Consider the following 91,114-nt stretch of genomic DNA (forward strand, 5'->3'; position numbering starts at 1 on the left):
CCGGAGCAGTAAACAAGAAACAGGTTATTTTTGACCGGGAGAGAAACCCAGAGCATCATAACTGCGCCGGTTCCATACAGGGGCAGCATGGGAAGCCGCAAAAATCCACGGTTGACAAAGTGGTGCTTCTTTAAGGACACATAGGTGGACTCAAAGATCCATCCGAAAAAGCAATAGATATAGAAGAAAGTAAGCCAGTGATACCAGGCGTAAGTGTACATTGCAGGTTCTCCTTAATTTGTGTAGTAAGATAATTTCCGGGTTTTTTAATTTCCATTTAGTTTAGCATATCCGAACCTAACCTTCAATACACATCTGATGCTGCATTGTACAGAGATTGTGCTTCTCTTATCGCCCGTGGACAGGAATTTTTTGAATCGTAACCATAATAAATCATGGACAAACCGTATTTGCCTGTGCTACAATCAACAAAAATAATTGTTACAAAAACCTGTGCATATTTATGTTTGCGCAACGCGAGAACAGCAACCTTATTTGCAGAGGGAGAAAGGAAAGAGCTATGAATTTAACATATCAGAGCACCAGAGGCGGCGAGAGCGGGCTGACAGCATCCCAGGCTATTTTAAAGGGTCTGGCAGACGATGGCGGACTGTTTATGCCGGTTTCTATTCCGAAGCTGGATGTATCCATGGAAGAGCTGGCAGGCATGACCTACCAGGAGACTGCATACCAGGTTATGAAACAGTTTTTAACTGATTTTACAGAGGAGGAGCTGCGTTACTGTATCGATCACGCATATGACAGCAAGTTCGATACAGAGGAGATCGCTCCGCTTGTAAAGGCAGACGGCGCGTACTATCTGGAATTGTTCCACGGAAGCACGATCGCATTTAAAGACATGGCGCTGTCCATTCTTCCGTATCTTATGACAACCTCTGCAAAGAAGAACCATGTGGAAAATGAGATCGTGATCCTGACAGCAACCTCCGGCGATACCGGAAAGGCTGCTATGGCTGGCTTTGCGGATGTACCGGGAACCCGCATCATTGTATTTTATCCGAAGGGCGGTGTCAGCAAGGTACAGGAGCTGCAGATGGTAACCCAGAAGGGCGAAAACACAGCAGTTGTTTCTATCCACGGCAATTTCGATGATGCCCAGACCGGCGTTAAGAAAATTTTCGGCGATAAAGAGTTTGCGGCAAAACTGGCAGCGAAGGGCTTCCAGCTTTCCTCAGCTAACTCCATCAATATCGGCCGTCTGGTCCCGCAGGTGGTTTACTATGTTTATGCATATGCGAAGCTGGTACAGAATGGTGAGATCAAGAACGGTGATCTCATCAACGTGACGGTCCCGACCGGAAACTTCGGAAACATCCTGGCTGCATATCTGGCAAAGCAGATGGGTGTTCCGGTCAAGACCCTGATCTGCGCATCCAACGACAACAAGGTTCTCTACGACTTCTTTAAGACTGGTACCTATGACCGCAAGAGAGAGTTTATCCTGACCAACTCCCCGTCCATGGATATTCTGATCTCCAGCAACTTAGAGCGCCTGATCTACTTAAGCACCGGCTGTGATGCAGCTGCAAACAAGAAGCTTATGGAAGATTTAAGCACTAAGGGTGCTTATACGGTAACTGATTCCATGAAAGCCTTCATGAAGGACTTTGTAGGCGGTTATGCAACCGAGGCAGAGAATGCTGCAGGCATTAAGCATCTGGCAGATGAGACCGGATACATCATTGATACGCATACCGGAGTTGCTTCCTGCGTATATAAAAAGTATGTGGAGGAGACCGGAGACAGGACCCCGGCGGTCATTGCATCTACCGCAAGCCCGTACAAGTTCTCCCACAGCGTTATGGCAGCAGTAACTGGCAAGGAAGCAGACACCGATGAGTTTGCATCCATCGATGCACTGTGCAAAGCATCCGGCGTGGCAATCCCGCGTGCGGTGGAAGAGATCCGCAATGCCAAGATCCGCCATACCAGAGAGTGCGACGCAGCCGATATGGAGAATACGGTAGCTGAAATTCTTGGACTGTAATTGGAATGTTATATGCTTCACAAAAATCAGTTTTTGTACTATAATAGAAGCAGTAGCCGCGGTAACAGAAAAACAAGACAGTTACCGGATGGTGTCTGCTTTGGGACAGGCATTGCGGCAAAATTATAGAAAACGGAGGTTTTGAACATGTTAGTATCTGCAACAGAAATGCTGAAGAAGGCAGTAGAAGGACACTATGCAGTAGGTCAGTTCAACATTAACAACCTGGAGTGGACCAAGGCAATCCTTGCAACCGCACAGGAGTTAAACTCCCCGGTCATTCTGGGTGTATCTGAGGGCGCAGGCAAATATATGACCGGCTTTAAGACTGTTTCCGCTATGGTAAAGGCCATGATCGAGGAAATGAACATTACCGTTCCGGTAGCCCTGCACTTAGACCACGGCACCTACGATGGCTGCTACAAGTGCATTAAGGCTGGCTTCTCCTCCATCATGTTCGATGGTTCCCACTATGCGATCGAGGAAAACGTAGAGAAGACCAAAGAGTTAGTAAAGGTTGCCCATGCCATGGGACTTTCCATTGAGGCTGAGGTAGGCTCCATCGGCGGCGAGGAAGATGGCGTAATCGGTATGGGCGAGTGTGCAGACCCGAACGAATGCAAGATGATCGCAGATCTCGGTGTGGACTTCCTGGCAGCAGGTATCGGCAACATCCACGGTAAATATCCGGCAAACTGGAAGGGCTTAAGCTTTGAGACTCTGGCAGCAGTCAAAGAGAAGGTTGGCGATCTGCCGTTAGTTCTGCACGGCGGTACCGGTATCCCGGCTGACATGATCAAGAAAGCGATCGACCTCGGCGTTGCAAAGATCAACGTAAATACCGAGTGTCAGTTATCCTTCGCAGATGCTACCCGCAAATACATCGAGGCAGGTAAGGACTTAGAGGGCAAGGGCTTTGACCCGCGTAAGCTGCTCGCACCTGGCGCAGAGGCTATTAAAGCAACTGTAAAAGAGAAGATGGAACTGTTCGGTTCTGTTGGAAAAGCCTGAGACCTTGCAAAAAAATAAAAGAAAATGCGAAAAAATACTTGCATTTTCTTACCCGATGGGTTATTTTAGGTAGGGAACGATGGTGTTCTTCCAATAAGGAAGAGCACCATTTTTTTTACATAACTATCAAGAAGCGCCTTTGGCGCATCCGTTGGTTAACCGAAGCCTGGCTTGAAGAAACATGCAGCTGTGAGAATAGCTGCTCATCGATAAAAAACAGTCGGGCAGGATGAGGAGACCGGGAACGGCAATTCTGAATGAGAGGAAGGAAAAGTCTATGAGCGAAATCGTAAATGTAGCTGAGATTTTTGGCAAGAACGTCTTCAACGAAACCGTTATGAGAGAACGCTTACCAAAGAGCGTTTTCAAGAAAATGAAAAAGACCATCGAAGATGGTGCTGAGCTGGATCCATCCATTGCAGATGTAGTTGCACATGCAATGAAGGACTGGGCCATCGAAAGAGGAGCAACCCATTATACCCACTGGTTCCAGCCGCTGACTGGTGTAACTGCTGAGAAGCATGATTCCTTCATTTCTGCACCAGATTCAGAGGGAAAGGTAATCATGGAATTCTCCGGCAAAGAGCTGATCAAAGGTGAGCCGGATGCATCTTCCTTCCCTTCAGGTGGTCTGCGTGCTACCTTCGAGGCAAGAGGCTATACCGCATGGGACTGCACCTCCCCGGCATTCTTAAGAGAAGATGCATGTGGCGTAACTCTTTGCATCCCAACTGCATTCTGTTCTTATACCGGTGAAGCACTGGATCAGAAGACCCCGCTTCTCCGTTCCATGCAGGCGATTGACGAGCAGTCCTTAAGAATCTTAAGACTCTTTGGCAATACCACTGCAAAGCGTGTATGTCCATCTGTTGGTCCGGAGCAGGAGTATTTCATCGTAGACCGTCAGAAATATTTACAGAGAAAAGACCTGATCTACACCGGCCGTACTTTATTTGGCGCAATGCCTCCTAAGGGACAGGAGCTGGATGACCATTACTTTGGTGCGATCCGTGAGCGTATTGGTGCTTACATGAAGGCAGTCAATGAGGAACTCTGGAAGCTTGGTGTTACCTCCAAGACCCAGCACAATGAGGTTGCTCCGGCACAGCATGAGCTGGCTCCGATCTACGATCAGGCAAACCTGGCAGTAGACCACAACCAGATGGTCATGGAACCTTAAAGAAGGTTGCCGGCCGTCAGGGCCTTACCTGCCTGCTTCATGAGAAACCGTTCGCAGGTGTCAATGGTTCCGGTAAGCATAACAACTGGTCCCTGACTTCCGATGACGGCGTGAACCTGTTAAATCCGGGTGATACCCCTCATGAAAATATCCAGTTCCTTCTGGTTCTGGCCTGCATCTTAAAGGCAGTTGATACCCACGCAGACCTGCTTCGTGAATCCGCAGCCGATATCGGAAACGATCATCGTCTGGGTGCAAATGAGGCACCGCCAGCCATCATCTCTGTATTCTTAGGTGAGCAGCTGGAGGATGTCATCGATCAGCTGTGCAGCACCGGTGAGGCAACCCATTCCAAGACCGGCGGTACCTTAAAGACCGGCGTTGCAACCCTTCCGGATCTGGACAAAGATGCAACCGACCGTAACCGTACTTCACCGTTTGCATTTACCGGAAATAAATTTGAGTTCCGTATGGTGGGATCTTCGGATTCTGTCGCTCCGGCAAACGTAGTGCTGAATACCATTGTGGCTGAGGTATTTAAGGAAGCAGCAGATGAACTCGAAAAGGCAGAGGATTTTGATACTGCAGTTCATGACATGATCAAGAAGCTGTTCCGCGATCATAAGCGCATTATCTTCAACGGCAACGGCTATTCCGATGCATGGGTAGAAGAAGCAGAGAGACGCGGCCTTCCGAACATCCGATCCATGGTGGATGCAATCCCGGCTATCACCACCGATAAGGCTGTGAAGCTGTATGAATCCTTTGGCGTATTCACCAAGGCAGAGCTGGAGTCCCGCGCCGAGGTTGAGTACGAGGCATATTCCAAGATGATCAACATTGAAGCAAAGACCATGATCGATATGGCAAGCAAGCAGATCATCCCGGCAGTTATCAAGTACACAACCCAGCTGGCAGGTTCCCTGGGAGCAGTCAAGGCTGCATGTCCAGAGGCAGATACCAGTGTGCAGACAGAACTGCTTACCGAAACTTCTGCACTGCTGTCTGACATGAAAGTGGCTCTGGCAGCACTGACCGACATTACGGAGAAAACAGCAGGTGTTTCCGGTGCAGAGGCTCAGGCCCATGCTTACCACGATAAGGTTGTTCCGGCTATGGCAGCACTCCGTGCACCGGCCGACAAGCTGGAAATGATCGTAGACAAGGACCTGTGGCCATTCCCGAGCTACGGTGATCTGATGTTTGAGGTATAAAACAGAGTAACAATTTGATTCACTTTAATAGGGCCGTGTGAGTTGCCTTTCGGCAACTCACACGGCCCTTGTCATATACTTATATTGTTATTTGTCCGAAATTTGTAAGAATCTATTTCGTGTGAATTGGTTGAATAATCTGTGTATTATTGCTAAAATGGAAAGCATAAAGGTCGCTTGAATAAGGATGATTGCCGGTTTCGGATGGACCTGCAAAAAGAAGCGGCGGCGCAATGATACGAAGGAGCTTTATAATATGAAGAAAAAGAATTTTGCAATGGTTATGCTGGCTGCGGTTATGAGCCTTGGGACGGCTGGAATCACTGCGTTTGCGGCAACCGGCTGGGCACAGGAGGGCAGCAACTGGGTTTATTACAATAATAATGGAAGCAAGGTCACCAATGCATGGCGTCAGGCGCAGGACGGAACCTGGCGTTATCTGGAGAGCAGTGGTGCCATGGCAACCAATAAGTGGGTCGATAACGACGATTACTATGTGGATGCCAGCGGTATCATGATCACAAATAAGTGGCTGCAGGTAGCTAACAGCCGGAAAGCTTCCGGTTACGACTGGTATTATTTTGGAAACAATGGCAAGTGCTCCAAAGATAAGTGGGTACAGATCGACGGCCAGTATCATTATTTTGGTGACAGCGGTGTTATGGAGACCGGATGGATCCTGGATGATATGTACTACTGCGATGATTCTGGCGTTATGGTGACTGGCTGGAAAAAGCTGACTCCGCCGGAGGAGTATCAGGATACTGATACCCATACAGGTCCGTTTGAGACTGCGAGTGATGGCCAGTACTGGTATTATTTTGGAACAAACGGAAAGAAAGTCGTTCCGAATGAGAATGGAACTAACGTAAAACAGAAAAAGATCAATGGAACCTATTATTGCCTGCGGGAGGATGGCGCACTCCAGACTGGCTGGGTCTGCGTTACCGGAGATGAATCCGACAACATCGAAGATTACCGTCTGGTCGACACGGACGGTAAGGTGCGGACAGGGTGGTATTCTACGGAACCGCCGGAATATCTTCAGGGACATTACGATCACGATGTAGAATGGTTCTACTTTAATTCCAAGGGAGTTCCGGAAACTGGTCCTGCGAAGGGCAGTGCAAAAACCAGTGACTTAAAACGCATCAACAGCAATACTTACTTGTTCAATGAGTATGGTGTCCCGGTATACGGAATCCAGAAGGTTTATACCAGCGGCGGTGAATACACTGCTTATTACTTTGGCACCTACGCACAGAGCAGCATGCTGAAAGGAAAGTACAACATCACGGAGGGCGGTGTATCCTGGCCTTACTATTTTAATTCTACTGGCCGTGGCTATACGGGTGTATATGATAATTACCTTTACTATATGGGCAAGCTCCAGAAGGCAGATTCCGGCAGCAAGTATGAGGTATACAGTATTCCGAGTGGCAACAGCTTCAAGAATTATGTAGTCAACACATCTGGAAAGATCGCGAAAAATACGACTGTGAAAGACAGCAATGGTACAAAATATAAAACCAACAGTGGCGGCATCCTGGTCAAGGAGGATGACGAGAGCGTAGATGGCGGAAGCTACCGCAGCCCGGAAGAACCGGATTGGGATAACGATTAAAAAATCCGGGGTTAAAAAACCTTTTGTCCCAAACATCATATATATGTGTGTGAATAGGAATGATCATGAATGGGAAACTGACAGTCAGGAGACTGTAAGGTTTCCCTTTTGTATTTTGCGGGCAGCGAACCGAAGTCTGCGCTGCTGACACGCATTTTATATAGAAGAAACACGTTTTGCCTGAAAATAAAGAAACAGGATTGTATGTGAATGAAAACATAAAAATAATGGCTAAAATACTTGCTTTTATGGAAAGACTATGATATTATACAAAGGCTGTGACATGATAGCGATGAAGCGTGAGGTTGCTGCCCAGATGGCAGGTTTTCCGTGGAGCGAATGTCAAGTTAGGAAACTGACGACAAGTCACTGTACCAATTTAACAGCTGTAGTAAAAGAGTAATTGCAGTAACGCAGTGTGTAGTCCGCGCGACACACACGGAGATGTGTACAGTCACCGCTTGTCGTACTTCAAACAAAAGTGCGAAAAGGAGGCGACTTTTTTTATGGCAAGTCAAGTAATGAGAATCACATTAAAAGCTTATGATCACCAGTTAGTTGATCAGTCTGCTGGAAAAATCATCGAGACCGTAAAGAAGACAGGGGCTCAGGTGAGTGGACCGGTACCGTTACCGACCAAGAAAGAGGTAGTAACTATTCTGAGAGCGGTACACAAGTACAAAGATTCCAGAGAGCAGTTCGAGCAGAGAACTCACAAAAGACTTATCGATATCACCACTCCGAGCCAGAAAACAGTTGATGCATTAAGCAAACTGGAAATGCCGGCTGGTGTTTATATCGACATCAAAATGAAACAGAAATAAGCTTTAGTATGATTGCCGTAAAAGGTAATCCGCTGTAAGGAGGAAATTGAAATGAAGAAAGCTATCTTAGCTACCAAAGTCGGAATGACTCAGATCTTCAACGAAGATGGCGTGTTAGTTCCGGTAACCGTTCTTCAGGCTGGCCCGTGTGTAGTAACCCAGGTTAAGACCGTTGAGAACGATGGCTACAAAGCAGTTCAGGTTGGTTTTGTAGACAAGAGAGAAAAACTGGTTAGCAAACCGGTTAAGGGACACTTCGACAAGGCAGGTGTTTCCTACAAGAGATTCGTCCGCGAGTTCCGTTTCGAGAACGCAGAAGACTATTCTGTAAAGGACGAGATCAAAGCTGACATCTTCGCTAACGGCGATAAGGTGGATGCAACCGCTGTTTCCAAAGGTAAAGGTTTCCAGGGCGCGATCAAGAGACATGGTCAGCACAGAGGACCTATGGCTCATGGTTCTAAGTTCCATCGTCATCAGGGTTCCAACGGTGCTTGTTCTGATCCGAGCAAGGTATTCAAGGGTAAAGGCATGCCGGGACATATGGGTTCCAAGCAGGTTACCATTCAGAACCTTGAGATTGTCCGCGTAGACGTTGAGAACAATCTGCTTCTGGTTAAGGGCGCTGTTCCAGGACCGAAGAAATCTTTAGTAACGATCAAAGAAACAGTGAAAGCTTCCAAGTAAGCTTTGACGAGAAAGGAGGAACACACAGATGGCAAACGTATCTGTTTACAATATGGAAGGTAATGAAGTAGGCAAGATGGATTTAAACGATGCTGTATTCGGTGTTGAGGTTAACGAGCACTTAGTACACATGGCAGTCGTTGCACAGCTTGCTAACAATCGTCAGGGTACTCAGAAAGCAAAAACCCGTTCTGAGGTATCTGGTGGCGGTAGAAAACCGTGGAGACAGAAAGGAACCGGACATGCACGTCAGGGTTCAACCAGAGCTCCGCAGTGGACCGGCGGCGGTATCGTATTCGCTCCGACTCCAAGAGATTACACAATCAGACTCAACAAGAAAGAGAAGAGAGCAGCTCTGAAGTCTGCACTGACCAGCAGAGTGCTTGAGAACAAGTTCATCGTTGTTGACGAGCTGAAACTTGATGAGATCAAGACCAAGAAATTCCAGACCGTTCTGAATAACTTAAAGGTTAACAAGGCTCTGGTAGTAGTTGGCGAGGACAGCGAGAACGTTGTTAAGTCTGCTAAGAACATCCCGTCTGTAAAGACCGCTTATGTCAATACCATCAACGTATATGACATTCTGAAATACAACACCGTAGTAGCTACCAAGGCTGCTGTTGCAAATATCGAGGAGGTGTACGCATAATGGCTAACGTTCAGTACTATGATGTCATTCTGAAACCGGTTGTTACCGAGAAGAGCATGAACGCAATGAGCGAGAAGAAATACACTTTCCTGGTTCACACCGATGCGAACAAGTCCATGATCAAAGAGGCTGTTGAGAAGATGTTCCCGGGAACCAAAGTTAAGAGTGTAAACACCATGAACAGCGAAGGCAAGAACAAGAGACGTGGTATGACCTTCGGCAAGACCGCTGCTACCAAGAAAGCTATCGTTCAGTTAACTGAGGACAGCAAAGAGATCGAGGTATTCGCAGGTCTGTAGGCATTGAGCACTTAATGAGTGCGCAGAGCACGAATTTAGTGCGAAAGCCCATCGCGAACCTTAGCGAGGCTGAAAGCCGAGCTTAGTTGAGCGATGAAATGAAAAGAAACTATACGGCAGCCAGTGAAAAGAATATACTGCGCCGTGATAAAGAGATACACGCGAGTGCGTTGAAAACGCACGGACGTGTACGGAATTGAAAGGAGTTCAAGTCATGGGAATAAAACATACAACCCATATACACCTTCCAGAAGACATATGACCGGTTCTGACTTCAGTGAGATCACCAAGTCCACCCCGGAGAAGTCTCTGGTTACTTCTTTAAAGAAGAATGCTGGCCGTAACAACCAGGGTAAGATCACCGTTAGACATCGTGGTGGCGGTTCCAGAAGAAAATACAGAATCATCGATTTCAAGAGAAACAGCAAGGATGGTATCCCGGCAACCGTTATCGGTATCGAGTACGATCCGAACAGAACTGCAAACATCGCACTGATCTGCTATGCAGACGGCGAGAAAGCTTATATCCTGGCTCCGGCTGGTTTAACCGACGGCATGAAGGTTATGAGCGGCGAGACTGCAGAGGCTAAAGTAGGTAACTGCTTACCGCTGGCAAATATTCCGGTTGGTGCGCAGATTCATAATATTGAGCTGTATCCGGGCAAGGGTGGTCAGCTGGTTCGTTCCGCTGGTAACGCTGCTCAGCTTATGGCAAAAGAAGGCAAATATGCAACCTTAAGACTTCCTTCCGGCGAGATGAGAATGGTTCCGATCGTATGCCGCGCAACCATCGGTGTTGTTGGCAACGGCGAGCACAATCTTGTTAACCTTGGTAAGGCTGGTAGAAAACGTCATATGGGTATCCGTCCTACAGTTCGCGGTTCCGTTATGAACCCGAATGACCATCCACACGGTGGTGGTGAAGGTAAGACTGGTATCGGTCGTCCGGGTCCTTCTACTCCGTGGGGCAAGCCTGCTCTGGGTCTGAAGACCAGAAAGAAAAACAAGCAGTCTAATAAGCTGATTGTAAGAAGACGCGACGGCAAGACCATTAAATAATTCAAGGAGGATACAAAACCTATGGCACGTTCATTAAAAAAAGGACCATTTGCAGATGCACACTTACTGAAAAAAGTTGATGCAATGAACGCAGCAGGACAGCATCAGGTAATCAAGACCTGGTCCCGCCGTTCCACAATCTTCCCGCAGATGGTTGGACATACAATCGCAGTTCACGATGGCAGAAAGCATGTTCCGGTATATGTTACCGAGGATATGGTTGGCCACAAGCTGGGTGAGTTCGTAGCTACCAGAACTTACAGAGGACATGGAAAAGACGAGAAGAAATCCAAACGATAATCGTCAGGATTGAAAGGAGGTTAATTAGCAATGGCTAAAGGACATAGAAGTCAGATTAAGAGAGAGAGAAATGCCCAGAAGGACACCAGACCGAGCGCAAAGTTATCTTACGCACGTGTTTCTGTTCAGAAGGCTTGCTTCGTATTAGATGCCATCAGAGGCAAAGATGTACAGACCGCACTTGGTATTGTAACTTACAACCCAAGATATGCTTCTTCTTTAATTAAAAAATTACTGGAATCTGCAATTGCTAATGCAGAGAACAACAACAACATGGATCCGGCAAAACTTTACGTAGAGGAGTGCTTTGCTAACAAGGGACCGACCATGAAGAGAGTAAAACCGAGAGCACAGGGCAGAGCTTACAGAATCGAAAAGAGAATGAGCCACATCACTGTTGTGCTGAATGAGAGATAAGAGGAGGCAATTATGGGACAGAAAGTTAATCCGCACGGCTTAAGAGTCGGTGTTATTAAAGACTGGGATTCCAAGTGGTATGCAGAAGGCAACTTCGCTGATTGCCTCGTTGAGGATTACAACATTCGTAAATTCCTCAAAAAGAAACTGTATAGCGCTGGCGTTTCCAAAATTGAGATTGAGAGAGCATCTGACAGAGTGAAGATCATCATCTTCACCGCTAAACCGGGTGTTGTAATCGGTAAGGGCGGCGCAGAGATCGAGAAGCTCAGAGGAGAGGTTCAGAAACTCACCGACAAGAGAGTATTTATTGACATCAAAGAAGTTAAGAGACCGGACCGCGATGCTCAGTTAGTAGCTGAGAACATCGCACAGCAGCTGGAAAACCGTGTTTCCTTCCGTCGTGCTATGAAGTCTACCATGGGTCGTTCCATGAAGGCTGGCGTTAAGGGAATCAAGACCGCTGTTGGCGGACGTCTTGGCGGTGCTGATATCGCTCGTACCGAGTTCTACAGCGAGGGCACCATTCCGTTACAGACATTAAGAGCAGATATTGACTATGGTTTCGCTGAGGCAGATACCACCTACGGCAAGCTTGGCGTTAAGGTTTGGATCTACAAAGGCGAGGTACTTCCTACTAAGGGAAACAAGGAAGGGAGCGATAAATAATGTTAATGCCTAAGAGAGTAAAGCGCCGCAAACAGTTCCGTGGAACTATGACCGGTAAGGCTTTAAGAGGAAATAAAATTAACTATGGTGAGTACGGTCTGGTTGCTACCGAGCCGTGCTGGATCAAATCTAACCAGATCGAGGCAGCCCGTGTTGCTATGACCCGTTACATCAAACGTGGTGGTAAAGTCTGGATCAAGATCTTCCCGGACAAACCGGTAACCGCTAAGCCGGCTGAGACCCGAATGGGTTCCGGTAAGGGCGCTCTGGAGTACTGGGTAGCAGTTGTTAAACCGGGCAGAGTAATGTTCGAGATCGCTGGTGTTCCGGAGGAGACCGCGCGTGAGGCATTACGTCTTGCTATGCACAAGTTACCATGCAAATGTAAGATTGCTGCTAAAGCAGATTTAGAAGGCGGTGATAACAGTGAAAACTAATAAATTCGTAGAAGGTTTAAAGGCAAAATCAGCGGCTGAGTTACAGGAAGAATTAGTAGCTGCAAAGAAAGAACTTTTCAACTTAAGATTCCAGAATGCAACCAACCAGTTAGATAATACCAGCAGAATCAAAGAGGTTCGCAAGAATATCGCTAGAATTCAGACTGTTATTACAGAGAAATCTAAACTGGCTTAAGGTTTGAAAGGAGAACATGACCGTGGAAAGAAATTTAAGAAAAACCCGCGTAGGTAAAGTCGTAAGCGACAAGATGGACAAGACCATCGTTGTAGCAATCGAGGACCACATCAAACATCCTTTATACGGCAAGATCGTAAAAAAGACCGTTAAGTTAAAAGCTCATGACGAGAACAACGAGTGCGGCAAGGGTGATACCGTTAAAGTTATGGAAACCAGACCGCTGTCCAAGGACAAGAGATGGAGACTGGTTGAGATTATCGAGAAGGCTAAATAAGTTATCCAGGAAGGAGTATCAGGCATGATTCAGCAGGAAACCAGACTGAAGGTTGCTGATAACACCGGAGCAAAAGAGTTACTTTGCATCCGTGTTATGGGTGGCTCTACAAGAAGATATGCTAACATTGGTGATGTAATCGTCGCTTCCGTTAAAGATGCAACACCAGGTGGCGTTGTAAAGAAAGGCGATGTTGTTAAGGCCGTTGTTGTTCGTTCCGTTAAGGGCGCACGCAGAAAAGACGGTTCTTATATCAAGTTCGATGAGAACGCAGCAGTTATTATCAAAGATGACAAGACCCCAAGAGGAACCCGTATCTTTGGACCGGTAGCAAGAGAATTACGTGAGAAGCAGTTCATGAAGATCGTATCTCTGGCTCCGGAAGTACTGTAAGGAGGTATTGGCTGTGCAGAAAATTAAAAAAGACGACCTGGTAAAGGTTATCGCAGGTAAAGATAAAGACAAAACCGGTAAAGTCCTGAGCGTTAAGGGCGGTAAAGTTCTGGTTGAGGGCTGCAACATGGTTACCAAGCACTCCAAACCGAACGCTGCAAACCCGCAGGGCGGCATCGTAAATCAGGAAGCAGCAATGGATATTTCCAACGTTATGCTGGTTGTTGATGGCAAAGCTACCCGTGTTGGCTTTGAAGTAAAAGATGGTAAGAAAGTCCGCGTTGCTAAGGCAACCGGTAAAGTAATCGACTAATTGCAGAGAGGAGGAACAGAGAGTTGGCTAGATTAAAAGAACAGTATCAGAGCGAGATGGTTGACGCACTGATTAAGAAATTTGGTTACAAGAACATCATGGAAGTCCCGAAGCTTGATAAGATCGTTATCAACATGGGCGTTGGTGAGGCAAAAGACAATGCTAAGGTTCTGGATTCTGCAGTTAGAGATTTAGAGCTGATTACCGGACAGAAAGCAGTTACCACTAAGGCTAAAAAGTCCGTTGCAAACTTCAAGATCAGAGAAGGTATGCCGATCGGATGTAAAGTTACCCTTCGTGGTGAGAAGATGTACGAGTTCGTTGATCGTCTGATCAACCTGGCTCTGCCGCGTGTACGTGACTTCCGCGGTGTTAACCCGAACGCATTTGATGGCAGAGGTAACTACGCTCTGGGTATCAAAGAGCAGTTGATCTTCCCTGAGATTGAATACGATAAAGTTGACAAGGTAAGAGGTATGGATATCATCTTCGTTACCACTGCCAAGACTGATGAAGAAGCTCGTGAACTTTTGACATTATTCAATATGCCATTTGCAAAATAACAGGAGGAAAGATCCATGGCTAAGACTTCAATGAAGATTAAGCAGCAGCGTCCGGCGAAGTTCTCCACCAGAGAGTACAATCGTTGCAGAATCTGTGGACGTCCGCATGCATATTTAAGAAAGTACGGCATCTGCCGTATCTGCTTCCGTGAGCTGGCATATAAGGGCCAGATCCCGGGTGTTAAGAAGGCAAGCTGGTAGGCCGAAAGCAACTTAGCGAGCCCAAGCCGCAAGGCGTTGGGCAAGCTTAGTGCGAGGCCCGTCACGAACCTTAGCGAATGCAAGCTGTAAAGCGCAGCATGAGCTTAGTTGAGTGACGTTGTAGCCCGTGTGAGAATACAGGCAACGCAATCAGTGATGTCCCTCCCGAAACTTATAAGCCCCCCTGTGGTTCCTGTAAGTTTCGAAGGAGTGAGGTCCAACAAAAAGGAAACCAACTAACAATATTAAGGAGGAATTATCCATCATGACTATGAGTGATCCGATCGCAGATATGCTTACAAGAATCCGTAACGCAAACACTGCTAAACATGACACTGTTGACGTACCGTCTTCCAAGATGAAACTTGCTATCGCAGACATCCTGGTAAAAGAGGGTTACATTGCAAAATACGATATCGTTGAGGACGGCGCATTCAAGACCATCCGCATCACCTTAAAGTACGGTGCAGATAAGAATGAGAAGATCATCAGCGGCATCAAGAGAATTTCCAAACCGGGTCTGCGTGTATACGCTAACAAAGAGGACCTTCCGAGAGTACTTGGCGGTCTGGGAATCGCAATCATTTCTACCAACCAGGGCGTTATCACCGATAAGGAAGCACGTCGTCTGGGCGTAGGCGGAGAGGTATTAGCATTCGTTTGGTAATTCGTTGCCACGAAGCTACTTCTATATATTATGTAACTGAAAACAGAAAACGCACAGAGCGTTTTCCGAAAATTTAAGTAGGAGGTAAATGGCATGTCACGTATCGGAAGAATGCCAATCGCAATCCCGGCAGGCGTAACTGTAACGATTGCAGAGAATAATAAAGTGACTGTAAAAGGTCCTAAGGGAACCCTTGAGAGAGAGTTACCGGTAGAGATGGACATCAAGGAAGAAGATGGACATATTGTTGTAACCAGACCGAATGACTTAAAGAAGATGAAATCTTTACATGGTCTGACCAGAACCCTGATCAACAACATGGTAGTTGGTGTTACCGCTGGCTACGAGAAAGTTCTGGAAGTAAACGGTGTAGGTTACAGAGCATCTAAGCAGGGCAAGAAATTAACCCTTAACCTGGGCTACTCCCATCCGGTAGAGATGGAAGATCCGGAAGGTCTTGAGACTGTTCTGGACGGCCAGAATAAGATCACGGTTAAAGGTATCGATAAAGAAAAAGTTGGCCAGTACGCTGCAGAGATCAGAGATAAGAGAAGACCTGAGCCGTATAAGGGCAAGGGTATCAAGTATGCTGATGAGACTATCAGACGTAAAGTTGGTAAGACTGGTAAGAAATAATTAAGGAGAGTACAAAGATGGTTAGTAAGAAATCAAGAAGCGAAATTCGCGTTAAAAAGCATACCAGATTACGTAATCGCTTTGCAGGTACTGCAGAGAGACCGCGTCTGGCTGTTTTCAGAAGTAATAATCATATGTATGCTCAGATTATTGACGACACAGTCGGCAATACTCTGGTAGCAGCATCCACTAATGAGAAGGCAGTTAAGGCTGAGCTTGAGCACACCAATGATACTGCAGCAGCAACCTATGTTGGAACTCTGATCGCTAAGAGAGCTCTGGAGAAGGGTATTGAGGAAGTCGTTTTCGATAGAGGCGGTTTCATTTACCAGGGTAAGATCCAGGCACTTGCAGACGCAGCTCGTGAAGCTGGTCTGAAATTCTAGTAGAGAGGAGAACGGCATGAAGCGTACAATTATTGACCCAAGTCAGTTTGAATTAAATGACAATGTAGTAGCAATCAAGCGTGTATCTAAAACCGTAAAAGGTGGACGTACCATGAGATTCTCTGCTCTGGTAGTAGTAGGTGATGGCAATGGTCACGTAGGTGCAGGTCTTGGTAAAGCTGGTGAGGTTCCGGAAGCAATCCGCAAAGGAAGAGAAGCAGCTATGAAGAACCTGGTAGAGATCCCGGTTGACGAGAACAAGAGTATCCCGCACGACCACATCTGCAAGTTCGGCAGCTCTTCTGTACTGTTAAAGAAGGCTCCGGAAGGTACCGGTATCATCGCTGGTGGTCCGGCTCGTTCCGTACTGGAGCTTGCTGGTATCAAGAACATCCGTGCTAAGTCTTTAGGCTCCAACAACAAGACCAACGTTGTTCTTGCAGTGATCAACGGTCTGACTCAGCTTAAGACTCCGGAAGAGTATGCAAAACTTCGCGGCAAATCTGTTGAAGAGATCTTAGGCTAAGGAGGGTAATGAAATGGCAGAGAAGTTAAAAGTAACGTTAGTCAAATCCCCGATCGGTGCTATCCCGAAGCAGAAAGCTACCGTAGAGGCTCTGGGCCTGAAGAAACTCAACAAGACTGTTGAGCTTCCGGATAACGAGGCTGTCAGAGGTATGATCTGGCACGTAAAGCATTTAGTTAAGGTAGAAGAAATCTAATTATAGAAGTAAGGAGGTGCAGTGCAATGGATTTATCCAATTTACAGCCTGCTGTAGGTTCTAAGCATAGTGATAATTTCAGAAGAGGACGCGGTCACGCTTCCGGAAACGGTAAAACCGCTGGTAAGGGCCACAAGGGTCAGAAAGCACGTTCTGGCGCACCGAGACCTGGTTTCGAGGGTGGCCAGATGCCGTTATACAGACGTCTCCCGAAGAGAGGCTTCAAGAATCGTAACACCAAAGTTATCGTTGGTATCAACGTAAGCGCTTTAGAGTGCTTCGAGAACGATGCAGTTGTTACTGTTGAGACTCTTCTTGAGAGCGGAATCGTTAAGAATCCGAGAGATGGCGTTAAGATCCTGGGTAACGGAGAACTGACCAAAAAGCTGACCGTAAAGGCAGATGCATTCAGTGAGGGTGCAAAGGCTAAGATTGAAGCTTTAGGTGGAACCTGCGAGGTGATCTAATATGTTAAAGACACTCCGAAATGCATGGAAGGTTAAGGAGATCAGAACAAAACTGATCTTCACCTTCCTCATGCTGGTAGTCATCCGTTTCGGATCTGAACTGCCGATTCCTGGAGTAAAGACGGACTTCTTTGCAAACTTTTTTGCAAACCAGTCCACTGACGCATTTGGATTTTTCAATGCGATGACAGGCGGATCCTTCTCCTCCATGTCCATTTTCGCATTGAGCATCACCCCGTACATTACATCTTCCATTATCATGCAGCTGCTCACGATCGCAATTCCAAAACTGGAAGAGATGCAGCGTGACGGCGAGGATGGCCGGAAGAAGATTGCAGAGTACACCCGTTACTTAACGGTTGCACTTGCACTGATCGAGTCCATTGGTATGTCTGTCGGCTTTGGCGGCCAGGGACTTCTGATCAATTATGATGTATGGAGCGTGATCATTGCAGTCGCTACCATGACTGCAGGAAGTGCATTCCTGATGTGGATCGGTGAGCGTATTACGGAGAAGGGCGTAGGCAATGGTATCTCCATCGTCCTGCTGTTCAACATCGTATCCTCCCTTCCGCAGGATGTGAACACCCTGTACACCAGATTTTTAAGCAACAGCAAGAACATCGGATCTACTGTATTGATCGTGCTCATCATGCTTGCGATCCTTGCAGCTATGGTTGTGTTCGTAATCATCCTTCAGGATGGCGAGCGCAGAATCCCGGTTCAGTATTCAAAAAAGATGGTAGGCAGAAAGTTAGTGGGCGGCCAGGCTTCCCACATTCCGTTAAAGGTGAACACCGCAGGTGTCATCCCGGTAATCTTTGCTTCCTCCATCATGTCCTTCCCGATTGTAATCGCACAGTTTTTCCATCCGGACTACACCACCATCGGTGGTAAGATCCTGATGGTTCTGAACTCTTCTTACTGGTTCAGACCGGAAATGCCGGCATATTCTGTGGGACTGGTGATCTATCTTGTGCTGATCGTGCTTTTTGCATATTTCTACACATCCATCACCTTCAATCCGCTGGAAGTGGCAAACAATATGAAGAAGTCCGGCGGTTTCATCCCGGGTATCCGCCCAGGTAAACCGACTTCTGAATACCTTGACAAGATCTTAAATTACATCGTATTTATCGGTGCAATCGGTCTGATCATTGTCAGCATTATCCCGATCATCATTTCCGGAGTATTTACGGTAAGCCGTCTCTCCTTCATGGGTACTTCCCTGATCATTATCGTCAGCGTTATCCTGGAGACCATCAAGGCTATCGAGTCCCAGATGATCGTTCGAAATTACAAAGGTTTTTTAAATGATTAAGCGTTCGTAAGAGAAAGCTGCTGCACGCGTAAGGGCAGCAGCTTCTTTTGTTTCATAGGAAAGTGCGTCCTATGAAACCAAAAACGCTCCGCGAGGATCGCACTGCGGCGGAAAGGAACCATGTCGCCATTGCGACCCACCGCAGGCGGAGAATCCTGCAACGCAGGATTCTTTCTTAGTTCTAATAGGAGGATAAATCAGAATGAAGATCATCATGTTAGGTGCTCCGGGTGCTGGTAAAGGCACCCAGGCAAAGAAGATTGCAGCGAAATATGGAATTCCGCACATCTCCACCGGAGATATTTTCCGTGCGAATATCAAGGGCGGCACAGAGCTTGGTATGAAAGCAAAATCCTACATGGACCAGGGACAGCTTGTACCGGATGATGTAACCATCGGTATGCTGTTAGACCGCATCGCGGAGGCAGACTGTGAGAACGGATATGTACTCGACGGTTTCCCAAGAACCATTCCGCAGGCAGAAAGCCTCACGGAAGCACTGAACAAGCTGGGACAGAAGATGGACTTTGCAATCGATGTAGACGTTCCGGATGAGTCTATCATCAACCGTATGTCCGGCAGAAGAGCATGCCTTTCCTGCGGCGCTACCTACCATATCGTTTACAATCCGACCAAGGTAGAGGGTGTCTGCGACGCATGCGGACAGAAGCTGGTGCTTCGTGATGATGATAAGCCGGAGACTGTAAAGAAACGTCTGACCGTATATCATGACCAGACTCAGCCGCTGATCGACTACTATAAGAATGCCGGAATCCTGAAATCCGTTGATGGAACCCAGGATTTAAATAAAGTATTTGAGGACATCGAAGCTGTCCTGGAGGCGTAATATGGCCGTAACGATCAAATCCGCAAGAGAGATTGAGCTTATGCGGGAAGCCGGAAGAATTCTGGCAAAGGTGCATGAAGAACTGGGAAAAGCAATCCAGCCGGGAATGTCCACCCTGGACATTGACCGTCTGGGTGAAAAGCTGATCCGTGGATTCGGGTGTGTTCCTTCCTTTAAGAATTATAACGGTTATCCGGCATCCATCTGCGTATCCGTGAACAACGAAGTGGTACATGGTATTCCGAATAAACATCATATCATCCAAGAGGGCGACATTGTCAGCCTCGATGCCGGTGTGATCTACAAAGGATATCATTCTGATGCGGCAAGAACCCATGCGGTTGGCCAGATCAGTCCGGAGGCGCAGAAACTGATCGATGTCACGAGACAATCTTTCTTTGAGGGGATTAAGTTTGCAAAAGCTGGCAATCATCTCAATGACCTGTCTTCTGCGATCCAGGCTTATGCAGAAAGCTTCGGATACGGTGTTGTCCGCGATCTGGTCGGCCACGGAATCGGTTCCCACTTACATGAGGATCCGGAGGTGCCGAATTTCTCCCGGAACCGCAAAGGCATTAAACTGGTTCCTGGCATGACACTGGCTGTTGAGCCTATGATCAACATCGGTACCCCGAATGTAGAGTGGCTGGATGATGACTGGACCGTTGTGACAAAAGACGGCAGTTTGTCTGCCCACTATGAGAACACCATTCTCATTACTGACGGTGAGCCGGAGATCTTATCTCTGTAAAGGCGGTGTGCGATGAAGATAGAGCGGTACTGTCCGGTAAAGTCTCTTGCAGGGCATGACAAAAACCAGTATTATATCGTAATATCCGATGAAGGGGAATCCGTTACCATGGCAAATGGAACCACCCGCAAGGTGGACGACCCGAAGCGGAAAAACAAGAAACATGTTCAGGCAGGGAAGACACCGCTTTTTCGCGGTCTTCCCACTGATGAAGAAATCCGAAACGAGCTCAAGACCTGGGTGGAACGCCACGGTTGTATTTAGGAGGAATTGATTATATGTCGAAATCAGATGTTATTGAAATCGAGGGAACTGTTGTTGAGAAGCTGCCGAACGCAATGTTCCAGGTAGAATTAGAGAATGGCCATCAGGTGCTGGCTCATATCAGCGGTAAGCTGCGTATGAACTATATCCGTATCCTGCCGGGCGACAAGGTTACCCTTGAGATGTCTCCGTATGATTTAAGCAAGGGCAGAATCATCTGGAGAGATAAATAAGCTTATAAAAGCAGCCGCTTTTATAAATAAAAAATAGTAAAAAATATTTGTAAAAACACTTGCATAAAAGAAACCATGATGTTATAATATCATGGCGACTTTGTTGAGATGCTGGGTGAAGTTTGTCTAAAACCAGCCCGGCTGTACCAATATATCTGGACAGATATATGCAACTGTAGAAAGGAGAATTGCCGTGAAGGTGAGATCATCAGTAAAACCGATTTGCGAAAAGTGCAAAATCATCAAACGCAAAGGCAGTATCAGAGTAATCTGTGAAAATCCTAAGCACAAACAGAGACAAGGTTAAAAACAAAAAGTTATAGGAGGTTACGACGCAAATGGCTCGTATTTCAGGTGTTGATTTACCAAGAGAAAAACGTGTTGAAATCGGTCTGACTTACATCTACGGAATCGGTAGAACAAGTGCAAACCGTATCCTTGCTGAGGCTGGCGTTAATCCTGACACTCGTGTTAAGGATCTGACCGATGACGAAGTAAAGAAGCTGGCAGCTGTTATTGCTGAGACCCAGACTGTTGAGGGTGATCTTCGCAGAGAGATCGCTATGAACATCAAGAGACTGCAGGAGATTGGCTGCTATCGCGGAATCCGTCATAGAAAAGGTCTGCCGGTTCGTGGTCAGAAGACCAAAACCAATGCAAGAACCCGCAAAGGTCCTCGTAAGACTGTTGCAAACAAGAAGAAATAAGTAATTCGTAACATTATGTAGAATCACGTTGCATGTTTTAAAAACAGGAACAAGATTCGGAAATTCAAGAAAGTAGGTTAGTTTAAAATGGCTAAAAAAGTGTCCACTGCAAAAAAAGTGACAAAAAAGCGCGTAAAGAAAAACGTTGAACGCGGACAGGCACATATCCAGTCTTCTTTTAACAACACCATCGTTACCTTAACCGATGCACAGGGTAACGCGTTGTCCTGGGCAAGTGCCGGTGGTCTGGGATTTAGAGGTTCAAGGAAATCTACTCCATATGCAGCTCAGATGGCTGCAGAAACTGCCGCAAAAGCAGCTTTAGTACATGGTTTAAAATCTGTAGATGTTATGGTTAAAGGACCTGGTTCAGGCCGTGAAGCAGCAATTCGTGCGCTTTCCGCATGCGGTATTGAAGTAACTAGCATTAAGGACGTAACTCCGGTTCCACATAACGGATGTCGCCCGCCAAAACGTAGAAGAGTCTAATTAGGAGGTACTAAAAGTGGCAGTAGATAGAGTTCCTGTTCTTAAAAGATGCAGATCTCTTGGTTTAGATCCGATCTATTTAGGAATTGACAAAAAATCAAACAGAGAATTAAAAAGAGCTAACAGAAAAGTAAGTGAGTATGGTCTCCAGTTACGTGAGAAGCAGAAAGCGAAATTCATCTATGGCGTATTAGAGAAACCGTTCCGTAACTACTACACCAAGGCTGAGAAAATGGAAGGCCAGACTGGTGAGAACATGATGATCCTTCTGGAGCGCAGACTGGACAACGTTGTATTCCGTATGGGATTCGGCCGCACCAGACGTGAGACCAGACAGATCGTAGATCACAAGCACATCCTGGTAAACGGCAAGTGCGTAAATATTCCGTCCTACCTGGTAAAAGCTGGTGACGTGATCGAAGTAAAAGAGAAGGCTAAATCTTCTCAGAGATACAAAGATGCTCTTGAGGTAACTGCAGGACGTCTGGTTCCGGCTTGGCTGGATGTTGACCAGGAGAATCTGCGCGGTACTGTTAAAGAGCTGCCGACCAGAGATGAGATTGATGTTCCGGTAAACGAGATGCTTATCGTCGAGTTGTACTCCAAATAATTAAGAGTACCAATTTCCCTCGATAGAAGAACCCAAAAGGAGGGGCTAGAGTCGTGTTCGATTTTGAGAAACCAAACATTGAGATTGTTGAGATTTCTGATGATAAGAAATATGGCAAGTTTGTAGTTGAACCACTTGAGAGAGGCTATGGCACAACGCTGGGTAACTCCCTGAGAAGAATCATGCTTTCTTCTCTGCCGGGTGCAGCTGTCAGCCAGGTGAAAATCGACGGCGTTTTGCATGAGTTCAGTTCTATTCCGGGTGTTAAGGAAGATGTAACTGAGATCATCATGAACATCAAGAGCTTATCTATTAAGAACAACAGCGATAGCAACGAAGTAAAGACCGCTTACATCGAGTTCGAGGGTGAGGGTGTCATTACTGCAGCTGATATCCAGGCTGACCCGGACATCGAGATCATGAATCCGGATCAGGTGATCGCACACTTAAGCGGCGGCGCAGACAGTAAGTTCTACATGGAGCTTACTATCACCAAAGGCCGTGGCTATGTGAGCGCAGACAAGAATAAGACAGAAGATATGCCAGTTGGTGTGATCGCGGTGGATTCCATCTATACACCGGTTGAGCGTGTCAACATGTCCATTCAGAATACCCGTGTTGGACAGGTTACCGATTACGATAAGCTGACCTTAGACGTGTATACCAATGGAACCTTAGCTCCAGACGAGGCTGTAAGCCTTGCAGCGAAAGTTCTGAGCGAGCACTTAAATCTGTTCATTGACCTTTCTGAGAATGCCAAGACCGCTGAGATCATGGTAGAGAAAGAGGACAATGAGAAAGAGAAAGTTCTCGAGATGAACATCGATGAACTGGAACTGTCTGTTCGTTCCTACAACTGCTTAAAGAGAGCCGGCATCAATACTGTGGAGGAACTGTGCAACAGAACTCCGGAGGATATGATGAAGGTTCGTAACCTCGGCAGAAAGTCCCTCGAGGAGGTTCTGGCGAAGTTAAAAGAATTAGGTCTGCAGCTGAATCCAAGTGAGGAGTAAAATGACGAACTTGGGTGATACTCGAATGAAGTGAAACGGAGTTTGAGTTTCCCCTGTCAGCGAGGAACAATTCGACAATTAGAAACTGAAAGAGTGGCGGCTCCGTAAGTCCATCAGGCAGAGAGCCGCTACATTATGAAAATTGGAAGCTGTGGTCCGGTAAGACCAAAGGGCACGGGACTGCACTCCACATTATATGGAGGAAAATAAAATGGCAGGTTATAGAAAGCTTGGAAGAACTTCCAGCCAGAGAAAAGCAATGATCCGCAGCCAGGTAACTGCACTGCTGTATCATGGAGCATCAAAACTACTGAGGCTAGAGCAAAAGAGATCCGCAAAGTTGCTGAGGGTCTGATCGCACTGGCTGTGAAAGAGAAAGACAACTTCGAGACCGTTACTGTTACCGCTAAGGTTGCTAAAAAGGACGCTGAGGGTAAGAGAGTCAAAGAAGTAGTAAACGGCAAGAAAGTTACCGTTTATGATGAAGTTCAGAAGGAAATCAAGAAAGATAAGCCGTCCAGACTTCATGCTCGTCGTCAGATGCTCAAAGTTCTCTACGATGTAACTGAGGTTCCGACCGCAGCTGCTGGTAAGAAGAAAAACACCAAGTCCGTAGATATCCCGGCAAAACTCTTTGATGAGGTTGCTCCGAAGTACGTTTCCCGTAACGGTGGTTACACCCGTATCGTTAAGATCGGCCAGCGTAAGGGCGACGGCGCTATGGAAGTGCTGTTAGAGCTTGTTTAATCGTATAATCATATAATTTTATGAGCTTATGGCTCCCGGAGATTTGTTCTTCGGGAGCTTTTTTATATGATAGGAAATTGCGTCCTATCATATAAAAACGCTCCGCGAGAATGTGCCAAGGCACATTCTTTTTTCATGCGTTAAAAAACTTAATAATTTGTTTAAAATATTCAGGTTTATGGCAAAAATGCGGAAAATCAGTAAGAAATATGTAAGTTGACCGGACATCTTCTTTCACTTATAATGAAATTACAAAAGAAAACAATATTTATTTTGAAAATAAGAGAGTGAGGGATGAGCATGACAAAGAGAAGGTTTGCAGTATGGGGACTGATCCTGGCTCTGTGTACAGGCACAGCAGGTATGACAACAGCCTATGCGGCTGAAAAAACAATTTCCAGTGTAAAGCTGCAGATTTACACAGACCTGGAGGTTGGAGATCGGATTGGAGATGCTTCCATTGACATTGACAGTACCACTGCACCGGGCGGCGGTATTGCCATCTCCGGATCTACTGACCGTTACCAGATCAAAGAGGCAGACTGGACAACATCTTCTTCTAAAGAAATCAGTGTGGGATATCAGCCGGAACTGAAAATCCGCCTGGAAGTGACTGATTCAGATTATGCGTTTAAGGGAACCTACCGTTCCAGCAACGTAACTGTCAAGGGCGCTGAGTTTGTCAGTGCCAGCAAGAGCAGCGGGGATTTGGTCATCAAGGCAAAGTTGAAACCGATCAAAGGTACCTTTGAGGCACCGGAGGATGCGTACTGGAAGGACAATGCCAAGGGAACCGCAAAGTGGGAAGAACCGGATAATGGCGGAACCGGTCAGTATGAGGTAGAGCTGCGTAAGGGCTCTTCCAAGATCCACACGGTAGAGACTACCGGCAAAACATATAACTTCTATCCATACATGACTCAGGCAGGCACCTATAAGTTCCGCGTGCGCACCATCGCCAAGACATCCAAACAGGATGATTACGGCAAGAGCAGTGAGTGGGTAGAGTCCGATGAGATCTATCTGGCAAAGGAAGATGTATCAGATGGCAGTGGCCGTAATGACAGCGGCACCTCCGGCAATACGAACGCAGGCTGGCGCAAGTACGGCAATACCTGGTATTACTACTATCCGGACGGCAGCTATGTGAAGAATGGCTGGGCAGAAGTAGGCGGGCGCTGGTATCTGTTTGACGCAAGCGGAAGAATGCTGACCGGCTGGCAGGTACGCAACGGTCAGATGTATTACCTGGATGGAAGCGGAGCTATGATAACAGGCTGGCTTTCCTGGAATGGCCGCTGGTGCTACATGAATGAGACACAGGATCAGTACTATGGCTGTCTGGTATGCGGCCATTGGATGAACCGCGATGGCAAGACCTATTATCTGGACGGTGTTGGTTACATGGTTGAAGGCTGGTACCAGGTAGATGGCAACTGGTATTATTTCTATCCGGGACAGGGCAACAAGGCAGTGAACACTACCATCGATACCTTTTATGTGAATCAGCAGGGAATCTGGGTACACTAAAACAAGATAGGACTGCCGGAAAAAGGAGCATTAAAAACTCCTTTTTCCAGCAGTCCCTTTTTTGTATGATAGGAAATTGCGTACTATCATATAAAAACGCTCCGCGAGAATGTGCCAAGCACATTCCTTTTCATTTGTGAAACTTGTACAAATCGGAACGAAAAATATGTGGAAAACAGAAAAAAACAGAAAATGGATTGCACGCTGATAATATCAGTGATATATTAAGCTTAGCATTAAGAAAGAAAAGGAGTAATGACATGACGAAAAAAGAGCGTGTAATTGCAGCAATCGAGCAGCGAGAGATCGACGGTGTTCCGTCCAGCTTTTCTCTTCATTTCCCGGCAGACAAGAAGCAGGGAGAGGCATGTGTGAAGGCACATCTGGATTTCTTTCGGGATACAGATGCGGATATCTGTAAGATCATGAATGAGAATCTGGTACCGGTATTCGGAACCATCCATACTCCGGACGATTATGACCGTCTGATTCCTGTTATGACCATGGAAGACGAGTTCATGAAAAAGCAGATGGAACTGACCAGGCAGATCCTGGCGGGCTGTGATAAGGATGTATTTACCATGGGTACTCTCCATGGCATCTGTGCATCCGGCATTCATCCGATTGAGCAGGCTGGCATCAATTATTATGCAGCAAGACAGATGCAGGTTGATTTCCTCAGATGGGATGAGAAGAAGATGCTTTCCGCTATGCAGCGCATTACCGATGTGCTGTGCCTGTTGGCAAAGGCTTACATCGAGGCTGGTCTGGATTCTGTTTATTATGCATCCCTTGGCGGCGAATATGAGTTCTTTACGGACGAAGAGTTCGCAAAATGGATCAAACCGTTTGATATCCAGGTTATGAAGGCTATCAAAGAGGCAGGCGGATACTGCTTCCTGCACATCTGTAAGGATCACCTGAATATGGAGCGCTACAGAGATTATGCTCCGTATGCAGATGTTGTGAACTGGGGCGTATTTGAGGCACCGTTTGATCTGGAAAAAGGAAAAGAGCTCTTCCAGGGCAAAACCATTATGGGCGGACTGCCGAACCGTCACGGAGTTCTGGTTGATGGAACCAAAGAAGAGGTTGAGGCTGAGGTAAAGAAAGTGATTCGTGAGTACGGAAGAAAAGGCCTGATCCTTGGCGCAGACTGTACATTGGCAACAGAACAGGATTTGGATAAGGTAAAGGCCGCAGTGCTTGCTGCGAGAAATAGTTGATAAAATCCTATTTACCTATATAATAAGTATGTAAGAAAAGAACCCACACAGATGTGAGTATTCATGACTCTGTGTGGGTTCTTTTTTATATGATAGGAAATATCTCAGGCAAAAAGTTTTACAAGCTCCTTCAGCATTTCGGTGATAGCTTCCATGGACTGAATGGATACAAATTCATGGCGTCCGTGGCCATTCTGACCTCCGGTACAGATGTTGGGACATGGGAGTCCATGATAAGAAAGACGCGCGCCATCTGTGCCGCCGCGGATCGGAGTGACGATCGGGGTGATACCGCAGTGCTCCATGGCAGTCATGACATTGGAGATAAGCTTCTCGTGGCCTTTGACCTGCTCATACATGTTTCGGTAGGTTTCAGTGATGGTGATCTCTGCAGTGCCGGCACCATATTTTTTGTTGATGAAATCGACTGCCTCCTGCATGATCTGCTGACGATGCCGGAACAGTGCCTCGTCATGGTCGCGGATCAGGTAGTTCATGACGGCGGTTTCGGTTCGTCCCTGAAGCTTGTCCAGATGATAGAAGCCTTCCCGGTTCTCTGTGCATGCCGGAGTTTCATATGCCGGAAGCAGTGCCTGATATTCCATGGCGATCTGAATGGCATTTTTCAGGATTCCTTTGGCATAGCCGGTATGGGCAGTGACTCCGTGAATCGTAACAACTGCAGAAGCGGCATTGAAGTTTTCATAGGAAAACTCACCGATCAGGCCGCCGTCGATGGTATAGCCATAGGCAGCGCCGACCTCTTCGAGGTTTACGTGGTCTGGTCCGCGGCCGATTTCTTCATCCGGAGTGAACAGGATGGAGACAGGCGGATGCGGATAATCCGGGTTCTGCATCAGAAATTCTGCCAGAGTCATGATCTCTGCCACGCCGGCTTTGTCGTCTGCACCAAGCAGGGTAGTGCCATCGGTGACGATCAGATCCTGGCCAACGAATGTTTCAGATTCGGAAATACGGAAACAGCGGTGACAATGTGCTTCTCTTCATTGAGGACGATGTCATTTCCGTCATAATTGCGGATGATGCGTGGTTTGATATTGTCACCGGACATGTCCATGGCAGTGTCCATATGCGCAATGAGTGCCAGACAGGCGCCGGTGCAGCCCTTTGCAGCCGGAATATGGCCGTATACATAGCCGTTTTCATCGGTGTGGGCGTCAGTAATACCGAGAGCTTTCAGCTCATCTGCCAGCCGGGCAGCCAGAACTAGCTGTCCTTTGGTGGAAGGTACGGTGGAGCTGGTAATGTCAGACTGGGTGCCGTACTGTACATAATTTAAAAATCTTTCACTTACATTCATGATTGATTTCCTCCTTGTCAAAATACATTTATCATGTTTCGGAAGGTTCGTCAAGATTGGCCCTGGCAAAATGGAAAGATTGGTAGATGTGTATAGAAAAAAATAAGAAAATAGTCGAATTCGACAAAAAACATGTTTTTAAACCCTTTACTATTGACAAATTAGATATTGGTGATATTATCAGTAATATAACAATGATATTCTTGAGACTCGGAAAACAGGTTTTGGGAATGATCAGGAAAATACGGAGGTCGATAGACGCATGCTAAAATATACCATCAAGCGGTTATTAGTAGCAATTCCAACATTTTTCGGAATTACAGTCCTGGTGTATTTAATTTCATTGCTTGCACCGGGCAGTCCACTGGAAATGCTGATGGCGGATCCAATGGCAACAAAGGAAAGTATGGAGGCCTTAAAAGAGCAGATGGGTCTCAATGACCCAGCCATCATTCAGTATTTCCGCTGGCTGGTATCCATGCTTCACGGAAATCTGGGAATCTCATACCGGAACAGCCTGCCGGTTCTCGGACAGGTTCTGGAAAAACTGGGACCGACTCTGATTCTCACCCTTTCCTCTACAGCATTATCTGTGCTGATCGCGGTACCGCTTGGTATCATGTCAGCATACAAGCCTTACTCCGCATGGGATTATATTTCTTCCGGACTGGCTTTTGTAGGTGCTTCTACCCCGACCTTCTTTACAGGTCTGGTTATGATCTACATATTTGCGGTAAGGCTGGGTGTCCTTCCTATGGGCGGTATGTATGACGCAGGTATCCATACCGCGGCATCGGCGGCGCATCATTTGATTCTACCCTGTCTGGTATTAACTATTTTTAATATCGGAAGCATTCTCCGCCAGACACGAGGAAGCATGATGGAAGTCTTCAATGAGGATTACATCCGCACTGCCCGTGCAAAGGGCCTGATTGAGCCGAGAGTCGTGATCGTTCACGGTTTGCGAAACTCCTTGATTCCGGTTGTTACCGTATTGAGTACCATGATCCCGTTCATGTTCGGCGGCGCGGTCGTGGCAGAGCAGGTATTCAGCTGGCCGGGACTTGGCAGCCTGATGGTCCAGTCCATCAACGCCAGAGATTACCCAATGATCATGGGAATCACCGTTGTGATTGCTGCAGCAGTCCTGATTGGCAACGTCCTGACGGATATTGCTTACAGCTTACTGGATCCAAAGATAAGAGAGAGCCGTTAGGAGGAGAGAAATGTCCACAAAAACAGTTGAAAAAAAAGATTCATACTATCGTGACGTGCTCCGGAAGTTTACAGCGCACAAGCTGGCCATGATCGGTGTTGCGGTCATTTTGCTGGAAGTGATCCTGGTCATTGTGCTTCCTATGATCATGAAGCTGGATCCGTATACGTCAGATATTCTCGCGTTCAGCGCAAAGCCGGGAGCGGGACACATTTTAGGAACCGATGATACCGGCCGTGACGTATTTGCACGACTGGTTTACGGAGGCCGGATCTCCCTTCTGGTGGGACTGCTTTCCGCGATCATCAGTCTTTGCATCGGTGTACCGCTGGGTCTGATCGCCGGTTACTATAAAGGTATCTGGGAAACCATCGTTATGAGAACCGCAGATATCTTCATGTCCTTCCCGTCCATGATCCTGATTCTGGTGCTGGTATCCGTTATCGGACCTTCTGTATGGACGGTTACCCTGGTCATCGGTATTCTGGGCTGGACCGATTTCGCAAAACTGATCTATGGCAATGTGCTGTCGGTCAGAGAAAAAGAGTATGTGGAATCTGCCAAGCAGTCGGAACTAAAGATATCCCGCTGCTGATCAAATACGTGATTCCGAACGCATTTGCTCCGATCCTGATCAACTTTACATTCCGTACAGCGCAGGCGATCATTCAGGAGTCTGCACTGAGCTTTTTGGGTATGGGTGTTCAGCGCCGGAAGCATCCTGGGGAAATATCCTGTACGCGGCACAGTCCATCACCGTACTTTCCTCAAGACCGTGGCTGTGGGTACCGCCGGGAATCTTACTGGTGCTCACCGTATCCAGTATTAACTTCATAGGAGATGGAATCCGGGATGCCCTGGATGCCAAAACCAAAATAAAAAAGAAATAAATAAAAGGAGGAATATTATGAAGAGAAACATGTTAAAAGTGGTTGCTGCATCTTTGGCCGGAGCAATGCTCCTTACCGCATGCGGCGGTGGATCCAGCAGCTCAAGCCAGACAACCGCGGCTGCAGGTAATTCTGCGGAAACCAGCGCGGCAGCAGAGGCAGGAAGCACAGGCGGCGAGAAGGTCATTACCATGGCACAGACCGGTGACTGGGATACGTTCATGCCGATGAACACCACCAATGCAGGCGCGGATAACGTAATCGAGCTGATGTTTGACCATCTGATGGTCATCAACACCGATGGTACCTTTGGGCCGCGTCTTGCAGACAGCTGGGAGACCAACGAGGCTCAGGATAAGATCACGTACCATCTGAATGAGAATGCAAAATGGCAGGATGGAGAACCGGTAACCGCAGAGGATGTTGTTTACTCCGCACAGGTTGCATCTTCTTCCGAGTACAACTATCTGCGCAGAATCCGTATGAAGTACTTTGCAGGAACCGATGAGACCGGCTGTGAGACCAGCACCGACAGCATCGAGGTAGCAGCACTGGATGATCATACCGTAGAGTTTACCTTAAAGGACCCGATGGATCCAGCTATCATTTACGCACTGGTTAACCGTGACTTCTTTATTATGCCGAAGCATCTGCTGGATAGCATTTCTGACGCAGATCTGGTAAACGACGCATTCTGGCAGAAACCGATTGGCTCCGGCCCATGTATCTTCGACAGCATGGAGTCTGGCGTATCCATTGAGTTCAAGGCAAACAAAGACTACTATCTTGGCGCTCCGGATTTTGACCGTCTGGTATTCAAGAAGGTACAGTCCTCTAACCTGTTATCCGGCTTAATGAGCGGCGACATCGACGTTCTGTCCGCCAACAGCCAGATCCCGTTAGCAGACTGGGAAACAGCTAAGAATACACAGGGTATCGTTACGAAATCTGTACCGACCTTTGCATATCAGTACATGGCAATGAACACCGCCAGAGATTATCTGACCGAGGATGTCCGTCACGCAATCAGCCTTGCAATCAACCGTCAGGTTATCGTTGACCAGCTACTGCAGGGTGAGGCACGTATCGCAATCGGACCTCTGGCTGAGGATCATCCGTACTTTGATGAGAAGCTGCTGCCGATCGAGTATGATCCGGAGAAAGCAAAATCCATGCTGGAGGCTGCTGGCTGGGACAGCAACCGTGAGCTGCAGGTACTGGTATCTACCGGTAACGAAGTTCGTGAGAAATCTGCGATCCTGATTCAGCAGGATTTACAGAAGATCGGCATCAAGACCAAGATCCAGACCTTAGACTTCCCGACCCTGCTTACCAACGCAAGAAACGGTGACTATGATCTGTGCTTCATCGGTTCTGCAGGTTCCGTTGATCCGTCTGAGTCTGTACCGAACGTAACTGCAGGTTACATGAACAACTTTGCACAGTTATCTGATCCGACCCTGGGCCAGATCGGTGAGTCCGGTGCAAAGGAAATCACCTTCGAGGCACGTAAGAAGATCTACGATCAGTATCAGGAAGAGTTATTTAAACAGATGCCGATGGCATTTCTGTATCACACCAACGATCTGTTTGCATATAACGAGAAGCTTGAGAATGTACGCGAAGGCGCAATCGATTACAACATCAACAAGAATGTATGGGAATGGAAAGTAAATAAATAAGCATCTGTTAAATACCATACGAAAAGCGAGGTATTGGAATGTCAGAGAATTTAATTGAAGTAAAAAAACTCGTTACTCAGTTTTCAGGTAAGAATGGAACCGTGACAGCGGTAGACGGAGTATCCTTTCATGTAAAGAGAGGAGAAACACTTGGAATCGTGGGTGAATCCGGGTGTGGAAAATCCGTTACAAGTATGTCGATCCTGCGGCTGATTCCCAAGCAGACAGGAAAAATCGCATCTGGAGAGATTCTGTTCGAAGGCCGCGATCTGGCAAAGCTGTCAGAAAAGGAGATGCGTCAGATCCGTGGAAATGAGATAGCGATGATCTTCCAGGATTCCATGACAGGCTTAAACCCAGTTATGACGATCGGTAAGCAGCTGGTAGAAACCATTACCGCGCACAGTAAGATGGATAAAAAAGAGGCTTGGGCGAGAGCTGAGGAGATGCTGACGAAAGTCGGCATCCCTTCCCCGGCTCAGCGCCTGAAAGAGTTTCCGCACCAGTTATCCGGCGGTATGCGTCAGCGTGTCATGATTGCCATGGCACTGTCCTGCAATGCATCACTGTTCATTGCAGATGAGCCGACGACAGCCCTTGACGTGACGATCCAGGCCCAGATCCTTGAATTGATGAGGGAGCTGAAGGAAAAGGAGAATAAGTCTCTGATGCTGATCACCCATGATATGGGTGTTGTGGCAGAGATGGCAGATGATGTCATGGTCATGTATGCAGGAAAAGAGATGGAATACGGAGACGTAAGAAGTATTTTCAAAGATCCGCTCCATCCGTATACCCGCGGTCTGTTAAAATCCATTCCGCGTCTGGACCAGAGTTCCGATGATCCGCTGTTCAACATTCCGGGATCAGTTCCGGATTTGTCCGAGATGCCGAAGGGATGCCGTTTCTGCACCAGATGTCCGGAAGCAGACAAACGATGCAGGGAGCAGGAGCCGGGGCTTTACGATGTAAATGGAAGACAGGTACGCTGCTGGAAGTACGCACCGGAAGGAGGTCAGGATGATGTCAGAGGATAAGAAGGTATTACTGGAAGTTCAAAAAGTAAAAAAAGAATTCGTAACATCAAAGAGCCTGACTGGAAAGCCGTTAAAGATTGTCCATGCAGTGGATTCTGTAGATCTGACCATCTATGAAGGCGAGACCATCGGCGTTGTAGGTGAGTCCGGGTGCGGCAAGTCCACACTGGGCCGCTGTATCCTCCAGCTGATCAGACCGACGGCTGGAAATGTGTTGTACCGTGGTGAGGATATCACCAAACTGAACAAGGAGCAGATGCGCCAGATGCGGCGCAAGATGCAGCTGATCTTCCAGGATCCGTACGCATCCCTGAATCCGCGTATGACCGTTCTCGAGCTGATCATGGCCCCGCTTGAGGCCTTCGGGATCGGAACCATGGAGGAGAGAGTCCAGAGAGTCAAAGAGATCATGGAACTGGTAGGCATGCCGGAAAATATGATGAACCGCTACCCGCACGAGTTCTCCGGCGGACAGAGACAGAGAATCGTCATCGCGCGTGCTCTGGTCTTAAATCCGGAATTCGTTGTCTGTGATGAGCCGGTATCTGCACTGGATGTGTCAGTACGTGCGCAGGTACTGAATCTGATTCAGGAATTAAAGAAGAAAAAGCATTTAACCTATATGTTTATTTCCCACGATCTGAGCGTTGTAAAGTACATTTCCGACCGAATTGCCGTGATGTACCTGGGCCGGATCGTAGAGATCGCAGAGAAAAATGAGCTTTATAACAATCCACAGCATCCGTACACGAAAGCGCTGCTTTCCGCAATCCCGATTCCGGATGTGGATAATAAAATGAAACGGGAAATTCTGACAGGGGATGTTCCGAGTCCTCTGAATCCGCCGTCTGGTTGCTATTTCCACACCAGATGTAAGTACGCTACAGAACGCTGCAAGACCGAGTGTCCTGCATTACATGATGTAGGTAACGGACATATGGTAGCATGTCATCTAACTTAAAGGAGGAGCGCAGAATGTACAAACCAGACGAAGCTTTAAAGCAGAGCATCGATCAGTGGATTGAGGCGAATCAGAATGATTTTGTAAGGGACCTGGCGAAACTGGTTGCGATACCGAGTATATCGGTAGAGAACGACGGGCCATGGCCATTTGGAGAAGAATGTAAGAACGTACTGGATAAAGCAACAGAGATTGCCGGAGGATATGGATTTACGGTAGTAAATCATGAATATCACTGCGGCAGCTGTGTGGTACCGGGTACCGGTGAGCATCCGAAGCGAATCGGAATGTTTGCTCACCTGGATGTTGTTCCGCTTGGAGACGGATGGCAGTATCCGCCGCTGGGCTGCACCTTAAAGGACGGTTTTCTGATCGGACGCGGTGTAGGGGATAACAAGGGTCCGGCCATCTGTGCGCTTTATGCACTGCGCTATTTAAAAGAACATAAAATAGAATTAAAAAATGATGTCATGATTTATTTTGGATTGTCGGAAGAAACAGGTATGAAGGATATCGAGTATTTCTGCAAGACGCAGCAGATTCCGGATCTGTGCCTGGTCACCGATACCAATTTCCCGATCTGCTATGGAGAAAAAGGTCTGCTGCGCGCAGAACTGAACTTCCGGACAGACGGAAATCTGATCGATTTTCATGCCGGAAGCGTTGTGAACGTAATTCCATCCAAGGCAGAAGTGCTGCTTTCCGATGTATCCCTGGAAGAGGTAAAACGTCAGCTTGGAGATCAGGAAGCACTTACGGCAGAGGCAGATGGTCCGCATGTGCGGATCACGGCAAGCGGAATTTCCAGACATGCAGCATTCCCGGAGGGAGCTGTGAATGCGGTTCAGGTTCTGGCAGCAGCATTATCCGGCACCACCCTGCTTCAGGGAAGCTGCGCAGATGCAGTGAAAGGCCTGGCAGAGCTGACTTCTGACTTTTATGGAGCAGGAGCAGATATCTCCTTTGAGGATGAAGCGTCCGGAAAGCTTACCGCTGTCGGAAGCGTAGTACGCATGGAAGCCGGAAATATGAAGATTCTTTTTGATGTCCGCTACCCGGTTACGGCAGATGGCGAGGAGGTCAGCCGCCGCTTTGGGGCATGCAGTGAGAAGAAAGGCTTCTCGTTCAGGGTAACGGAGCTTTCCAGACCGGCTTACCAGCCAATCGACCGGCCGTACATTCCGCTGTTATGCGATATCTGTGATGATGTCCTTGGAAAGCATTACGAGCCTTATACCATGGGCGGAGGAACATATTCCCGCAAGCTTCCGGTAGCAGTCGGTTTTGGACCGGGCGTACCGGACGCAGTCAATCCGTTTGAGAGCGGTCATGGACAGGGACACCAGCCGGATGAATGTGTTCCGCTGAAGATGTTGCTAAATGGCCTGAAAACATATATAATTGCGTTATTGGAGCTTGATAAAATGATGTAGGGAAGGGTAAGAAAACGGTATGAGTGGAAAGCCATCTTTGAAGGCCGAGATTTATGAAGCTGTTTTGAGTGATATCATTCAGGGAATTTACAAACAGAACGAAATTATTACGGAGAAGCAGCTGATTGCCAAGTACGGAGTGAGCAAATCTCCGATTCGGGATGCCCTGATCGAACTTTGTAAAGAGGGAGTTCTGATCAGCCATCCGCGCTACGGCTACGAGGTGGTACGGATCAATGAGAAGGAGATCCTCGATGTCGTGGATTTCCGAATTTTGATCGAAACCGGTTGCTTCCGGGTTTATGCTCCGACGTTTACCCCGGAAGATATTGCGGAACTGAAGGAGTTCACCATGAAGGAATGCTGGTGGAATGGGACAGATGAGCTTCCGGCATTGAAGCACTGGGAAAACAACATGAAGTTCCACCTGAAGCTCATTTCCTACAGCGGCAACGATTACTGTTACCATATGGTGGAGAGCAGTACCGGATTTCTGACTCGTGCATATGCACAGCGTTTCTGGGACCAGCGGGATAACCGGTCCTGGAATGTGGATGTCGAAGGCCATCTTTGCATTATCCGGTGCATGGAGGAAGGCAGATTTGACCAGGCAGAGCAGGCTTTAAAAAAGGATATTGCATCCTTTCTGGACATCATCTGTCCAAATTACGCGAGAACTTTTAATTTGTAGTAAATGGTAACTGTTCAGTAGGTCTGCGCATTCACTGCGCTGACCGTACGAAAACATGGGCTTGCAGGCAAAAATCCTATTGCCGAAGGCAATTTTCAATGGATTTTTGCTCGTAACTGTGAGGGTACTGAACAGTTACAGTAAATGGAGAAAAGAGAGAGGCTGTCATGAAATGGAAACGTACCAGATTCCATTTTGCGGCAGCCTCTTTTGTCAGTCATCTTTTCTCTTTTTCTTTTGGAAAAGAAGGCGTATAATGAAAGGCAGTATTTGAAAGAATGGAGGAGACAGAGAATGGGGAACGGATTGTCTGACAGAAAGGCAGAGACACAGGAACTGATGCAGATTCGGCAGGAGGCTTATGAGGCAGCCTCACAGCTTCTTACGGCAGCGCATCCGAAGAAAGGAAGCATTCTGGTGGTGGGATGTTCTACCAGCGAAGTTGCCGGTGAGCGGATCGGAAGCTTCTCCAGTCCGGAACTGGGTCAGGCACTTTTTGACGGTATATACCAGGCAGCTAAGGAAGCGGAGGTATTTCTGGCTGCCCAGTGCTGTGAGCATCTGAACCGGGCACTGATCCTGGAAGAGGAAGCAGCAGAACGTTATGGCTATGAGCAGGTCAATGTGGTTCCGCAGCCGAAGGCCGGAGGTTCTTTTGCGACAGCTGCGTATCACAGCTTTACGCATCCGGCAGCAGTGGAGCATATCCGGGCAGCAGCCGGAATGGATATCGGCATGCATTTACAAGAAGTGGCGGTTCCGGTACGGATTGAGCGGCGTCAGATCGGAGCAGCCCGGGTGATCTGTGCCAGAACAAGACTGAAGTTCACCGGTGGTGCAAGAGCCGTATACGACGAAAATCTGTTATAAGAAGAATTGCATCTATTGCAGATCAATGTGGATAACAGATGGATTTTTTCTTGACGCTGTGTATAATTTCGCTTAAAATGAAACAACGACAATGTATACAGAGATACACAGGAAAGGAAGCATTTGTTTATGGGTATCATAAAAGCTTCAAAATTAATATATGATTATATCCGCCGGGATGAAGATGACCATGTGGAAGAAGTAAAGCGTGCGATCGATGATCTGACTCTGGACATTAACCAGGGAGATTTTGTGGCTATTCTGGGGCACAACGGCTCCGGAAAGTCTACCTTTGCCAAACAGGTGAACGGCATTCTGCTTCCGACAGACGGCACTGTCTGGATTTCCGGCATGAATACAGCGGACGATGCTCATATCTGGATATCCGAAAGACTGCAGGCATGGTATTCCAGAACCCGGATAACCAGATCATTGGCAACATTGTGGAAGAGGATGTGGGATTTGGACCGGAGAATCTGGGAGTGCCGACCGACGAGATCTGGCGCAGGGTAGACCAGAGCCTGGAGGCAGTCGGCATGACTGCGTACCGTTTAAAATCACCAAACAAACTGTCCGGCGGTCAGAAGCAGCGTGTGGCTATTGCCGGTGTCATGGCTATGCGTCCGCAGTGCATCATCCTGGATGAGCCGACTGCCATGCTGGATCCGAATGGTCGCAGGGAAGTCATCGCGACCCTTCATGAGCTGAACCGTCAGGAGAAGATCACGGTTCTTCTGATTACACATTATATGGAAGAAGTCATTGATGCGGACCGTGTTATTGTTATGGATGACGGAAAGCTAGTGATGGACGGAACACCGCGGGAAATCTTTTCCAGGGTAAAGGAACTGAAGGAATATCGTCTGGATGTTCCGCAGGTGACGGAGCTTGCCTATGAGCTGAAGCAGGCAGGCGTAAACCTTCCGGATGGAATCCTGACGATGGATGAGCTGATGGAGAAGCTTCTTCCCATTTTCCACGAAAAATTTCCAGAGGTAAAATAAAAGGAGGCATATATGTCGATCAGGGCAGAACATTTGAATCATATATATGGCGAAGGAACAGCCTTTGAGCAGTATGCCTTAAAGGATGTCAGCTTTGAGATCGAAGATGGACAGTTTATCGGGCTGATCGGTCATACCGGATCCGGAAAGTCCACGCTGATCCAGCATCTGAACGGGCTTTTGCGTGCCAGCAGCGGCGCAATCTATTATAATGGAGAAAATATCTACCAGGATGGCTATGACATGAAGGCTCTGCGCAGTAAGGTAGGGCTGGTATTCCAGTATCCGGAGCATCAGCTGTTTGAGGTGGATGTCTTTTCGGACGTATGCTTTGGTCCGAAGAATCAGGGTCTCTCAAAAGAAGAAGTAGAGGCCCGGGCCAGGGAAGCATTGATCCAGGTTGGACTTGATGAAAAACTCTGGCAGCAGTCACCGTTTGAATTATCCGGCGGTCAGAAGCGGAGAGTTGCCATTGCCGGGGTGCTGGCCATGCATCCGGAGGTACTGATCCTGGATGAGCCGACTGCAGGTCTGGATCCGAAGGGCCGTGATGAGATCCTGGATGAAATTTCCGCATTGCATCGGGAACATCATATGACCATTGTGCTGGTATCTCACAGCATGGAGGATATTGCCCGCTATGCGGACCGGATCATGGTGATGAACCATGGTGAAAAGATATTTGACGCGCCGCCGAAGGAAGTGTTCCGCCATTACAGGGAGCTGGAGGCCATGGGACTGGCCGCCCCTCAGATCACCTACATTGTACATGGCTTAAAGGAGCATGGCGTGCCGATCGCAGACGATATTACCACAGTGACAGAGGCAAGGGATGCGATCCTGCATCTGCTCGGGAAGGATGAAAGACCATGATTCGCGATATTACATTAGGACAATACTATCCGGTGGATTCTGTGCTGCATCGCATGGATCCGAGGGCGAAGCTGTTTGGAACGCTGGTGTTCATTGTTTCTTTGTTTTTTGCAAACAGCATTGCCTGCTATGTGGCGGCCACTCTGTTTCTGGTCATGGCCATCCGCATGTCAAAGGTACCGTTTTCTTTCATGGTGCGAGGCTTAAAGGCAATTTTATTTTTACTTCTGATCAGTGTGAGCTTTAACCTGTTTCTGACGCCGGGAACACCGGTCGTTCAGTTTGGTATCTTTAAGATTACCCAGGAAGGCATCCGTACCGCAGGCTTTATGGCCCTGCGACTGATCTATCTGGTGATCGGTTCCTCAGTCATGACGCTGACAACCACGCCGAATGAACTGACGGATGGCCTGGAAAAGAGCCTGGGTTTCTTAAATAAGGCAGGTGTGCCGGTACATGAGGTATCCATGATGATGTCCATTGCACTGCGGTTCATCCCGATTCTGGTAGAAGAGACCGACAAGATCATGAAGGCGCAGATGGCAAGAGGCGCTGATTTTGAGAGCGGAAACCTGCTCCAGAAGGCAAAGAGCATGGTGCCGCTTCTGGTGCCGCTGTTTATCTCTGCGTTCCGCCGTGCAACGGACCTTGCCATGGCTATGGAGGCACGCTGTTATCATGGCGGCGAGGGCCGTACCAAGATGAAACCGCTCAAATACGCCAAGCGTGATCATGTGGGATATCTGGTGTATGTGATCTACCTGATGATCGTGATCCTGCTTCGTGCGTAGGATGATAAAATAAAATGTAACTGTAAATTGCTTCCTGTCATGATGACCGGGAAGCAATTTTTGACTTGCGCATCCGGCAGGAAAATTTGCCAGGCAGATTTTCGCATATCATGAAATCTTAGGCCGGGATGCTTTGGGAGGATAACATTGATGAAACGAGTGAGAATGGTGGTAGCCTATGACGGGACTGCCTACCGCGGCTGGCAGCTTCAGCCAAACGGCATCACCATAGAAGAAGTGCTGAACCGGGAACTGACTGCTCTTTTAAAAGAATCCATTTCTGTTATCGGCGCAAGCGTACGGATTCCGGCGTACATGCCCGTGGAAATGTGGCGGTTTTTGATACGGAAAACCGCATGCCGGCCGATAAGATCTGTTTTGCCTTAAACCAGCGTTTGCCGGAGGATATTCGGGTGCAGCGTTCGGAAGAGGTCCCGGCGGACTGGCATCCCAGAAAGGCTAACTGTATCAAAACCTACGAATATAAGGTACTGAATCGGAAGATTTCCATGCCGTTGGAGCGTCTGTATGCCCATTTCTGCTATTTTAACCTGGATCTTGACAAAATGAGAGAGGCAGCAGCATATCTGGTGGGAGAGCATGATTTTAAGAGCTTCTGCACTGTACGGACCCAGGCGGAGGAGACCGTGCGGACCATCTACAGTCTTGATATCACAAAGCAGGATGACATGATCACCATTCGCATCAGCGGAAGCGGTTTTCTCTATAATATGGTGCGCATCATTGCGGGAACCCTTCTGGAAGTTGGCATGGGCGCGTACCCGCCGGAGCACATGGAAGAAATTCTGGATGCAAGAGATCGCCAGGCAGCAGGACGCACGGCACCGGCGAGAGGACTGACCCTGGTCAGCATGGAATATCAGAAAGAACTGCCGGACTGGCATCACCGGGAGAACAAATACTGGAAGTATGATATTCTGCAGTCCCATATAAAAGATGAGAAGACAGCCTTTTTCGTGCTCACCCGCTGCGTGGAGGAAGAACTGGATGGAATCCTCCGGAGAAATATCCATCATGCGTTCCAGAATGGGGCTGAGAAGGTTTATGTGACTGATCTGGAAAAACGGACCGGTTAAAGGCCGGGGATGTTCATGGGCGTTATGTGCTGGAAGAGACAGAACAGAAGGCTGAAGACCCGTTCACACCAGAAGAGGCAGATGCGCTGCGGAAATTGGTTCGGAACAGCGGGGAACGTCCAGATTGTGCGAAATGTGCAAAGCCTCTGGAAATAGAGCACAGGAAGAAGAAACATCAGCAAAGGAAACTGCTCTGCGGTGGGTAACTGCCCTTCCGCTTGTGGATAACACACCGCAAAATTGAAAAAACTGTGGAAAACCCTTCAAAATCACGTAAAATCAAGGAAAAAGCGCTTGACATGAAACAGTGGATATAATATAATATACAACTGTGACGTTAGGTGGAAATGCTTAGGCCAAAGCCCCGGAATAGGCATTTTACTATACATTTCAAAACAATTGCGGTAAGTGACCGTTAGGAACAGATAGTTTAACAGGAGGTTAACCAATGAAGAGTTTTATGGCTAGTCCAGCGACGATTGAGAGAAAATGGTATGTAGTAGATGCTGCCGGATGTACTTTAGGACGTTTGGCTTCAGAAGTAGCAAAAGTATTAAGAGGTAAAAATAAACCGATCTACACCCCGCACATCGACTGCGGCGATTATGTGATCGTTGTTAATGCAGATCAGATCAAAGTAACCGGTAAGAAGTTAGATCAGAAGATCTACTATCATCACTCTGATTACGTAGGTGGTATGAAAGAGACTACTCTGCGTGAGATGATGGCTAAGAAGCCGGAGCGTGTGATCGAGCTTGCTGTTAAGGGTATGCTTCCGAAGGGACCTTTAGGAAGAAGCATGATGACCAAGCTTCATGTATATGCAGGACCGGATCATGAGCAGGCAGCTCAGAAGCCGGAAGCTCTGGAAATCAAATTCTAAGGAAAGGTACTGAAAGGAGGAAGTTATCATGGCAAATAAATATTACGGAACAGGTAGAAGAAAAAAATCTATCGCAAGAGTATATCTGGTACCAGGTACCGGTAAAATCACCATCAACAAGAGAGACATCGACGAGTATCTTGGTCTTGAGACCTTAAAGGTAGTTGTTCGTCAGCCGTTAGTAGCAACCGAGACCGTTGACAAGTTCGACGTTCTGGTTAACGTTCGCGGCGGCGGCTTCACCGGCCAGGCTGGTGCAATCCGTCACGGTATCTCCAGAGCACTGCTTCAGGCAGACGCTGATTTCAGACCGGTTCTGAAAAAAGCAGGCTTCCTGACCAGAGATCCGCGTATGAAAGAGAGAAAGAAATACGGTCTCAAAGCAGCACGTCGTGCTCCGCAGTTCAGCAAGCGATAATCTACAGTTTAATAATGCTAAAAAAGCCCGGAAATACGCCATTTTCCGGGCTTTTTCTATACCCAAAATTCTGTCTGGACTGTTCGGTTTTGATGGAATTTGAACGGAAATTTATGGGTTTATAGTGGTCAAATTACTGGTGGACAAGCCCATTTTGACATCTTATGGGTTAAATTACTGGTGGACAATAGGAGCAAATGAAGTCCAATTTTGCCGTCAACGGACGAACACATACTTGACTGATTTACATAGAGCCTTGGCTCATTCTTTGAAAACGAGAATGGGTTGAGGCTCTATTTTTTTCGCCCGAAATCCGGCGAGACAAATTTGAGCAGGAGGCGGGCAAGACCTTCTTCTGTGCAAGCGATGTGGCGAAAGCGTTGGGGTATGTGAATCCCTACGCCGCAGTGAAGCGCCATTGCAGAGGTCCCCTAACGAAACGCGAGGGGGTCGTTCAGAAGGTGAATCAGTATGGAAATGCAGGTATGGAACAATGCGGTGTTCTCCCGGAATTCAAAGAGATTGCTATTTTTATGCAACTATTTCTTGTTGCTCTTGACAAAATAATTTTTAGAGATTATAACTATAACAGCGTTATATATCAGTGTTATATAGGAGGTGTGCAAAATAAACGGAAATGGAACGACTTTAGAAAATATCCAACGGGCAGCGAAAGCAGAATTTTTAGAAAAAGGATATAAAGACGCTTCCCTGCGGAATATTGTGAAATCCGTGGGAATGACTACCGGAGCCTTTTACGGATATTACAAAAGCAAAGAAGAACTTTTTGAAGCCATCGTTGGTGAACATTATGAATATATTCGTAACCGTTTTATAAAGGCACAGCAGGAGTTCGCCGAACTACCAGCTGCCCAGCAGCCGGAAGTCATGAGTGATATTTCGGGAATCTGCATGTACGATATTCTCTATTATGCGTACGAACATTTAGAGGAATGTAAACTGATCCTCTGCTGTTCGGAAGGGACAAAATTTGCCGGGCTAATTGATGAAATGGTGGAGATTGAGATAGATGGGACGCATGCCTATCAGGATGTCTTAAGAAAGCTTGGACGGCCCTCTCCGCATATCGATCCTTCGCTGGAGCATATTCTGATCACCGGAATGTTTCATACTTTTTTTGAATTGATCATCCACGAAATGCCGATCAAAGATGCCGAAAACTACGTCAGAGAAATGCGCGCCTTTTATACAGCGGGATGGATGAAAATTATGGGGCAGTAATGCCTTATAATTTTTGTTTGTAAGTTAGCTGTAACTAACCTAAATTTGGATATTGTAAGAACATAGACGTGTTCTCTTTATCATAAACACAAAGAAAAGGAGGAATTTTTTTGAAAAAACAATCCAATTTATCACGTCTGCTGGAAATTGCAGGCAGCCATAAGTACCTGACCTATGCTTCCTGGGTGCTTTCTGCCATCAGTGCCCTGATTGCTCTGGTGCCATTCTATTACATCTGGAAAATGATCAAGGAAGTACTGGAGGTGGCACCAGATTTTGGCCAGGCACAGAACCTGACTGGCAATGGCTGGATGGCAGTATTGTTTGCTGTCCTGGCGGTGCTTGTCTACATAGCCGGGCTTATGTGTTCCCATTTAGGGGCATTTCGTATTGCCACAAACCTGCGTATCCAGACCATGGAGCATATTGTTAAGCTTCCTCTTGGATTTGCCGAGAGTTTTGGCAGCGGAAAATTGCGCAAAATCGTCAACGAATCCAGTGCAGCCACCGAAACCTATCTCGCTCATCAGCTTCCCGACAGAGCCAATGCCATTGCAACCCCCTGCGGTCTTTTGGTGCTGTTGTTCGTGTTTGACTGGAGACTGGGACTGTTGAGCCTTGTTCCGGTTGTGCTGGGCTTTCTGATTATGATGGCAATGACCGGAAAGCAGATGCAGGAAAAGATGAAAGAATACCAGAATGCGCTGGATGATATGTCCAATGAAGCGGTAGAGTATGTCCGCGGTATTCCGGTGGTAAAAACCTTTGGTCAGACGATCTTTTCCTTTAAGAAGTTTAAAGACTCCATTGACCGCTATAAAGTATGGGTGATCGCCTATACCAAGCAGCTTCGGACACCGATGATGTTCTATACAGCTGCGATCAACGGAGTTTTTGCCACACTGATCGCCGGAGGACTGTTGCTGACACAAGACGGTGTGACTTCCGGTTTCTTACTGGATCTCATTTTCTATATCATTATTACGCCGGTTATTTCTGTTACACTGACACGCATCATGTTCCAAAGTGAAAATGCCATGATCGTAGATGACGCTTTACAGAGAATTGACAGCGTTTTGCATTTGAAGCCTCTGGAGGAAACCAAACACCCAATGCATCCGCAAAACGCTTCCGTGGAACTGAAATCGGTTCATTTCAGCTATGATGGAGAAAAAGAAGTATTAAAAGATATTTCACTGACCATTCCTGAAGGACGAACCGTAGCTTTTGTCGGCCCGTCCGGCGGTGGTAAAACAACCCTTGCCAACCTGATTTCCCGATTCTTTGATCCCCAGAGCGGAATGGTAACAATAGGTGGTGTCAATGTGAAAGACATCCCGAAGGAGGAACTCATGAATACGGTGTCTTTCGTATTTCAGAACAGCCGTCTGATCAAGGCGTCCATTCTGGAAAATGTGCGTATGGGGAAACCGGAAGCTACCCGTGAGGAAGTTCTGACTGCTCTTCATCACGCACAGTGCGATGATATTCTGGAAAAACTCCCACAGGGTGTGGATACGGTTATCGGTACAAAGGGTGTCTATCTTTCCGGCGGCGAGCAGCAGCGAATTGCCATTGCCCGTGTAATGCTGAAAAATGCACCGATCATCATTCTGGATGAAGCCACTGCCTTTGCTGACCCGGATAACGAAAGCCGCGTACAGGCTGCTTTCTCAAGACTTTCCGAGGGAAAGACCGTGATTATGATTGCCCACAGGCTTTCTACCGTAACAAATGTGGATCAGATTTTTGTCATTTGCAACGGACAGGTTGCCGAGTGCGGCAACAGCCGTGAATTGCTTGCAAAAGACGGCATTTTCAGCCGTATGTGGAAAAATTACCAGACTTCCGTGCAATGGAAGGTAACAAAGGAGGTGCAGTGATATGATCAAAAAACTGCAGAAAAAATATGCCCTGTCTGAACAGGGAGCAAAAGACCTGATCAAAGGCTGCCTGGCCTGTGTCCTTCAGAATCTGTCTTTGATGTTTCCGGTAGGTCTTTTATATTACATGGTCAGCGATCTGATGAACGGAGGTGTTCCCGGTGGGAAAATTCCATTTTATGTGGCAGGCTGCGTGGTGTGTATCGGCCTGATTCTGCTGACCACTTTCTTTCAATATAATGCGACCTATTTTGCCACTTACAAAGAAAGCGGTATCCGCCGCATTACTCTGGCAGAGCATCTGCGCAAAATCCCCCTTTCCTTTTTCGGGAAAAAGGATTTAGCCGATCTTACCAGTACGATTATGGCGGACTGTACCTTCCTAGAGCAGAGTTTTTCACATTTTATCCCTGAGCTTGCAGGTTCAATCATTTCTACGATCCTGATTTCCGTTGGTCTGTTCTTTACGGACTGGAGAATGGCGCTGGCTGCCTTATGGGTTCTGCCGGTTGCCTTTGCGATTGTGGGATTTTCCGCAAAAATTCAGGAAAATCTGAATCAGAAAGCCATGGATGTGAAGATGGCCTGTGCAGACGGGATACAGGAGTGCATTGAAACAGTTCGTGACCTAAAAGCAAACAATGCGGAGCAAGCATATTTAAAAGGTCTGGAAAAGAAGATTCGTGCCGTGGAGCATCGTTCCATCCTCAATGAATTTGGTCTTGCTGCTTTTGTGGTTTCCGCGTCACTGGTGCTGAAGCTTGGTATTGCAACGGTTGCGCTGGTGGGAGCTGTTCTGCTCATGCAAGGAAGCCTCTCCGTGCTTACATTCTTTATGTTCCTTCTGGTAGTATCCCGTTTATATGACCCTCTGCAGGGCGCACTCCAGAATCTTGCGGCAGTCATCAGTACACGAACCAACATTGCCCGTATGAATGAAGTTCTCGATCATCCGATCCAGCAGGGCAGCGACAGGCTTTCCAATCAGGGGTATGATATTGTCTTTGACCATGTTGGGTTTGCCTACAATACCGGAGAAACCGTATTGAAAGATGTTTCCTTTACGGCAAAACAGGGAGAGGTTACGGCTTTGGTCGGCCCATCTGGCGGCGGAAAAACAACCGTATCCCGGCTTGCAGCAAGGTTCTGGGATATTAACAGAGGAAAGATTACCGTGGGAGGCATGGATGTATCCCGAATTGACCCGGAAACACTGCTTTCTCTGTATTCCATCGTATTCCAGGATGTTACACTGTTTGACAATACGATTCTGGAAAATATCCGAATCGGAAACAAAGACGCCACAGATGAACAGGTCATTGCTGCTGCGAAACTTGCCAATGTGGATGAATTTGCGGAAAAACTGCCGGATGGATGGAATACCAAGATCGGGGAAAATGGCTGTGAACTTTCCGGCGGAGAGCGCCAGCGTATCTCTATTGCCCGTGCATTTCTGAAAAATGCGCCGATCATTCTTTTAGATGAAGCTACTGCTTCCCTGGATGTGGAGAATGAAACTCTGATACAGACAGCCCTTTCCCGTCTGATCGCAGATAAAACGGTTCTGGTCATCGCCCACAGGATGCGTACCGTAGCAGGAGCAGATAAAATTGTTGTCCTTTCTGATGGCACCGTGCAGAAGAAGGATCACCAAAGGATCTGGAAGAAAAGAATGGTGTATATGCCCATATGGTAAAACTGCAGACAGAAAGCCAGAATTGGAAACTTGCGTAAAGAAGGAGGAAATGTAATGAACAAGAACCATGGTAAGCAGGAAAATATCCGACTTGGCACCCACGGAGAAGACTATGGAAGCTGGATGTCCAACCCTGTCTTTTACATCATTGGCGGAATCGGAGTTTTGGCCGCTGTGCTGGCTGTCCTCTCTTTTTATGTATTACATGTCGCTGTTCTTGGTGTTCTGTTTACTGTTATCACAATCGCAATTTTGGTTTTTCTGATCTGGATCACATGGATCAGGCGGCAGTATGCCTTTGGCGGTGGCGGAATTATGGAACAGGTTCATCGAGTCGTTCTCTCTCACCTGGACTATGACGGTGAGGGGAAGATTCTGGAAGTAGGCTGCGGCTCCGGAGCATTGACAATCCGTTCAGCTCTGACATGGCCGAAAGCAAAAGTGATTGGTGTTGATTACTGGGGCGCTGTGTATAATTACAGCAAAGCACTCTGCGAGAAGAATGCTGCCAGGGAGGGCGTGGCTTCCCGCTGTGTATTTCAGCACGGTGATGCGAAGCAGTTGGATTTTCCTGATGAGAGTTTTGATGTAGTCATCAGCAACTATGTCTATCACAATGTTATGGGTGCTGATATGCAGAAACTGCTGCTGGAAAGCCTGCGGGTATTGAAAAAAGGCGGCGTCTTTGCACTCAACGATGATATGAAACCAAAGATGTACGGTGACATGGAAGGTTTTGCGCAGAAACTGCGAGATATGGGGTATGAGGAAGTACGACTCGTTGACACTGCACAGGAAGCTTTTGGCTCCCACCGTCGGGCTGCCATGATGATGCTGGGGTCTTCCCGGCTGCTTGTCGGCAGAAAGTAATGTATCAAACAGGAGGTTTGGCTATGTCCAAGTTAGGAGTCGTGGAGGATACCCTGTTTGTCCCTATGCTGGGAAGAATTTATGCTGCTGAGCATTGCCCACAAATTTTATATGATAAAAAGGCATTGGAATTGAAAAATAGGCTGCCGTTAGACTTGATTGAACAGAATATGCAGAACCAGTATACCCTTTTGGCCTCTGCTTCCCGGTCTGCTAATATGGATCGGATTATTCGGGCTTTTCTGGAACGCAGACCGGACGGTGTGATTGTCCAGCTGGGCTGTGGTCTGGAGACAACTTATCACCGATGTGATAACGGAAAGACACACTGGTATGCCGTGGATCTGCCGCATGTGATCGAATACCGGCGAGATCTTCTTCCCGAACCAGAGAGGGAATTATATATTTCCGGTGATGCCTTTGCAAAGGATTGGATCAAAAAAGTTCGCAATGATGTACTTGATGCTCCTATTCTCGTTACTGCAGGCGGATTATTTCATTATTTTGAGGAACATAAGGTCATTGCCCTTCTGCGTATGATTGGGCAATTTGGAAATATGGAAGTTGTTTTTGATACAGTGAACAAAAGAGGCATGACCATGATGAAGAAAAAATATATGAAACAGGTCGGCCATGCCGATGCACAGATGTTCTTTTATGTGGATTCCGCGGAAGAACTGGCAGCAAAAATCGGGGATAATGTGAAAGTGATTACGGAGGAACCATACTATCGTTACATCCCTAAAAACAGTTTAAAGCTATCCACAAAGGTCAGTATGGCAGTTTCTGATCAATTCAAGATGGTAAAGATGATTTGTTTAAAAACCTAAGATTTTTTAACACAAAATAATTTTTGCAAGTCCTTTTTGCAACTACATTTTTATTTTACAACAAACAGATCCGGGACTGCCGTTCGAGGAAAAAGTGAAGCTCTACCACATGCAGATGTTAGGCTGATAATTATGCAAGCGCCGCCTGCACAATTTGCAACAAAAAGAGGAGCCAATCCAGGCTCCTCGAAGGTACGTTATTTCAAAAAGTTGCTCTTATGTTCCAGTGCGCGCAGATTATAGCCAAGTGTTGCCAGGTGCGCCACCTTCAGCGCAACCAGGTTGATGTCGGTGGACATTGCACTGGCAATCTGCTCGGCTGTGTATCCAGATTCCCGCCAATCATCAGACAAAATTGACCACCTGATTCACCTAAAAAACATCGTGGAGATATGACTATGAGTAAACTTATTTTCTGTCAATTCAACATCGACACAGCCAGCGTAGAACTGGTTTTTGACGATGGAAGCCGGATTTCCATTGACGTCACCGCCGTTGAAAACGAAGTTGCCGATAACCGCTTCAAGTGGTCAGAGCTGGATTATCTGATCGACAACGACCCGCTTGCTTATGCCGATCTGATTCTGAACAGCAAGCTGAACGTCCTGTTTGAATAAACCGACATGAGCATAAACGACAGCGGCCCGGTTCATAATGATTGGGCCGCTGCTTATTATATCATTGTATTATGCGAACTCATTCCTCAAACAGATACAGAAGATATCCGTAACCCTCTGCTTTCATCTTTGCGTAAGGCACAAAGCGCAGGGCCGCACTGTTGATGCAGTAGCGCACGCCATTGGGGGACTCCGGATCGCCGGTGAACACATGACCAAGGTGAGAATCTCCGGCACGGCTTCTGACCTCTGTACGGCGCATGCCGTGGCTCAGGTCCTCCAGTTCCACCACGGCAGGCTCTTCAATGGGCTTTGTGAAAGCCGGCCAGCCGCAGCCGATCTCATACTTATCCGTGGAGGAAAAGAGCGGCTCGCCGGTGACGACATCCACATAGATGCCCTTTTCAAACTTATCCCAGAACTCGCCTGTGAAAGCGCGCTCTGTGCCGCTCTCCTGCGTAACACGGTACTGCTCCGCCGTCAGCTTGTCCCGGATGGATTCCACCGCGGGCTTCTGATAGTCGCCCGGATCGATGCGCAGCCGGGAAAACAGCTCCATCTCCGCGCGCGGGATGTGGCAGTAGCCGTTCGGGTTCTTTTCGAGGTAGTTCTGGTGGTACTCCTCGGCGGGGTAATAGTTCTTGAGTGGACCTATCTCCACGAAGAACTTTTCACTGCGTCCCCGCTCGATCTCCGCGATGCGCTCGACCGTTTCCTTCGCGCTTTCGTTGGTGTAATAGACACCGGTTTGATACTGGCTGCCCCGGTCGTTGCCCTGCCGGTTCTCCACCGTGGGGTCGATCACATAGAAGTAGGCCAGCAGCAGGGCGTCGAGACTCACCTGCCCGGGGTCATATTCCACCCGCACGGTCTCCCGGAAGCCGGTGTTCCCTTTGCAGACGGTCTTGTAATCGGCGTCCGCCTCGCATGTGCCGTTGGCATAGCCGCTCTCGGCATCGATGACGCCGGGGATGGACTGCATCAGCTGTTCCATGCCCCAGAAGCAGCCGCCCGCCAGATATATGACATTTTCCGTGGTATCCATATACATGCTTCCTTCACCGGACATATCAGAGGGCTGTCCGGTCATTTCCTTCTCGTCCGTTTTCTGCGGCATATTTTTCTGCCCGGCGGCGCAGCCGCTCAACAGCAGTACCGCGGTGAGCAGAAGCGGCAATACTCTCCGATACATGGTGTATCCCTCCTTTCTGAGAAGATAAATTCGTTTGTCAGCCCATATCGGCGGCAAGAGCCTGGTCGATGAGTTTTTGCAGCGTCTCCGCCTGCTTCTTTTCCGTGATGGCGCCTACGATGGGTTCACCCACGATATTGCCGCTGCGGTCGACCACATAGGTGGTGGGATAGGCAAAGATGCTGGTGGTAAACTTTCCTGCCTCACCGTCGGAGTCAAAATACACATTCTGATAGGTGGCGCCCTTCTTGGCAAGCACATCCTTCGCCTCGGAAATTGCCGTTTCGTCGCCGTCCAGCGTGAAGGTGTTGACGCCGATGAGGGAGCCGCCCTTCTCCGCCAGTTTCTTGTTCAGCGCATCCAGCTCGGAAAGCTCGCCTACGCAGGGATTGCAGGTGGTGAACCAGAAATTTACCACGGTGACGGCGTTGGCGGAGAACAGCTCGTCGCTCTTCACCGTGTTGCCGTCCAGATCTTTCCCTTCAAAGGCGGGGAACTTCTGCATACTGCCGTCGTCGGGAGGGTTGTTCGTGTCGCTGCCCGCGGGCATGCTCATATCGCCGTCCATGGATTTCTGCATGAGCTCGGGATACTTCTCTTCCAACTCGGTCAGCCTGTTTTCAATATTGCTGATCTCCGTGGCTGACTCCTTCAGCCACTCATACTCCTTGTTGGTGAACTGCTCTTTAGCGGCCTCGACGGTATCCAGCAGGAAGTCGCCGTAGTTTTTCCCGTCCTCGATCATGGCCATGCCCTTGTCAGCCTCCACAAAGACATTTTCCCACAGCTCGGTATTTTCCGACAGGATCGCGTTCTCCCGATCCAGCAGCTCCTTGTGCAGGGCGAGCGCCTCCTCGGCGTTTTTCGGCTCGCCAGTCATGGCGGAGCCGTTGCCGCTCATGTCGCCCATCTTGTCATTGTTCTTCGTGCCGCAGGCCGCCAAGGCCAGCACCATCAGCACGGCAAAAGCCAGTGCAAAAATTCTCTTCCTGTTCATTTTGATTCCTCCATCGTTGTTTTCTTTGTTGTTTCTTTCCCGTTTCCGAAGCCGTAACGAAAGCACACGGCGTTCGTCGGACAGGCGCGGATGCACATTCCGCAGCGGATGCACTCGGTATGGTTGGGCGTTTTCGTCACATCCACATCCATCTTGCAGGCTCTGGCACATTTCCCACAGGAGACGCACTTACTCTTGTCCACCTTTATCTGGAAGAGGGACACCCGGTTGAACAGCGCATAGAACGCGCCAAGCGGGCAAAGCCACTTGCAGAACGGTCGGTAGAACAGTACGCTCAGCGCAATCACCGACAGCAGGATGCTGAATTTCCATGTAAACAGCTTGCCCAGCGCCGCCCGGATGCCGGAATTGGCAAGGGACAGCGGGATGGCCCCCTCCAGCACGCCCTGGGGGCAGAGGTACTTGCAGAAGAAGGGGTCTCCCATGCCCACATCGTTCACAAGGAACGCCGGTAGCAGGAAAACCATCACCAGCAGGACAGCGTATTTCAGGTATGTCAGCGGCTTCAGCCTTTTTGTGGAAAGCTTCTTCGTGGGGATTTTGTGCAGCAGCTCCTGAAACCAGCCGAAGGGGCATAGAAAGCCGCAGATAAAGCGTCCCAGCAGGACTCCCAGCAAAATGAGAAAGCCTGTGATATAGTAGGAGAAGCTGAACTTGGAAGACCCCACCACTGCCTGAAACGCCCCAATGGGGCAGGCACCGGAGGCTGCCGGGCAGGAATAGCAGTTCAGTCCCGGCACGCAGACGGTCTTCCCCGTGCCCTGATACAGTCCGCCCTTGAGAAAGTTCGGCAGATGCAGGTTGGTCAGCAGCGTCGCCCCCGCCTGAATCCAGCCCCGGAAGCGGGACATGGTCTGTGAAACGCCTGAAAACTTTTTACCCAATGCCCACACACTCCAGACATAATTTGATTGCTTTGCTCAGCACTGTCGCCGCCTCGCCCCGCCAGACACCAAAGCACAGCATGGCGGCTCCGGCCATCAGCAGCACGATCTGCGCCGCGGCCTTTTTCCCGTAGCTCATTTTTCATCACCCTTTCCGATTTTCTGCCCCCATCATAGCGCGGGAGAGTTAAAGTCTCTGTTAAGAACGAAAACTTAACGCAAACCTTATCTGTTTTTGCTATAATGAAAGCAACACAAAAACGAAGAAATAAAAAGGAGGGCTCTCATGCACCTTTTAGTAATTGAAGATGAACGCGCCCTGTGCGAGACCATCGTTCGCAGCCTGCGGCGGCTGCCTATAGCGTGGACTACTGCTATGACGGCGAAAAGGCGCTGGCGCTTCTGGGCGTGGAACGATACGATCTGGTGCTTCTTGATCTGAATCTGCCGAAAAAGGACGGCATGACGGTGCTGCGCACCCTGCGGCAGACCGACCGGGAGACGCGGGTGCTGATCCTCTCTGCCCGCAGCGAAGTGGAGGACAAGGTGCAGGGGCTGGATGCCGGGGCGAACGACTATCTGGCGAAGCCCTTCCACTTGGCGGAGCTGGAGGCCCGCATCCGCAGCCTGACATTGCGGCAGTTCACCCAGCAGGATGTGCTGCTAAGCTGCGGAGGCCTGACCTTTGACACCCGCTCCCGTACCGCCACCGTCAACGGGCAGACGCTGACGCTCACCCGGAAGGAAACGGGAATCCTGGAATACCTGATGGTACATCAAGGAAGGCCAGTAAGTCAGGAGGAGCTGATGGATCACGTTTGGGACAATAGCGTGGACAGCTTCAGCAATTCCATTCGCGTCCACATCTCCGCCCTGCGCAAAAAGCTCCGCGCCGTGCTGGGCTATGACCCCATCCGCAACCGCATCGGCGAGGGCTATCTGATGGGAGGCGAGGAGGAATGAAGCGGTTTTCCCTGCAGTGGCGCATCACGCTGATGTCCGTTCTGCTCATCGGCATCACCTGCGTGGCCATGAATTTGCTGCTGTGCTCCTCCGGTGTGTACTATATGGACACCATTGCGGACAGTTTACAAGACGGCGGCACGGTGATCCTGAATGATGGCGGAGCGGCGCGCTTTGACCCGCAGCTCATAACGCCCAACGAGGAGTTGATCATCGTCGTCGATGGGGTGCAGGGGCGCTTCCGCACCACCAACTGGTATATCACGGCGGCGGTAACGCTGCTCAGCGGCATCCTCGCCTATTTCGTCAGCGGACGCGCTCTCAAGCCCCTGCGCAGCTTTACCTCGCAGGTGGAGCAGGTGCAGCTGAACAATCTTGCCGATATGAGGATCGATGAAGACGCTATTTCGGAGTTCCGGCAGCTGAGCCGATCGTTCAACCAGATGCTGGAGCGGCTGAACAACGCCTTTTCCGCCCAGCGGCAGTTCACCGGCAACGCCGCCCACGAGCTGCGCACGCCACTGGCACTAATGCAGGCGCAGTTGGAGCTGTTTTCCGCGGAGCATCCTGACGTGCGACCGGAGACGGCGGAGTTCCTTACACTTTTGCGTGAGCAGACGGAACGGCTGATACAGATGACCAAGACACTGCTGGAGATGAGCAATCTGCAGCAGGTGGCGCGGAACGAGCGGATCCAGCTCGCTCCCATGATTGAGGAGATCTTCACAGATCTTGCGCCGCTCTCAGATAAGCGCGGCGTCACGCTGACGGCGGAGGGCGACGGCATTATGACCGGCAGCGATGCACTGATCTACCGGCTGATCTTCAACCTGACGGAGAATGCTGTCAAGTACAACCGGCCGGGCGGCTCGGTACGGGTTTCTGTCACTCAGGAGTTGGAAAAGCTCCTGATCCGCGTCTCCGACACCGGCTGCGGCATCCCGGAGGTGTATCAGCGCAGTATCTTCCAGCCCTTCTTCCGGGTGGACAAGTCTCGCAGCCGGGAATACGGTGGCGCAGGACTGGGGCTCTCACTGGTATGGGAGATCGCCGACCTCCACGGCGGCTCCGTTTGGGTAGAGAAAAGTTCGGAGAAGGGCACTACCATTGCGGTGGGGTTGCCAACGCAACAATCAACGAAGCCCTAAAACCCTTTTATTACGCTGAATTACATCTTCATAGCTGTGGACTTTTCCGCGTAGCTCCGTATTTTCGCGCTCCAATTCTGCCGCACGGAGCTTGCAAAAATGATCTTCTTAGTATTATTTCGGAGTTGTCTACGATTGCGAAGAAAATCTAAAAAGCATTAGGAGCAGTATAACTGCTGACGGCGTAGAATCTTGGTGGCTAACTTGGTGAGTGTCACCCTCTAAGTTATCATGGGTTGCGTCATAGGATTTATCATTGGCTGTAGTATTCCATATTTCGGTAAATAGCACGCTAAGTAAGATTGTAGCAAACGTCGGAAAGATTACAACACCGCTCGCAATGATGGTTACAGGTTCAACGTTGGCTGATATATCTTTTCGAGAAATAGCCGATAGCAGATTGATTTTATTTTCCGTTCTTAGACTTTTACTGTATCCGTTTATATACATGATATGCTTATTGTGGATGCCGTTTAAAGAAGTTCGGTCTATTGCTGTTTTATTATGTGCGCTTCCTGTTGCGGGAAATGTATCTATGTTGTGTAGCGAGTATGAGGGAAATATTCGTCTTGCTGCAAAGGGCATTTTTACTTCTACAGTTTTATCTGCACTAACAATACCAGTTGTGCTAGTTTTCATACAGTATATGCAGTAATTGGTTTCTTGCATAATAAAAATACATAAAGAGTAATTTACACTTGCAAAAACCAAGCAATTAGATAAAGAATTCCCAGAGAATGAAAAATTCTATAGATATTTGCGAAAAAGTTAAGTATAATAAAAGAAACGATGTAGAAAAGTTCGAGAAACTTTGGTTTTCCGGACTTTTTTATTGTTGTATTTTCTTCTTGGGGTTTTCATACAGATTGAAGGCGTGGGAAGCAATCAAAATAAAAGTAATGTGTTGGAAAGGAATTTATTTCATGGCAAAAGAAAGGGATGGGTTTAAAAGCCGCACCGGTTTTGTGCTTGCTTGCATCGGTTCGGCAGTTGGTATGGGGAATATCTGGCGTTTCCCATATATTGTTTCTGATTGGGGTGGAATGACATTTCTGCTTCCGTATCTGTTGTTTGTTGTGCTGATCGCCTCCACAGGCGTGATCGAGGAGATGGCACTGGGACGTGCCGCAAAGAGCGGACCGATCAAGGCGTTTGGCATGTGTACGGAATTACGGACCGGAAAGAAACGGATCGGAGAGCTGATCGGTGTGATCCCGGTACTGGGGTCCATGGCGCTTGCCATCGGCTATACGGTAGTAGTGGGATGGATCTTTAAGTACGCGTTCCTTGCATTGACGGGAAACCTTTATGCCCTGGGACAGGATATGGGAGCGATCGGTGGATTGTTTGACGGTACGGCGACGGGATTTGGCAATAATAACTGGCTGGTCATCACAGTGATTGTCACTGCAGTGATCATGGCATTTGGAATTGCGGGCGGAATTGAGAAGGCAAACAAGATCATGATGCCGCTGTTATTTATTCTGTTTCTGGGACTTGGTGTTTATATCTTTACACTTCCAGGCTCAGAAAAAGGCTATCATTATATTTTTACCATCAATCCGGAGGGACTGAAGGATATACGCCTCTGGATCTATGCATTTGGGCAGGCATTTTTCTCACTGTCCATTGCAGGAAACGGAACCGTGATCTATGGTTCTTACTTAAGCGATTCTGAGGATATTGCTGCATCTGCAAAAAATGTAGCATTTTTTGATACACTTGCTGCACTTTTGGCTGCTTTTGTGATTATTCCGGGCATGGCAGCAGGCGGCGCAGAACTTTCTTCCGGAGGTCCTGGTTTGATGTTTATCTATCTGTTGAACGTGTTCAATGGAATGCCGGGTGGAAAAATCTGCGGAATGATCTTTTATGTCTGTGTGTTATTTGCCGGAATGAGTTCTCTGGTAAACCTCTATGAGGCACCGGTGGAAACGTTACAGGAGCGCTGCGGACTGAAACGGCCGGTTGCTGTGGCGGTGATCGCGGCAGCAGGCTGCAGTGTTGCACTGTTTATTCAGGGCATTGTCTCTGGGTGGATGGATGTGGTATCGATCTATATCTGTCCGCTTGGAGCAATGCTTGCCGGAATTATGTTCTTCTGGGTTGCCGGAACGGACTTTGCCCTGGAGGCTGTAAATCGCGGTGCAGAAAAGAAAATTGGCCGAAACTTTGTGTTGCTCGGCAAATATGTACTGGTTCCAGCGGCTTTTGTGGCTCTGGTTGCCGGTGCGCTGCTTGGGGGAATTGGCTGAGATACCGGCGAACAGGAACTTTCTCAGTGGAAGATTACGAAAAAGGCTGTCCTTGTGATTCTTTTACAGGGGCAGTCTTTTTGTGCTATAATCAGATTCAGCGGGATTAAAAAATAAAGGATTTATCAGAAAAAGGAGTATTCATTATGTCACAGGTAACCGAACGTTTTTTGAATTATGTATCCTTCGATACCCAGTCAAAAGAGGATGCTGGCAAGATGCCAAGTACAGAGAAACAGTGGGAGTTAGCCAAATGTCTCAAACAGGAACTGGAAGAAATGGGTGCCGAGCGTGTGCGTCTCAGTGAGTATGGTTATATTTATGCGGAAATTCCGGCAAATGTTCCTGCCAATCAGGCTGAAAAGATTCCGTCCCTCGGCTTTATTTCCCATATGGATACCGCACCGGCTCTGACCGGAGCCAATGTAAAACCACAGTTCGTAAAAAATTATGATGGAAAAGACATCTGTCTGAATCAGAAAAAACAGATTTTTATGCGTGTTTCGGAATTCCCGTTTTTGGAACGGTATCAGGGTCAGGACCTGATCACGACCGATGGAACGACACTTCTTGGAGCAGACGATAAGGCTGGTGTGGCAGAGATCATGACGGCAGCGGATTACCTGCTTTCTCATAAGGAAATTCCTCACGGCAAGATCTGCATTGCTTTCACCCCGGACGAGGAGATCGGCTGTGGTGCAGACCGGTTTGATGTTCCTGGCTTTGGAGCGCAGTTTGCCTATACGGTAGATGGCGGTGAACTCGGTGAGGTAGAATATGAAAACTTCAATGCAGCATCTGCGGTGATCACGATCCATGGATGCAGCATGCACACGGGAGATGCCAAAAAGGGTATGGTGAATTCCATGCTGATCGGAATGGAATACCAGCAGATGCTGCCGACGTTTGAAAATCCAATGTATACAGAGGGTTATGAGGGTTTCTTCCATCTGGATCATTTCCAGGGTGATGTGGAGACTTCTGTAATGAAGTACCTGATCCGTGATCATGATATGGAAAAATTCGAAAAGAAAAAAGAACAGATGCGCCAGACGGCAGCGTTCCTGAACCAGAAATATGGAGCCGGTACCGTGGACATTGAAATTAAGGATTCCTATTTCAATATGAAAGAAAAGATTAAACCGCATATGGAGCTGATCGACAGGGTATGCCAGGCGATGAAAGAACTGGATGTAGAGCCAGATATCCGTCCAATCCGTGGAGGTACCGATGGTGCGCGTCTTTCTTACATGGGGCTGCCGTGTCCGAACCTGTGCATAGGCGGAGCAAATTTCCATGGCAAATATGAGTTCATTTCGATTCAGTCCATGGAGAAGATCGTGGAGATACTTGTGAAATTAATGACAGCATAAATGCAACAGAAAAGAGAGAAAAAAATCATGAGAGAAAAACTGACAAAATCCGATGTGGAAAAGATTCAGGCAGAGATTGAGGAGCGCAAGCTGGTGATCCGCCCGAAGTGCCTGGAGGCCGTAAAAGAGGCAAGGGCGCATGGTGACTTAAGCGAGAATTTTGAGTATCATGCGGCGAAAAAAGATAAGAATCAGAATGAGAGCCGGATCCGCTATCTGGAGAATATGTTAAAGAATGCCATTGTGATATCTGATGCATCTAAGGCAGATGAAGTCGGATTGAACAAGGCTGTCACGCTTTATATGGAAGACGATGACGAGGAGGAGACCTATAAGCTGGTGACCAGCATTCGCGGAAATTCCATGCATAACATGGTCAGCATTGAGTCTCCCCTTGGCAAAGCAATTCTGCGTCATAAAGTAGGAGACCGGGTAGAGATTACAACGGACAATGGCTTCAGCTACTTTGCAGTGATCCGTAAGATCGAAGATCTTGGAGACGAAGAAGATACGATCCGGAAATTTTGATGGAGGCTGGGCGATCCGTTATTGGTCCCGGGCATTGGTCTCCCGGTAAAAATGCAGTACAAATTCCATAAACTCACGAATATAAGATTTTAAAATAAAACTTTTGTGATAGACCAGATACAGGCTGCGGCTGTTTGTGGCGGTGGGAAGATCGAAAACAAAAAGCTTTTGATCAGAACCAGGGCTGCAGGCGGCCGCTTTTGATATGACAGAAATACCAAGTCCATTTGCCACAAGGTTTTTGATGGATTCCTGATCGTTTAACCGCGCAGTGACCTGCAGGGAGGATTCAGGAATATTCAGTTTCTCCAGAAGTTCATATACAAACTTACGGCTACCGCTTCCCTCTTCGCGCAAAATGATGGGTTCTGAACTTAAAATGGTATTGAGCGGAAGCTGCTTAGTCTGAAATTGGGCAAAATACGGTGTTTTCGGGGTAATCAGAACCATCTGATCATTGTAAAATGGTTCAAAACAAAAACGTTCATCTTCACAGGTCATGCCAACCAGGCCAAGATTAAAACGCCCTTCCAGAATTTTTTCCAGAATTCCCTGGCTGTCGCTCTGATGAATGTTAAAATAAGTTTCCGGCTGCAGCTTTTTGTAAGCTGGCAAAAGCTCCGGCAGCAGGTAGGATGATGGAATGGTGGAAGCACCAAGATGGATCGTATTTTTTGCTTCGTTGTTCCAGCTTTCCAGCAGATTATTTTTGAGACTCAGGATGCTTATGGCGCATTCATAAAATTCCTGCCCGCGCGGTGTCAGATCGATGCTTTTCGTCGTGCGCACCAGAAGACAGGATTGAAGCTCTTCTTCCAGCATACGGATATGGGTACTGATGGTAGGCTGGGAGATAAAGAGCTTTTCCGAAGCTTTCGTGAAGCTGCCGTAATCGACAACAGCCACGAAGGATTGCAGTTGTTTGAACTCCATGGTGTTCTCCTTTATCGAATGGGAATCTGTCTGCCCGCGGCCGGAAAAGGACAGCGGGCATGGCAAAACAGGAAGATCAGATCCAGCCTCCATCCAGTTTTATGATCTGACCGGTTAAGTAAGAGCCTTTGTAGCCGAGGTGATAAACGAAATCAGCGACTTCCTCCGCACGTCCGAGACGACCGGATGGGATTTCCTCAACCAGCCCGATCAGCTCGTCTTCCTCCATCCACTGATTCATTTCCGTGTCAATGGCACCGCAGGCAACGGCGTTGACCTGGATATTGCTTGGGGCAAGCTCTTTGGCCAGTGCCTGGGTGAAGGCATTGATGCCGCCCTTTGTCGCAGAGTACGCGACTTCGCAGGAAGCGCCTACGCAGCCCCATACGGAGGAAATGTTGATGATCTTTCCGTGACCGGCGGCAAGCATCAGCGGAATAGCCAGCTTGCTGCAGTTAAATACGGAGGTCAGGTTGGTACGCAGGATGCGGTCCCACTCCTCAGAAGTCATATCCTGCAAAAGACCAATATAATCGATACCGGCATTGTTGACTAAGACATCCAGACTGCCAAACTGTTTGCGAATCATGGAAAACAGCTGTTCACAGACAGCCATGTCGCCCATATCTCCTAAAAACGCAGCACAGGTCACCTGGTAGCTTTCAATTTCTTTTTTGGTCTGCATCAGTTCCTGCTCCCGGTGGGCGCAGTTGATGATCACGTTATAGCCTTTTTTTGCAAATTTTACGGCAATGGCTTTTCCGATTCCGCGGGAAGCGCCGGTTACGAGAACAACTTTCTTTGCCATACGATCACTCCTTTTGTCATATTATGGTTTCTTGTTTTCTAAACATATTCTATCATAAAACTCCTTACATTTGTTGCTATTTACGCTTTGCGCGAACAGCAAGCTACATTTTACAAATAAATTACAATTTTGCGAACACTCTGTAACTTTCAGAAGGGATATGTTATACTGAATGACAGATTACGGAAAAGTGTTGCGTGCAACTGGAAATACCGTGTGATACAGTTCTGGCAGCATATTTTGCCGATTTGGAGTGCGAAGTATCGGCAAAATCCTATTGCCGGGCAAGTGCATGTGAAGAGAAACAGAAATAAGAAAGGCGAAGACGCATGAAAAAATGGAAGAAAGTACTGGCAGTATCTTGCCTTTGCGCAGTGGCAGCATGTCCGTTTTCTGCTTACGCAGATGCGGCAAAGTCTCCTCATGAGGCAATGTTAGTGGCTGCACCGGCAGACTATGAAAATATTGCGGTATCCCAGGTTACCGATTATGTGAATATCCGGGAACAGGCGACAACGAACAGCAAGATCGTTGGTAAGATCTACAATAACTGTGCCGCTACCATTTTGGAAACTGTGAATGGAGAGGGCGGAAGCTGGTACCGGATCCAGTCTGGAACGGTAAACGGTTTCATCAAATCGGAGTATTTTATTACCGGTCAGGAGGCAGAGACACTGGCCCAGTCGATTGGCCGGGAGTTTGTGACTGTCAGCGTAGACAATCTGCGTTTGCGCGAAGAACCGAGTCTGACAAGTAATGTCCTGACTATGATCTCCAGCGGTTCCCGCTATGTTGTCCAGGGTGATGAAGGCGACTTTTACAAGGTTGAGGTCGATGCAGACCTGATCGGTTATATTGCAAAGTCATACTGTAAGGTTGAGGTCGAGTTTGACCAGGCAGTGTCCCTGGAAGAAGAGCGAGCAAAGCTGGAAGAGGAAGCGCAGAGAAAGCGCGATGCCCAGACGGCACTTGCAAATCTGGAGCAGGTGATCAAAGTCGAGGAAAATAAAGATGTGATCATTTCTGCAAATCCGGAGCAGAGCGATGATTCTGCTATGACCAATGCACCGACTGCAAACACATCGAAAAATCAGAGTCAGACACAGAGTCCGTCTGCAGGGCAGAGCAGCTCTTCCCAGAGCAGTGCAGGCGGTCAGACGATAACTTCGGCGCGTCCCAGAAGAGTCCGTCCCAGAGCAGTTCCTCACAGGGCAGTTCTGCTCCGAATGGTTCCAGCCAGACCAGCTCCTCCGGCCCATCCACAACAACCCAGTCCTCTCCGGTGGCAGGACCTGGCAGCTCGGCAGCCGTAGTATCTGCGACCAGAACCGCGATCGTGGCTTATGCAAAGCAGTTCTTAGGCAACCCGTATGTATATGGTGGAACCAGCCTGACGAATGGTGCCGACTGTTCCGGATTTACCCAGGGAGTATTTGCGCACTTTGGCATTACAACAGGACGAAGCTCCAGAGACCAGGCAGCAAAAGGAAAAGAAATTTCCCTGTCTGCGATCCAGCCGGGTGACCTTTTGTTCTACGCAAGTGGAAGCTACATCAACCATGTGGCAATCTACATAGGCAATGGACAGATCATCCATTCCAGCAACCCGACAACGGGTATCACCATTACAAAATACAATTACCGGACTCCATGTAAGGCTGTTACCTTCTTGGATTAAAAGGTGTATTTATGAAAGAAAAAAAACAATACTGCGGCCTGGACCTGCTGAAATTTGTTATGGCACTCCTGGTGGCCGCACGTCATATGATCCAGGTCTTTTATCCTGCAGAAAGCCGCTGGCGTCTGGTGATCGGCAGCTGGCTTTCGAATCTGGCTGTGCCCATCTTTTTTATCATTGCTGGTTTTTTGCTGTTCCGGAAAATTCCGGATAGCAGAAGGTGCAAAGACGCGGATGCCGGATACTCATGCAGCGGAAACAAAGCGGGTGGATGGTCGGTTGTCTGGCGTTATGCCTGGCGCATTGTAAAGCTGTATCTGATCTGGTGCGTCATCTACTGGCCCATCGATATTTATAACTGGTATCACGGCACAGCGACGATCGCAGAGACGGTAAAGGCCTACATCCATTCCTTTTTCGTTTCCAGCACCATTGCCCAGCTCTGGTATCTTCCGGCGCTTGCGCTTGCCTGCCTGATCGTGTGGACCGGTTACCGCGTGGGCTTAAAAATCTGGATGCTCCTGATCCTGACCGGAGCGCTGTTTGTGTTTGGCTGCATCTGTGACAACTGGTATTTTACCCAGCAGGCACCCATGAAGATCCAGGAGTTTGTCTGGTGGTATGCGCCGAAGTTTGTGACCATGCGAAATGGTCTGTTTTACGGAAGCTTTTATCTGGCTCTGGGACTCTGGTTTTCCCGGAAAACATGGCGGATGCCGCTTCTTCTGGCGCTTGCCGGAAGCCTGGTATCTCTGGCACTGATGTACAAAGAGGTTTCCACCTGCTTTAATACGAACATGGTATTTAGTGCAGCCCCGGCCGCTTTCTTTTTGACGGAGCTTTTTATGAGAGCAGAGGGTGGATATTCCAGGTTCTTTGTGACTCTACGAAAAATGAGCGAATGGGTCTATTTTTCCCATTTCTATTTCTTTTACTTTTTCTCCTGGACCGTGAAGTGGAATCCGCTTCCGCTCACTGAGAAAAATATTGCACTATGTGTCTTGGTACCGATGATCCTGTTCGCCTGGATCGTTTCGGTGCTTTCCGAACGGGAGCGGTTTTCCTGGCTGGGAAAATTGATCTGACAGGCTTGTTTATACATTGCAAAAACAATCGTTGACGATTGGCAGCAGAACTGCAGCCTGCATCCGCCGTCTGGCTTTATGAAAAATTACATTACAGGCAATAAAAAAGGAAACGCACTCAGTTTTGGGTGCGTTTCCTTTTTTGCTGCCTTGTATGAAAGGATGATTGCTGGCTTTTAGAATTCCGGCTCGATCAGTCCGTAGGTCTGGCCCTTTCTCTTGTAAACAACATTGACTTCCTCGGTCTCTGCGTTTAAGAATACATAGAAGTTATGGCCTAACAGCTCCATCTGGACACAAGCTTCTTCCGGATCCATCGGTTTCATGGCGAAACGTTTGGTTTTCACGATCTGGATTTCGTCTTCCGGCTCGCTCTCTTCGCTGATGAACAGATCTGAGAATGCCTGTGCGGACTGTTTTTTGTCGATCAGTTTGTTTTTGTATTTGCGAAGCTGGCGTTCAATGATTTCTTCCACTAAATCAATGGACACGTACATATCGTTGCTGGATTCTTCTGCACGGATGATATTTCCCTTCACCGGGATGGTAACTTCGATTTTCTGTTTGTCTTTCTGTACACTGAGCGTTACGATGATTTCGGTATCCGGAAGGAAGTAACGTTCCAGTTTTCCAATCTTTTCCTCAATGGCGGCGCGAAGCCCCGGAGTCACATCAATATTTCTGCCTGTAATGGTATAACGCATAAGTCATCAGCTCCTTCTTTTGAGATGTCCTAAGTATAACACATAAAATCGAAAATTTCAACTAAAAGCAGGAAATTGTTGAGACAATTATTGTGAATAAAATATAAAAACGAATACTTTATCCACAAAATAGAAATTGCATTCCTACCTTTGGAAATGTGGAAAAGTCAAGAGGTTTTCCTTCATTTTTTGGCTTAAACAGTGGATTTATGAGATATGAACAAAGAAAACACGGTTTTTTTCCATCTGGAAAGAACAGAAAAATGTGGGAAAACTTTGTGGATAATGTGGATAACTTGGTGCATAACTCATTTTTGGCTGAAAATCAAGGAGACGGGATGTGGATGCATTTTTCGTGGATATTGTGGATAAAGTGGATAAGTTGTGAATCGAACATGTTTTTTGTGCAACCTGACAAGTTTACCATAATTTTACACAGCCGGAAACCGCTTTTGCAGGCTGCCTGGGATCGTTTTTTATAGAGTTTCAAGGAGGAAAAGTAAGCAGAAGGTAAATTTTTTGTGAACAACAAGGGGAAAACTTGAATAAATCAGGGGAAGGTGGTACAATATCAAAGATTGACTATAATAATAGGAACGAGACAGACGAAACAAAGAAAGTTTAGGAGAAAGAATTATATGAATCTCATAGAAAAAGTATTTGGTACCCACAGTGAGCGGGAACTGAAGATGATCTATCCGATCGTGGACAAGATTGAGGCACTGCGCCCGACCATGCAGGCAAAGACCGATGAAGAACTGCGCGACAATACCCGTATCTTCAAGGAGCGCCTGGCAAATGGTGAGACTCTGGACGATATTCTTCCGGAGGCATTCGCTACGGTACGTGAGGCTGCAAAGCGTGTGCTGAACATGGAGCATTATCCGGTACAGCTCATTGGTGGTATCGTGCTGCATCAGGCCGTATCGCTGAGATGAGAACCGGTGAAGGTAAGACCCTGGTTTCCACCTCCCCGGCATACTTAAATGCACTGGCAGGAAAGGGCGTTCACATCGTAACGGTCAACGACTACCTGGCAAAGCGAGATGCAGAGTGGATGGGACAGGTTCACCGTTTCCTGGGCCTGACTGTCGGCGTGGTATTAAACCCGATGACCTCTGAGGAACGTAAGGCTGCATACAACTGCGACATCACCTACGTTACCAACAACGAGCTGGGATTTGATTACCTGCGTGACAACATGGCCATCTACAAGGACCAGATGGTACTCAGAAATCTGGACTATGCCATCATCGATGAGGTGGACTCTGTCCTGATCGATGAAGCAAGAACCCCGCTGATCATTTCCGGTCAGAGCGGCAAGTCCACCAAGCTCTACGAGGTCTGCGACGTGCTGGCTCACCAGCTGGTACGCGGCGAGGCATCCGGCGAGTTCACCAAGATGAATGCGATCATGGGTGAGGACATTGAGGAGACCGGTGACTTCGTAGTAAACGAAAAAGATAAGGTTGTAAACTTAACCGAAGAGGGTGTCAAGAAGGTAGAGCAGTTCTTCCATATTGAGAACCTGGCAGATCCGGAAAACCTGGAGATCCAGCACAATATCATTCTTGCCCTGCGCGCGAATTACTTAATGTTCCGCGATAAGGACTACGTGGTAAAAGATGACGAGATACTCATTGTCGATGAGTTTACCGGACGTATCATGCCGGGCCGCCGTTATTCCGATGGCCTGCACCAGGCAATCGAGGCGAAGGAGCATGTCAATGTACGCCGCGAGAGCAAGACTCTGGCAACTATCACTTTCCAGAACTTCTTCAATAAGTTCCGCAAGAAAGCAGGTATGACCGGTACTGCGCTGACCGAGGAGAAGGAGTTCCGTAATACGTACGGCATGGATGCGATCGCAATCCCGACCAACCGTCCGGTTGCGCGTATCGACCACGAGGATGCTGTATACAAGACGAAAAAAGAAAAATTTGAGGCAGTTGTCAACGATGTAGTGGCTTCCCACGAGAAGGGACAGCCGGTGCTGGTTGGTACCATCACCATCGAGACTTCCGAACTTCTCAGCAAGATGCTGACCAAGCGCGGCATCCAGCATAAAGTCCTGAACGCGAAGTTCCATGAACTCGAGGCTGAGATCGTGGCAGATGCAGGTATCCACGGTGCCGTTACCATCGCGACCAACATGGCTGGTCGTGGTACCGATATCAAGCTGGATGATGAGGCAAAGGCAGCAGGCGGCTTAAAGGTCATTGGTACCGAGCGTCATGAATCCCGCCGTATCGACAACCAGCTGCGTGGCCGTTCCGGACGTCAGGGTGACCCGGGTGAGTCCCGCTTCTACATTTCCCTTGAGGACGATCTGATGCGTCTGTTCGGTTCTGAGCGCCTTATGGCTATGTTTGAGGCTCTGGGCGTTCCGGAGGGTGAGCAGATCGAGCACAAGATGCTTTCCAGCGCGATCGAGAAAGCACAGATGAAGATCGAGAACAACAACTACGGTATCCGTGAGAACCTCTTAAAATATGATGAGGTTAACAACGAGCAGCGTGAGATCATCTACGCAGAGCGCCGCAAGGTTCTGGATGGCGACAACATGCGTGACCTGATCTTAAAGATGATCACCGACATTGTCGAGAATTCCGTAGACCTGTCCATCTCCGATGACCAGGCATCCTCTGACTGGGATTTGAATGAATTAAACAGCCTTCTGCTTCCGATCATTCCGCTTGAGACCATCACCGCAGAGAATCATCCGGTGACCAAGAAGAATGAATTAAAGCACATGCTGAAAGAAGAGGCGATCAAGCTTTACGAGGCGAAAGAGGCTGAGTTCCAGGAGGCAGAGCAGATCCGTGAACTGGAGCGCGTAGTCCTTCTGAAAGTCATCGATAACAAGTGGATGAGCCACATCGACGATATGGATCAGCTGCGCCAGGGTATCGGCCTGCAGGCTTACGGCCAGAGAGATCCGGTTGTTGAGTATAAGATGAGCGCTTACGAGATGTTCGAGGCAATGACTGCAGCCATCACCGAGGAGACCGTCCGCATCCTGTTCCACATCCGTGTTGAGCAGAAGATTGAGCGTGAGCCGGCAGCAAAGGTAACCGGAACCAACCGTGACGATTCTGCACCGCGTGCACCGAAGGTACGTCAGGTACAGAAAATCTACCCGAACGATCCATGCCCGTGCGGAAGCGGCAAGAAGTTCAAACAGTGTCATGGCCGTGATCTGATGCCGAGATAGCAGAAAATGAGATGTAACTGCATGTCCTAAACCGTTGCAGGAAGATTGCAAGTTATTGTGATACAGCAAAGTTTTATGACCGGCGGATTTCCCTTTTTGGAATGCGCCGGTCATTGCAAAAATATATAAATATGAAAGAAGGTGACACAATGGTAGAATTAGATCAGTTCAAGTACACATTATCGACCTTTGAAAAACCATTAGTGGAAGTGAGGGATTCACTTTGACCTGGATAACAAGGTCAGACGAATCGATGAATTAGATAAATCCATGGAGGAGCCGGGGTTCTGGGACGACGCGGACCGCGCCACCAAGCTGGTGCAGGAGGCGAAGAATTTAAAGGATACCGTAGAGCTCTACCGTGGTCTGGAACAGCAGTATGAAGACATCCAGGTGATGATCGAGATGGGCTACGAGGAGGAGGACCCTTCCCTGATCCCGGAGATCCAGGAAATGTTGGATGAGTTCCAGCGCAATCTGGAAAAACTCCGTATGGAGACATTGCTGTCAGGGGAATACGACAAATACAATGCCATTCTGCGCCTGAATGCAGGTGCGGGCGGAACGGAGTCCTGTGACTGGTGCAGTATGCTGTACCGGATGTACTGCCGCTGGGCAGACAAGATGGGGTATAAAACCGAGGTCCTGGATTATCTGGACGGCGATGAAGCGGGCATTAAGTCTGTGACCATCCAGATCAACGGCGAGAACGCGTTGGATACCTGAAATCCGAGCGCGGTGTACACCGCCTGGTACGCATTTCCCCGTTCAATGCAGCAGGAAAGCGCCAGACCTCATTCGTATCCTGTGATGTCATGCCGGATATTGAAGAGGATCTGGATGTCGAGATCAATCCGGACGATCTGCGGATCGATACCTACCGGTCCAGTGGTGCCGGCGGACAGCACATCAACAAGACTTCTTCTGCCATCCGTATCACCCATATTCCGACCGGAATCGTGGTACAGTGCCAGAATGAGCGTTCCCAGTTCCAGAATAAGGACAAAGCCATGCAGATGTTAAAGGCAAAGCTGTATATGCTCAAGCAGCAGGAAAACGCAGAGAAGCTTTCCGATATCCGCGGCGATGTCAAAGAGATCGGCTGGGGCAACCAGATCCGTTCTTATGTCCTTCAGCCATATACCATGGTCAAGGACCTGCGTACCGGGGAAGAAACCGGAAACGTGGCCAATGTCCTGGATGGCGGACTGGACCCGTTCATCAGCGCCTACCTGCGCTGGCTGAGCCTGGGCTGCCCGGACCGCAAGGCATCTGCGGACGACTAAGCGTTTCGGTTTACAGGCAGGGATTTTTAGTTCAGAAAATTCCGTTGCTGGGCACGCGTGCGTGAACAGTAACGATCAAAACGGGAAAGCAGAGTGTATGCGAGAAAATGCTTGCACTCTGCTTTTTTTTGTGCTAATATCTTCCTCATGAGCACAAATGTTCATAGTAGACGAACATAGAGAGTGTGCAGGAGGATTTGTTATGCCAGAAGAGAAAAGCAAATATTTTGTGGTAAAACAGAAGGCAGTACCGGAGGTATTGCTGAAAGTGGTGGAAGCCAAGAAGCTTCTGGAGTCCGAGCGTGTGTTAACCGTGCAGGAGGCAACAGAGCGGGTAGGCATCAGCCGCAGTTCTTTTTACAAATACAAAGAAGATATTTTTCCGTTTTATGATAATACCAAAGGCAAGACTGTAACCTTCGTGGTGCAGATGGACGATGAACAGGGACTGCTTTCGGACCTGCTTCATATCGTAGCAGTTTATAAAGCAAACATCCTGACGATCCATCAGAGTATTCCGGTAAACGGAGTAGCGACGTTAACCTTGTCTGTGGAGGTAAAAGACAATACCGGCAATGTTTCCAAGATGGTGGAAGAAATCGAAGAGCAGGATGGAATTCACTATGTGAAGATTCTTGCGAGAGAATAAGTTTATCAAACAAAGAGAAAAGTGAGGACAGAGCAATGGTACAGGTAGCAATCATGGGATATGGCACAATTGGTTCCGGAGTGGCAGAAATTTTAGATCAGAACGCTGATCAGATCAAAAAAGGCTGCGGACAGGATGTAGCACTGAAATATGTCCTGGATTTAAGAGATTTCCCGGGAAGTCCGGTAGAAGATAAGATTGTGCATGATTTTCAGGTGATCGAGCAGGACCCGGAGGTCAGTGTGGTAGTAGAGACCATGGGTGGATTAAATCCGGCATACCCGTTTGTAAAGGCAAGCCTTTTGGCTGGCAAGCATGTCGTAACCTCCAATAAGGCACTGGTGGCAGCACACGGAACCGAGCTTCTTGCCATTGCAAAAGAAAAGAATGTAAATTTCTTCTTTGAGGCAAGTGTCGGCGGCGGCATCCCGATCATCCGTCCGCTGTACCGCTGCTTAAAGGGCGAGAAGATCGTAGAGATCACCGGTATCTTAAACGGTACCACCAACTATATCCTGAGCAAGATGGACAAAGAGGGCGCATCCTTTGAGACAGTCTTAAAAGAGGCCCAGGCGCTTGGTTATGCAGAGCGCAACCCAGAGGCAGACGTAGAAGGCTACGATACCTGCCGTAAGATCGCGATCCTCACAGCGATGGCAACAGGAAAAGAAGTAAACTACGAGGACATCAGCACAGAAGGTATTACCAAAATCACAGATGTGGACTTTAAGTATGCAGACAAGCTTGGAACCTCTGTAAAGTTGTTTGGTACCAGCCGCATGGACGGAGAAGAGGTTCATGCCTGGGTAGCACCGGTCATGATCGGAAAAGACCACCCGCTGTATGCCGTGAATGATGTATTCAACGGGATCATGGTAAAAGGAAATATGCTTGGAACTTCCATGTTCTACGGAAGCGGTGCCGGCAAACTGCCAACCGCCAGTGCAGTTATCGCAGACATTATGGAAGCAGTCGAGAACGCAGACCATCATGTAGTGCTTGGCTGGAGCAGCGAGCGCCTCGCGATTGCAGACCAGAAAACCTCTGTACATCGTTATTTTGTACGCGTAGAGGGAACTGGAGAAGAACTCGAGAAAGCTGCCGCTTCAACATTTGGAAATGCAGAAGTCGTAAAGTTGGACAGCTTAAGCGACGAGTTTGCACTCCTGACTGGTGAGATGAGTGAAGCAGCATATGCAGACTGTGCTGCAGCGCTGGAAAAGACCGCGAAGATCCGCCAGAGAATCCGGGCAGAGTTTTAAAAAATAATAATTTGGGCGTAAAAGAATGGACCGTGGAAGCTGCCGAAGGCAGCTTCCACGGTCCTCATACGTTAAAAATATGGTTTACTGTGCCGCAGGTGCTACACTGTTTAGAATTTCCTGCGCCTGGTGGTAGACCTGGCGGATGAGTTCAGAGTTGGCTGGGTCTTGAGCGACATTGTAGACCAGCATATACTGGAAAAAAATAAAGAAGCTCAGGAAAATGCAGAAGATTCCGATGACGAATCCTGCAATTCCGGTTCCGGTAAAACGGCGGCCTCTCCGGGAGAGCCATGCAGTCAGGGCAGCAGAAGCACCAAAGATGATCTGGACTGGTGGGTAAAACCAGCTTATAATCCCGGAAATACCCAGCAAAAGGCTGGCCAGGGCGAGTCTATTAGGGGCGGGGCGCTTGGCTCCGGTATTCTGTTCCATGTAAAATTCCTCCGTAAGTATAGATAAAAATACAACTATTCCCAATCATAACACGAAAAGAAAAAAGCCTCAAGGTGGAATTGCGGACGAACGACTTGCGAACGACTTGCTTATCGATTATAATGAGGGGTACAGTTTGCAGCGGTTCCCAGGCAAAGTCAAAGTCTGCGTGAACAGCTGTTACAGTTTGAAAACAAAGGAGCTTTACATTAGATGGATATTTTGAAAACATTGCAGGAGGAATTGCAGATCGGATATAAGCAGGTGGAGGCAGCTGTCCAGCTGATCGATGAGGGAAATACCATTCCCTTCATTGCCCGCTACCGGAAAGAGGCAACCGGCTCGTTAAACGACGAGGTGCTTCGTAATCTGGATGAACGTCTGCGTTACCTGCGCAATCTGGAGGAAAAGAAGAACCAGGTTCTTTCTTCCATCCGTGATCAGGAAAAGCTGACACCGGAGCTGGAAAAACAGATCCAGGATGCGATGACCATGGTGGCGCTGGACGATCTGTACCGTCCGTACCGCCCGAAACGCCGTACCCGTGCCATGATCGCGAAAGAGCGCGGACTGGAGCCGCTTGCAGAGCTGATCCTGCTTCAGCAGGTGAAGGAGCCGCTGGAGAAGCTTGCTGAAGACTATGTGTCCGAAGAAAACGAAGTGCCGACAGCAGCCGATGCACTGGCGGGTGCAAAGGATATCATTGCGGAGCGCATCTCCGACCAGGCGGATTACCGTACCTACATTCGTCAGGCTACCATGGAGCAGGGTATGATCCGTTCCCAGGCTAAGAATGAAAAAGCGGAATCGGTATACGAGATGTATTATCAGTACGAGGAGCCGGTGAAAAAGTGTGCGGGACACCGTGTCCTGGCTTTAAACCGCGGCGAGAAAGAAAAAGTCCTGACGGTCAAGGTTGATGCACCGGAAGAAACTATTCTGCGCTATCTGGAAAAACAGGTGATCACGCAGGAGAACCCGTATACAACCCCGGTATTAAAGGAAGTGGCAGAGGACAGCTACCGCCGTCTGATCGCACCGGCCATTGAACGTGAGATCCGCAGTTTCCTGACGGAGAATGCAGAGGCAGGCGCGATCAAGGTCTTTGGAAAGAACTTAAAGCAGCTTCTGATGCAGCCGCCGGTAGCAGGCCGTGTGGTACTTGGCTGGGACCCGGCATTCCGCACCGGTTGTAAGCTCGCTGTTGTGGATGCGACCGGAAAGGTACTGGACACGACCGTGATCTATCCGACTGCACCGCAGAATAAGGTCGAGGAATCCAAGAAGGTGGTAAAGGACCTTATCAAAAAATATAACATTTCCCTGATTTCGTTGGGAAACGGAACTGCATCCCGCGAGTCTGAGATGATCATTGTAGACCTGATCAAAGAGATTCCTCAGCAGGTGCAGTATGTGATCGTGAATGAGGCAGGCGCATCCGTATATTCGGCAAGCAAGCTTGCTACGGAGGAGTTCCCGAACTTCGATGTTGGACAGCGAAGCGCGGCATCCATCGCAAGAAGACTGCAGGACCCGCTGGCAGAGCTGGTTAAGATCGACCCGAAGTCCATCGGTGTTGGCCAGTACCAGCACGATATGAACCAGAAAAACTTAAGTGAAACGCTGCAGGGCGTTGTGGAAGACTGTGTAAACCGGGTTGGTGTGGATTTAAATACCGCATCTGCTTCCCTTCTGGAGTACATTTCCGGTGTGACCAAGACCATCGCAAAAAATATTGTAGCTTACCGCGAGGAGAACGGCGTATTCACAAACCGGAAGCAGCTGTTGAAGGTTGCAAAGCTGGGACCGAAGGCATTTGAACAGTGCGCCGGTTTCATGCGCATCAACGGCGGCACAAATCCTCTGGACATGACCTCCGTGCATCCGGAAAGCTATGAGGCGGTTGAAGCATTGCTCCAGAAGCTGGGCTATCAAGCGGAAGATATTGTATCTGGCGGTCTGAAAGAGCTTGGCAGAAAGGTGCGTGGCTGCAAGGGACTGGCAGAGGAATTAGGTCTGGGTGAGATCACCTTAAAGGATATTGTAAAAGAACTGGAAAAACCGGCGAGAGACCCGCGCGAGGAGATGCCAAAGCCGATCCTGCGCACGGATGTATTGGAAATGAAGGACCTGAAGCCGGGCATGGTATTAAAGGGAACCGTGCGCAATGTCATTGACTTTGGTGCCTTTGTGGACATTGGCGTTCATCAGGACGGCCTGGTGCACATTTCCCAGATGACGGATCGCTATATCAAGCATCCGCTGGAGGCAGTCAGCGTTGGTGATATTGTCGAGGTGAAGGTGTTAAGCGTGGACTTGAACAAGAAGCGTATTGCACTGACCATGAAATTATAAAAATAACCATTGTGCAATTAGCAAAATAGAAAATGACATTGCCTTTGAATGGGATTTTCAGAAAAGAAATCCAGGAAAAGAAGAGTAAATGGTTGCGAAAGCAGCCAGAATTGTTTGCGAAAGGATGGTGAACGCAAATGGAAAACGAAGTAGTCCAGACGGGAAAAACTGTGGATGTCACTTTAACCGTCACGGCAAAAGATCTCTGGGCATTTTCCATGTATCACACGAATGCCGGGCTGATGGGAATCTTTAATCTGCTGTTTACGCTGGCAGCGCTGTATCTTTTAATCTTCCGGTGGAGCAGCACAACCACTCCATACCGCTGTCTGCTTGTGATCTGTGTTCTGGTCTTTACGGTATGGCAGCCGTTTTTGTTGTGGACTAAGGCGAAAAAACAGGCAAAGCGCCCGGCCGTCAAGGATCCGATGCGTCTGGTATTCGATGATGAAAAGCTGACGGTGAGCCAGACGGACAATCAGGCGGAATTTACCTGGGAACAGATGGGGCTTTTGGATGCGAAGCCATCCATGTATATTTTATATATGGACCGTGTTCATGCGTATCTGCTTCCGAAAACAGCGCTGGCAGATCAGGAAGAGGCATTCCGCGAATTGGTAACGGCGCATCTTCCGAAAGAAAAACGGAGGAAAATCTGATGGAATATAGAAGCAACAGCCCGGAGGAAACCTTTGCCCTTGGAAAACGCCTGGGTGAGCAGGCAAAAGCGGGTGAGATTTACTGTCTGGATGGAGATCTTGGAGTGGGCAAGACAATTTTTACCCAGGGTTTTGCAGCCGGGCTTGGTATTGAGGAACCGGTAAACAGCCCGACCTTTACGATCGTGCAGCAGTATGACAGCGGGCGTCTGTCGCTGTATCATTTTGATGTATACCGGATCGGGGATGTCAGCGAGATGGATGAGATCGGCTACGAGGATTGCTTTTACGGGGAAGGCGTCTGCCTGATCGAGTGGTCCCAGCTGATCCCGGAAATTTTACCGGAACAGGTGGTCCGCATCCGGATTGAAAAGGATCTGGAACAGGGATTTGATTACCGGAAGATAACGGTGGAGGGATTGTCATGAAAATACTTGGAATAGAAAGCTCGTCGCTGGTGGCTTCTGTGGCTGTGGTGACTGATGGACTGGTAACGGCAGAATATACCGTAAACTTTAAAAAGACCCATTCCCAGACGCTGCTCCCCATGATCGATGAGGTGACCCGTATGCTGGAACTGGATCTCAACGATGTGGACGCGATTGCGGTATCCGGAGGACCGGGCTCTTATACCGGCCTGCGCATTGGCTCCGCAACAGCAAAAGGACTCGGACTTGCGCTTAATAAGCCGCTGGTCCATGTGCCAACGATGGATGCCATGGCGTACAATCTGTACGGAAGTTCTGCACTCATCTGCCCGGTCATGGATGCCAGAAGAGGACAGGTGTACACGGGACTTTACCATTATGAGGATGCATTTGAGGTGGTAAAACCGCAGTGCGGCATGGACATTCACGAATTGATCGGGGAATTGAATGCCCGTGGGGAGCGGGTGATCTTCTTAGGTGATGGAGTTCCGGTAAACGAAACGGTAATCCGGGAAACCATGACTGTTCCGTTTTCCTTTGCCCCGGCGCAGTGCAGCCGCCAGAGAGGCGCCAGCGTTGCTGCTCTGGGAAGTGTCTATTTTGCGGAAGGAAAGACGGTATCGGCCATGGACCATGCGCCGGATTACCTGCGGAAAGCCCAGGCAGAACGCGAGCTGGAAGAGGCAAAGCGGCAGGGAAAGACGGATGAGCTGGCAGCCGGACACAGTGTCGGAACAGGAGATGTGCAGTGATCCGCCGGATGGAAGAACGGGATCTTGCGGCGGTAGCAGAACTGGAAAAGCTCTGCTTTTCGGAAAACTGGTCCTACCATATCCTGGAGTCCGGGATCCACAGTCCGTACGATGTCTACTATGTGTTTGAACAGGAAGGAAAAATCCGGGGTTATTGCAACCTGCGTGTCCTCGCGGGCGAGGGAGAGGTGCAGCGGATCGCAGTGCATCCGGACAGCCGCAGGCTTGGTCTTGGCAGAAAAATGATGGATGCCATGGTAGAGTATGCTATCCGCGAGCGGGCCTATGCCATCAGCCTGGAGGTGCGCGAGAGCAATCTGGCGGCCAGAAACCTGTATGAATCCTATGGTTTTCAGGCAGAGGCAGTACGCAAGGCCTATTATCACAATCCGGCCGAGGATGCCGTGATCATGTGGAAACGGGATCTGCCGGAAAAAATTACCACTTAAAATTACGAATATTTCTATTATAATGTAGGGGATGCGGCCGATGTGCCGTGTTCCCTATTTTACTCTAGAAAGACAGAATAAAAAAAGAATGCGTAACTGTTCAGTACCTTCACAGTCACGAGCAAAAATCCATGAAAATTGCCTACGGCAATGGGATTTTTGCCTGCCAGCCTATGTTTTCTTACGGTCAGCGCAGTAAATGCGCAGACCTACTGAACAGTTACAAGAATGCACACCTGTATAGAAACAGGAACGAAAAGGTGAGGAACAAGACATGAGAAAATATCAGACAAACGGAACCCTGGAATCGGTCATTTGCAACGGCTGCGGAAAAAAACAGGTGGTGGAGCGCGGAATCCTGCGGGAGGGAAGCTTTTCGGTCCATTATTCCTGGGATTACTTTTCTGAAAAAGACGGCGAGATCCATCATTGGGATCTGTGTGAGGAGTGCTATGACCAGCTTATCCGGCAGTTTGCGATCGCCCCGGAAATCGAGGAAGCGGTTGAATTCATCTAAACGCTATGCTATGATATCAGCATCAAATGAAATGAGGTTAATCGATTTATGTTAGATATCTGTTTACTGGGAACCGGCGGGATGATGCCGCTTCCGTACCGCTGGCTGACTGCGATGATGGCGCGTTGTGACGGCAGCAGTCTTTTGATCGACTGCGGAGAAGGAACGCAGGTGGCGCTGAAAGAAAAAGGATGGAGCCCGAAGCCCATCGATGTGATCTGTTTTACCCATTACCACGCAGACCACATCAGCGGACTTCCAGGGCTTCTTCTCACGATGGGCAATGCCGAGCGTACCGAGCCGGTCACACTGATCGGACCAAAGGGCTTAGAGCGGGTCGTGAATGCGCTCCGCACCATCGCACCGGAGCTCCCATTCCAGTTAAAGTTTATCGAGCTGGAAGAAAACAGACAACAGTTTCATATCGGACCTTATGTGATCGATGCTTACCGGGTAAACCATAATGTGGTCTGTTATGGTTATTCCATTTCCATTCCGCGTGCAGGCCGCTTCGATGTGGAGCGGGCGAAAGCGCAGAATGTGCCGATGAAGGCATGGAGCCGCCTGCAGAAAGGCGAGACCCTGACCTTAGACGGAGTGACTTATACGCCGGATATGGTCCTGGGACCGGACCGCAAGGGCCTGAAAGTTACGTATTGTACGGATACCAGACCGGTTCCGGTCATCGCGGAGTACGCAGACCATGCAGATCTGTTTATCTGTGAGGGCATGTACGGCGAAGACGGAAAAGAAGTCAAGGCCCGGGAATATAAGCATATGACGATGTACGAGGCAGCAAACCTGGCAAAGAAAGCGCAGCCGGCAGAAATGTGGCTGACGCATTACAGTCCTTCCTTAAACCATCCGGAAGAATTTATTGATAAGGTGAGGGAAATCTTCCCGGCAGCAAAGACTGCACGGGATGGCTGGACCAGAGAGTTGACCTTTGAGGAGGAATAAAAACAAATGATGGAGACAGAAAATAAGAAAACCGAAGAAGAGAAGGATATTCTGATCCTGGCGATTGAGAGCTCCTGCGATGAGACTGCAGCTTCTGTGGTGAAGAATGGCCGGGAGGTCCTTTCCAATGTCATTTCTTCCCAGATCGCACTGCATACCCAGTTTGGCGGCGTAGTGCCGGAGATCGCATCCAGAAAACACATTGAGAAGATCAACCAGGTAGTAACCCAGGCGCTGGAAGATGCAAAGGTGACTCTGGATGACGTCGATGCGATTGGCGTGACCTACGGACCAGGGCTGGTCGGCGCACTGTTAGTTGGTGTGGCTGAGGCGAAAGCCATTGCCTTTGCGGCGAAAAAACCACTTGTGGGCGTGCATCATATTGAAGGTCATGTCTCTGCAAACTATATTGAAAACCCGGATCTGGAGCCGCCGTTTGTCTGCCTGATCGTATCCGGCGGACATACGCATCTGGTCATCGTAAAGGATTACGGCGAGTTCGAGATCATTGGACGGACGAGAGATGATGCGGCCGGAGAGGCCTTCGATAAGGTGGCGCGAGCCGTTGGACTTGGCTATCCGGGCGGTCCGAAAGTGGACAAGGCAGCCAAAGAGGGCAATCCGCATGCCATTGAGTTCCCGCGCGCAAAGGTAGAAGGTTCCCCATACGATTTTAGCTTTAGCGGCCTGAAATCGGCAGTACTGAACTACATTAACAAGGCACACATGACCGGAATGGAAATCTGTGTGCCGGATCTGGTCGCATCTTTCCAGAATGCGGTGGTAGAGGCACTGGTAAGCCGTGCGGTTCTGGCCGCAAAAGAGTATGGCTATGACAAGCTGGCGATCGCCGGCGGCGTGGCATCCAACTCAGCTCTTCGTGCAGCCATGCAGGCGGCGTGTGACAAAGAACACATTCATTTCTATCATCCGTCCCCAATCTTTTGTACGGATAATGCGGCCATGATCGGCTGTGCGGCTTACTACGAATACAAAAAGGGAACCCGGCACGGCTGGGATTTAAATGCGGTGCCGAACCTGAAGCTGGGAGAGCGCTGAGAAGAGAAAAGCAGGAAGAAGGAAGACAGGATATGATCGGTACATTTCGGATCGGGGCAGTGATCCTGGCCGGCGGGCGCGGCAGCAGGATGCACAGTGACATTCAGAAGCAGTATATGCTGTTAAATGGCCGCCCGCTGATTTCTTATGCGCTGGAAGCATTTGAACAAAGCATTGTGGATGCGATGGTGCTGGTGACAGGTGCCGGTGAGGAAGATTATGTGCGTCAGGAAATCCTGGCGCCCCTGCACCTGAAAAAGCTTTGCGGTATTGTGACAGGCGGAAAAGAACGCTATCATTCTGTCTATGAAGGATTGAAGGCTCTGCAGAAGTGCGATTATGTGCTGATCCATGATGGAGCCAGACCGTTGGTGACGGGGGAGATTATTTCCCGCGCGGCTTACGCGGCTATGCAGGATGGAGCCTGTGTGGTGGGGATGCCGGTGAAGGATACCATAAAGGTGGCCGATCCAGACGGTTTTGCACAATCTACCCCGGACCGTTCCAGACTCTGGCAGGTGCAGACACCGCAGGCATTTTCCTATCCGCTGGTGCGTGCGGCTTACGACCGTCTGATGGCGGACGAATCCCTTCAAAAAGGAATCACGGACGATGCATGGTAGTGGAACATTTAAGCGGCACGAAGGTCCGTCTGGTGGAAGGCAGCTATGAAAATCTAAAGGTGACAACACCGGAGGATCTGATCCTGGCAGAGGCATTGCTGAACAGGCGCGGCTGCACATGCATGTGCGGACAGCAGTGACCTTGTGAAGAGGTATTACGTAAACTTTATTTTACAAAGTGCGGCTAATGTAAAATTGATGAAAAACAAAGGTTACACTTGGGAAAAGTTAACAAAATAACGAAGAAAAACTGAGAAAAATGCTTGTGTATTTCACAAAGTGATGATATACTTTGGATATGTTGATAAACAAATATACACATTGCATAGAGAATAGAGAGCGGCGCAGGTGTGTAGGGCATTTCATTTGGAGTCCGGATCGGAACGTGGGGTGTCGTACGACTGTGCTGTTTTTGCGTTTAAATGCGGTGTATGAGGTTTATTAATAAGTCATTACGAACACGTCCGGCTGGCACAGGCCGGATGATTATAAGAAAACGGAGGAAATGTGTATGAAGAAAAAAATCGCATTGCTGCTCAGTGTTGCTATGCTTGCAGTATCCTTAGCAGGCTGCGGCGGCGGAAAAACCAGTTCTGGTTCTGATTCGGGAAGTCAGGCGGCAGGTGGTTCTGAGGCAGGAGCCGGGGCAGGCTCCACAGCGGCCGGCCATAAGGACTCCCTGATCATCGGTACCGACGCTGACATCAACAACCTGGATCTTCAGCAGCAGCAGGACCAGATCAACAACATCGTGTTAAAGAATACCCACCAGACTCTGGTATTCTTCAACAATGGTTCCCAGGGAGATGAGCGGTTCGGCCCGTGTCTGGCAACCTCCTGGGAGTTCAAGGACGACACCCACATCGTGATGAAGCTGCGTGACGATGTACACTTCAACGATGACGACAAGACCCCGATGACCGCAGAGGACGTAAAATTCACTCTGGATATGGCAACCGGCAACATGGTAGCTTCCGTTTTGGCAGGCTATGTTGGATGTACCGTAGTGGATGACTACACCATCGAGATCGAGATCGAGAAATACAACAACGAGTTCATCCAGTCCTTAGCATCTGTTCCGTTATCCATCCAGTCCAAGAAGGCTTACGATGATGGCGTAGAGGATCCGTACTACATCGGCACCGGCCCGTACAAGTTCGACGAGTGGGTAGAGGGTGAGTACTGCCGCCTGGTTAAGGTTGACGATTACTGGGGCAACGATCTCCCGGCAGACGACAATCTGGCTCCTGGCGTAGCTGAGACCATCGAGTTCCGCCCATACATCGAGGCATCCTCCCGTGTTATGGCACTGCAGGCAGGCGAGATCGACGTTTGCGTAAACCCGCCGATTAATGAGCTGCAGTACTTAGAGGATGACGATAACATTACCGTTTACGAGCAGACCGGTACCCGTCTTTTCTACTTCGCATTTAACGTAGAGAAGGAGCCGTGGAACAACCAGACCTTAAGACAGGCTGTTGCATGCGCGATCGACCGTGACGCAGTCCTTGAGGCAGCTGTATATGGCAAGGGCACACTGCAGACCACCATCTTAAACCGTGGTCTGTGGGGCTTCTATGATGACATGGATGGTTTCGACTACGACGTAGACCGTGCAAAATCCTTAATGGCAGAGGCTGGTTACCCGGACGGCGGCATCAGCACCACCTTAACCTATGCATCCGGTGCTCCGTATGAGCAGATCGCAACCATCATCCAGGCAAACCTGGCAGATATCGGCATCAACGTAACCCTTGAGCCGATGGAGACTGCAACCTTAAAATCTACCTGTGTAGACGGCAATCAGGAACTCTTCCTGTGGAGATGGAACGAGGACTCCAAGGTTGACTTCGTATACCGTGACCTGTTCTATACCGGTTCCGGCTCCAACTATCATCACTATTCTGACTCCAAGGCAGACGAGATGATCGACATCGTAGCAACTGAGAAGGATCAGACAAACGTCTTGAGACCGCAAAAGAGCTGCAGACCTACTTAGTAGATGCATGCCCGCAGGTTCCGTTATACATTGCAAACCTGGTTGTTGCATACAACAAGAACCTTCAGGGACAGTACTTCTATGGCGGCGGCAACCACGACTGGCGTCACGCTTACATCGCAGAGTAAAGAGAAACGCGGTGTGAAAACGGATCTGTAAGAGGATCTGTTCTGTAACAAAAACATAATGGCTGAAAAGACTTGCGGGTGCTTCAAAAGCCCCGCAAGTTTCCATGTAGGCCTTTTAACACACAAAAAGGAGCGACAGGCAAATGCTGAAATACATTGGGAAAAGACTGATCATGCTGATCCCGGTTATTCTGGTAACCTCATTTCTGATCTTCTGGGCCATGAGCTTAACCGGAGGAGATCCGGCGTTAATGCTTGCAGGCGATAACGCGAAGCCAGAGCAGATCGAGCAGATCCGTGAAGAACTTGGACTGAATGACCCATTCATCGTACGATATGGCAACTATATGAAAGGCATGCTGACCGGAGACATGGGCAAGTCCTATGTGACCAAGCGTGACGTATTCAAGACCTTTATGGAGCGTCTCCCGAACACGCTGATGCTGGGCGGAGCCGCTGTCCTCATTGCCGTAGTGGTATCCCTGCCGCTCGGTATTTACACAGCGATACACCAAAATACATGGAAAGATACAGCGGGTATGATATTCGCCCTGTTCGGCACGTCCATGCCAAACTTCTGGCTGGGCCTGATGCTGATCATCATATTCTCGCTGAAGCTGGGCTGGTTCCCGACGGGCGGTAAAGGAGGTCTGAGCAGTCTGGTGCTGCCTGCGGTGACGGTCGGTTTCGGCCTTGCGGCCTGATCACCAGAACGACGCGTTCGTCCATGCTGGACGTGCTCCGTCAGGATTACATGACCACCGCACGTGCAAAGGGATGTTCCGAGAAGCAGGTCATCACCGTGCACGGTTTAAAGAACGCGCTGATCCCGATCATCACAGCGATCGGCCTTCAGATGTCCCTGGTCATCACTGGATCTGTTCTTGCGGAGACCGTATTCTCCTGGCCGGGTATCGGACGTCTTGTTTATGATTCCATTTCCAAGCGCGATACACCGATGGTTACGGGTGCGATCATCATGTGTTCCATCCTGATGTGTATCATCAACCTGGTGGTTGACCTGATCTACGCATTCTTTGACCCGAGAATCAAAGCACAGTACAGTAAGAAGGGGTGATACAATGGCACAGGCAAGCGAAATCAAAAAACAGTATAAAAAACGGACGCTGTTCCAGGAGACCTGGCGGCGCCTGACTAAAAACCGCGGTGCTATGCTGGGATTGGCCTTCCTGGTGATTCTGGTACTGGCAGCAGCCTTCAGCCCGGTCATCTTTGACTATGAGAAGGATGTTATCGGCCAGAATATGAAGGACCGTTTGATGGGACCATGTGCAGCGCACTGGTTTGGTACCGACGAATATGGACGTGACTTATTTGCCCGTATCATCTACGGAGCACGCTATTCCCTGATCATCGGTGTCGGTTCTGTGCTTCTTGGCCTGATCGTTGGCACCATCCTGGGTTCCCAGGCAGGCTTTAAGGGCGGCATCACCGATTCCATCATCATGCGCGGCATCGATATTTTCTATTCCATTCCGAACATTATGACAGCGGTTGTTATCGTCTCCCTGTTAGGACCGAGCACCGTAAACTTAATGATCGCCCTGGCCTTTTCCTGCGCCAGCAGCTTTGCACGTATCGTCCGTGCTTCCGTTATGACGATCCGTGACCAGGAGTATGTAGAATCCTCCTACGCCATGGGACTGCCGACCTGGAAAATCATCGTAAAGCATATTCTTCCGAACTGTCTGTCACCGATCATCGTACAGATCACATTGCTGATCGGTACCACCATCATTTCCGCTTCATCCTTAAGCTTCCTTGGAATCGGTGTTCCGGCACCGGCACCGGAGTGGGGCGCACTGCTTTCTGCAGGACGAAGTCACATCCGTGATGCAAGCTATATGTGTATCATTCCGGGTCTTGCCATTATGTTCACCGTTCTGGCACTGAACCTGCTGGGTGATGGACTGCGCGATGCACTGGATCCGAAACTGAAAAAATAGGCAGCTGAAAAATGTTAGGAGGAATAGGGTATGGCTGAAGAGTTAGTACTTGATATAAAAAACCTGGTAGTCCACTACGAGACGGAGGATGCCGATGTCCATGCGGTCAACGGTATTGATCTTTCTATTGCAAAAAAGCGGACGTTAGGCCTGGTAGGTGAGACCGGAGCGGGCAAAACCACCACGGCGCTTTCCATTCTGAATCTGGTTCCGAACCCGCCGGGGGTCATCAAAGACGGCGAGATCAAACTGGACGGAAAAGATGTATTAAAAATGACACCGGCAGAGCTGGAAAAAATGCGCGGCAACGAGGTTGCCATGATCTTCCAGGATCCGATGACTGCATTAAACCCGGTTATGACGGTTGGAGACCAGATCGGTGAGAGTATTGCGATCCACCAGAATATCTCCCAAAAAGAAGCCTTTGAGAAGGCAAAAGAAATGCTGAAAATGGTAGGCATCGCAGAATCCCGTGCCTACGATTACCCGCATCAGTTCTCTGGTGGCATGAAGCAGCGTGTTGTCATCGCGATCGCATTGGCCTGCAGCCCGCAGCTTCTGATCGCGGACGAGCCGACCACGGCACTGGATGTGACGATCCAGGCGCAGGTTCTGGAGCTGATGAAACAGCTCATCCGGGAAAAAGAGATGTCCATGCTGATGATCACCCACGATCTCGGCGTTGTGGCAGAGGTCTGTGAGGACGTGGCAGTTATGTATGCCGGCCGTATCGTAGAAAAAGGAACGGCAGACGATGTGTTCAATCACATGCGCCATCCATATACAGAAGGACTGTTTGATTCCCTGCCGAACTTAAAGCAGCGCGGTGAGGAGCTGGTGCCGATCAAAGGACTGATGCCGGACCCGTCGGATCTGCCGCCGGGATGCGCATTTGCGCCGCGTTGTCCTTATGCGACCGAAGCATGCACAAAGGCAGTTCCGGAGCTGGCATCCGTGGACGGCAGCGAGACACACTTTGTTGCCTGCAGCGCTTATAAAGATCCGGAATTCAGATTAAGGGGGAACCAAGATGGCAGGTAAGACAATTCTTGAGGTAGACAACCTCACAAAATTTTTCAATACCCCGGGCGGACAGCTTCATGCGGTAGACGGAGTCAGCTTCAAGATCGAAGAGGGCAAGACCCTTGGTATCGTAGGTGAGTCCGGATGCGGTAAGTCCACCACCGGACGGACCATTTTAAAACTGCTTGAGCCGACCGGAGGAAAGATCATTTTCGACGGACAGGATATCACCAATTACAGCCGCAAACAGATGCGCCCGCTGCGTCAGGAGATGCAGATGGTATTCCAGGATCCGTTCTCCTCGCTTGACCCGAGACAGACCGTGATGCAGCTCATCAGTGAGCCGATCATCGAACACAAGCTGTTAAAGTCCAAGAGCGATATTGAGGAAAGAACCCTGGAGCTGATGCGGACCGTAGGTCTGGCAGAACGTTACATGAACGTATATCCGCATGAGCTGGATGGCGGACGCCGCCAGCGTATCGGCATCGCCCGTGCACTGGCTGTAAGACCGAAGCTGATCGTCTGCGATGAGCCGGTATCTGCACTGGACGTATCCATTCAGGCACAGATCTTAAACCTGTTGAAAAAACTGCAGGCTGATCTGGGACTGACTTATATTTTCATCACCCACGATCTGTCGGTCGTAAAATATTTCTCCGATGACATTGCGGTTATGTACCTGGGACAAATGGTAGAAAAAGCACCATCCGATGTACTCTTCCAGAATCCGGTGCATCCGTATACCAAGGCACTGCTGTCTGCAATTCCGCTTCCAATCGTCGGAAAGGAAAAGCCGGCCCGCCAGCTGATCCGCGGCGAGATCACTTCTCCGGTCAACCTGCCGGACGAGTGCCGTTTTATGAAGCGGTGTGACTGTGCGGCAGAATGCTGCAAGAATGGAAACCCGCAGCTTCGCGAGATCGAACCGGGACATTTTGTTGCCTGCAGCAGGGTAAACGAGTTCTAAGAATGGTTTCATGACAATTTCATCCATACGCGCGAGAGCATAAGAGGAAGCGTAACCATAAGAGCACAGAATCGATCTGTGCTTCTTTGGGGACGCTTTTGTTGTATTTTGCGGACTGACAAAAGAAAAAGGGGGTGTCTGGAATGCTGAAGCTCTGGCCGGTACTGGCACAGTTTTTAGCTCCGGAACTTTGGGTCCAGGCGGAATATCTGATACGCATTGTCGTAGCAGCTTTTCTCGGACTTTTGATCGGAAATGAGCGGAAAAACCGCAACAAATCAGCGGGCATCCGCACCCATGTGATCGTAGCACTGGGGGCAGCACTGATCATGGTGGTTTCCAAATATGGGTTTGCTGATGTGGAAAAGGTGGATTCTGCCCGTGTAGCAGCGCAGGTGGTCAGCGGTGTCGGTTTTCTGGGAGCAGGTGTTATCTTTGTGCGGAACAATCTGGTGAATGGACTGACCACGGCAGCCGGGATCTGGGCAACGGCGGGGGTAGGTCTGGCACTCGGTGCAGGCATGTATGTAGTGGGAATCTGCAGTGCCCTGCTGGTGCTGATGATCCAGTTCGTGATGCACCGGATCGCCTATTTCGCTGATGTGGCATCCGGAGGCCTGATCCGCATGACCCTGGTAAAACAGGAAGGAATCGTGCAGTCTATGGAGGATTATCTCCAGCATGAGAAACTTAGTGTAGTTTCTGTAAAAATCAACAAGACCAAAAAGGATGAGGTAAAGCTGGAGTTCGATGTGGTATTCCCGCCGGGCTATCAGAAAACAAAATTGCTTGCCAGACTGGTAGAAATGGATGAGGTTCTGGCAGTCAGCGAGTAATGAAAGAACTAAGGTGTTTCAAAAACAGAAACGCAGCAAACAAATCTGGTATATGAAGACAGCTGGAATGCTGGTCCCGGATTTGAAATAGAGGAGACAGGAGTATGAACAGTATGAAGTATGATGTAGTGGTCATCGGCGGCGGAGTCATCGGCTGTGCGGTAGCCAGAGAACTTTCCCGGTATCAGGTAAAGGCCTGTGTCGTAGAGCGGGAAGAAGATGTGTGTTCCGGGACTTCCAAGGCGAACAGTGCCATCGTACATGGCGGATTTGATGCGGAACCGGGTTCTTTAAAGGCAAAGTTCAACATTCTGGGAAGCCAGATGATGGAGGAGCTTTCGAAAGAGCTGGATTTCGATTATAAACGCAACGGTTCCCTGGTCCTTTGCTTTGCAGAGGAGGATAAGCCTGCCCTGGAGGCACTCTATGAAAAAGGTGTAAAGAACGGTGTAAAAGGTATGTCGATCATCAGCGGGGACGAAGTAAGGAAAAGAGAGCCGAATATCGAAGATACCGTGGTAGCAGCGCTGGATGTTCCGAACGGCGGCATTGTCTGCCCGTTCGGTCTGACGATTGCGCTGGCAGAGAATGCATGCGACAACGGTGTGGAATTCCAATTTCTGACAGAGGTGGAAACGATTGAAAAAGAAGCGGAGGGCTATGTGCTGAAAACCAGTAAGGGCGAGATCCACACAGCCTGCGTGGTGAATGCAGCCGGTGTTTATTCCGACCAGATTCATAATTTTGTGAGTGAAAAGAAGCTTCACATTACTGCAAGAAAAGGGGATTACTGCCTGCTTGACAAAGAGGCAGGAAGTCTGGTAAGCCATACCATTTTCCAGCTTCCGACCAAGATGGGCAAAGGCGTTTTGGTCAGCCCGACGGTACACGGGAATCTGCTGACCGGACCGACTGCAACGGATATTGAGAACAAAGAACAGACTGCAACCGCGGCAGAGGAGCTGGATTCCCTGATGAGCCGTGCATCACTCAGCGTGAAGGGCATTCCGTTCCGCCAGGTTATCACTTCTTTTGCGGGACTTCGTGCCCATGAGGACGGAGATGACTTTGTGATCGGAGAGATTTCGGATGCACCGGGCTTTTTCGATGCAGCAGGAATTGAGTCACCGGGACTTTCCAGCGCACCGGCAATCGGCCAGTGGCTGGCTGAAAAAGTAGCAGAGAAACTGAATGCCAAAAAGAAAGAGGATTGGAACGGGACCAGAAAGGGCATCGTACGGCCGGAACTTTTAAGCAAAGAAGAACGGGCAGAGCTGATCCGCAAAAATCCGGCATACGGCACCATCATCTGCCGCTGCGAGAGCGTCAGTGAGGGTGAAATCGTAGATGCGATCACCAGAACGCTGGGAGCAAAGTCCTTAGACGGCATCAAGCGCCGCGTGCGCCAGGGCATGGGACGCTGTCAGGCTGGCTTCTGCACGCCGCGTACCATGGAAATCCTTTCAAGAGAACTTGGCATCCGTATGGAAGAAGTATGCAAGAATGCACCGGGATCTGAGATGCTGACCGGTCAGAAATAAGGGGGAGCGATCATGAGACATGACATTGTAATCATCGGAGGCGGCCCGGCAGGTCTGGCTGCGGCTATAGCAGCAAGAAAAGCCGGCATTCAGGATATCCTCATTTTAGAGCGCGACAGCAGTCTTGGAGGTATTTTAAACCAGTGTATCCACAACGGCTTCGGTCTTCATACCTTTAAAGAGGAGCTGACCGGACCAGAGTACGCAGCGCGCTATATTGCCATGGTGGAGGAGAAGAAAATCCCGTACCGTTTAAATACCATGGTCATTGATATCAACGAAAAACGAGAGGTAACCGTGATCAGCCGTGAACACGGCATGGAAACCATAGAAGCAGGGGCTGTGATCCTTGCCATGGGCTGCCGGGAACGCCCGAGAGGTGCCCTGAACATTCCTGGATACCGTCCGGCCGGTATTTATTCTGCCGGAACTGCACAGCGTCTGATGAACATCGAAGGCTATAGTGTGGGAAAAGAGGTTGTGATCCTTGGCTCTGGTGATATCGGACTGATCATGGCCCGCCGTATGACCCTGGAAGGCGCAAAAGTCAAGGTTGTAGCAGAGCTGATGCCGTATTCTGGCGGTTTAAAGAGAAACATCGTCCAGTGTCTGGATGATTACGGAATTCCATTAAAGCTCAGCCATACGGTAGTGGATATCCAGGGCAAAGAGCGTGTGACCGGCATTACCCTGGCCCAGGTGGGCCCGGACCGTAAGCCGATCCCTGGCACTGAAGAGCATTACAGCTGCGATACCCTGCTCCTGTCTGTTGGTCTGATCCCGGAAAACGAGCTGACTAAAGAAGCAGGCGTAAAGATGAACCAGGTTACCTCCGGACCGGATGTTAACGACCAGCTGGAAACCAGTGTGGAGGGCGTATTTGCGTGCGGCAATGTCCTGCACGTGCACGATTTGGTTGATTATGTATCTGAGGAAGCTACACTCGCAGGAAGCAATGCAGCTGCATACGTGGAAAAGCAGCGCGGAGAGAAAACAGAGCAGGCCCAGCCACATGTGGCAGTCTTAAAGGCGGAGAACGGTGTGCGTTATACCGTTCCGCAGACGATCGATGTGAACAACATGAAGGATCAGGTGGTCGTGCGGTTCCGCGTAGCCGATGTATACCGTGACCGCATCATCTGCGTTTACCTCGACGGAGAGCGCGTCCAGGCGAGAAAGAAAAAGGTTCTGGCACCGGGTGAGATGGAGCAGGTGATCCTGAAGAAGGAAGAACTGCAGAAGTATCCGGACCTGAAAGAAATCGTGATTTGTACGGAGGTGGAGTAAGATGGAGAAGAGAGAGCTGATCTGTATCGGATGTCCGCTGGGGTGCCCTCTGACGGTAACGATGGAAGAAACCGGGATCACGGTAACCGGAAATACCTGTAAACGCGGAGAAATCTATGCAAAAAAAGAGGTGACGGATCCGACCCGCGTGGTGACATCCTCTGTCCATGTAAATGACGGTGTGATTCCTATGGTATCCGTAAAGACGAAGGAAGATATCCCAAAAGACAAAATCTTTGCCTGCATGGAGGAAATCCGCAGGGTTTCTGTTGCAGCGCCGGTCCATATCGGAGATATTGTGATCGAAGACTGTGCTGGTACCGGAGTGCCGGTTATTGCGACCAAGAATGTGGAAAGGGCGTAACTGGTTTGACATAAAATGTTTTCACAGGCCCCGCCCGTATAGACATGCGGGTGGGGCTGTGCTATGATACGGGAAGATGATGATACATCAGTTTGCAGGTGATTTGCGCAAACGGTATGCGCATCTTCGAAATTACAGATAGAGAGATTTTGCCGGTCTGGAATGTGATGTATCGGCAAAGGCTTGCTGCCGGTCACACAGCAGCAAACAGACAGGAGGACAGGAAGATGAAAGTATATGCGCACAGAGGTTACAGCGGCAGATACCCGGAGAATACCATGCTGGCATTCAAAAAGGCAGAAGAAACCGGCTGCTATGGAATTGAACTGGACGTACAGCTCACAAAGGACGGAGAGGTTGTGATCATCCATGATGAGCGGGTAGACCGTACCACGGACGGAACCGGCTGGGTAAGAGACTACACGCTGGCTGAGTTAAAGAAACTGAATGCGGCAGCAGTCTGGAATGGTAAGTATGGATTTGAACCGATCCCGACCCTGGAAGAATACTGCCAGTGGGTAAAGGATACCAGTCTTGTGACAAATATTGAGATCAAGTCAGGTGTTTATTATTATGAGAATCTGGAAGAAAAGACACTGGAGCTGGTGAAAAAGTACGGACTGGAGAAACGGATCGTATTTTCTTCTTTCCTGCATTCCTCCATTACCCTGCTTCGGAAACTGGCACCGGATATCCCTTGCGGAGCCCTGGTAGAGTATGATGATCTCGGAAATCCTGGATATTACTGCGAGAAGTTCGATTTCCAGTATTATCATCCGGGTGTAAAGGCTTTGACAGAAGATATGGTACTCAGCTGTAAGGAACACCATATTCCGCTGAATGTCTGGACCATCAATGATATGGGGGCGCTGGAACAGATGGATGAATGGGGCGTTGAAGGTGTGATCAGCAACTACCCGGGTGTATGCAAAGGATGGATTGACAGTAAAAAATGATAAAGGCAATCGATTTATTGGAAATATCACCGGTGATCGCAGCGATTAAAGATGATGCCGGTCTGAAAGAATGCCTGGATACGGAATGCCAGGTCGTATTTATCCTGTATGGAAATATCTGCAGTATTAAAAACATTGTTTCTGAATTGAAAAGTCATGGAAAGTACGCCATGGTGCATGCAGATCTGGTCCAGGGACTCGGATCAAAGGAAGTGGCGATCGACTTCTTGAAAGAGCAGACAGGGGCCGATGGCATCATCAGCACGAAGCCGATGCTGGTACGCAGGGCACAGGAACTGAAGATGTTCGGCATTTTGCGTGCTTTTATCATTGATTCCATGGCGGTAGACAACACCAGAAAGATGCTGGAGAGCTTTCACCCGGATATGATCGAGATCATGCCCGGAGTTATGCCGAAGATCATAAAAAGTCTTCGCGGCAGCACCAGTATCCCGCTGATCGCAGGCGGACTGATCTCAGAAAAGAAAGAAGTTATGGAACTGTTCGAGGCAGGAGCGGACGCAATCTCTACGACCAGGCAGGAACTCTGGTATATTTAGAAACTGATCGTGATATATCCGTTCGTAAGAAAACGTAGTATTTAGAAGTATGGCATGCCAGATGCATTTTAGTGCGGATATCTGGCATGCTGTATTTTTGTTTCATAGGAAATTGCTTTTTTCATAAAAAGCCTGTTGTTACCAGCATAGTGCGGACATAATATAGTCTTGGTTAGCTGTAGAAATGGGGGTTCAAACGAGAAAAACGAAAAAAATAAAAAAATGTAAAAAATAGGGTTGACAGGAACAATAAGGTATGCTAAAATTCATCAAGTCGCGTGTGACGAGCAAGACATAAACGAAACACCGATAAAAAACTTAAAAAAAGTTCTTGACAAAAACGAAAGCTTTTGGTAACATAGTAAAGCACGTTTGAGGAGAGATATCGAAGTGGTCATAACGAGGCGGTCTTGAAAACCGTTTGTCCGCAAGGGCGCGTGGGTTCGAATCCCACTCTCTCCGTTGGACAAGCGAAAGGCTTGCCGATGACAATATAATATTTACTGATGTTCAGGCATCGGGACTTTGCAGAAGTACCCAAGAGGCTGAAGGGACACCCCTGGAAAGGGTGCAGGTCGTTAATAGCGGCGCGAGGGTTCAAATCCCTCCTTCTGCGCTTCATCTTCAAAAAAGATGAAAAAGTTGTTGACAAAGCGAAAACAACGTGCTAAAATATCGAACGTTGCCGCTGAGAACAGCAACAACATGAACCTTGAAAATGAAAGATTGAACAGTGTTTAAAACCCTGAAAATTCTAATAAAAAAGAGTCCTGGTTGGACATCTTTGAATGAGAAAATTCAGAACAAAAACAAACCAAACAACAGTAGAACGGTTTAAACAATTAGCTAGTGGTTAATTTTTGAACCGGGACAAACGAATTAGAGGTATCTGCTTGACCGTTGGTCAATCAGCAGCGCTTCTAACGAAGCTTTATTTGAGAGTTTGATCCTGGCTCAGGATGAACGCTGGCGGCGTGCTTAACACATGCAAGTCGAGCGAAGCACTTATGAAAGATTCTTCGGA

Annotated in this window: 98 protein-coding genes, 2 tRNA genes, 1 rRNA gene and 8 pseudogenes (1 of these 109 cut by a window edge); 96 read left to right on the top strand and 13 right to left on the bottom strand. The window is 48.7% G+C overall.

Features of this window, described 5'->3' with window-relative positions; genetic code table 11:
• Positions 1 to 221, bottom strand: the 5' end (the start) of a protein-coding gene (locus DXA97_RS04905) for a putative ABC transporter permease (protein ID WP_118718797.1). It extends 847 nt beyond the left edge of the window; only the first 221 of its 1,068 coding nucleotides appear in the window; the start codon lies at positions 219 to 221; the stop codon falls past the left edge of the window.
• Between the two features lie 299 nt (positions 222 to 520).
• Between DXA97_RS04905 and thrC the strand changes: the two genes are divergently transcribed.
• From thrC to DXA97_RS05095, 38 genes and pseudogenes are all read left to right on the top strand, one after another.
• Positions 521 to 2,008, top strand: coding sequence for a threonine synthase (gene thrC / locus DXA97_RS04910; RefSeq protein WP_118718798.1), 1,488 nt, complete (start codon positions 521 to 523; stop codon positions 2,006 to 2,008).
• 147 nt (positions 2,009 to 2,155) lie between these two features.
• Positions 2,156 to 3,019 (top strand): class II fructose-1,6-bisphosphate aldolase, encoded by an 864-nt coding sequence (fba, locus tag DXA97_RS04915; RefSeq protein WP_118718799.1) that lies wholly within the window; start codon positions 2,156 to 2,158, stop codon positions 3,017 to 3,019.
• Positions 3,020 to 3,296: 277 nt separating this feature from the next.
• A pseudogene (locus DXA97_RS04920) lies at positions 3,297 to 5,413 on the top strand (glutamine synthetase III).
• Between the two features lie 256 nt (positions 5,414 to 5,669).
• Positions 5,670 to 7,037 (top strand): cell wall-binding protein, encoded by a 1,368-nt coding sequence (locus DXA97_RS04925; protein WP_118718863.1) that lies wholly within the window; start codon positions 5,670 to 5,672, stop codon positions 7,035 to 7,037.
• Between the two features lie 506 nt (positions 7,038 to 7,543).
• Complete coding sequence (rpsJ, locus tag DXA97_RS04930; protein ID WP_118533463.1) at positions 7,544 to 7,861, top strand: 30S ribosomal protein S10; 318 nt, start codon at positions 7,544 to 7,546, stop codon at positions 7,859 to 7,861.
• Between the two features lie 51 nt (positions 7,862 to 7,912).
• Positions 7,913 to 8,548, top strand: a complete 636-nt coding sequence (gene rplC / locus DXA97_RS04935; protein WP_118718800.1) for a 50S ribosomal protein L3 — start codon at positions 7,913 to 7,915, stop codon at positions 8,546 to 8,548.
• A 28-nt stretch (positions 8,549 to 8,576) separates the two neighbouring features.
• On the top strand, positions 8,577 to 9,197 hold the full coding sequence (gene rplD / locus DXA97_RS04940; RefSeq protein ID WP_118540167.1) for a 50S ribosomal protein L4: 621 nt from the start codon (positions 8,577 to 8,579) through the stop codon (positions 9,195 to 9,197).
• Complete coding sequence (gene rplW / locus DXA97_RS04945; RefSeq protein WP_118533457.1) at positions 9,197 to 9,496, top strand: 50S ribosomal protein L23; 300 nt, start codon at positions 9,197 to 9,199, stop codon at positions 9,494 to 9,496. The genes rplD and rplW overlap by 1 nt, the downstream gene beginning before the upstream one ends.
• A gap of 195 nt (positions 9,497 to 9,691) precedes the next feature.
• Positions 9,692 to 10,555 carry a 50S ribosomal protein L2 gene (rplB, locus tag DXA97_RS04950; protein WP_279221131.1) on the top strand — a complete coding sequence of 288 codons (864 nt, stop codon included), beginning with the start codon at positions 9,692 to 9,694 and terminating at the stop codon, positions 10,553 to 10,555.
• A 21-nt stretch (positions 10,556 to 10,576) separates the two neighbouring features.
• On the top strand, positions 10,577 to 10,855 hold the full coding sequence (gene rpsS, locus DXA97_RS04955) for a 30S ribosomal protein S19 (RefSeq protein WP_006782235.1): 279 nt from the start codon (positions 10,577 to 10,579) through the stop codon (positions 10,853 to 10,855).
• A 30-nt stretch (positions 10,856 to 10,885) separates the two neighbouring features.
• Positions 10,886 to 11,272 carry a 50S ribosomal protein L22 gene (gene rplV, locus DXA97_RS04960; RefSeq protein ID WP_118533453.1) on the top strand — a complete coding sequence of 129 codons (387 nt, stop codon included), beginning with the start codon at positions 10,886 to 10,888 and terminating at the stop codon, positions 11,270 to 11,272.
• 12 nt (positions 11,273 to 11,284) lie between these two features.
• On the top strand, positions 11,285 to 11,941 hold the full coding sequence (rpsC, locus tag DXA97_RS04965) for a 30S ribosomal protein S3 (protein ID WP_118718802.1): 657 nt from the start codon (positions 11,285 to 11,287) through the stop codon (positions 11,939 to 11,941).
• Positions 11,941 to 12,378, top strand: coding sequence for a 50S ribosomal protein L16 (rplP, locus tag DXA97_RS04970; protein ID WP_118540164.1), 438 nt, complete (start codon positions 11,941 to 11,943; stop codon positions 12,376 to 12,378). The genes rpsC and rplP overlap by 1 nt, the downstream gene beginning before the upstream one ends.
• Positions 12,368 to 12,574 (top strand): 50S ribosomal protein L29, encoded by a 207-nt coding sequence (gene rpmC, locus DXA97_RS04975; protein WP_118533447.1) that lies wholly within the window; start codon positions 12,368 to 12,370, stop codon positions 12,572 to 12,574. Before rplP ends, rpmC begins: the two co-directional genes overlap by 11 nt.
• A gap of 16 nt (positions 12,575 to 12,590) precedes the next feature.
• The gene (gene rpsQ / locus DXA97_RS04980) at positions 12,591 to 12,851 is read left to right on the top strand and encodes a 30S ribosomal protein S17 (protein ID WP_118533445.1); all 261 of its coding nucleotides are present in this window, start codon (positions 12,591 to 12,593) and stop codon (positions 12,849 to 12,851) included.
• 24 nt (positions 12,852 to 12,875) lie between these two features.
• Positions 12,876 to 13,244 (top strand): 50S ribosomal protein L14, encoded by a 369-nt coding sequence (gene rplN / locus DXA97_RS04985; protein WP_118533444.1) that lies wholly within the window; start codon positions 12,876 to 12,878, stop codon positions 13,242 to 13,244.
• Between the two features lie 13 nt (positions 13,245 to 13,257).
• Entirely contained in the window at positions 13,258 to 13,557 is a 300-nt protein-coding gene (gene rplX, locus DXA97_RS04990; protein ID WP_118533442.1) for a 50S ribosomal protein L24, read from the top strand.
• A gap of 23 nt (positions 13,558 to 13,580) precedes the next feature.
• A complete protein-coding gene (gene rplE, locus DXA97_RS04995; protein ID WP_118533440.1) occupies positions 13,581 to 14,120 on the top strand; it encodes a 50S ribosomal protein L5 in 540 nt (179 codons plus the stop codon).
• Between the two features lie 15 nt (positions 14,121 to 14,135).
• The gene (locus DXA97_RS05000; protein ID WP_002566501.1) at positions 14,136 to 14,321 is read left to right on the top strand and encodes a type Z 30S ribosomal protein S14; all 186 of its coding nucleotides are present in this window, start codon (positions 14,136 to 14,138) and stop codon (positions 14,319 to 14,321) included.
• Positions 14,322 to 14,586: 265 nt separating this feature from the next.
• A complete protein-coding gene (gene rpsH, locus DXA97_RS05005) occupies positions 14,587 to 14,988 on the top strand; it encodes a 30S ribosomal protein S8 (protein ID WP_118540163.1) in 402 nt (133 codons plus the stop codon).
• A gap of 93 nt (positions 14,989 to 15,081) precedes the next feature.
• Complete coding sequence (gene rplF / locus DXA97_RS05010) at positions 15,082 to 15,624, top strand: 50S ribosomal protein L6 (protein WP_118540162.1); 543 nt, start codon at positions 15,082 to 15,084, stop codon at positions 15,622 to 15,624.
• A 17-nt stretch (positions 15,625 to 15,641) separates the two neighbouring features.
• On the top strand, positions 15,642 to 16,010 hold the full coding sequence (gene rplR, locus DXA97_RS05015) for a 50S ribosomal protein L18 (protein ID WP_118540161.1): 369 nt from the start codon (positions 15,642 to 15,644) through the stop codon (positions 16,008 to 16,010).
• A gap of 16 nt (positions 16,011 to 16,026) precedes the next feature.
• Positions 16,027 to 16,536 (top strand): 30S ribosomal protein S5, encoded by a 510-nt coding sequence (gene rpsE / locus DXA97_RS05020; protein WP_118718803.1) that lies wholly within the window; start codon positions 16,027 to 16,029, stop codon positions 16,534 to 16,536.
• Between the two features lie 13 nt (positions 16,537 to 16,549).
• Positions 16,550 to 16,732: a 50S ribosomal protein L30 gene (gene rpmD, locus DXA97_RS05025; protein WP_118718804.1), complete on the top strand. Its 183-nt coding sequence runs from the start codon at positions 16,550 to 16,552 to the stop codon at positions 16,730 to 16,732.
• Between the two features lie 26 nt (positions 16,733 to 16,758).
• Entirely contained in the window at positions 16,759 to 17,199 is a 441-nt protein-coding gene (gene rplO / locus DXA97_RS05030) for a 50S ribosomal protein L15 (protein WP_118533428.1), read from the top strand.
• 1 nt (position 17,200) lies between these two features.
• On the top strand, positions 17,201 to 18,520 hold the full coding sequence (gene secY, locus DXA97_RS05035) for a preprotein translocase subunit SecY (RefSeq protein WP_118718805.1): 1,320 nt from the start codon (positions 17,201 to 17,203) through the stop codon (positions 18,518 to 18,520).
• Between the two features lie 202 nt (positions 18,521 to 18,722).
• A complete protein-coding gene (locus tag DXA97_RS05040) occupies positions 18,723 to 19,367 on the top strand; it encodes an adenylate kinase (RefSeq protein ID WP_118718806.1) in 645 nt (214 codons plus the stop codon).
• A gap of 1 nt (position 19,368) precedes the next feature.
• On the top strand, positions 19,369 to 20,118 hold the full coding sequence (map, locus tag DXA97_RS05045; protein WP_118718807.1) for a type I methionyl aminopeptidase: 750 nt from the start codon (positions 19,369 to 19,371) through the stop codon (positions 20,116 to 20,118).
• Positions 20,119 to 20,130: 12 nt separating this feature from the next.
• Positions 20,131 to 20,382, top strand: coding sequence for a KOW domain-containing RNA-binding protein (locus tag DXA97_RS05050; RefSeq protein ID WP_118718808.1), 252 nt, complete (start codon positions 20,131 to 20,133; stop codon positions 20,380 to 20,382).
• Between the two features lie 14 nt (positions 20,383 to 20,396).
• Positions 20,397 to 20,615 (top strand): translation initiation factor IF-1, encoded by a 219-nt coding sequence (gene infA / locus DXA97_RS05055; RefSeq protein WP_118533418.1) that lies wholly within the window; start codon positions 20,397 to 20,399, stop codon positions 20,613 to 20,615.
• 193 nt (positions 20,616 to 20,808) lie between these two features.
• Positions 20,809 to 20,922 (top strand): 50S ribosomal protein L36, encoded by a 114-nt coding sequence (gene rpmJ, locus DXA97_RS05060; protein WP_003497809.1) that lies wholly within the window; start codon positions 20,809 to 20,811, stop codon positions 20,920 to 20,922.
• Positions 20,923 to 20,953: 31 nt separating this feature from the next.
• Complete coding sequence (gene rpsM, locus DXA97_RS05065) at positions 20,954 to 21,322, top strand: 30S ribosomal protein S13 (RefSeq protein WP_118540154.1); 369 nt, start codon at positions 20,954 to 20,956, stop codon at positions 21,320 to 21,322.
• Between the two features lie 87 nt (positions 21,323 to 21,409).
• Positions 21,410 to 21,811 (top strand): 30S ribosomal protein S11, encoded by a 402-nt coding sequence (gene rpsK, locus DXA97_RS05070; protein WP_118533414.1) that lies wholly within the window; start codon positions 21,410 to 21,412, stop codon positions 21,809 to 21,811.
• Positions 21,812 to 21,827: 16 nt separating this feature from the next.
• A complete protein-coding gene (gene rpsD / locus DXA97_RS05075) occupies positions 21,828 to 22,421 on the top strand; it encodes a 30S ribosomal protein S4 (protein ID WP_118718809.1) in 594 nt (197 codons plus the stop codon).
• Between the two features lie 53 nt (positions 22,422 to 22,474).
• Positions 22,475 to 23,434, top strand: coding sequence for a DNA-directed RNA polymerase subunit alpha (locus DXA97_RS05080; RefSeq protein ID WP_118540152.1), 960 nt, complete (start codon positions 22,475 to 22,477; stop codon positions 23,432 to 23,434).
• 211 nt (positions 23,435 to 23,645) lie between these two features.
• Positions 23,646 to 24,181: pseudogene (locus DXA97_RS05085) on the top strand (L17 family ribosomal protein).
• A gap of 300 nt (positions 24,182 to 24,481) precedes the next feature.
• Positions 24,482 to 25,711: an N-acetylmuramoyl-L-alanine amidase family protein gene (locus tag DXA97_RS05090; RefSeq protein WP_182436799.1), complete on the top strand. Its 1,230-nt coding sequence runs from the start codon at positions 24,482 to 24,484 to the stop codon at positions 25,709 to 25,711.
• A gap of 260 nt (positions 25,712 to 25,971) precedes the next feature.
• Complete coding sequence (locus DXA97_RS05095) at positions 25,972 to 26,937, top strand: uroporphyrinogen decarboxylase family protein (protein WP_118718811.1); 966 nt, start codon at positions 25,972 to 25,974, stop codon at positions 26,935 to 26,937.
• 104 nt (positions 26,938 to 27,041) lie between these two features.
• On the opposite strand, the gene pepT (DXA97_RS05100) is transcribed toward DXA97_RS05095, so the two are convergent.
• Together pepT (DXA97_RS05100) and DXA97_RS21930 are read right to left on the bottom strand one after the other, a co-directional pair.
• Positions 27,042 to 27,911, bottom strand: coding sequence for a peptidase T (gene pepT / locus DXA97_RS05100; protein WP_347561474.1), 870 nt, complete (start codon positions 27,909 to 27,911; stop codon positions 27,042 to 27,044).
• Entirely contained in the window at positions 27,875 to 28,258 is a 384-nt protein-coding gene (locus tag DXA97_RS21930; protein WP_347561468.1) for a hypothetical protein, read from the bottom strand. The genes pepT (DXA97_RS05100) and DXA97_RS21930 overlap by 37 nt, the downstream gene beginning before the upstream one ends.
• Before the next feature lie 262 nt (positions 28,259 to 28,520).
• Between DXA97_RS21930 and DXA97_RS05110 the strand changes: the two genes are divergently transcribed.
• The 21 genes and pseudogenes from DXA97_RS05110 (at position 28,521) to DXA97_RS05210 (ending at position 48,625) form a co-directional block, all read left to right on the top strand.
• The gene (locus DXA97_RS05110) at positions 28,521 to 29,474 is read left to right on the top strand and encodes an ABC transporter permease (RefSeq protein WP_118718813.1); all 954 of its coding nucleotides are present in this window, start codon (positions 28,521 to 28,523) and stop codon (positions 29,472 to 29,474) included.
• A gap of 10 nt (positions 29,475 to 29,484) precedes the next feature.
• On the top strand, positions 29,485 to 30,069 hold the full coding sequence (locus DXA97_RS05115) for an ABC transporter permease (RefSeq protein ID WP_347561469.1): 585 nt from the start codon (positions 29,485 to 29,487) through the stop codon (positions 30,067 to 30,069).
• Positions 30,070 to 30,381: 312 nt separating this feature from the next.
• Entirely contained in the window at positions 30,382 to 32,046 is a 1,665-nt protein-coding gene (locus tag DXA97_RS05120; protein ID WP_118718814.1) for a peptide ABC transporter substrate-binding protein, read from the top strand.
• A gap of 38 nt (positions 32,047 to 32,084) precedes the next feature.
• Positions 32,085 to 33,083: an ABC transporter ATP-binding protein gene (locus DXA97_RS05125; RefSeq protein ID WP_118718815.1), complete on the top strand. Its 999-nt coding sequence runs from the start codon at positions 32,085 to 32,087 to the stop codon at positions 33,081 to 33,083.
• Entirely contained in the window at positions 33,070 to 34,044 is a 975-nt protein-coding gene (locus DXA97_RS05130; protein WP_118718816.1) for an oligopeptide/dipeptide ABC transporter ATP-binding protein, read from the top strand. The genes DXA97_RS05125 and DXA97_RS05130 overlap by 14 nt, the downstream gene beginning before the upstream one ends.
• Positions 34,045 to 34,058: 14 nt before the next feature.
• Positions 34,059 to 35,477, top strand: a complete 1,419-nt coding sequence (locus DXA97_RS05135) for a Sapep family Mn(2+)-dependent dipeptidase (protein ID WP_118718817.1) — start codon at positions 34,059 to 34,061, stop codon at positions 35,475 to 35,477.
• Positions 35,478 to 35,496: 19 nt separating this feature from the next.
• Positions 35,497 to 36,168 (top strand): GntR family transcriptional regulator, encoded by a 672-nt coding sequence (locus DXA97_RS05140; RefSeq protein ID WP_118718818.1) that lies wholly within the window; start codon positions 35,497 to 35,499, stop codon positions 36,166 to 36,168.
• Positions 36,169 to 36,462: 294 nt separating this feature from the next.
• Entirely contained in the window at positions 36,463 to 37,038 is a 576-nt protein-coding gene (locus DXA97_RS05145) for a TIGR01440 family protein (protein ID WP_243107563.1), read from the top strand.
• A gap of 129 nt (positions 37,039 to 37,167) precedes the next feature.
• Positions 37,168 to 38,042, top strand: a pseudogene (locus tag DXA97_RS05150) (energy-coupling factor transporter ATPase).
• A 12-nt stretch (positions 38,043 to 38,054) separates the two neighbouring features.
• Entirely contained in the window at positions 38,055 to 38,915 is an 861-nt protein-coding gene (locus DXA97_RS05155; RefSeq protein WP_118718819.1) for an energy-coupling factor transporter ATPase, read from the top strand.
• Positions 38,912 to 39,706 (top strand): energy-coupling factor transporter transmembrane component T, encoded by a 795-nt coding sequence (locus DXA97_RS05160; protein ID WP_118718820.1) that lies wholly within the window; start codon positions 38,912 to 38,914, stop codon positions 39,704 to 39,706. Before DXA97_RS05155 ends, DXA97_RS05160 begins: the two co-directional genes overlap by 4 nt.
• A gap of 150 nt (positions 39,707 to 39,856) precedes the next feature.
• Positions 39,857 to 40,093, top strand: a complete 237-nt coding sequence (locus DXA97_RS21935) for a hypothetical protein (protein WP_347561470.1) — start codon at positions 39,857 to 39,859, stop codon at positions 40,091 to 40,093.
• Complete coding sequence (truA, locus tag DXA97_RS05165; protein ID WP_347561471.1) at positions 40,036 to 40,803, top strand: tRNA pseudouridine(38-40) synthase TruA; 768 nt, start codon at positions 40,036 to 40,038, stop codon at positions 40,801 to 40,803. The genes DXA97_RS21935 and truA overlap by 58 nt, the downstream gene beginning before the upstream one ends.
• A 448-nt stretch (positions 40,804 to 41,251) precedes the next feature.
• Positions 41,252 to 41,686 (top strand): 50S ribosomal protein L13, encoded by a 435-nt coding sequence (rplM, locus tag DXA97_RS05175; RefSeq protein ID WP_118533980.1) that lies wholly within the window; start codon positions 41,252 to 41,254, stop codon positions 41,684 to 41,686.
• Positions 41,687 to 41,714: 28 nt separating this feature from the next.
• A complete protein-coding gene (rpsI, locus tag DXA97_RS05180) occupies positions 41,715 to 42,104 on the top strand; it encodes a 30S ribosomal protein S9 (protein WP_118540145.1) in 390 nt (129 codons plus the stop codon).
• A gap of 461 nt (positions 42,105 to 42,565) precedes the next feature.
• The gene (locus DXA97_RS20040) at positions 42,566 to 42,805 is read left to right on the top strand and encodes a hypothetical protein (protein WP_182436803.1); all 240 of its coding nucleotides are present in this window, start codon (positions 42,566 to 42,568) and stop codon (positions 42,803 to 42,805) included.
• Positions 42,732 to 43,346 (top strand): TetR/AcrR family transcriptional regulator, encoded by a 615-nt coding sequence (locus DXA97_RS05190; RefSeq protein ID WP_347560292.1) that lies wholly within the window; start codon positions 42,732 to 42,734, stop codon positions 43,344 to 43,346. The genes DXA97_RS20040 and DXA97_RS05190 overlap by 74 nt, the downstream gene beginning before the upstream one ends.
• Before the next feature lie 110 nt (positions 43,347 to 43,456).
• Positions 43,457 to 45,229: an ABC transporter ATP-binding protein gene (locus DXA97_RS05195; RefSeq protein WP_118706483.1), complete on the top strand. Its 1,773-nt coding sequence runs from the start codon at positions 43,457 to 43,459 to the stop codon at positions 45,227 to 45,229.
• 1 nt (position 45,230) lies between these two features.
• A pseudogene (locus DXA97_RS05200) lies at positions 45,231 to 46,963 on the top strand (ABC transporter ATP-binding protein).
• Positions 46,964 to 46,979: 16 nt separating this feature from the next.
• Positions 46,980 to 47,795, top strand: a complete 816-nt coding sequence (locus DXA97_RS05205; RefSeq protein ID WP_118540123.1) for a class I SAM-dependent methyltransferase — start codon at positions 46,980 to 46,982, stop codon at positions 47,793 to 47,795.
• Positions 47,796 to 47,818: 23 nt separating this feature from the next.
• Positions 47,819 to 48,625, top strand: coding sequence for a class I SAM-dependent methyltransferase (locus tag DXA97_RS05210; RefSeq protein ID WP_118718823.1), 807 nt, complete (start codon positions 47,819 to 47,821; stop codon positions 48,623 to 48,625).
• 197 nt (positions 48,626 to 48,822) lie between these two features.
• On the opposite strand, the gene DXA97_RS05215 is transcribed toward DXA97_RS05210, so the two are convergent.
• Positions 48,823 to 48,978 carry a hypothetical protein gene (locus DXA97_RS05215; RefSeq protein ID WP_243032155.1) on the bottom strand — a complete coding sequence of 52 codons (156 nt, stop codon included), beginning with the start codon at positions 48,976 to 48,978 and terminating at the stop codon, positions 48,823 to 48,825.
• Between the two features lie 45 nt (positions 48,979 to 49,023).
• Here DXA97_RS05215 and DXA97_RS05220 point away from each other — a divergent pair, with 45 nt between their 5' ends.
• The gene (locus DXA97_RS05220) at positions 49,024 to 49,242 is read left to right on the top strand and encodes a DUF6061 family protein (RefSeq protein ID WP_118718824.1); all 219 of its coding nucleotides are present in this window, start codon (positions 49,024 to 49,026) and stop codon (positions 49,240 to 49,242) included.
• A 79-nt stretch (positions 49,243 to 49,321) separates the two neighbouring features.
• On the opposite strand, the gene msrB is transcribed toward DXA97_RS05220, so the two are convergent.
• The 4 genes from msrB to DXA97_RS20045 are packed head-to-tail and all read right to left on the bottom strand — an operon-like array spanning position 49,322 to position 52,475.
• On the bottom strand, positions 49,322 to 50,434 hold the full coding sequence (gene msrB / locus DXA97_RS05225; RefSeq protein WP_118718825.1) for a peptide-methionine (R)-S-oxide reductase MsrB: 1,113 nt from the start codon (positions 50,432 to 50,434) through the stop codon (positions 49,322 to 49,324).
• Between the two features lie 37 nt (positions 50,435 to 50,471).
• Positions 50,472 to 51,431, bottom strand: a complete 960-nt coding sequence (locus DXA97_RS05230) for a TlpA disulfide reductase family protein (protein ID WP_118718826.1) — start codon at positions 51,429 to 51,431, stop codon at positions 50,472 to 50,474.
• Positions 51,428 to 52,303, bottom strand: a complete 876-nt coding sequence (locus DXA97_RS05235; RefSeq protein ID WP_182436802.1) for a 4Fe-4S binding protein — start codon at positions 52,301 to 52,303, stop codon at positions 51,428 to 51,430. The genes DXA97_RS05230 and DXA97_RS05235 overlap by 4 nt, the downstream gene beginning before the upstream one ends.
• 25 nt (positions 52,304 to 52,328) lie before the next feature.
• The gene (locus DXA97_RS20045; RefSeq protein ID WP_170065407.1) at positions 52,329 to 52,475 is read right to left on the bottom strand and encodes a CD1871A family CXXC motif-containing protein; all 147 of its coding nucleotides are present in this window, start codon (positions 52,473 to 52,475) and stop codon (positions 52,329 to 52,331) included.
• A gap of 147 nt (positions 52,476 to 52,622) precedes the next feature.
• Here DXA97_RS20045 and DXA97_RS05240 point away from each other — a divergent pair.
• A pseudogene (locus DXA97_RS05240) lies at positions 52,623 to 53,299 on the top strand (response regulator transcription factor).
• Positions 53,296 to 54,447: an ATP-binding protein gene (locus tag DXA97_RS05245; protein ID WP_118718828.1), complete on the top strand. Its 1,152-nt coding sequence runs from the start codon at positions 53,296 to 53,298 to the stop codon at positions 54,445 to 54,447. The pseudogene DXA97_RS05240 and the gene DXA97_RS05245 overlap by 4 nt, the downstream one beginning before the upstream one ends.
• A 129-nt stretch (positions 54,448 to 54,576) precedes the next feature.
• On the opposite strand, the gene DXA97_RS20740 is transcribed toward DXA97_RS05245, so the two are convergent.
• Complete coding sequence (locus DXA97_RS20740) at positions 54,577 to 55,086, bottom strand: hypothetical protein (protein WP_243107564.1); 510 nt, start codon at positions 55,084 to 55,086, stop codon at positions 54,577 to 54,579.
• Between the two features lie 284 nt (positions 55,087 to 55,370).
• Between DXA97_RS20740 and DXA97_RS05255 the strand changes: the two genes are divergently transcribed.
• From DXA97_RS05255 to greA, 3 genes are all read left to right on the top strand, one after another.
• Positions 55,371 to 56,702, top strand: coding sequence for a sodium-dependent transporter (locus DXA97_RS05255; RefSeq protein ID WP_118718830.1), 1,332 nt, complete (start codon positions 55,371 to 55,373; stop codon positions 56,700 to 56,702).
• Between the two features lie 146 nt (positions 56,703 to 56,848).
• Complete coding sequence (gene pepT / locus DXA97_RS05260; protein WP_118718831.1) at positions 56,849 to 58,075, top strand: peptidase T; 1,227 nt, start codon at positions 56,849 to 56,851, stop codon at positions 58,073 to 58,075.
• 27 nt (positions 58,076 to 58,102) lie between these two features.
• A complete protein-coding gene (greA, locus tag DXA97_RS05265) occupies positions 58,103 to 58,603 on the top strand; it encodes a transcription elongation factor GreA (RefSeq protein WP_118544178.1) in 501 nt (166 codons plus the stop codon).
• An 18-nt stretch (positions 58,604 to 58,621) separates the two neighbouring features.
• Here the strand turns inward: greA and DXA97_RS05270 are convergent, their stop codons facing one another.
• Positions 58,622 to 59,536 (bottom strand): selenium metabolism-associated LysR family transcriptional regulator, encoded by a 915-nt coding sequence (locus DXA97_RS05270; protein ID WP_118718865.1) that lies wholly within the window; start codon positions 59,534 to 59,536, stop codon positions 58,622 to 58,624.
• Positions 59,537 to 59,612: 76 nt separating this feature from the next.
• Complete coding sequence (fabG, locus tag DXA97_RS05275) at positions 59,613 to 60,344, bottom strand: 3-oxoacyl-ACP reductase FabG (protein WP_118718832.1); 732 nt, start codon at positions 60,342 to 60,344, stop codon at positions 59,613 to 59,615.
• Positions 60,345 to 60,673: 329 nt separating this feature from the next.
• Here fabG and DXA97_RS05280 point away from each other — a divergent pair, with 329 nt between their 5' ends.
• From DXA97_RS05280 to DXA97_RS05285, 3 genes are read left to right on the top strand one after another with little or no spacing between them, the layout of a single operon-like run.
• On the top strand, positions 60,674 to 61,657 hold the full coding sequence (locus tag DXA97_RS05280; RefSeq protein WP_243107565.1) for an SH3 domain-containing protein: 984 nt from the start codon (positions 60,674 to 60,676) through the stop codon (positions 61,655 to 61,657).
• The gene (locus tag DXA97_RS20745) at positions 61,627 to 62,022 is read left to right on the top strand and encodes a C40 family peptidase (protein WP_243107566.1); all 396 of its coding nucleotides are present in this window, start codon (positions 61,627 to 61,629) and stop codon (positions 62,020 to 62,022) included. The genes DXA97_RS05280 and DXA97_RS20745 overlap by 31 nt, the downstream gene beginning before the upstream one ends.
• 11 nt (positions 62,023 to 62,033) lie before the next feature.
• On the top strand, positions 62,034 to 63,107 hold the full coding sequence (locus DXA97_RS05285) for an acyltransferase (protein WP_118718833.1): 1,074 nt from the start codon (positions 62,034 to 62,036) through the stop codon (positions 63,105 to 63,107).
• 176 nt (positions 63,108 to 63,283) lie between these two features.
• Here the strand turns inward: DXA97_RS05285 and raiA are convergent, their stop codons facing one another.
• Positions 63,284 to 63,811: a ribosome-associated translation inhibitor RaiA gene (gene raiA / locus DXA97_RS05290; protein ID WP_118718834.1), complete on the bottom strand. Its 528-nt coding sequence runs from the start codon at positions 63,809 to 63,811 to the stop codon at positions 63,284 to 63,286.
• Positions 63,812 to 64,449: 638 nt separating this feature from the next.
• Between raiA and secA the strand changes: the two are divergent.
• The 4 genes and pseudogenes from secA to DXA97_RS05315 all read left to right on the top strand — a co-directional run bounded on the left by secA (position 64,450) and on the right by DXA97_RS05315 (position 70,222).
• A pseudogene (gene secA / locus DXA97_RS05300) lies at positions 64,450 to 67,025 on the top strand (preprotein translocase subunit SecA).
• A gap of 149 nt (positions 67,026 to 67,174) precedes the next feature.
• Positions 67,175 to 68,311 (top strand): annotated as a pseudogene (prfB, locus tag DXA97_RS05305) (peptide chain release factor 2).
• 202 nt (positions 68,312 to 68,513) lie between these two features.
• Positions 68,514 to 68,960 carry an ACT domain-containing protein gene (locus DXA97_RS05310; protein WP_118718836.1) on the top strand — a complete coding sequence of 149 codons (447 nt, stop codon included), beginning with the start codon at positions 68,514 to 68,516 and terminating at the stop codon, positions 68,958 to 68,960.
• A gap of 35 nt (positions 68,961 to 68,995) precedes the next feature.
• Positions 68,996 to 70,222 carry a homoserine dehydrogenase gene (locus DXA97_RS05315; RefSeq protein ID WP_118718837.1) on the top strand — a complete coding sequence of 409 codons (1,227 nt, stop codon included), beginning with the start codon at positions 68,996 to 68,998 and terminating at the stop codon, positions 70,220 to 70,222.
• 84 nt (positions 70,223 to 70,306) lie between these two features.
• Here DXA97_RS05315 and DXA97_RS20050 read toward each other — a convergent pair whose 3' ends face one another.
• Positions 70,307 to 70,657, bottom strand: a complete 351-nt coding sequence (locus tag DXA97_RS20050) for a DUF4190 domain-containing protein (protein WP_182436800.1) — start codon at positions 70,655 to 70,657, stop codon at positions 70,307 to 70,309.
• Positions 70,658 to 70,870: 213 nt separating this feature from the next.
• Between DXA97_RS20050 and DXA97_RS05330 the strand changes: the two genes are divergently transcribed.
• The 24 genes and pseudogenes from DXA97_RS05330 to DXA97_RS05440 form a co-directional block, all read left to right on the top strand.
• The gene (locus tag DXA97_RS05330) at positions 70,871 to 73,012 is read left to right on the top strand and encodes a Tex family protein (RefSeq protein ID WP_118718839.1); all 2,142 of its coding nucleotides are present in this window, start codon (positions 70,871 to 70,873) and stop codon (positions 73,010 to 73,012) included.
• A 137-nt stretch (positions 73,013 to 73,149) separates the two neighbouring features.
• Entirely contained in the window at positions 73,150 to 73,671 is a 522-nt protein-coding gene (locus DXA97_RS05335) for a YcxB family protein (protein ID WP_118718840.1), read from the top strand.
• Entirely contained in the window at positions 73,671 to 74,099 is a 429-nt protein-coding gene (gene tsaE / locus DXA97_RS05340) for a tRNA (adenosine(37)-N6)-threonylcarbamoyltransferase complex ATPase subunit type 1 TsaE (protein WP_118718841.1), read from the top strand. The genes DXA97_RS05335 and tsaE overlap by 1 nt, the downstream gene beginning before the upstream one ends.
• Positions 74,096 to 74,851: a tRNA (adenosine(37)-N6)-threonylcarbamoyltransferase complex dimerization subunit type 1 TsaB gene (gene tsaB, locus DXA97_RS05345; RefSeq protein WP_118718842.1), complete on the top strand. Its 756-nt coding sequence runs from the start codon at positions 74,096 to 74,098 to the stop codon at positions 74,849 to 74,851. Before tsaE ends, tsaB begins: the two co-directional genes overlap by 4 nt.
• Positions 74,848 to 75,300: a ribosomal protein S18-alanine N-acetyltransferase gene (gene rimI / locus DXA97_RS05350; RefSeq protein ID WP_347560330.1), complete on the top strand. Its 453-nt coding sequence runs from the start codon at positions 74,848 to 74,850 to the stop codon at positions 75,298 to 75,300. Before tsaB ends, rimI begins: the two co-directional genes overlap by 4 nt.
• Positions 75,301 to 75,574: 274 nt before the next feature.
• Positions 75,575 to 75,817, top strand: coding sequence for a hypothetical protein (locus DXA97_RS05355; protein ID WP_118544164.1), 243 nt, complete (start codon positions 75,575 to 75,577; stop codon positions 75,815 to 75,817).
• Between the two features lie 48 nt (positions 75,818 to 75,865).
• Entirely contained in the window at positions 75,866 to 76,777 is a 912-nt protein-coding gene (locus DXA97_RS05360) for a ribonuclease Z (RefSeq protein ID WP_118544163.1), read from the top strand.
• A gap of 9 nt (positions 76,778 to 76,786) precedes the next feature.
• A complete protein-coding gene (tsaD, locus tag DXA97_RS05365) occupies positions 76,787 to 77,836 on the top strand; it encodes a tRNA (adenosine(37)-N6)-threonylcarbamoyltransferase complex transferase subunit TsaD (protein WP_118718867.1) in 1,050 nt (349 codons plus the stop codon).
• 116 nt (positions 77,837 to 77,952) lie between these two features.
• Positions 77,953 to 78,599, top strand: a pseudogene (ispD, locus tag DXA97_RS05370) (2-C-methyl-D-erythritol 4-phosphate cytidylyltransferase).
• Positions 78,600 to 78,970: 371 nt separating this feature from the next.
• Positions 78,971 to 80,458: an ABC transporter substrate-binding protein gene (locus DXA97_RS05375; RefSeq protein ID WP_207666841.1), complete on the top strand. Its 1,488-nt coding sequence runs from the start codon at positions 78,971 to 78,973 to the stop codon at positions 80,456 to 80,458.
• A 271-nt stretch (positions 80,459 to 80,729) separates the two neighbouring features.
• Positions 80,730 to 81,290: an ABC transporter permease gene (locus DXA97_RS21940; RefSeq protein WP_347561472.1), complete on the top strand. Its 561-nt coding sequence runs from the start codon at positions 80,730 to 80,732 to the stop codon at positions 81,288 to 81,290.
• A 23-nt stretch (positions 81,291 to 81,313) separates the two neighbouring features.
• Positions 81,314 to 81,664 (top strand): ABC transporter permease, encoded by a 351-nt coding sequence (locus DXA97_RS21945; protein ID WP_347561473.1) that lies wholly within the window; start codon positions 81,314 to 81,316, stop codon positions 81,662 to 81,664.
• 4 nt (positions 81,665 to 81,668) lie between these two features.
• Entirely contained in the window at positions 81,669 to 82,553 is an 885-nt protein-coding gene (locus DXA97_RS05385; RefSeq protein ID WP_118718843.1) for an ABC transporter permease, read from the top strand.
• Between the two features lie 30 nt (positions 82,554 to 82,583).
• A complete protein-coding gene (locus DXA97_RS05390) occupies positions 82,584 to 83,594 on the top strand; it encodes an ABC transporter ATP-binding protein (protein WP_118718844.1) in 1,011 nt (336 codons plus the stop codon).
• Complete coding sequence (locus DXA97_RS05395; RefSeq protein ID WP_118718845.1) at positions 83,584 to 84,546, top strand: oligopeptide/dipeptide ABC transporter ATP-binding protein; 963 nt, start codon at positions 83,584 to 83,586, stop codon at positions 84,544 to 84,546. Before DXA97_RS05390 ends, DXA97_RS05395 begins: the two co-directional genes overlap by 11 nt.
• A gap of 143 nt (positions 84,547 to 84,689) precedes the next feature.
• On the top strand, positions 84,690 to 85,382 hold the full coding sequence (locus DXA97_RS05400) for an MgtC/SapB family protein (RefSeq protein ID WP_118718846.1): 693 nt from the start codon (positions 84,690 to 84,692) through the stop codon (positions 85,380 to 85,382).
• A 104-nt stretch (positions 85,383 to 85,486) separates the two neighbouring features.
• Positions 85,487 to 86,923: an NAD(P)/FAD-dependent oxidoreductase gene (locus DXA97_RS05405; RefSeq protein ID WP_118718847.1), complete on the top strand. Its 1,437-nt coding sequence runs from the start codon at positions 85,487 to 85,489 to the stop codon at positions 86,921 to 86,923.
• A gap of 9 nt (positions 86,924 to 86,932) precedes the next feature.
• Positions 86,933 to 88,210: an FAD-dependent oxidoreductase gene (locus DXA97_RS05410; RefSeq protein WP_118718848.1), complete on the top strand. Its 1,278-nt coding sequence runs from the start codon at positions 86,933 to 86,935 to the stop codon at positions 88,208 to 88,210.
• Between the two features lies 1 nt (position 88,211).
• Positions 88,212 to 88,574 carry a DUF1667 domain-containing protein gene (locus tag DXA97_RS05415; RefSeq protein ID WP_118718849.1) on the top strand — a complete coding sequence of 121 codons (363 nt, stop codon included), beginning with the start codon at positions 88,212 to 88,214 and terminating at the stop codon, positions 88,572 to 88,574.
• A gap of 227 nt (positions 88,575 to 88,801) precedes the next feature.
• Entirely contained in the window at positions 88,802 to 89,530 is a 729-nt protein-coding gene (locus tag DXA97_RS05420; protein ID WP_118718850.1) for a glycerophosphodiester phosphodiesterase, read from the top strand.
• Positions 89,527 to 90,090, top strand: coding sequence for a glycerol-3-phosphate responsive antiterminator (locus DXA97_RS05425; RefSeq protein ID WP_118718851.1), 564 nt, complete (start codon positions 89,527 to 89,529; stop codon positions 90,088 to 90,090). Before DXA97_RS05420 ends, DXA97_RS05425 begins: the two co-directional genes overlap by 4 nt.
• A 376-nt stretch (positions 90,091 to 90,466) precedes the next feature.
• Positions 90,467 to 90,552: transfer RNA gene (locus DXA97_RS05430), tRNA-Ser, on the top strand.
• A gap of 65 nt (positions 90,553 to 90,617) precedes the next feature.
• Positions 90,618 to 90,706: transfer RNA gene (locus DXA97_RS05435), tRNA-Ser, on the top strand.
• Between the two features lie 315 nt (positions 90,707 to 91,021).
• A 16S ribosomal RNA gene (locus DXA97_RS05440) occupies positions 91,022 to 91,114 on the top strand; the annotation flags it as partial.

The organism is Clostridium sp. OF09-36 (genome assembly GCF_003481985.1).
Lineage (GTDB): Bacteria > Bacillota > Clostridia > Lachnospirales > Lachnospiraceae > Brotaphodocola.

What these genes read in the sequence shown, in the direction of transcription:
- thrC (WP_118718798.1), top strand. Translation starts at nt 521, where the DNA reads ATGAATTTAACATATCAGAGCACCAGAGGCGGCGAGAGCGGGCTGACA.
- fba (WP_118718799.1), top strand. Translation starts at nt 2,156, where the DNA reads ATGTTAGTATCTGCAACAGAAATGCTGAAGAAGGCAGTAGAAGGACAC.
- DXA97_RS04925 (WP_118718863.1), top strand. Translation starts at nt 5,670, where the DNA reads ATGAAGAAAAAGAATTTTGCAATGGTTATGCTGGCTGCGGTTATGAGC.
- rpsJ (WP_118533463.1), top strand. Translation starts at nt 7,544, where the DNA reads ATGGCAAGTCAAGTAATGAGAATCACATTAAAAGCTTATGATCACCAG.
- rplC (WP_118718800.1), top strand. Translation starts at nt 7,913, where the DNA reads ATGAAGAAAGCTATCTTAGCTACCAAAGTCGGAATGACTCAGATCTTC.
- rplD (WP_118540167.1), top strand. Translation starts at nt 8,577, where the DNA reads ATGGCAAACGTATCTGTTTACAATATGGAAGGTAATGAAGTAGGCAAG.
- rplW (WP_118533457.1), top strand. Translation starts at nt 9,197, where the DNA reads ATGGCTAACGTTCAGTACTATGATGTCATTCTGAAACCGGTTGTTACC.
- rpsS (WP_006782235.1), top strand. Translation starts at nt 10,577, where the DNA reads ATGGCACGTTCATTAAAAAAAGGACCATTTGCAGATGCACACTTACTG.
- rplV (WP_118533453.1), top strand. Translation starts at nt 10,886, where the DNA reads ATGGCTAAAGGACATAGAAGTCAGATTAAGAGAGAGAGAAATGCCCAG.
- rpsC (WP_118718802.1), top strand. Translation starts at nt 11,285, where the DNA reads ATGGGACAGAAAGTTAATCCGCACGGCTTAAGAGTCGGTGTTATTAAA.
- rplP (WP_118540164.1), top strand. Translation starts at nt 11,941, where the DNA reads ATGTTAATGCCTAAGAGAGTAAAGCGCCGCAAACAGTTCCGTGGAACT.
- rpsQ (WP_118533445.1), top strand. Translation starts at nt 12,591, where the DNA reads ATGACCGTGGAAAGAAATTTAAGAAAAACCCGCGTAGGTAAAGTCGTA.
- rplN (WP_118533444.1), top strand. Translation starts at nt 12,876, where the DNA reads ATGATTCAGCAGGAAACCAGACTGAAGGTTGCTGATAACACCGGAGCA.
- DXA97_RS05000 (WP_002566501.1), top strand. Translation starts at nt 14,136, where the DNA reads ATGGCTAAGACTTCAATGAAGATTAAGCAGCAGCGTCCGGCGAAGTTC.
- rpsH (WP_118540163.1), top strand. Translation starts at nt 14,587, where the DNA reads ATGACTATGAGTGATCCGATCGCAGATATGCTTACAAGAATCCGTAAC.
- rplF (WP_118540162.1), top strand. Translation starts at nt 15,082, where the DNA reads ATGTCACGTATCGGAAGAATGCCAATCGCAATCCCGGCAGGCGTAACT.
- rplR (WP_118540161.1), top strand. Translation starts at nt 15,642, where the DNA reads ATGGTTAGTAAGAAATCAAGAAGCGAAATTCGCGTTAAAAAGCATACC.
- rpsE (WP_118718803.1), top strand. Translation starts at nt 16,027, where the DNA reads ATGAAGCGTACAATTATTGACCCAAGTCAGTTTGAATTAAATGACAAT.
- rpmD (WP_118718804.1), top strand. Translation starts at nt 16,550, where the DNA reads ATGGCAGAGAAGTTAAAAGTAACGTTAGTCAAATCCCCGATCGGTGCT.
- rplO (WP_118533428.1), top strand. Translation starts at nt 16,759, where the DNA reads ATGGATTTATCCAATTTACAGCCTGCTGTAGGTTCTAAGCATAGTGAT.
- secY (WP_118718805.1), top strand. Translation starts at nt 17,201, where the DNA reads ATGTTAAAGACACTCCGAAATGCATGGAAGGTTAAGGAGATCAGAACA.
- DXA97_RS05040 (WP_118718806.1), top strand. Translation starts at nt 18,723, where the DNA reads ATGAAGATCATCATGTTAGGTGCTCCGGGTGCTGGTAAAGGCACCCAG.
- map (WP_118718807.1), top strand. Translation starts at nt 19,369, where the DNA reads ATGGCCGTAACGATCAAATCCGCAAGAGAGATTGAGCTTATGCGGGAA.
- DXA97_RS05050 (WP_118718808.1), top strand. Translation starts at nt 20,131, where the DNA reads ATGAAGATAGAGCGGTACTGTCCGGTAAAGTCTCTTGCAGGGCATGAC.
- infA (WP_118533418.1), top strand. Translation starts at nt 20,397, where the DNA reads ATGTCGAAATCAGATGTTATTGAAATCGAGGGAACTGTTGTTGAGAAG.
- rpsM (WP_118540154.1), top strand. Translation starts at nt 20,954, where the DNA reads ATGGCTCGTATTTCAGGTGTTGATTTACCAAGAGAAAAACGTGTTGAA.
- rpsK (WP_118533414.1), top strand. Translation starts at nt 21,410, where the DNA reads ATGGCTAAAAAAGTGTCCACTGCAAAAAAAGTGACAAAAAAGCGCGTA.
- DXA97_RS05090 (WP_182436799.1), top strand. Translation starts at nt 24,482, where the DNA reads ATGACAAAGAGAAGGTTTGCAGTATGGGGACTGATCCTGGCTCTGTGT.
- DXA97_RS05095 (WP_118718811.1), top strand. Translation starts at nt 25,972, where the DNA reads ATGACGAAAAAAGAGCGTGTAATTGCAGCAATCGAGCAGCGAGAGATC.
- DXA97_RS21930 (WP_347561468.1), bottom strand. Translation starts at nt 28,258, where the DNA reads ATGAATGTAAGTGAAAGATTTTTAAATTATGTACAGTACGGCACCCAG.
- DXA97_RS05110 (WP_118718813.1), top strand. Translation starts at nt 28,521, where the DNA reads ATGCTAAAATATACCATCAAGCGGTTATTAGTAGCAATTCCAACATTT.
- DXA97_RS05115 (WP_347561469.1), top strand. Translation starts at nt 29,485, where the DNA reads ATGTCCACAAAAACAGTTGAAAAAAAAGATTCATACTATCGTGACGTG.
- DXA97_RS05120 (WP_118718814.1), top strand. Translation starts at nt 30,382, where the DNA reads ATGAAGAGAAACATGTTAAAAGTGGTTGCTGCATCTTTGGCCGGAGCA.
- DXA97_RS05125 (WP_118718815.1), top strand. Translation starts at nt 32,085, where the DNA reads ATGTCAGAGAATTTAATTGAAGTAAAAAAACTCGTTACTCAGTTTTCA.
- DXA97_RS05130 (WP_118718816.1), top strand. Translation starts at nt 33,070, where the DNA reads ATGTCAGAGGATAAGAAGGTATTACTGGAAGTTCAAAAAGTAAAAAAA.
- DXA97_RS05135 (WP_118718817.1), top strand. Translation starts at nt 34,059, where the DNA reads ATGTACAAACCAGACGAAGCTTTAAAGCAGAGCATCGATCAGTGGATT.
- DXA97_RS05140 (WP_118718818.1), top strand. Translation starts at nt 35,497, where the DNA reads ATGAGTGGAAAGCCATCTTTGAAGGCCGAGATTTATGAAGCTGTTTTG.
- DXA97_RS05145 (WP_243107563.1), top strand. Translation starts at nt 36,463, where the DNA reads ATGGGGAACGGATTGTCTGACAGAAAGGCAGAGACACAGGAACTGATG.
- DXA97_RS05155 (WP_118718819.1), top strand. Translation starts at nt 38,055, where the DNA reads ATGTCGATCAGGGCAGAACATTTGAATCATATATATGGCGAAGGAACA.
- DXA97_RS05160 (WP_118718820.1), top strand. Translation starts at nt 38,912, where the DNA reads ATGATTCGCGATATTACATTAGGACAATACTATCCGGTGGATTCTGTG.
- DXA97_RS21935 (WP_347561470.1), top strand. Translation starts at nt 39,857, where the DNA reads ATGAAACGAGTGAGAATGGTGGTAGCCTATGACGGGACTGCCTACCGC.
- rplM (WP_118533980.1), top strand. Translation starts at nt 41,252, where the DNA reads ATGAAGAGTTTTATGGCTAGTCCAGCGACGATTGAGAGAAAATGGTAT.
- rpsI (WP_118540145.1), top strand. Translation starts at nt 41,715, where the DNA reads ATGGCAAATAAATATTACGGAACAGGTAGAAGAAAAAAATCTATCGCA.
- DXA97_RS05205 (WP_118540123.1), top strand. Translation starts at nt 46,980, where the DNA reads ATGAACAAGAACCATGGTAAGCAGGAAAATATCCGACTTGGCACCCAC.
- DXA97_RS05210 (WP_118718823.1), top strand. Translation starts at nt 47,819, where the DNA reads ATGTCCAAGTTAGGAGTCGTGGAGGATACCCTGTTTGTCCCTATGCTG.
- DXA97_RS05220 (WP_118718824.1), top strand. Translation starts at nt 49,024, where the DNA reads ATGAGTAAACTTATTTTCTGTCAATTCAACATCGACACAGCCAGCGTA.
- msrB (WP_118718825.1), bottom strand. Translation starts at nt 50,434, where the DNA reads ATGTATCGGAGAGTATTGCCGCTTCTGCTCACCGCGGTACTGCTGTTG.
- DXA97_RS05230 (WP_118718826.1), bottom strand. Translation starts at nt 51,431, where the DNA reads ATGAACAGGAAGAGAATTTTTGCACTGGCTTTTGCCGTGCTGATGGTG.
- DXA97_RS05235 (WP_182436802.1), bottom strand. Translation starts at nt 52,303, where the DNA reads ATGTCCCGCTTCCGGGGCTGGATTCAGGCGGGGGCGACGCTGCTGACC.
- DXA97_RS20045 (WP_170065407.1), bottom strand. Translation starts at nt 52,475, where the DNA reads ATGAGCTACGGGAAAAAGGCCGCGGCGCAGATCGTGCTGCTGATGGCC.
- DXA97_RS05245 (WP_118718828.1), top strand. Translation starts at nt 53,296, where the DNA reads ATGAAGCGGTTTTCCCTGCAGTGGCGCATCACGCTGATGTCCGTTCTG.
- DXA97_RS20740 (WP_243107564.1), bottom strand. Translation starts at nt 55,086, where the DNA reads ATGAAAACTAGCACAACTGGTATTGTTAGTGCAGATAAAACTGTAGAA.
- DXA97_RS05255 (WP_118718830.1), top strand. Translation starts at nt 55,371, where the DNA reads ATGGCAAAAGAAAGGGATGGGTTTAAAAGCCGCACCGGTTTTGTGCTT.
- pepT (WP_118718831.1), top strand. Translation starts at nt 56,849, where the DNA reads ATGTCACAGGTAACCGAACGTTTTTTGAATTATGTATCCTTCGATACC.
- greA (WP_118544178.1), top strand. Translation starts at nt 58,103, where the DNA reads ATGAGAGAAAAACTGACAAAATCCGATGTGGAAAAGATTCAGGCAGAG.
- DXA97_RS05270 (WP_118718865.1), bottom strand. Translation starts at nt 59,536, where the DNA reads ATGGAGTTCAAACAACTGCAATCCTTCGTGGCTGTTGTCGATTACGGC.
- fabG (WP_118718832.1), bottom strand. Translation starts at nt 60,344, where the DNA reads ATGGCAAAGAAAGTTGTTCTCGTAACCGGCGCTTCCCGCGGAATCGGA.
- DXA97_RS05280 (WP_243107565.1), top strand. Translation starts at nt 60,674, where the DNA reads ATGAAAAAATGGAAGAAAGTACTGGCAGTATCTTGCCTTTGCGCAGTG.
- DXA97_RS05285 (WP_118718833.1), top strand. Translation starts at nt 62,034, where the DNA reads ATGAAAGAAAAAAAACAATACTGCGGCCTGGACCTGCTGAAATTTGTT.
- raiA (WP_118718834.1), bottom strand. Translation starts at nt 63,811, where the DNA reads ATGCGTTATACCATTACAGGCAGAAATATTGATGTGACTCCGGGGCTT.
- DXA97_RS05310 (WP_118718836.1), top strand. Translation starts at nt 68,514, where the DNA reads ATGCCAGAAGAGAAAAGCAAATATTTTGTGGTAAAACAGAAGGCAGTA.
- DXA97_RS05315 (WP_118718837.1), top strand. Translation starts at nt 68,996, where the DNA reads ATGGTACAGGTAGCAATCATGGGATATGGCACAATTGGTTCCGGAGTG.
- DXA97_RS20050 (WP_182436800.1), bottom strand. Translation starts at nt 70,657, where the DNA reads ATGGAACAGAATACCGGAGCCAAGCGCCCCGCCCCTAATAGACTCGCC.
- DXA97_RS05330 (WP_118718839.1), top strand. Translation starts at nt 70,871, where the DNA reads ATGGATATTTTGAAAACATTGCAGGAGGAATTGCAGATCGGATATAAG.
- DXA97_RS05335 (WP_118718840.1), top strand. Translation starts at nt 73,150, where the DNA reads ATGGAAAACGAAGTAGTCCAGACGGGAAAAACTGTGGATGTCACTTTA.
- tsaE (WP_118718841.1), top strand. Translation starts at nt 73,671, where the DNA reads ATGGAATATAGAAGCAACAGCCCGGAGGAAACCTTTGCCCTTGGAAAA.
- tsaB (WP_118718842.1), top strand. Translation starts at nt 74,096, where the DNA reads ATGAAAATACTTGGAATAGAAAGCTCGTCGCTGGTGGCTTCTGTGGCT.
- DXA97_RS05355 (WP_118544164.1), top strand. Translation starts at nt 75,575, where the DNA reads ATGAGAAAATATCAGACAAACGGAACCCTGGAATCGGTCATTTGCAAC.
- DXA97_RS05360 (WP_118544163.1), top strand. Translation starts at nt 75,866, where the DNA reads ATGTTAGATATCTGTTTACTGGGAACCGGCGGGATGATGCCGCTTCCG.
- tsaD (WP_118718867.1), top strand. Translation starts at nt 76,787, where the DNA reads ATGGAGACAGAAAATAAGAAAACCGAAGAAGAGAAGGATATTCTGATC.
- DXA97_RS05375 (WP_207666841.1), top strand. Translation starts at nt 78,971, where the DNA reads ATGAAGAAAAAAATCGCATTGCTGCTCAGTGTTGCTATGCTTGCAGTA.
- DXA97_RS21940 (WP_347561472.1), top strand. Translation starts at nt 80,730, where the DNA reads ATGCTGAAATACATTGGGAAAAGACTGATCATGCTGATCCCGGTTATT.
- DXA97_RS21945 (WP_347561473.1), top strand. Translation starts at nt 81,314, where the DNA reads ATGCTGGACGTGCTCCGTCAGGATTACATGACCACCGCACGTGCAAAG.
- DXA97_RS05385 (WP_118718843.1), top strand. Translation starts at nt 81,669, where the DNA reads ATGGCACAGGCAAGCGAAATCAAAAAACAGTATAAAAAACGGACGCTG.
- DXA97_RS05390 (WP_118718844.1), top strand. Translation starts at nt 82,584, where the DNA reads ATGGCTGAAGAGTTAGTACTTGATATAAAAAACCTGGTAGTCCACTAC.
- DXA97_RS05395 (WP_118718845.1), top strand. Translation starts at nt 83,584, where the DNA reads ATGGCAGGTAAGACAATTCTTGAGGTAGACAACCTCACAAAATTTTTC.
- DXA97_RS05400 (WP_118718846.1), top strand. Translation starts at nt 84,690, where the DNA reads ATGCTGAAGCTCTGGCCGGTACTGGCACAGTTTTTAGCTCCGGAACTT.
- DXA97_RS05405 (WP_118718847.1), top strand. Translation starts at nt 85,487, where the DNA reads ATGAACAGTATGAAGTATGATGTAGTGGTCATCGGCGGCGGAGTCATC.
- DXA97_RS05415 (WP_118718849.1), top strand. Translation starts at nt 88,212, where the DNA reads ATGGAGAAGAGAGAGCTGATCTGTATCGGATGTCCGCTGGGGTGCCCT.
- DXA97_RS05420 (WP_118718850.1), top strand. Translation starts at nt 88,802, where the DNA reads ATGAAAGTATATGCGCACAGAGGTTACAGCGGCAGATACCCGGAGAAT.
- DXA97_RS05425 (WP_118718851.1), top strand. Translation starts at nt 89,527, where the DNA reads ATGATAAAGGCAATCGATTTATTGGAAATATCACCGGTGATCGCAGCG.